Source organism: Rhizobium sp. G21, from assembly GCF_014158035.1.
Lineage (GTDB): Bacteria > Pseudomonadota > Alphaproteobacteria > Rhizobiales > Rhizobiaceae > Rhizobium_E.
In genome coordinates, this window is sequence record NZ_JACFXW010000001.1 from 2,657,299 (window position 1) to 2,770,864 (window position 113,566).

Annotated in this window: 101 protein-coding genes, 1 tRNA gene and 17 pseudogenes (2 of these 119 running past the window's edge); 54 read left to right on the plus strand and 65 right to left on the minus strand. The window is 63.3% G+C overall.

Annotated features, from left to right (window positions below):
• Nucleotides 1-670, minus strand: partial view of a hypothetical protein gene (locus H2O14_RS13510; protein WP_182828068.1) — the start only. Its footprint begins 2,465 nt before the window's first position; 670 of the gene's 3,135 nt are visible here — the first part of the coding sequence; its start codon is at nt 668-670; its stop codon lies beyond the left edge, outside the window.
• 261 nt (nt 671-931) lie between these two features.
• Here H2O14_RS13510 and H2O14_RS13515 point away from each other — a divergent pair, with 261 nt between their 5' ends.
• From H2O14_RS13515 to H2O14_RS13535, 5 genes and pseudogenes are all read left to right on the plus strand, one after another.
• Nucleotides 932-2,206: an aspartate kinase gene (locus H2O14_RS13515; protein WP_182829371.1), complete on the plus strand. Its 1,275-nt coding sequence runs from the start codon at nt 932-934 to the stop codon at nt 2,204-2,206.
• Nucleotides 2,207-2,295: 89 nt separating this feature from the next.
• Nucleotides 2,296-4,562, plus strand: a pseudogene (gene ptsP / locus H2O14_RS13520) (phosphoenolpyruvate--protein phosphotransferase).
• A gap of 12 nt (nt 4,563-4,574) precedes the next feature.
• Nucleotides 4,575-5,660 (plus strand): peptide chain release factor 1, encoded by a 1,086-nt coding sequence (gene prfA, locus H2O14_RS13525; protein WP_182828069.1) that lies wholly within the window; start codon nt 4,575-4,577, stop codon nt 5,658-5,660.
• The gene (gene prmC, locus H2O14_RS13530) at nt 5,657-6,523 is read left to right on the plus strand and encodes a peptide chain release factor N(5)-glutamine methyltransferase (RefSeq protein ID WP_182828070.1); all 867 of its coding nucleotides are present in this window, start codon (nt 5,657-5,659) and stop codon (nt 6,521-6,523) included. The genes prfA and prmC overlap by 4 nt, the downstream gene beginning before the upstream one ends.
• A 320-nt stretch (nt 6,524-6,843) precedes the next feature.
• Nucleotides 6,844-7,584 carry a DUF4167 domain-containing protein gene (locus H2O14_RS13535; protein WP_182828071.1) on the plus strand — a complete coding sequence of 247 codons (741 nt, stop codon included), beginning with the start codon at nt 6,844-6,846 and terminating at the stop codon, nt 7,582-7,584.
• A 74-nt stretch (nt 7,585-7,658) separates the two neighbouring features.
• Here the strand turns inward: H2O14_RS13535 and H2O14_RS13540 are convergent, their stop codons facing one another.
• The 3 genes and pseudogenes from H2O14_RS13540 to H2O14_RS13550 form a co-directional block, all read right to left on the minus strand.
• On the minus strand, nt 7,659-8,132 hold the full coding sequence (locus tag H2O14_RS13540) for a chemotaxis protein CheW (RefSeq protein WP_182828072.1): 474 nt from the start codon (nt 8,130-8,132) through the stop codon (nt 7,659-7,661).
• Nucleotides 8,133-8,134: 2 nt separating this feature from the next.
• Nucleotides 8,135-9,930, minus strand: a pseudogene (locus H2O14_RS28485) (methyl-accepting chemotaxis protein).
• A gap of 348 nt (nt 9,931-10,278) precedes the next feature.
• Nucleotides 10,279-10,560, minus strand: a complete 282-nt coding sequence (locus H2O14_RS13550; protein ID WP_182828073.1) for a YMGG-like glycine zipper-containing protein — start codon at nt 10,558-10,560, stop codon at nt 10,279-10,281.
• Between the two features lie 303 nt (nt 10,561-10,863).
• Here H2O14_RS13550 and H2O14_RS13555 point away from each other — a divergent pair, with 303 nt between their 5' ends.
• The 6 genes from H2O14_RS13555 (at nt 10,864) to H2O14_RS13580 (ending at nt 18,966) form a co-directional block, all read left to right on the plus strand.
• Complete coding sequence (locus H2O14_RS13555; protein ID WP_182828074.1) at nt 10,864-11,349, plus strand: (2Fe-2S)-binding protein; 486 nt, start codon at nt 10,864-10,866, stop codon at nt 11,347-11,349.
• Nucleotides 11,350-11,376: 27 nt separating this feature from the next.
• The gene (locus H2O14_RS13560) at nt 11,377-13,716 is read left to right on the plus strand and encodes a xanthine dehydrogenase family protein molybdopterin-binding subunit (protein ID WP_182828075.1); all 2,340 of its coding nucleotides are present in this window, start codon (nt 11,377-11,379) and stop codon (nt 13,714-13,716) included.
• A gap of 17 nt (nt 13,717-13,733) precedes the next feature.
• Nucleotides 13,734-14,534, plus strand: a complete 801-nt coding sequence (locus H2O14_RS13565) for an FAD binding domain-containing protein (RefSeq protein WP_182828076.1) — start codon at nt 13,734-13,736, stop codon at nt 14,532-14,534.
• Between the two features lie 186 nt (nt 14,535-14,720).
• Complete coding sequence (locus tag H2O14_RS13570; protein ID WP_182828077.1) at nt 14,721-16,364, plus strand: globin-coupled sensor protein; 1,644 nt, start codon at nt 14,721-14,723, stop codon at nt 16,362-16,364.
• Between the two features lie 195 nt (nt 16,365-16,559).
• A complete protein-coding gene (gene hemA, locus H2O14_RS13575; protein WP_182828078.1) occupies nt 16,560-17,774 on the plus strand; it encodes a 5-aminolevulinate synthase in 1,215 nt (404 codons plus the stop codon).
• 76 nt (nt 17,775-17,850) lie between these two features.
• Nucleotides 17,851-18,966 (plus strand): serine hydrolase domain-containing protein, encoded by a 1,116-nt coding sequence (locus H2O14_RS13580; protein WP_182828079.1) that lies wholly within the window; start codon nt 17,851-17,853, stop codon nt 18,964-18,966.
• Nucleotides 18,967-18,968: 2 nt separating this feature from the next.
• On the opposite strand, the gene dxr is transcribed toward H2O14_RS13580, so the two are convergent.
• The 3 genes and pseudogenes from dxr to rplS all read right to left on the minus strand — a co-directional run bounded on the left by dxr (nt 18,969) and on the right by rplS (nt 21,284).
• Entirely contained in the window at nt 18,969-20,138 is a 1,170-nt protein-coding gene (gene dxr / locus H2O14_RS13585; protein ID WP_182828080.1) for a 1-deoxy-D-xylulose-5-phosphate reductoisomerase, read from the minus strand.
• A gap of 83 nt (nt 20,139-20,221) precedes the next feature.
• Nucleotides 20,222-20,551, minus strand: coding sequence for a hypothetical protein (locus tag H2O14_RS13590; RefSeq protein WP_182828081.1), 330 nt, complete (start codon nt 20,549-20,551; stop codon nt 20,222-20,224).
• Between the two features lie 194 nt (nt 20,552-20,745).
• A pseudogene (gene rplS, locus H2O14_RS13595) lies at nt 20,746-21,284 on the minus strand (50S ribosomal protein L19).
• Between the two features lie 360 nt (nt 21,285-21,644).
• On the opposite strand from rplS, the gene H2O14_RS27465 reads away from it, so the two are divergent.
• The 3 genes from H2O14_RS27465 (at nt 21,645) to H2O14_RS13605 (ending at nt 23,615) form a co-directional block, all read left to right on the plus strand.
• Complete coding sequence (locus H2O14_RS27465) at nt 21,645-22,163, plus strand: ATP-binding protein (protein WP_246697385.1); 519 nt, start codon at nt 21,645-21,647, stop codon at nt 22,161-22,163.
• Between the two features lie 84 nt (nt 22,164-22,247).
• Nucleotides 22,248-22,832, plus strand: a complete 585-nt coding sequence (locus H2O14_RS27470) for a hypothetical protein (RefSeq protein WP_246697386.1) — start codon at nt 22,248-22,250, stop codon at nt 22,830-22,832.
• A 36-nt stretch (nt 22,833-22,868) separates the two neighbouring features.
• Complete coding sequence (locus H2O14_RS13605; protein WP_409526922.1) at nt 22,869-23,615, plus strand: sulfite exporter TauE/SafE family protein; 747 nt, start codon at nt 22,869-22,871, stop codon at nt 23,613-23,615.
• Here H2O14_RS13605 and trmD read toward each other — a convergent pair.
• The 6 genes and pseudogenes from trmD to H2O14_RS13640 form a co-directional block, all read right to left on the minus strand.
• Nucleotides 23,597-24,289 carry a tRNA (guanosine(37)-N1)-methyltransferase TrmD gene (trmD, locus tag H2O14_RS13610; RefSeq protein ID WP_182828082.1) on the minus strand — a complete coding sequence of 231 codons (693 nt, stop codon included), beginning with the start codon at nt 24,287-24,289 and terminating at the stop codon, nt 23,597-23,599. The genes H2O14_RS13605 and trmD overlap by 19 nt on opposite strands.
• Nucleotides 24,286-24,855: a ribosome maturation factor RimM gene (rimM, locus tag H2O14_RS13615; RefSeq protein WP_182828083.1), complete on the minus strand. Its 570-nt coding sequence runs from the start codon at nt 24,853-24,855 to the stop codon at nt 24,286-24,288. The genes trmD and rimM overlap by 4 nt, the downstream gene beginning before the upstream one ends.
• A 127-nt stretch (nt 24,856-24,982) precedes the next feature.
• Nucleotides 24,983-25,335, minus strand: a pseudogene (gene rpsP / locus H2O14_RS27475) (30S ribosomal protein S16).
• 42 nt (nt 25,336-25,377) lie between these two features.
• A complete protein-coding gene (locus H2O14_RS13630; protein WP_182828085.1) occupies nt 25,378-25,698 on the minus strand; it encodes a chorismate mutase in 321 nt (106 codons plus the stop codon).
• 11 nt (nt 25,699-25,709) lie between these two features.
• Nucleotides 25,710-27,257, minus strand: coding sequence for a signal recognition particle protein (gene ffh / locus H2O14_RS13635; protein ID WP_182828086.1), 1,548 nt, complete (start codon nt 27,255-27,257; stop codon nt 25,710-25,712).
• Between the two features lie 231 nt (nt 27,258-27,488).
• Nucleotides 27,489-28,262 carry a sulfotransferase family 2 domain-containing protein gene (locus tag H2O14_RS13640; RefSeq protein ID WP_182828087.1) on the minus strand — a complete coding sequence of 258 codons (774 nt, stop codon included), beginning with the start codon at nt 28,260-28,262 and terminating at the stop codon, nt 27,489-27,491.
• 138 nt (nt 28,263-28,400) lie between these two features.
• On the opposite strand from H2O14_RS13640, the gene H2O14_RS13645 reads away from it, so the two are divergent.
• The 6 genes and pseudogenes from H2O14_RS13645 to H2O14_RS13670 all read left to right on the plus strand — a co-directional run bounded on the left by H2O14_RS13645 (nt 28,401) and on the right by H2O14_RS13670 (nt 34,178).
• Nucleotides 28,401-29,408, plus strand: a complete 1,008-nt coding sequence (locus tag H2O14_RS13645) for an MBL fold metallo-hydrolase (protein ID WP_182828088.1) — start codon at nt 28,401-28,403, stop codon at nt 29,406-29,408.
• Between the two features lie 74 nt (nt 29,409-29,482).
• Nucleotides 29,483-30,370 (plus strand): diaminopimelate epimerase, encoded by an 888-nt coding sequence (dapF, locus tag H2O14_RS13650; protein ID WP_182828089.1) that lies wholly within the window; start codon nt 29,483-29,485, stop codon nt 30,368-30,370.
• Nucleotides 30,367-31,640, plus strand: a pseudogene (gene mtaB / locus H2O14_RS13655) (tRNA (N(6)-L-threonylcarbamoyladenosine(37)-C(2))-methylthiotransferase MtaB). Before dapF ends, mtaB begins: the two are co-directional and overlap by 4 nt.
• A gap of 340 nt (nt 31,641-31,980) precedes the next feature.
• Nucleotides 31,981-32,910 (plus strand): annotated as a pseudogene (ftsY, locus tag H2O14_RS13660) (signal recognition particle-docking protein FtsY); the annotation flags it as partial.
• Between the two features lie 31 nt (nt 32,911-32,941).
• A complete protein-coding gene (locus tag H2O14_RS13665) occupies nt 32,942-33,604 on the plus strand; it encodes a septation protein A (RefSeq protein ID WP_182828090.1) in 663 nt (220 codons plus the stop codon).
• The gene (locus H2O14_RS13670; protein WP_182828091.1) at nt 33,597-34,178 is read left to right on the plus strand and encodes a DUF2585 domain-containing protein; all 582 of its coding nucleotides are present in this window, start codon (nt 33,597-33,599) and stop codon (nt 34,176-34,178) included. Before H2O14_RS13665 ends, H2O14_RS13670 begins: the two co-directional genes overlap by 8 nt.
• A 12-nt stretch (nt 34,179-34,190) precedes the next feature.
• Here H2O14_RS13670 and H2O14_RS13675 read toward each other — a convergent pair whose 3' ends face one another.
• Nucleotides 34,191-34,337 carry a hypothetical protein gene (locus tag H2O14_RS13675; RefSeq protein WP_182828092.1) on the minus strand — a complete coding sequence of 49 codons (147 nt, stop codon included), beginning with the start codon at nt 34,335-34,337 and terminating at the stop codon, nt 34,191-34,193.
• Between the two features lie 104 nt (nt 34,338-34,441).
• On the opposite strand from H2O14_RS13675, the gene H2O14_RS13680 reads away from it, so the two are divergent.
• Nucleotides 34,442-34,672 (plus strand): porin, encoded by a 231-nt coding sequence (locus tag H2O14_RS13680; RefSeq protein ID WP_182828093.1) that lies wholly within the window; start codon nt 34,442-34,444, stop codon nt 34,670-34,672.
• A 4-nt stretch (nt 34,673-34,676) separates the two neighbouring features.
• Here H2O14_RS13680 and H2O14_RS13685 read toward each other — a convergent pair whose 3' ends face one another.
• The 4 genes from H2O14_RS13685 to H2O14_RS13700 all read right to left on the minus strand — a co-directional run bounded on the left by H2O14_RS13685 (nt 34,677) and on the right by H2O14_RS13700 (nt 36,151).
• The gene (locus H2O14_RS13685) at nt 34,677-34,904 is read right to left on the minus strand and encodes a hypothetical protein (protein WP_182828094.1); all 228 of its coding nucleotides are present in this window, start codon (nt 34,902-34,904) and stop codon (nt 34,677-34,679) included.
• 121 nt (nt 34,905-35,025) lie between these two features.
• Nucleotides 35,026-35,102 (minus strand) — tRNA-Arg (locus H2O14_RS13690).
• A 59-nt stretch (nt 35,103-35,161) separates the two neighbouring features.
• On the minus strand, nt 35,162-35,821 hold the full coding sequence (locus H2O14_RS13695) for an HAD family hydrolase (RefSeq protein ID WP_182828095.1): 660 nt from the start codon (nt 35,819-35,821) through the stop codon (nt 35,162-35,164).
• 90 nt (nt 35,822-35,911) lie between these two features.
• The gene (locus tag H2O14_RS13700) at nt 35,912-36,151 is read right to left on the minus strand and encodes a DUF982 domain-containing protein (protein ID WP_182828096.1); all 240 of its coding nucleotides are present in this window, start codon (nt 36,149-36,151) and stop codon (nt 35,912-35,914) included.
• Between the two features lie 240 nt (nt 36,152-36,391).
• Between H2O14_RS13700 and H2O14_RS28870 the strand changes: the two genes are divergently transcribed.
• The gene (locus tag H2O14_RS28870) at nt 36,392-36,706 is read left to right on the plus strand and encodes a hypothetical protein (protein ID WP_312858604.1); all 315 of its coding nucleotides are present in this window, start codon (nt 36,392-36,394) and stop codon (nt 36,704-36,706) included.
• Complete coding sequence (locus H2O14_RS13705; protein WP_312858672.1) at nt 36,682-37,398, plus strand: YihY/virulence factor BrkB family protein; 717 nt, start codon at nt 36,682-36,684, stop codon at nt 37,396-37,398. The genes H2O14_RS28870 and H2O14_RS13705 overlap by 25 nt, the downstream gene beginning before the upstream one ends.
• Before the next feature lie 427 nt (nt 37,399-37,825).
• On the opposite strand, the gene H2O14_RS13710 is transcribed toward H2O14_RS13705, so the two are convergent.
• From H2O14_RS13710 to H2O14_RS13740, 7 genes and pseudogenes are all read right to left on the minus strand, one after another.
• Nucleotides 37,826-38,815: a DUF3618 domain-containing protein gene (locus tag H2O14_RS13710; protein WP_182828097.1), complete on the minus strand. Its 990-nt coding sequence runs from the start codon at nt 38,813-38,815 to the stop codon at nt 37,826-37,828.
• Nucleotides 38,815-39,228 (minus strand): phage holin family protein, encoded by a 414-nt coding sequence (locus H2O14_RS13715; protein ID WP_182829374.1) that lies wholly within the window; start codon nt 39,226-39,228, stop codon nt 38,815-38,817. Before H2O14_RS13715 ends, H2O14_RS13710 begins: the two co-directional genes overlap by 1 nt.
• Nucleotides 39,229-39,941: 713 nt before the next feature.
• A pseudogene (locus tag H2O14_RS13720) lies at nt 39,942-40,762 on the minus strand (amino acid ABC transporter permease).
• Nucleotides 40,763-40,772: 10 nt separating this feature from the next.
• Complete coding sequence (locus H2O14_RS13725; protein ID WP_182828098.1) at nt 40,773-41,570, minus strand: basic amino acid ABC transporter substrate-binding protein; 798 nt, start codon at nt 41,568-41,570, stop codon at nt 40,773-40,775.
• 212 nt (nt 41,571-41,782) lie between these two features.
• Nucleotides 41,783-42,850 carry a 5-(carboxyamino)imidazole ribonucleotide synthase gene (locus H2O14_RS13730; RefSeq protein ID WP_182828099.1) on the minus strand — a complete coding sequence of 356 codons (1,068 nt, stop codon included), beginning with the start codon at nt 42,848-42,850 and terminating at the stop codon, nt 41,783-41,785.
• A gap of 1 nt (nt 42,851) precedes the next feature.
• Entirely contained in the window at nt 42,852-43,346 is a 495-nt protein-coding gene (gene purE / locus H2O14_RS13735) for a 5-(carboxyamino)imidazole ribonucleotide mutase (protein ID WP_137157208.1), read from the minus strand.
• A 13-nt stretch (nt 43,347-43,359) separates the two neighbouring features.
• Nucleotides 43,360-43,563, minus strand: a complete 204-nt coding sequence (locus H2O14_RS13740; RefSeq protein WP_182828100.1) for a YdcH family protein — start codon at nt 43,561-43,563, stop codon at nt 43,360-43,362.
• A gap of 223 nt (nt 43,564-43,786) precedes the next feature.
• On the opposite strand from H2O14_RS13740, the pseudogene H2O14_RS13745 reads away from it, so the two are divergent.
• A pseudogene (locus tag H2O14_RS13745) lies at nt 43,787-43,962 on the plus strand (YdcH family protein).
• Nucleotides 43,963-44,091: 129 nt separating this feature from the next.
• On the opposite strand, the gene H2O14_RS13750 reads toward H2O14_RS13745, so the two are convergent.
• Nucleotides 44,092-44,352 (minus strand): ArsR/SmtB family transcription factor, encoded by a 261-nt coding sequence (locus tag H2O14_RS13750; RefSeq protein WP_182828101.1) that lies wholly within the window; start codon nt 44,350-44,352, stop codon nt 44,092-44,094.
• A gap of 75 nt (nt 44,353-44,427) precedes the next feature.
• Nucleotides 44,428-45,216 (minus strand): sulfite exporter TauE/SafE family protein, encoded by a 789-nt coding sequence (locus H2O14_RS13755; RefSeq protein WP_182828102.1) that lies wholly within the window; start codon nt 45,214-45,216, stop codon nt 44,428-44,430.
• A 90-nt stretch (nt 45,217-45,306) separates the two neighbouring features.
• Here H2O14_RS13755 and H2O14_RS13760 point away from each other — a divergent pair, with 90 nt between their 5' ends.
• The 4 genes from H2O14_RS13760 to H2O14_RS13775 all read left to right on the plus strand — a co-directional run bounded on the left by H2O14_RS13760 (nt 45,307) and on the right by H2O14_RS13775 (nt 49,791).
• Nucleotides 45,307-45,960, plus strand: coding sequence for a thiamine phosphate synthase (locus H2O14_RS13760; protein WP_182828103.1), 654 nt, complete (start codon nt 45,307-45,309; stop codon nt 45,958-45,960).
• 9 nt (nt 45,961-45,969) lie between these two features.
• On the plus strand, nt 45,970-47,088 hold the full coding sequence (locus tag H2O14_RS13765) for a tetratricopeptide repeat protein (protein ID WP_246697387.1): 1,119 nt from the start codon (nt 45,970-45,972) through the stop codon (nt 47,086-47,088).
• A gap of 182 nt (nt 47,089-47,270) precedes the next feature.
• Nucleotides 47,271-48,071: an inositol monophosphatase family protein gene (locus H2O14_RS13770; RefSeq protein WP_182828104.1), complete on the plus strand. Its 801-nt coding sequence runs from the start codon at nt 47,271-47,273 to the stop codon at nt 48,069-48,071.
• A 76-nt stretch (nt 48,072-48,147) separates the two neighbouring features.
• The gene (locus H2O14_RS13775) at nt 48,148-49,791 is read left to right on the plus strand and encodes an FAD-binding dehydrogenase (protein ID WP_182828105.1); all 1,644 of its coding nucleotides are present in this window, start codon (nt 48,148-48,150) and stop codon (nt 49,789-49,791) included.
• A gap of 11 nt (nt 49,792-49,802) precedes the next feature.
• Here H2O14_RS13775 and H2O14_RS13780 read toward each other — a convergent pair.
• A pseudogene (locus H2O14_RS13780) lies at nt 49,803-51,618 on the minus strand (ABC transporter transmembrane domain-containing protein).
• Nucleotides 51,619-51,824: 206 nt separating this feature from the next.
• On the opposite strand from H2O14_RS13780, the gene rpmE reads away from it, so the two are divergent.
• The gene (gene rpmE / locus H2O14_RS13785) at nt 51,825-52,046 is read left to right on the plus strand and encodes a 50S ribosomal protein L31 (protein ID WP_182828106.1); all 222 of its coding nucleotides are present in this window, start codon (nt 51,825-51,827) and stop codon (nt 52,044-52,046) included.
• A 98-nt stretch (nt 52,047-52,144) separates the two neighbouring features.
• Here the strand turns inward: rpmE and H2O14_RS13790 are convergent, their stop codons facing one another.
• The 5 genes and pseudogenes from H2O14_RS13790 to ccmA all read right to left on the minus strand — a co-directional run bounded on the left by H2O14_RS13790 (nt 52,145) and on the right by ccmA (nt 55,046).
• Entirely contained in the window at nt 52,145-52,744 is a 600-nt protein-coding gene (locus tag H2O14_RS13790) for a DsbE family thiol:disulfide interchange protein (protein WP_312858605.1), read from the minus strand.
• On the minus strand, nt 52,741-52,905 hold the full coding sequence (ccmD, locus tag H2O14_RS13795; RefSeq protein ID WP_182828107.1) for a heme exporter protein CcmD: 165 nt from the start codon (nt 52,903-52,905) through the stop codon (nt 52,741-52,743). The genes H2O14_RS13790 and ccmD overlap by 4 nt, the downstream gene beginning before the upstream one ends.
• On the minus strand, nt 52,902-53,669 hold the full coding sequence (locus H2O14_RS13800; protein WP_182828108.1) for a heme ABC transporter permease: 768 nt from the start codon (nt 53,667-53,669) through the stop codon (nt 52,902-52,904). The genes ccmD and H2O14_RS13800 overlap by 4 nt, the downstream gene beginning before the upstream one ends.
• 81 nt (nt 53,670-53,750) lie before the next feature.
• On the minus strand, nt 53,751-54,410 hold the full coding sequence (gene ccmB / locus H2O14_RS13805) for a heme exporter protein CcmB (protein WP_137157221.1): 660 nt from the start codon (nt 54,408-54,410) through the stop codon (nt 53,751-53,753).
• Nucleotides 54,407-55,046, minus strand: a pseudogene (ccmA, locus tag H2O14_RS13810) (heme ABC exporter ATP-binding protein CcmA). The gene ccmB and the pseudogene ccmA overlap by 4 nt, the downstream one beginning before the upstream one ends.
• A gap of 265 nt (nt 55,047-55,311) precedes the next feature.
• On the opposite strand from ccmA, the pseudogene acnA reads away from it, so the two are divergent.
• Nucleotides 55,312-58,001 (plus strand): annotated as a pseudogene (gene acnA / locus H2O14_RS13815) (aconitate hydratase AcnA).
• Between the two features lie 52 nt (nt 58,002-58,053).
• Here the strand turns inward: acnA and H2O14_RS13820 are convergent.
• Together H2O14_RS13820 and H2O14_RS13825 are read right to left on the minus strand one after the other, a co-directional pair.
• Nucleotides 58,054-59,175, minus strand: a complete 1,122-nt coding sequence (locus H2O14_RS13820; protein WP_182828109.1) for a DNA alkylation repair protein — start codon at nt 59,173-59,175, stop codon at nt 58,054-58,056.
• A gap of 6 nt (nt 59,176-59,181) precedes the next feature.
• Complete coding sequence (locus H2O14_RS13825) at nt 59,182-59,496, minus strand: antibiotic biosynthesis monooxygenase (protein WP_182828110.1); 315 nt, start codon at nt 59,494-59,496, stop codon at nt 59,182-59,184.
• Between the two features lie 67 nt (nt 59,497-59,563).
• Here H2O14_RS13825 and H2O14_RS13830 point away from each other — a divergent pair, with 67 nt between their 5' ends.
• A complete protein-coding gene (locus tag H2O14_RS13830; protein ID WP_182828111.1) occupies nt 59,564-60,298 on the plus strand; it encodes a helix-turn-helix transcriptional regulator in 735 nt (244 codons plus the stop codon).
• A gap of 89 nt (nt 60,299-60,387) precedes the next feature.
• Nucleotides 60,388-61,026 (plus strand): LysE family translocator, encoded by a 639-nt coding sequence (locus H2O14_RS13835; protein ID WP_182828112.1) that lies wholly within the window; start codon nt 60,388-60,390, stop codon nt 61,024-61,026.
• Nucleotides 61,027-61,071: 45 nt separating this feature from the next.
• On the opposite strand, the gene H2O14_RS13840 is transcribed toward H2O14_RS13835, so the two are convergent.
• The 3 genes from H2O14_RS13840 to H2O14_RS13850 form a co-directional block, all read right to left on the minus strand.
• Nucleotides 61,072-61,710, minus strand: coding sequence for an OmpA family protein (locus H2O14_RS13840; protein ID WP_182828113.1), 639 nt, complete (start codon nt 61,708-61,710; stop codon nt 61,072-61,074).
• A 148-nt stretch (nt 61,711-61,858) separates the two neighbouring features.
• Complete coding sequence (gene ispG, locus H2O14_RS13845; RefSeq protein WP_182828114.1) at nt 61,859-63,112, minus strand: flavodoxin-dependent (E)-4-hydroxy-3-methylbut-2-enyl-diphosphate synthase; 1,254 nt, start codon at nt 63,110-63,112, stop codon at nt 61,859-61,861.
• A 74-nt stretch (nt 63,113-63,186) separates the two neighbouring features.
• The gene (locus tag H2O14_RS13850) at nt 63,187-63,705 is read right to left on the minus strand and encodes an L-2-amino-thiazoline-4-carboxylic acid hydrolase (RefSeq protein WP_182828115.1); all 519 of its coding nucleotides are present in this window, start codon (nt 63,703-63,705) and stop codon (nt 63,187-63,189) included.
• Nucleotides 63,706-63,838: 133 nt separating this feature from the next.
• On the opposite strand from H2O14_RS13850, the gene H2O14_RS13855 reads away from it, so the two are divergent.
• Nucleotides 63,839-64,831, plus strand: coding sequence for an MDR family oxidoreductase (locus H2O14_RS13855; protein WP_182828116.1), 993 nt, complete (start codon nt 63,839-63,841; stop codon nt 64,829-64,831).
• A 50-nt stretch (nt 64,832-64,881) separates the two neighbouring features.
• Here the strand turns inward: H2O14_RS13855 and H2O14_RS13860 are convergent, their stop codons facing one another.
• Nucleotides 64,882-65,337 (minus strand): Lrp/AsnC family transcriptional regulator, encoded by a 456-nt coding sequence (locus H2O14_RS13860; protein WP_137157232.1) that lies wholly within the window; start codon nt 65,335-65,337, stop codon nt 64,882-64,884.
• A gap of 269 nt (nt 65,338-65,606) precedes the next feature.
• Here H2O14_RS13860 and H2O14_RS13865 point away from each other — a divergent pair, with 269 nt between their 5' ends.
• The 12 genes and pseudogenes from H2O14_RS13865 to H2O14_RS13920 all read left to right on the plus strand — a co-directional run bounded on the left by H2O14_RS13865 (nt 65,607) and on the right by H2O14_RS13920 (nt 77,801).
• Complete coding sequence (locus H2O14_RS13865) at nt 65,607-66,275, plus strand: thioredoxin family protein (RefSeq protein WP_182828117.1); 669 nt, start codon at nt 65,607-65,609, stop codon at nt 66,273-66,275.
• 201 nt (nt 66,276-66,476) lie between these two features.
• The gene (locus H2O14_RS13870; RefSeq protein ID WP_182828118.1) at nt 66,477-66,863 is read left to right on the plus strand and encodes a DUF2794 domain-containing protein; all 387 of its coding nucleotides are present in this window, start codon (nt 66,477-66,479) and stop codon (nt 66,861-66,863) included.
• 55 nt (nt 66,864-66,918) lie between these two features.
• Nucleotides 66,919-67,563 (plus strand): thiamine diphosphokinase, encoded by a 645-nt coding sequence (locus tag H2O14_RS13875; RefSeq protein WP_210275449.1) that lies wholly within the window; start codon nt 66,919-66,921, stop codon nt 67,561-67,563.
• Between the two features lie 3 nt (nt 67,564-67,566).
• Nucleotides 67,567-69,395, plus strand: a pseudogene (locus tag H2O14_RS28490) (ABC-F family ATP-binding cassette domain-containing protein).
• 95 nt (nt 69,396-69,490) lie between these two features.
• Nucleotides 69,491-71,702, plus strand: a pseudogene (locus tag H2O14_RS13885) (primosomal protein N').
• A 102-nt stretch (nt 71,703-71,804) separates the two neighbouring features.
• Nucleotides 71,805-72,299 carry a DUF4345 family protein gene (locus H2O14_RS13890; protein WP_182828119.1) on the plus strand — a complete coding sequence of 165 codons (495 nt, stop codon included), beginning with the start codon at nt 71,805-71,807 and terminating at the stop codon, nt 72,297-72,299.
• Complete coding sequence (locus H2O14_RS13895) at nt 72,281-72,601, plus strand: hypothetical protein (protein WP_182828120.1); 321 nt, start codon at nt 72,281-72,283, stop codon at nt 72,599-72,601. The genes H2O14_RS13890 and H2O14_RS13895 overlap by 19 nt, the downstream gene beginning before the upstream one ends.
• 231 nt (nt 72,602-72,832) lie before the next feature.
• Nucleotides 72,833-73,426 carry a F0F1 ATP synthase subunit delta gene (locus H2O14_RS13900; RefSeq protein ID WP_246697601.1) on the plus strand — a complete coding sequence of 198 codons (594 nt, stop codon included), beginning with the start codon at nt 72,833-72,835 and terminating at the stop codon, nt 73,424-73,426.
• Nucleotides 73,426-74,956 (plus strand): annotated as a pseudogene (gene atpA, locus H2O14_RS13905) (F0F1 ATP synthase subunit alpha). Before H2O14_RS13900 ends, atpA begins: the two are co-directional and overlap by 1 nt.
• A gap of 25 nt (nt 74,957-74,981) precedes the next feature.
• On the plus strand, nt 74,982-75,866 hold the full coding sequence (locus H2O14_RS13910) for a F0F1 ATP synthase subunit gamma (protein WP_182828122.1): 885 nt from the start codon (nt 74,982-74,984) through the stop codon (nt 75,864-75,866).
• Nucleotides 75,867-75,890: 24 nt separating this feature from the next.
• The gene (gene atpD, locus H2O14_RS13915; RefSeq protein ID WP_182828123.1) at nt 75,891-77,342 is read left to right on the plus strand and encodes a F0F1 ATP synthase subunit beta; all 1,452 of its coding nucleotides are present in this window, start codon (nt 75,891-75,893) and stop codon (nt 77,340-77,342) included.
• 57 nt (nt 77,343-77,399) lie between these two features.
• A complete protein-coding gene (locus tag H2O14_RS13920; protein WP_182828124.1) occupies nt 77,400-77,801 on the plus strand; it encodes a F0F1 ATP synthase subunit epsilon in 402 nt (133 codons plus the stop codon).
• Nucleotides 77,802-77,946: 145 nt separating this feature from the next.
• Here the strand turns inward: H2O14_RS13920 and leuC are convergent, their stop codons facing one another.
• Nucleotides 77,947-79,356, minus strand: coding sequence for a 3-isopropylmalate dehydratase large subunit (gene leuC / locus H2O14_RS13925; protein WP_182828125.1), 1,410 nt, complete (start codon nt 79,354-79,356; stop codon nt 77,947-77,949).
• Between the two features lie 257 nt (nt 79,357-79,613).
• Entirely contained in the window at nt 79,614-80,411 is a 798-nt protein-coding gene (locus H2O14_RS13930; RefSeq protein ID WP_182828126.1) for an AraC family transcriptional regulator, read from the minus strand.
• Nucleotides 80,412-80,593: 182 nt separating this feature from the next.
• Here H2O14_RS13930 and H2O14_RS13935 point away from each other — a divergent pair, with 182 nt between their 5' ends.
• On the plus strand, nt 80,594-81,946 hold the full coding sequence (locus H2O14_RS13935) for an alpha-glucosidase/alpha-galactosidase (protein WP_182828127.1): 1,353 nt from the start codon (nt 80,594-80,596) through the stop codon (nt 81,944-81,946).
• A gap of 220 nt (nt 81,947-82,166) precedes the next feature.
• Here H2O14_RS13935 and H2O14_RS13940 read toward each other — a convergent pair whose 3' ends face one another.
• The 3 genes from H2O14_RS13940 to H2O14_RS13950 all read right to left on the minus strand — a co-directional run bounded on the left by H2O14_RS13940 (nt 82,167) and on the right by H2O14_RS13950 (nt 85,009).
• Nucleotides 82,167-83,522 carry an ammonium transporter gene (locus H2O14_RS13940; RefSeq protein WP_182828128.1) on the minus strand — a complete coding sequence of 452 codons (1,356 nt, stop codon included), beginning with the start codon at nt 83,520-83,522 and terminating at the stop codon, nt 82,167-82,169.
• Between the two features lie 28 nt (nt 83,523-83,550).
• Nucleotides 83,551-83,901: a P-II family nitrogen regulator gene (locus H2O14_RS13945; RefSeq protein ID WP_170976542.1), complete on the minus strand. Its 351-nt coding sequence runs from the start codon at nt 83,899-83,901 to the stop codon at nt 83,551-83,553.
• A 223-nt stretch (nt 83,902-84,124) separates the two neighbouring features.
• Complete coding sequence (locus H2O14_RS13950) at nt 84,125-85,009, minus strand: acyl-CoA thioesterase II (protein ID WP_210275450.1); 885 nt, start codon at nt 85,007-85,009, stop codon at nt 84,125-84,127.
• A gap of 90 nt (nt 85,010-85,099) precedes the next feature.
• Here H2O14_RS13950 and H2O14_RS13955 point away from each other — a divergent pair, with 90 nt between their 5' ends.
• From H2O14_RS13955 to H2O14_RS13985, 7 genes are all read left to right on the plus strand, one after another.
• The gene (locus tag H2O14_RS13955) at nt 85,100-86,314 is read left to right on the plus strand and encodes a ubiquinone biosynthesis hydroxylase (RefSeq protein WP_246697389.1); all 1,215 of its coding nucleotides are present in this window, start codon (nt 85,100-85,102) and stop codon (nt 86,312-86,314) included.
• A 121-nt stretch (nt 86,315-86,435) separates the two neighbouring features.
• Nucleotides 86,436-86,849, plus strand: a complete 414-nt coding sequence (rsfS, locus tag H2O14_RS13960) for a ribosome silencing factor (protein ID WP_246697602.1) — start codon at nt 86,436-86,438, stop codon at nt 86,847-86,849.
• Nucleotides 86,850-86,927: 78 nt separating this feature from the next.
• A complete protein-coding gene (gene rlmH, locus H2O14_RS13965; protein WP_182828131.1) occupies nt 86,928-87,410 on the plus strand; it encodes a 23S rRNA (pseudouridine(1915)-N(3))-methyltransferase RlmH in 483 nt (160 codons plus the stop codon).
• An 89-nt stretch (nt 87,411-87,499) separates the two neighbouring features.
• Nucleotides 87,500-88,885: a murein hydrolase activator EnvC family protein gene (locus H2O14_RS13970; protein WP_246697390.1), complete on the plus strand. Its 1,386-nt coding sequence runs from the start codon at nt 87,500-87,502 to the stop codon at nt 88,883-88,885.
• On the plus strand, nt 88,875-90,209 hold the full coding sequence (locus tag H2O14_RS13975; RefSeq protein WP_182828132.1) for a S41 family peptidase: 1,335 nt from the start codon (nt 88,875-88,877) through the stop codon (nt 90,207-90,209). The genes H2O14_RS13970 and H2O14_RS13975 overlap by 11 nt, the downstream gene beginning before the upstream one ends.
• 59 nt (nt 90,210-90,268) lie before the next feature.
• Nucleotides 90,269-91,450: a divergent polysaccharide deacetylase family protein gene (locus tag H2O14_RS13980; RefSeq protein ID WP_182828133.1), complete on the plus strand. Its 1,182-nt coding sequence runs from the start codon at nt 90,269-90,271 to the stop codon at nt 91,448-91,450.
• A gap of 32 nt (nt 91,451-91,482) precedes the next feature.
• Entirely contained in the window at nt 91,483-92,007 is a 525-nt protein-coding gene (locus H2O14_RS13985) for an RNA pyrophosphohydrolase (protein WP_182828134.1), read from the plus strand.
• 68 nt (nt 92,008-92,075) lie between these two features.
• Here H2O14_RS13985 and bfr read toward each other — a convergent pair whose 3' ends face one another.
• The 20 genes and pseudogenes from bfr to H2O14_RS14085 all read right to left on the minus strand — a co-directional run bounded on the left by bfr (nt 92,076) and on the right by H2O14_RS14085 (nt 112,580).
• Nucleotides 92,076-92,561 (minus strand): bacterioferritin, encoded by a 486-nt coding sequence (gene bfr / locus H2O14_RS13990; RefSeq protein ID WP_182828135.1) that lies wholly within the window; start codon nt 92,559-92,561, stop codon nt 92,076-92,078.
• Nucleotides 92,562-92,685: 124 nt separating this feature from the next.
• A complete protein-coding gene (locus H2O14_RS13995; protein WP_182828136.1) occupies nt 92,686-92,997 on the minus strand; it encodes a bacterioferritin-associated ferredoxin in 312 nt (103 codons plus the stop codon).
• Between the two features lie 120 nt (nt 92,998-93,117).
• Nucleotides 93,118-94,423: pseudogene (gene pncB, locus H2O14_RS14000) on the minus strand (nicotinate phosphoribosyltransferase).
• A 21-nt stretch (nt 94,424-94,444) separates the two neighbouring features.
• Nucleotides 94,445-95,044 (minus strand): bifunctional nicotinamidase/pyrazinamidase, encoded by a 600-nt coding sequence (pncA, locus tag H2O14_RS14005; RefSeq protein ID WP_182828137.1) that lies wholly within the window; start codon nt 95,042-95,044, stop codon nt 94,445-94,447.
• An 84-nt stretch (nt 95,045-95,128) separates the two neighbouring features.
• The gene (locus tag H2O14_RS14010; RefSeq protein WP_182828138.1) at nt 95,129-96,331 is read right to left on the minus strand and encodes an MFS transporter; all 1,203 of its coding nucleotides are present in this window, start codon (nt 96,329-96,331) and stop codon (nt 95,129-95,131) included.
• A 69-nt stretch (nt 96,332-96,400) separates the two neighbouring features.
• Nucleotides 96,401-97,171: a DeoR/GlpR family DNA-binding transcription regulator gene (locus tag H2O14_RS14015; protein ID WP_246697391.1), complete on the minus strand. Its 771-nt coding sequence runs from the start codon at nt 97,169-97,171 to the stop codon at nt 96,401-96,403.
• 78 nt (nt 97,172-97,249) lie between these two features.
• The gene (locus H2O14_RS14020) at nt 97,250-98,638 is read right to left on the minus strand and encodes a putative bifunctional diguanylate cyclase/phosphodiesterase (protein WP_182828140.1); all 1,389 of its coding nucleotides are present in this window, start codon (nt 98,636-98,638) and stop codon (nt 97,250-97,252) included.
• Nucleotides 98,526-98,897, minus strand: a complete 372-nt coding sequence (locus H2O14_RS14025; protein ID WP_182828141.1) for a hypothetical protein — start codon at nt 98,895-98,897, stop codon at nt 98,526-98,528. The genes H2O14_RS14020 and H2O14_RS14025 overlap by 113 nt, the downstream gene beginning before the upstream one ends.
• Nucleotides 98,898-99,085: 188 nt before the next feature.
• Nucleotides 99,086-102,544 (minus strand): pyruvate carboxylase, encoded by a 3,459-nt coding sequence (gene pyc / locus H2O14_RS14030; RefSeq protein ID WP_182828142.1) that lies wholly within the window; start codon nt 102,542-102,544, stop codon nt 99,086-99,088.
• 214 nt (nt 102,545-102,758) lie between these two features.
• Nucleotides 102,759-103,502 (minus strand): LuxR family transcriptional regulator, encoded by a 744-nt coding sequence (locus H2O14_RS14035; protein ID WP_182828143.1) that lies wholly within the window; start codon nt 103,500-103,502, stop codon nt 102,759-102,761.
• Nucleotides 103,503-103,715: 213 nt separating this feature from the next.
• Nucleotides 103,716-104,600, minus strand: a complete 885-nt coding sequence (gene purU, locus H2O14_RS14040) for a formyltetrahydrofolate deformylase (RefSeq protein ID WP_182828144.1) — start codon at nt 104,598-104,600, stop codon at nt 103,716-103,718.
• 205 nt (nt 104,601-104,805) lie between these two features.
• Nucleotides 104,806-106,114: pseudogene (gene glnT / locus H2O14_RS14045) on the minus strand (type III glutamate--ammonia ligase).
• Nucleotides 106,115-106,209: 95 nt separating this feature from the next.
• Nucleotides 106,210-106,671 (minus strand): OsmC family protein, encoded by a 462-nt coding sequence (locus H2O14_RS14050; RefSeq protein WP_182828145.1) that lies wholly within the window; start codon nt 106,669-106,671, stop codon nt 106,210-106,212.
• Between the two features lies 1 nt (nt 106,672).
• Nucleotides 106,673-108,001, minus strand: coding sequence for an FMN-binding glutamate synthase family protein (locus tag H2O14_RS14055; RefSeq protein WP_182828146.1), 1,329 nt, complete (start codon nt 107,999-108,001; stop codon nt 106,673-106,675).
• 14 nt (nt 108,002-108,015) lie between these two features.
• On the minus strand, nt 108,016-108,702 hold the full coding sequence (locus H2O14_RS14060; RefSeq protein ID WP_182828147.1) for a GXGXG domain-containing protein: 687 nt from the start codon (nt 108,700-108,702) through the stop codon (nt 108,016-108,018).
• A 37-nt stretch (nt 108,703-108,739) separates the two neighbouring features.
• On the minus strand, nt 108,740-109,645 hold the full coding sequence (locus H2O14_RS14065; protein WP_182828148.1) for a class II glutamine amidotransferase: 906 nt from the start codon (nt 109,643-109,645) through the stop codon (nt 108,740-108,742).
• 75 nt (nt 109,646-109,720) lie between these two features.
• Nucleotides 109,721-110,383 carry an XRE family transcriptional regulator gene (locus H2O14_RS14070; RefSeq protein WP_182828149.1) on the minus strand — a complete coding sequence of 221 codons (663 nt, stop codon included), beginning with the start codon at nt 110,381-110,383 and terminating at the stop codon, nt 109,721-109,723.
• A 73-nt stretch (nt 110,384-110,456) separates the two neighbouring features.
• The gene (locus H2O14_RS14075) at nt 110,457-111,350 is read right to left on the minus strand and encodes a GlxA family transcriptional regulator (RefSeq protein ID WP_182829380.1); all 894 of its coding nucleotides are present in this window, start codon (nt 111,348-111,350) and stop codon (nt 110,457-110,459) included.
• A gap of 77 nt (nt 111,351-111,427) precedes the next feature.
• Entirely contained in the window at nt 111,428-111,883 is a 456-nt protein-coding gene (locus H2O14_RS14080; protein WP_182828150.1) for a cyclic nucleotide-binding domain-containing protein, read from the minus strand.
• A gap of 13 nt (nt 111,884-111,896) precedes the next feature.
• A complete protein-coding gene (locus H2O14_RS14085) occupies nt 111,897-112,580 on the minus strand; it encodes a response regulator transcription factor (RefSeq protein ID WP_182828151.1) in 684 nt (227 codons plus the stop codon).
• A gap of 149 nt (nt 112,581-112,729) precedes the next feature.
• Between H2O14_RS14085 and H2O14_RS14090 the strand changes: the two are divergent.
• Nucleotides 112,730-113,259, plus strand: a pseudogene (locus H2O14_RS14090) (L,D-transpeptidase).
• Between the two features lie 14 nt (nt 113,260-113,273).
• Here the strand turns inward: H2O14_RS14090 and H2O14_RS14095 are convergent.
• Nucleotides 113,274-113,566: the 3' portion of a SixA phosphatase family protein gene (locus H2O14_RS14095; protein WP_182828152.1), read on the minus strand. The gene runs 280 nt beyond the window's last position; only the last 293 of its 573 coding nucleotides appear in the window; the start codon falls outside the window, past its right edge — the gene reads right to left on this strand; the stop codon is at nt 113,274-113,276.

A 113,566-nucleotide genomic window follows, 5' to 3' on the forward strand; every position in this document is an offset into this window, starting at 1 on the left:
CGCCGAGATCGTAGGACACGCGCGTCACTGCGGAGCTCACCGTGATCACGTCGTTGCCGCTGCTTGCCGTCAGCGTTTCGACGCCCGATATGGTGACGGTGGACGCATCGTTGAGGAAGAGTTTGTCACCCTTGGAGCCGAGATCGATCCGACCGCCGTCCATTTCCGTCTGTATATAGACGATATCGCTGTTGGACCCGCCGAGAACCGTCTCCGTGTTCGAGACCGTGATGAGATTGTTCTTGAAATTGTCGAGGTCGACCGTGTCCGTCGCGCCGTCGCCGAGGTTGATGACGACGCCGTTGGCCACCTGATCGAACAGGATTTTCTGCGTGCCGTCCCCGCCGGTGACCGTTTCGATGTTGTAGATCGTCACGGTGGCGCCGTTGTCCTGCAGCTGCAGCTTGTCGTCGCCGCCGCCGAGATTGATCGCACCCTGCGTCAGATTGGAATCATAGCGAACGATGTCGTCGCCGCTCGAACCGAGAATGGATTCGATGTCGCTGACCACGACCGTATTGCCGGCGGCTTTCAGGATCAACGTGTCGCGACCGCCGCCGAGATCGACGCTGTCGTTGCGGACCGAAGCCGTCACCACGATGGTGTCGGCGGCGGATGTTCCGCTCACGGCGCTGAGATCGGAAACGGTTTTGGTCGTCTTGCTTGCCATGGTCTGACTCCTTGTCATGCTCTTGGAGGCTGGCCGAAGGCCGAGCGCCCGCCCAAATGCCGGCAGGTGAGGGTGACCCTGGATTTAGTGGCTGAAGCTTTAGTGGGGCTGGCTCGTCCAGTTTAACTTTTCGCCTCACATTCCGCCCATTGAATCAGCGCCGGTCTTCCTTTAAGAGACCCGACAATTTCGCCGCGCAGAGGCGGAAGCCGTAAATTTTGGCGCAGCCGGGATGGCGCGCGGGATATGGAAAAGACTGGCATGGCGCGCATCGTGATGAAATTCGGCGGAACCTCCGTCGCTGATCTAGACCGCATCCATAACGTGGCGCGGCATGTCAAACGCGAGGTCGACGCCGGTCACGAAGTCGCCGTCGTCGTATCCGCCATGTCCGGAAAGACCAACGAGCTCGTCGGCTGGGTGCAGAACACGCCGAAAGTGGCCAAGGCGGATTCCCCTTTCTACGACGCGCGCGAATATGACGCCGTCGTCGCCTCGGGCGAGCAGGTGACATCCGGTCTTCTCGCCATCGCGCTGCAGTCGCTCGGCGTCAACGCCCGCTCCTGGCAGGGCTGGCAGATCCCGATCCGCACCGACAACGCCCATGGCGCCGCACGCATTCTCGAAATCGACGGCGCCGAGATCATCCGCCGCATGCAGGACGGCCAGGTCGCCGTCGTCGCCGGCTTCCAGGGCCTCGGTCCGGACAATCGCATCGCGACGCTCGGCCGCGGCGGCTCCGACACCTCAGCCGTCGCCATCGCCGCCGCCGTCAAGGCGGATCGTTGCGACATCTATACCGACGTCGACGGCGTCTATACGACCGATCCGCGCATCGAACCCAAAGCCAGGCGCCTGAAGAAGGTGGTGTTCGAGGAAATGCTTGAAATGGCCTCGCTGGGCTCCAAGGTCCTGCAGGTCCGTTCGGTCGAACTCGCCATGGTTCACAAGGTCCGCACCTTCGTGCGCTCGTCTTTCGAAGACCCCGATGCGCCGGGCATGGGCGATCTTCTCAACCCGCCCGGAACGCTGATTTGTGATGAGGAAGAAATCGTGGAACAGGAAGTCGTAACCGGCATCGCCTTCGCCAAGGATGAAGCGCAGATCTCGCTCCGCCGTCTGGCCGACCGGCCCGGCGTGTCGGCCGCGATCTTCGGACCGCTCGCCGAAGCCCATATCAATGTCGACATGATCGTACAGAACATTTCCGAAGACGGTTCGCGCACCGACATGACCTTCACCGTGCCGACCGGCGATCTCGAAAAGGCGCTGAAAGTGCTCGACGAGCAGAAGCATCAGGTCGGCTTCGACGTGATCCAGAGCGAATCGGGGCTGGTGAAAGTGTCCGTCATCGGCATCGGCATGCGCAGCCATGCGGGCGTTGCCGCCCAGGCCTTCTCCGCGCTCGCCGCCAAAGGCATCAATATCAAGGCGATCACGACGTCTGAAATCAAGATTTCAATCTTGATCGACGGCGCCTATGGAGAACTCGCGGTTCGCACTTTGCATTCGGCCTACGGACTGGATAAGAAGTAAGGCGAGCCGGGGGCTGCGTCAGCGTCATGATTTGACATACTGCGTCGGCTCCTTTTCCTGGTAGAGCAGTTCGGAAGGGCGCCTTCGTGATCAGAGACATGGCAGCTGGACCGCGTATCCTGCTCAGGCGCTTGCGAGAGCTTTCGGCGGAGCCGCTGGAGCCTCAGGATCGCCTCGACAGGATCGTGATGCAGATCGCCCGCAACATGGTTGCGGAGGTGTGCTCGGTCTATGTGCTGCGCGCCGATGGCGTGCTCGAGCTCTACGCCACCGAAGGCCTCAACAAGGAATCGGTCCACCTCGCCCAGTTGAAGATGGGCGAGGGCCTGGTCGGCACGATCGCGGCCTCGGCCCAGCCGCTCAATCTCTCGGACGCGCAAAGCCATCCGGCCTACGCCTATCTGCCCGAAACCGGCGAAGAGCTGTTTCATTCCTTCCTCGGCGTGCCGATCCTGCGCGCCGGCCGCGCGCTCGGCGTTCTCGTCGTCCAGAACCGGGCGCAGCGCCATTATTCCGACGACGAGGTCGAAGCGCTCGAAACGGTCGCCATGGTGCTGGCCGAAATGGTGGCGTCGGGCGAACTCAAGAAGCTCACCAAGCCCGGCCAAGAGCTCGACCTCTCCCGCCCCGTCACGATCGAAGGCGACGCCTATGGCGACGGCATCGGTCTGGGCTATGTCGTGCTGCACGATCCGCGCGTCGTCGTCACCAACCTGCTCAACGAAGACGTCGAACTGGAGCTGAACCGCCTCGGAGAAGCCTTGGGCTCGCTGCGGATCAGCATCGACGACATGCTGTCGCGCCGCGAAGTCTCCATGGAAGGCGAGCACCGCGCCGTTCTCGAAGCCTATCGGATGTTCGCCCACGACCGCGGCTGGGTGCGCAAGCTCGAAGAGGCTATTCGCAACGGCTTGACGGCGGAAGCGGCGGTCGAGCGCGTGCAGAGCGAAACGCGCGCCCGGATGATGCGGCTCACCGATCCCTATCTGCGCGAGCGGATGCATGATTTCGACGACCTCGCCAATCGTCTCTTGAGGCAGTTGGCCGGCTACGGCGCGCATGCGGCGGCGGCGGCGTTTCCGAACGACGCCATCATCGTGGCGCGCGCCATGGGCGCGGCCGAACTTCTCGATTACCCCCGGACCAATGTTCGCGGCCTCGTGCTCGAGGAAGGCGCGGTCACCAGCCATGTCGTCATCGTCGCCAAGGCCATGGGCATTCCGTCGTCGGCCAGGCCGAAGGCGCAGTGTCGCTGGCGGAGAAGGGCGACGCCATCATCATCGACGGCGAAGACGGCAAGGTCCACCTGCGTCCCGCCCAGGACGTGCAGAAGGCCTATGAAGAAAAGGTGCGTTTCCGCGCTCGCCGGCAGGAGCAGTTCCGGGCGCTGCGCGCCGTCGAACCCGCCACGCGCGACGGTCGCCGCATCAGCCTGAACATGAATGCCGGCCTGCTGGTCGACCTGCCGCAGCTTTCGGAAGCCGGCGCCGAGGGAATCGGCCTGTTCCGCACCGAATTGCAGTTCATGATCGCCTCGACCATGCCCAAGGGCGAGGAGCAGGAAGCCTTCTATCGCAACGTCATCAAGCAGGCCGCCGGACGGCCGGTGACGTTCCGCACCCTCGACATCGGTTCGGACAAGGTCGTTCCCTATTTCCAGGCGATCAAGGAAGAGAATCCCGCGCTCGGCTGGCGCGCGATCCGCCTGGCGCTCGACCGTCCGGGCCTGTTGCGCACCCAGATGCGCGCCCTTCTCAAGGCGGCGGGCGGCACCGAGCTGAAGATCATGATTCCCATGGTCACCGAGGTGCAGGAATTGCGGGCGGTCCGCGTTCTCCTGCAAAAGGAAGTGCAGCATCTCTCCAAATTTGGCCATCTCCTGCCGCGCAAGCTGCAGTTCGGCGCGATGCTGGAAGTTCCGTCGCTGCTCTGGCAACTCGACGAACTCATGGCGGAAACCGATTTCGTGTCTGTCGGCTCCAACGATCTCTTCCAGTTCGCCATGGCGGTGGATCGCGGCAATGCGCGGGTGTCCGACCGTTTCGACATTCTGGAGCGGCCGTTCCTGCGCATTCTCCGCGACATCGTTCGCGCAGGCCAGCGCAACAACACGCCGGTGACGCTGTGCGGCGAGATGGCGGGCAAGCCGCTGTCGGCGATGGCGCTGCTCGGCCTGGGTTTCCGGTCGATCTCGATGTCGCCTGCGGCGATCGGCCCCGTGAAGGCCATGCTGCTCGGGCTCGACGCAAGCGCTCTCGAGCGCATGATGACCGATGCGCTCGACGAAAAGGCGCCGAAAGTCCCGATGCGCGAATTGCTGAAGCGCTTCGCCGAAGAACACAATATTCCGCTTTGACGGTATAGACCCTTGGCTACGCTCCCGCTCGACAAGATGAAGGAACTCGAACGCCGTTTCGCGGAGGTCGAGGCACGCATGGGCGAGGGCCCGGCGGCAGACGTCTATATCAGGCTCGCCGCAGAATATTCGGAACTGCAGCCGGTCGTGGCGAAGATTTCCGCCTACATGAAGGCGCAGGAAGAACTTTCGGGCCTGCGCGCCATTCTCGCCGACGGCGGCATGGATCGCGACATGCGCGACCTCGCCGAACTCGAACTGCCTGACCTGCAGGACCGGATCGAGCAGCTCGAGAAGGATTTGCTGATCGCGCTCCTGCCCAAGGACGCGGCCGACGAAAAGAACGCCATTCTCGAAATCCGCGCCGGCACCGGCGGCAACGAGGCCGCGCTCTTCGCCGGCGATCTCTTCCGGATGTATGAGCGTTACGCCTCCACCCATGGCTGGAAGGTGGAAATCCTGTCCGAAAGCGAAGGCGAGGCGGGCGGCTACAAGGAAGTCATCGCCGAGATTTCGGGCCGCGGCGTGTTCTCGAAGCTGAAATTCGAATCCGGCGTGCATCGCGTGCAGCGCGTGCCGGCGACCGAATCGCAAGGGCGCATCCATACATCGGCGGCCACGGTCGCCGTTCTGCCGGAGGCGGAGGACATCGACATCGAGATCCGCCAGGAGGATATCCGTATCGACACGATGCGGGCGTCCGGCGCGGGCGGACAGCATGTCAACACCACCGATTCCGCCGTGCGCATCACGCATCTTCCCACCGGCATCGTCGTCACCAGTTCGGAGAAGTCTCAGCACCAGAACCGCGCCAAGGCGATGCAGGTGCTGCGCTCCAAACTGTTGGACATGGAGCGTCAGCGGGCCGACAGCGCCCGGTCTGCGGATCGACGCAGCCAGGTGGGATCGGGCGACCGGTCCGAACGGATTCGCACCTATAATTTCCCGCAGGGTCGGCTGACCGACCACCGCATCAATCTGACCCTCTATTCGCTCGACCGGGTGATGCAGGGCGAAATCGGCGATGTGGTCGACGCATTGATCGCCGATTTCCAGGCCTCGGAGCTCGCCCGCCTGGGTGAAGGCGGCCTCTCGTGAGCATCACGCTCGGCGCCATCATGGATCGCTTTCGACGCGCGCTTCAGGCTGCCGGGGTCGAGGATGCCGCGGCCGAAACCCGCATTCTCATCGGCGGCGCGCTGGGGCTCGATCGCGCCGCCATGCTGGCGCGTCCCGAACTCGCTCTCCGCCCCGAAGATGAAACGCGGCTCGACGCGATGCTCGATCGCAGGCTCGCGGGCGAGCCGCCGCACCGCATTCTCGGGCGGCGGGAATTCTTCGGCCTTGAATTCCAGTTGAGCGAGGCGACGCTGGAGCCGCGCCCGGACACGGAAATCCTCGTCGAGACTGTATTGGAACGCTTGCGGCCGCGGCGCGAGGAGCCGTTGTCGATCGTCGATCTCGGCACGGGCACAGGCGCGATCTTGCTGGCTCTCCTGTCCGAAATGCCGTTCGCGCGAGGCATGGCAGTCGACCTCTCCGAAAAAGCCCTCGCCACCGCGCAGAAGAACGCCGAGGCTCTGGCCCTAGCCGATCGCTTCGACACGGGTTGCGGCTCGTGGTTTGCGCCGCTCGCGGGACGCGTGTTCGACGTGATCGTCTCCAACCCTCCCTATATACCCTCCGCTGTCATCCCGACGCTCGATGTGGAGGTGCGCGAGCATGATCCGCTTCTGGCGCTGGACGGCGGCGAGGATGGCCTGGACGCCTATCGCGCCATTGCAGCCGGCGCCGGCGCGCATCTCGCGTCCATGGGCTTTGTCGCCGTCGAAACCGGCTTCGATCAAAGACAGAGCGTCGAAGACATCTTTCGCGGGCAAGGTTTCATTTTGTCGGAAGCTCGGCGAGACTATGGCGGCAATGATCGGGTGCAGGTCTTTTCCAAAACAAGATCTGCCTAGGCCGCTTTCAGCGCGTGAATATTGAGCTCTTTCCCAAGAAAGGGCTTGGAATCCTTCGGAAAGCGGTCTAGGGTCGCCTCATGCACCGGGCGGCATCCGCTGGATCAGCGATTCGATAATTGATTGCCGGGCTTTGGGGTTTCTCAAAACATACGTCCTGACATATCGGGTCCGGTGCTGGGCTCTGGATTTTGGAGTAGATTCCGGGATCAGCGGCGTCCGTGGACGTGATCGCGACAGTGAAGCGCGAAAGCTGCGCTCTCAACGCCGATGCGGCGCGTCGGAGCGCAATGGAAACAGACATTTCGGGTGAATGATTGATGAGGCCTGGACAGCAGAAGCAGCGCAGCCGCGGCCGCAGCAGCGGCGGCAACAATAACAGCAACAACAATAACAATAATAACAACAACAACAACCGCAAGGGCCAGAACCCGCTCACCAGAACCTATGACAGTTCCGGCCCCGATGTGAAGGTTCGCGGCACGGCGCAGACGATCGCCGAAAAATATATGGCGCTGGCGCGCGATGCGTCGAGTTCCGGCGACCGGGTCATGGCGGAAAACTATCTCCAGCATGCCGAACATTACAACCGCATCATCGCGGCGGCGCAGGCCATGTATCAGGAGCGTTATCAGCGCGACGACCGGTTCGAACAGGGCCAGGAACGTCAGGATTATTCCGAGCGCGAAGAAGAAGACGGCGACTCCCCGGCGGAATCCGCAGTACAGGCCGAACCCGCCCATCAGCCACAGCCGCAGCCGCAAGTTCAGGCTCAGCCGCAAGCGCAGCCTCAGCCGCAGCAGAGGCAGTCGCCGCGTCATTCGCAACCCAAGCCGCAGCCTCAGCCGCAGCCGGTGATCGACGAAAGCACGCCTCAGCCCGTCATCGAAGGCGTTCCGGCCGAAGTCCAGATCGAAACCGAAGCCGCACAGCAGGACGCAGCTCCCGCCGCAGAAAAAGCCACCCGCCGTCGCAGCGCCAGCCGCCCGCGCCGGACGCCGCGCGCCGCCGCAGGCGCCGAGAACGGCGAAGCCGCGCCGGAGCCCGCTCCGGCCGAGTGAGCGCGCGCCGCCAACGACAAAAAGCCGCGCCCGATGCTGTCGGGCGCGGCTTTTTCAATTTATCCTGTCGCAACTCAGGCGGCGATGGCTTCCTGATCGTGGAACATCTTGGCGAGATTCAGGAAGCAGATCATGCCGTTTTCGCGAGCGATGATGCCGTCGGTATAGGCCTTGTCGAAAGAAGTGGTGATTTCGGGGGCCGGCTGAACTTCGGAGCTCTTGATGGTGAGGATGTCCGAGACGCGATCCACCAGCATGCCGATGATCATGTTGCGCACTTCGGTCACCACGATCGCGCTGCGCTCGTTGGCGGCGGCGCTCGGCAGGCCCAGCTTGCGGGCGAGGTCGATGATCGGGATCACCGTGCCGCGAAGGTTCATCACGCCGATGACGTCCTTGGGGGAGTGCGGGATCGGCGTCGAGGGCGCCCAGCCGCGGATCTCGCGGATGGTCGTGGTCTTCACGCAGAACTCCTGATCATGCAGGCGAAATGCGATGATTTCGATCGTGTCGGATTCGAAGATCGCGGTGGACTGCGGTGTCGCCATGCTCAAAACTCCTCCCAGTTGTCAGCGGACTGGGCAATAGCGGCATTGCCTTGGGAGGCGAATGCCCGGTTGACTTTTTGCGGCTTGACCCAGTGCGTCGACATCGGCGGCGTCGCCTGCGCGGCGACGACCGGCGCCGAAGAAATTCTCTGTCGCGAAGCGCCGGTTTTGAAAGTCGCGAGCAACATGTTCAATGCGCTCACTTCCCTGGCAAGACCGTGGCTCGCTGCGGTGGATTCCTCGACCATGGCGGCGTTTTTCTGGGTGCCTTGATCCATGAGTATCACGGTTTCGTTAATTTCGTTTAAACCGACCGCCTGCTCACGGGCCGATTCGACGATGGCGCGGATGTTGCGGTCGATATCCTGAACCTGGTCGACGATTTCGGTCAAAACGTCGCCGGTCTGCCCGACCAGTCCGACGCCGCCTCGGACCTGCTCCGACGAGGTGTTGATCAGTGTCTTGATTTCCTTGGCGGCCTTCGCAGAGCGTTGGGCCAGTTCGCGGACTTCCTGCGCGACAACGGCGAAGCCTTTGCCCGCCTCGCCGGCGCGGGCGGCTTCCACACCGGCATTCAGCGCGAGCAGATTGGTCTGGAAGGCGATCTCGTCGATGACGCCGATGATGTTCGAGATCTCGCGCGACGAATTCTCGATCGCGCCCATGGCCGCAATCGCCTGTTTCACGACTGCGCCGGACTTCTCGGCGTTCTCCTTGGTGCGGCTGACCAGCCGGCTTGCCTCGTCCGCCCGCTTGCTGGAGTCCGATACGGTGGTGGTGATTTGCTCGAGGGCCGCGGCCGTCTCCTCCACGGACGCCGCCTGCTGCTCCGTCCGGCGGGCGAGTTCGTCGGCGGCGGCGCGGATCTCGTCGGCGCCCGAGCCGATGGCGAACGCGTTGTTGCTGATCTCGTCCATGGCGCCGCGCAGCCGGCTGATCGAACTGTTGAAGTCTTCGCGGATCTTGACGAGATTGTCGGGAAACTGCGCCGTCAGCCTCTGATCGAGATTGCCGGCGGCGAGATCCTGAAGTCCTCGCGCCAGGGCGTCCACGGCGTTGACGCGCAGCGTCACGTCGGTGGCGAATTTCACCACCTTCACCACCCTGCCGGAAGGATCGAGGATCGGATTATAGCTCGCCTGAATATAGACGGGGCGTCCGTCCTTGCCTATGCGCTCGAATTCGCCGGCCTTGAATTTTCCCGCCGCGAGATCTGCCCAGAATTGCCTGTACTCGTCCGAACGAACGTAGTCGGCGGCGCAGAACATCGCATGTTTCTTGCCGACGATGTCGGACTGCGAATAGCCGAGCGTGGTCAGGAAATTCTCGTTGGCGGTGATGATCTCGCCGGCCGGCGTGAATTCGATCACGGCCTGGATGCGGGATATGCTGTCCAGCTTGCCGGCATCTTCGATGGATTTCAGCTTTTGCTCGGTGATATCGGTGGCGATCTTGACGATCTTTCGCAGTTTTCCGCCCGAGAAGACGGGATTGTACGACGCTGCGATCCAGACTTCGCGCCGGTTCTTGCCGAAGCGGAGATATTCGCGGGCGTCGAATTCGCCGCGCCGCAGCTTGTTCCAGAATTCGCCATAAGCGGGGCTCGCGGCCTCTACGGGTCGACGAACAGACGGTGATGCTGGCCCCGGATTTCCTCCAGGCTGTAACCCATCGTTCGGCAGAAATTTTCATTCGCCGACAGAATCTCGCCGTCGACCGTGAATTCGATGATGGCGAGCGACTTTTGCAAGGCGGCCAAGATACTTCCGGCGTCGCCGCCGAGACTGAAAGACATCATTATAGACTCGTCCTACATGCGCCGAATGATCTCGGACATCCAATCATCTTGTTGTGTGGATACGAGCTGGCGCTGCCGGTACGAAGCCGGGAGAAACAGCGTGAAGTCACGCCGACATCCAGCAGGACGTCGACAAGACGGTGGGCCGCACCGTCGGTCCAAAATTCATCCACGAAGCCACTGTAGATTTCACAAAAGAATTTAACAAAGAATTATGTTTTAATAAAAAAGCGTGTTTCTCGCTCCATGAACGGGCGCAAAACTGATCGGGCCGACATCTCGACGCAACGCCCGATAAAGAAATCCCGGAGCGTCGCCCCGGGATTGAATATTCTCTGACGCCGACGCTCAGTAGCGCACGACCACCCGTGTGCGCTGGCGATAGCGGCGCGGGCAATCGTCGATATAGCGACGGCCCCACTTGTCGCGATAGTAGCACTGGCCCGGCTGGGCGGCCACGGCGCCGAGGACGCCGCCGATCGCTGCGCCCACGGCTGCGCCGCGCACGTCGTTGGACACGATGCCGCCGATAACGGCGCCGGACGCCGCGCCGACCGCTGCGCCTCTTTCCGTCTGGGTGCAGCCGGCCACCGTCAGGCCCGCCACCACAATTGCGATTGCTTTGTACATTGATTGCCTCCGAAAGTTTGCCGGCCATCCGGCAAAAACAAGCTTTCCAGCCGGAACGAACGCCCGTTTCGCGATTCCGACCGGAGATCGCTAGAAGCTAAAAAAGCTCAAAATGTGAATTCGTTCCAGCCTCGAGCAGAAAAATTTCTACCCTCCGCCAATCGGCCGTTGTTGTTCCCGAAGGCACTGTCTCACCAATGCGTCACTTTTTCTGCGCGCACGGCCCGCTCACGACGATGCTGCTTGATGAACGGCGGGAAGCTGGCACACTGCCGGAAGGGTCTAACCCTTGGGAGGATTAGGATGACAAAGGTAACCTTGACGGTGAACGGCCGGCGCATGTCCGCCGATTGCGACGACCGCACCATTCTCGTGAATTTCATACGCGACAAGCTGGCTCTGACGGGCACGCATGTCGGATGCGACACCACCCAATGCGGCGCCTGCGTCGTTCACATGGACGGAAAGTCGGTCAAGAGCTGCTCGGTTCTGGCCGTTCAGGCGAACGGTTCGGAGATCACCACGATCGAAGGCGTCGCCGCCGACGGCGAATTGCATCCGGTGCAGGCGGCGTTCAAGGAAAACCACGGCCTGCAATGCGGCTTCTGCACGCCCGGCATGGTGATGACGTCGATCGACATGATCCGCCGCCATGGCGGCCAGCTCGACGAAGCGACCGTCAGGCATGAGCTCGAAGGCAATATCTGTCGCTGCACCGGCTACCACAACATCGTCAAATCGGTGTTGTCGGCCGCCGCCGACATGAACGCCAAGCAAGCCGCCGAATAAGATTCAATCTCTCGGGAGGAGAAACCGATGGGTATCGAAGGAATTGGCGCGCGCGTTGCGCGCAAGGAAGACAAGCGCTTCCTCACCGGCAAGGGCCGCTACACCGACGACATGAGCGTGCCCGGCATGAGATACGCGGTGTTCGTGCGCAGCCCGCATGCGCATGCGAAGATCACCGGCATAGACCTTTCCGCCGCAAAGGAGATGCCGGGCGTGATCGGCGTACTGACCGGCAAGCAATTGCAGGAAGACGGCATCGGCAATCTGATCTGCGGCTGGATGATCCATTCCAAGGATGGTTCGCCGATGAAGATGGGGGCCTGGCGTCCGCTCGCCTACGACACCGTCCGCTATGTCGGCGACGCCGTCGCGGTGGTGGTGGCCGACAGCGTGGGCGAAGCCCGCGACGCCGCCGAACAGGTGGTGGTCGATTACGACGTGCTGGACGCGGTGGTCTCGGCGACCGACGCGCTCGCAGGCGGCGCGCCGCAAATCCATCCGGAAGCGCCCGGCAATCTGATCTTCGACTGGGAGATCGGCGACAGCACGGCTGCCGATGCGGCCATCGCCCGCGCCGCGCATGTCACCGAGATCGAGATCCACAACAACCGTCTCTCGCCCAATCCGATGGAGCCGCGCGCAGCCCTCGGCATCTATGACGAGGCCGAGGATCACTATACCTGCTACACCACCTCGCAGAATCCGCATGTGGCGCGGCTGGTGATGAGCGCTTTCTACAATGTCGCGCCGGAAAACAAGCTGCGCGTCATCGCCCCCGATGTCGGCGGCGGCTTCGGCTCGAAGATCTATATCTATCCGGAAGAAATCGTCTGTCTCTGGGCCTCGAAGAAGACCGGCGTGCCGGTGAAATGGACGTCGGATCGCACCGAAGCCTTCCTGACCGACGCGCATGGCCGCGACCATGTCTCCAAGGTCAAGATGGCGTTCGACGCCGACAACAAGGTCATCGGCCTCAAGGTGGACACGATCGCCAATCTCGGCGCCTATATGTCGCTGTTTTCCTCGGCGGTGCCGACCTATCTCTATGCGACGCTGCTGTCGGGCCAATACGCCATTCCGGCGATCCACTGCAATGTCCGCACCGTCTACACCAACACCGCCCCGGTCGACGCCTATCGCGGCGCGGGTCGTCCGGAGGCGACCTATCTTCTCGAACGGACGATGGAAACGGCGGCGCGCGAACTCGGCGTCTCGCCGGCCGAATTGCGCAAGCAGAACTTCATCCGCAGCTTCCCCTATCAGACGCCGGTGATCATGAATTACGACGCGGGCGACTACGAGGCGTCGCTCGTCGCCGCCATGCAGGCTGCGGATTGGGACGGTTTTGCCGCCCGCAAGACCGAAGCCAAGACCCGGGGAAGGCTGCGCGGCATCGGCATGAGTTGCTATATCGAGGCCTGCGGCATCGCCCCTTCGCAGGCGGTGGGCTCGCTCGGCGCCGGCGTCGGCCTGTGGGAATCGGCCGAAGTGCGTGTCAACGCGGTCGGCACGATCGAAGTGCTGACCGGTTCGCACAGCCACGGCCAGGGTCATGAAACCACCTTCGCCCAGCTGGTTGCCGACCGTCTCGGCGTGCCGATCGCCAATGTCAACATCGTGCATGGCGACACCGACAAGGTGCAGATGGGCATGGGCACCTATGGCTCGCGCTCCGGCGCCGTCGGAATGTCGGCGATCGTCAAAGCGCTCGACAAAGTCGAGGCCAAGGCCAAGAGGATCGCCGCGCATCTGATGGAGGCCGACGAGGCCGATATCCAGATCGAGAATGGCGAACTGGTGGTCGCCGGCACCGACAAGAAGCTGCCATGGTTCCAGGTCGCGCTCGCCGCTTACACCGCGCACAACCTGCCGTCCGGCATGGAGCCGGGCCTGAAGGAAAGCGCCTTCTACGATCCATCCAACTTCACCTTCCCGGCCGGCTGCTACATCGCCGAGGTCGAAGTCGATCCGGAAACCGGCAAGACCGAGATCTGCCAGTTCGTCGCCGCCGACGATTTCGGCAACATCATCAATCCGATGATCGTCGAGGGGCAGGTGCATGGCGGCATCGCCCAGGGCGTCGGCCAGGCGCTGCTCGAAGGCGTCATCTATGACGAGAACGGCCAGTTGCTGACGGCGAGCTATATGGATTACGCAATGCCGCGCGCCGACGACCTGCCGTCCTTCTCCGTGTCGCATCAGAACACGCCCTGCCCGGGCAATCCGCTCGGCATCAAGGGTTGCGGGGAAGCCGGCGCCATCGGCTCGCCGCCGGCGCTGATCAACGCCATCACCGACGCCATCGGCAATAACGCCCTCACCATGCCCGCCACGCCTGAAAAGGTGTGGTCGCTCGCCAACGCCTGACCCGGGGAGGAACCACGATGTACAACACGTCCTATCACCGCGCCTCTTCCGTCGATGACGCAGCGGCAAAATTCGGCGCCGGCGAAGACGCCAAATATCTCGCCGGCGGCATGACGCTCATCGCCACGATGAAGCAACGGCTGGCGGCGCCGTCCGATCTCGTCGATCTCCGGCATGCGCCGGAGCTCAAGGGCATCTCGGTCAACGGCTCGTCGGTGCGCATCGGCGCCGGCGTCACCCATTTCGAGGTGGCGACGTCGTCGGCGCTGCGCGCCGTCTGCCCGGCCATCACGCAACTCGCCGGTATGATCGGCGATCCGCATGTTCGTCACATGGGCACGATGGGCGGATCGGTGGCCAACAACGATCCGGCGGCGGATTACCCCTCCGCCGTTCTGGCGCTCGCCGCCACCGTCGTCACCAACAAGCGCCGCATCGCCGCAGACGACTATTTCCGCGGTATGTTCGAGACGGCGCTTTCGGACGGCGAGATCATCGTCGCCTTCGAATTCGAGGCGCCGGCCAAGGCCGGCTATTCGAAATTCGCCAACCCCGCCTCGCGCTACGCCATGGCCGGCGTCTTCGTGGCGAAATCCGCCTCGGGAGGCGTCCGCGTGGCGGTGACGGGGGCGGGCTCCAACGGCGTCTTCCGCCATGCAGGCATGGAAGCGGCGCTCGCCGCCGACTGGTCGGCGGATGCGGTCGCCGGCGTCGATGTCGATGTGGGCTCGATGATGGCCGATATCCACGGCTCGTCCGCCTATCGCGCCAATCTGGTGCGGGTAATGGCCAAGCGGGCAGTCGCCGCCGCCGGTTGATCGAAGCGGATCAAATCGATCGCCGCGACCCGTCGAAATTCGGGTCGCGGCGATTTGCCGTTTAACAAGTGTTTATTGTTTTATTTGTAAGAATTTAGGGATGTCGGGTTCGACGATGCTGTCGGACGTGAGCCCGCTCGGCTGCATGACGCGCGCTGGGGCAGGGAGTGCTTTCAGGAAATTTCGATGACCTCGCCGCTTCAAGACAATGCCGCGCCCAAGATCGACCGCCGTCTGGAATTCATGCAATTCGCCCAGGCCGAAAAAGAGCAGGTCGGGTCTCTTCGCGAGGTGATCGAGCGCGAACTGCCCAAAGCGCTCGACAAATTCTACGGTAAGGTCGCCGGCACGCCGGAGACGCGCCGCTTCTTTTCTTCCGATCAGCATATGGCGGCCGCCAAGGGCGCCCAAGTCGGACACTGGACCAGCATCATCAAGGGCGACTTCACAGAGAAATATGCGGCCAATGTCCGGGCCATCGGCATGGCGCATGCCCGGATCGGGCTCGAACCGCAATGGTATATCGGCGGCTACGCGATCATCCTCGACCATCTCCTGAAAGAAGCGGTCAAGGCGCATGCGCCGGGCAACGGTCTGTTCGGCAAGAAGGGCGCCGACGCAGACGAACTCGGGGCCATGCTCGGCAGTCTCGCCAAGGCGGTGTTCCTGGACATGGATCTGGCGATCTCCGTCTATGTCGAGGAGAAAGAAGCGGCGCTGAAGGCGACGCAACAACAGGCGCTGCAGGAAGCCGAGCACGTGTCCCAGGTGTTGGGCCAGGCGATCGCCGCGCTCGGCGAAAAGCGGTTGGATCACCGTATCGGCGCGGAATTGCCTCCGGCCTATGCCGCGATGGGCAAGGCGTTCAACGCCGCGATGGAAGAGCTGGCCGGCACCATTCACCGTATCGAGACGTCGGCCGCCCAGATACAAACCGAGGCGAGCGACATCCATTCCTCTGCCGACCAGCTCGCCAAGCGCACCGAGCAGCAGGCGGCTTCCGTGGAAGAAACAGCCGCAGCCCTCCAGCAGATCACCGCCACAGTGTCCGATTCGGCCCAGCGCGCCGCCCAGGCCAATGATCTCGCCGGCCGCGCCAAGGCCGGCGCCCAGCAATCCGGCCAGATCGTCGATCAGGCGGTGGCGGCGATGAGCGGCATCGAGAATTCGTCGAAGGAGATCTCCAACATCATCGGCGTGATCGACGAGATCGCGTTCCAGACCAATTTGCTCGCTCTCAATGCAGGCGTGGAAGCGGCGCGGGCCGGCGACGCCGGCAAGGGTTTTGCTGTCGTGGCGCAGGAAGTGCGGGAACTCGCGCAACGCTCCGCCAAGGCGGCCAAGGAAATCAAGAGCCTGATCACCAATTCCGGCGAGCAGGTGAAGAACGGCGTGGCCCTGGTGGCCGAAACCGGCGAGGCGCTCGGCCGCATCGTCCACGAAGTCACCGAAATCAGCCAGCATATCCACGCCATCCACGAGGCGGCGCGCGACCAGACCAATGCGTTGTCGGACATCAATTCTTCCGTCACCGTCATCGATCAGGGCACGCAGCAGAACGCAGCGATGGTGGAACAGACCAACAGCGCCAGCAATCACCTTGCCGACGAGGCGGTGCGAATCAATGAGATGCTCGGCGAGTTCCGCACCGGTCGGGCCAAGGAAGCCGTGAGGACGCGGGCGCCGGCCAAATCTGTCACCGCGCCGAAACCCTCCATCCGTGCGCCCCAGCCGTCGCCGGCCAAACATGCCTCACCCAAGCCGCAGCGCAGCGCTCCGGCGTCCATCGGCGCCACCGCGCTCGCCCAGGACAATTGGGAAGAATTCTGAAACGCGGCTCTTTCGCGCCATTCCGGGCCGTCTTGACGTAAGTCAAGGCGGCTTCGTGTTTCAGGCTTTAATGCCTATTTTAGCGATATGGATGATAATGCGCTCTAACGACGCGGAGCTCATGATTCGCAGGGGCAGGGGTTGACGTTTGGAATGATTCCAAACACAAAAGACCTTAAGAGTCTGGAGATGATTATGGAATTCGAAGCCTTCTTCACGGAAGCGCTGGATGGGCTGCACCAGGAAGGCCGCTACCGCGTTTTCGCCGATTTGGAACGTCGCGCGGGACAATTCCCCAAGGCCATTCGTCATACGGAAAACGGCCCGCAGGAAGTGACCGTCTGGTGCTCGAACGATTATCTCGGCATGGGCCAGCATCCCAAGGTCATCGCGGCGATGAAGGAAGCCATCGATTCCTGCGGCGCGGGCGCGGGCGGCACCCGCAATATTTCCGGCACGAATCACTACCATGTTCTGCTCGAGCAGGAGCTCGCGGATCTGCATGGCAAGGAGGCGGCGCTGCTGTTCAATTCCGGCTATATGTCCAATTGGACCACGCTTTCGACGCTCTGTTCGAAGATCCCGGGAATGATCGTGTTCTCGGACGCCGGCAACCACGCTTCCATGATCGAAGGCATTCGTCACGCCAAGTGTCAGCGCGTGATCTTCAAGCACAATGACCTCGCTGATCTGCGCGCCCATCTCGAAGCTGCCGATCCCACGGCGCCGAAGATGATCGCGTTCGAATCGGTCTATTCGATGGACGGCGATATCGCGCCCATCAAGGAAATCTGCGATCTCGCCGACGAGTTCGGCGCCATGACCTATCTCGACGAAGTGCACGCCGTCGGCCTCTATGGTCCCCGCGGCGGCGGCATCGCCGAGCGCGACGGCCAGATGCATCGCCTGACGGTGATCGAAGGCACGCTCGGCAAGGCGTTCGGCGTCATGGGCGGCTATATCACCGGGTCGCATGCGCTGTGCGATTTCGTGCGTTCTTTCGCCTCGGGCTTCATCTTCACGACCTCGCTGCCGCCGGCGATCGCCGCCGGCGCTCTCGCCTCGATCCAGCATCTGAAGGCGAGTCCCTTCGAGCGCGCCCGGCATCAGGACCGTGTGCGCAAGCTGCGCGCCGCACTCGACGCCAACGGCATTCCACATCTTCACAATCCCAGCCATATCGTGCCGGTGATGGTGAAGGACGCCGCCAAGTGCAAATGGATCTCGGACCTGCTGCTCGACAATTTCGGCATCTATGTCCAGCCGATCAACTATCCGACGGTGCCGAAGAAGACCGAGCGCCTGCGCATCACGCCGGCCCCCTATCACACCGATGGCGATATCGACCATCTGGTCGGCTCGCTGCATTCGCTGTGGGCGCGCTGCGCCCTGGCCCGCGCCGTCGCCTGATCAAATCCATCGCTTGAAATCACCATGCGGATCATCGAGAGATGGTCCGCATGTGTCGTTTCAGGGGAGGGTTTTCATGGGTATGGACCAGCGATTGGACCAGGCGATCGACCGCGCCATCGGCGAGGGCCGCATCACGGGAACCGTGGTTCTGGTGCATCGCGACGGCGAGCCGGTCTATCGCCGCGCCGCTGGCTTTGCCGATCGCGAGGCGGGGCGGCCGGTCGCCATGGACACGATCTTTCGCCTGGCCTCGGTCACCAAGCCCTTTGTCGCCGTCACCGCGCTCGCCATGGCCGAAGGCGGACTGCTGTCGGTCGAGGATCTCGTGCGCGATCATCTGCCCTGGTTCCAGCCGAAGCTCGCCGATGGACGGGTAGGCGACATCACGCTTCATCATCTGCTGACCCATACCGCCGGGCTCGCCTATGATCCGGCGCTCGAGCGCCTGCCGGCCGATCTCGCCGTCAATTGCGGCCTCGCCGACACCGATCTCGACTACGAAGCCAATTTCTCGCGCGTCAACGCGATCCCGTTGCGTTTCGAGCCCGGCAATCAATGGCTCTATTCCTACGCCACAGACCTTCTCGGCGCTGTGATCGCCAAGGTGCATGGCGGAACGCTGGAAGAGGCGGTCAGGACCCATGTCTGCGATCCCCTGGGGCTTGCTGACTGCCGCTTTCATGTCACCGACGCCAACAGGCTGGCGGTCGCCTATGCGGATGGTCATCCCGAGGCGGTTCGTATGCCCGACCCCTATAGCCCGCCGGAAACGGAGGGCTGGACCCTGACCTTCTCGCCGGGCCGGATCCTCAATCCCCGGGCGTTCCAATCCGGCGGCGCCGGCATGGCCGGCACGGCGCCGGACGTGATGACCTTTCTCGACACGCTGGCGCGGGGCGGCGGCGACATACTATCGCTCGAGACGGTGCGATCGGCGCTGTCCAACCAGATTGGCGAGATCGAGGCGGAGCCGGGCCGCAAATTCACCTATGTCGGCGCCCTCGTCACCGATCGTCGTCTGGCGATGACGCTCCAGCCTGAAGGCACGGTGCGATGGGGCGGGGTCTACGGGCTCAACTGGTTCATCGATCCCGTCAACCGCATCACCGGTCTTTCGGTCACCAACAATGCGCTCGAAGGCTGCACGGGCCGCTATCCCGAAGAAATCGTCCATGCGATCTATGGCTGAAATTAGAACGCCTTGCGGGCGATGAATTCGGCCGCGCGCCGGCGCGCCTCGCTGTCGGCGGCGAAGACGTCTTCGATGGTGTTCGCCGCCGGCCAATCCACCATGGCCTCCATGGCGCTTTCGGCGATGTCGGCCATGTCGAGAAAGCCGATCCTGCCGTCGCAAAAGGCGTGGAAGGCGGTCTCCTCGGCGGCGTTCATCGTCAGCGCCTGCACGCCGCCACGGGTCAGCGCGAGACGCGCCAGCCGGAGCGCCGGAAAACGGACTTCGTCCGGCGCCTCGAAATCCAGCCGCGCCAGTTTGGCGAAATCGAGCCGTTCGACATTGAGGGCAGGGCGGTCTGGAAAGGTGAGCGCATAGCCGATCGCGGTGCGCATATCGGGCGCGCCGAGCTGGGCGATGATCGAGCCGTCGCGATAGCCGACCATGGAGTGGATGATCGATTGCGGATGCACGATCACCTCGATCTCATGCGGTTCGAGATCGAAGAGGTGCTTGGCTTCGATCACCTCCAGCGCCTTGTTGAACATGCTGGCGCTGCCGATGGAGATTTTCAGCCCCATCGACCAGTTGGGATGGGCGCGGGCGACGTCGGCGCTGACGCCGGCCATCTGTTCGCGGCTCCAGGTCCGGAAGGGGCCGCCGGAAGCGGTCAGGATCACACGCTCCACCGCATGGCGACGTTCGGGATCGAGCGACTGGAAAATGGCGCTGTGCTCGCTGTCGACCGGCAGCAAGCGCCCGCCGCCCGTCTTGACGGCGCCGACGAACAACTCGCCCGCCGACACCAGGCATTCCTTGTTGGCCAGAGCGATATCGGCGCCGCGGCGCGCGGCCGCGAGCGTGGGCGCAAGCCCGGCCGTGCCGACGATCGCGGCCATGACCATGGAGGCGGGCATATCGGCGGCCTCGATCAGACCGCTCTCGCCGGCCGCGACGGCGACGCCTGTGCCCGCCAGCGCGTCCTTGAGATTCAGATAGCGGGACTCATCGGCAGTGACGGCGAGCTTTGCTTGATGCCGCACCGCTTGCTCGGCGAGAAGGGCGATATTGCCGGCGCCCGTCAGCGCCGCCACCTCGAATTCGTCCTTGGCTTCCATTTGCGCTAGCACGTCGAGCGTGCTGACGCCGATGGAGCCCGTTGCTCCGAGGATGGTGATGCTTCTCGTCATGCGGCCGCTTCGATCCCTGAAGATGATCCCCGTCTCTATCGTGAGGCTGGGGCGGGAGCAAGACGAAAGCCCGGATTACCCTATCAGCCGTTGCGTAGGGCGGCGATCATCCGGGGTGTGACATGGTGATCGCGGGTGAGCGCCTTGATATCCGCCAGAACGATGCTGTTGGACATCAGCGCTTTGGAAATCCGTCGGCACAGAACGGTGGGCAACTGGTCCTTGGTCGTCCGGACGTAAATTGCGATATCGGTTTTAACCTGAACGTTCCAGTATTTGACCTGATTCTCACAATAGCTGGCCCAATGCGCCATCGCCTGCGGATGTTTCCTCGCTTCACTCCGAGCTTTGGAAAGGTCTTCATCATTCTTGATGCAGGAAGACAGGGTGACAGCTGCCGCAAGGGCCGCCAAAAGATGTAGTATTCGCAATGTCTTTATCTCTATGTTGAGCTTTCGATCTACTCAACACCGCCAGTCGTTGGCGCGCAAGATACTGCGACAATGCGACACGACTTATGAGTTTCTGCTAAAGAGTAGCAAACTGGCCGCACAAAACAAAAACGGCGCCCCGGAGGGCGCCGTTCGAATGGCATGTGCAGATCGGCTTATTCAGCAGAACCTTCGGCGGCGGCCTTCTCGGCGGCAGCCTTCTCAGCAGCGGCGGCAGCTTCGGCAGCAGCCTTTTCGGCGGCCAGAGCCTGGGCGGCGGCGACCTTCTCGGCTTCGATGCGGGCCTTTTCAGCCTGCTGAGCCTGACGAACGCCTTCGTTGAGCTTGCGGGCGCGAACGCTGGTGTTTTCGATGATGCGAGCCTTTTTGCCGCGCAGGTCGCGCAGGTAGTACAGCTTGGCGCGACGAACCTTGCCGCGACGCACGACTTCCACGCCTTCGACCATCGGCGAGTAGACCGGGAACACGCGCTCGACGCCCTCGCCATAGGAGATCTTGCGAACGGTGAAGCTCTCGTTCAGGCCCGAGCCCGAACGGGCGATGCAGACGCCTTCATAGGCCTGCACGCGGGTGCGGGTGCCTTCGACGACGCGCACGTCGACGCGAATCGTGTCGCCGGGGAGAAGTCTGGAAGCGTGCGCTTGGCGGCGATCTTGGCGGCCTGTTCGGCTTCCAACTGCTGGATGATGTTCATAGTCAACCTCATTTGTGGTTTGACAGCCAGAGCGCCCTCGATCCGCCTTTGGTCGAAACCTCTGGCGCTTGCCCTTTCGGGCGGGAGCGGATACGTCTGCCTTTCATTGCTGGTTGATGGGCTTTTACCCATTCCGCGCGGGGCTTTACACCAGCTTTGCCTGTTTGTCACCCCGTTGAGCAAACTATTTGCCCGCCAGTTCTCACATCGACAGTCGCATAAACTATCCTAAACTCAATAATCGAGCTCAAACCGTAGCGTAATAAGCCCCAGTTCGCCTCACCAGTTTATTGCTCGCTTATCATGCTCATGATAAACTACCTTAAGCTTTCCTAATGTCGATAAGCTGGCAAATCAAATATGGATCTGGCCACAAACCCCTATGCGCCCGGCGCGGGCAGCAGACCGCCTGTTATCGCAGGCCGTGACGATCTCGTCGCCACAGCCACCGCGACTCTTCAACGTGCTCGCAACGGCTTTCACGGCAAGAGCTTCATCGCGGTCGGTTTGCGTGGGGTCGGGAAGACGGTTGTCTTGAACAAGGTCCAGGAACTCGCCGAGGACAGCAACTATCATGTGATCTACATGGAAGCGCATGACGACGCTTCGCTGGCGAGATTGATTGTTCCACAACTGCGAAGCGCCCTCTTGAAAATGTCCCGTACGGAATCCGCCAAGGCGCTCGCGGAGCGAGGACTGCGGATTCTCAGAAATTTTGCCAAGACGATCAATATGAAGCTTGGAGAGATCGAAGTCGGTGTGGACCTGGGAGAGGAAGCCGGTACGGCGGACAGCGGAGACTTGAGCAACGATCTTCCTGAACTGATCCAAGCCGTGGACTTGCGGCAAAGGCCCGGCGCACCGCGCTCGCCATTCTGATCGACGAGATGCAGTATTTTTCGCAGCTCGAACTGAGCGCGCTTCACGTCCATCCATCGAGTCAATCAACGCGGCCTGCCGATCGTGCTCCTCGGCGCCGGTCTTCCGCAGTTGCTTGCCAAGATGGGCGATTCCAAATCCTATGCGGAGCGCCTGTTCGACTTTCCGCGGGTTCAGGCTCTCAGCTATTCAGATGCGCGAAAGGCGATTTCCGAGCCTGCGGCCGACAATGGCGTGGAATTCACCGAGGCTGCTCTCAAGGCGATCTTCGACGTGACGAGAGGCTATCCTTACTTTTTGCAGGAGTGGGGATTTGTGTCTTGGACTGTCGCCAAAGGTCCGGTCATCACCGAAGTCGACGTGGTCAGCGCGAGACCTGAAGCCATGCGGCGGCTTGATGAGAGCTTCTTCCGAATGCGTCTGGAGCGAATGACGCCAACTGAGCGAAAGTACATCATCGCGATGGCGTATCTCGGGCCAGGACCGCATCTGTCCGGAGATATCGCCAAGGCTTATGGCGCCAAGGTCTCTACCGTCGCGCCCCTGCGCTCAAGCCTTATCGCGAAGGGCATGGTTTGGAGCCCGGCCTATGGCAGCACCGAATTCACCGTTCCCTTGTTCGACGATTTCGTAAGGCGGGAGTTTCCAGACAAATCGGTCTATGAGTAGTCGACCGAGATTGATGTCCATAGGAGAGAGCGCACCGTGACCGCAGGCATGATCGCCGCCATGTTCGCCGCAGGATTTCTGTCCGCCGCCGTCAATGCGGTGGCGGGCGGGGGCACGTTTCTGACCTTCGGCGTGCTGACGCTGGCGGGGTTACCGCCGGTCGCCGCCAACGCCACGTCGTCGATCATCCAGTTTCCCGGCTATATCACCTCGACGCTCGCTTATTTCAGGGATTTTCGTCGCCTGTGGCGGAGCGCGCTCCCCTTGGGCATCGTGTCGCTCGTCGGCAGTCTGCTCGGCGCACTGTTCCTGATGTCGCTGAGCGACGCGGATTTTCGCGGCATGGTGCCCTGGCTGTTGCTCGCCGCGACCATCGTCTTCGCCGCCGGTCCATGGCTCAGGCCGAAACATCTCGGCGAGCGCCACGCCCCCGGCATTGTCGGCCTCGCCGCGCAAACGGCGACGTCCATATATGGCGGCTTCTTCGGCGCCGGCATGGGCATCATGATGCTGGCGTCGCTGGGCCTCGCGATGGGCGGCGATTATCACCGGCTGAACGCCATCAAGAATTTCCTGGCCATCGTCATCGCGCTGGTCGCCATCATCGTGTTTTCGGCGGCTGACGCGGTCGCCTGGACGCATGCCGCGATCATGCTGCCGGCCGCAGCTTTGGGCGGTTTTGCCGGCGTGCATTTCGCCAAGCGCGCGCCGCAGGCGCTCCTGCGCTGGATGGTGGTCGCCTGCGGGCTGGGATTGTCTATCTACTACTTCTTGACCGGCTGAGCCGGCAGGAGGTCGGGCCGGCGTTCGGCGGTCAGTTTCAGCGCCTGTTCGCGCCGCCAAGCCTCGATCTTGCCGTGGTTGCCGGAGGTGAGGATCTCCGGGATATCGACGCCTTCGAAGCTCTGTGGACGGGTGTAGTGCGGATGTTCGAGCAGTCCGTTTTCAAAGCTCTCGTGGGTCCCCGACAGCGGATTGCCCATTACGCCAGGCAGGACGCGGATCACCGCATCCAGCAGGATCATTGCCGCCGGTTCGCCGCCCGAGAGGATATAGTCTCCGATCGACACTTCCTCGAGATTGCGGCTGTCGATCACCCGCTGATCCACGCCTTCAAAGCGGCCGCAGACGATGACGACGCCGGGGCCGGCCGCGAGTTCGCGCACCTTCGCCTGGGTCAGCGGTCGTCCGCGCGGGCTCATCAGCAGTCGGGGACGGTCGTCGGCCGCCACCGAATCGATCGCTTTGGCGAGGATGTCGGCCCGAAGAACCATGCCGGCGCCGCCGCCGGCGGGCGTGTCGTCGACGCTGCGATGCTTGTCGCTTGCGAAATTGCGGATCTGGATCGTCTCCAGCGCCCAATCGCCGCGCGACAGCGCTTTGCCGGACAGGGATTCGCCGAGATAGCCGGGAAACATCTCCGGATAGAGCGTCAGGATCGAGGCGCCGAACGTCATCCGCGACCCTCGCCGCGAGGCTCGTCGTCACCATCGGGATTGACCAGGCCGGCGGCGATCGGGTCGATCAGCAGCACGCCGGCCTCGAGGTCGATTTCGAGCACTGCAGCCTCGGAGAAGGGGATCAATTGCGCCCGCTTTCCTTCCTGGGTCAATTCGAGAATGTCGCCGGCGCCGAAGTCGAAGATGCCGCTGACCACCCCATAGGCGTTGCCGTCGGCGTCGCGCGCTTCCAGGCCTTCGAGATCGGCATAGAAAAACTCGTCGTCGTCGAGATCCTCGTCGTCGAGCGCGTCGCGTTCGACATAGAGTTCGGTCCCGCGCAATTCTTCGGCCTGGTTGCGGTCGTTGACGCCGCGAAAGCGGATGACGACCATGTCCTTGTGCGGGCGGATATCGAGAATCTCGTAGGGCTTGCCGTCCACGCCGTAGAGCGTGCCGTATTCGCTGATGGCGACGGGTTCTTCGGTGAAGGACTTGACGCGCACTTCGCCGCGCAGACCCTGCGCCGCGCCGATGACGCCCATCAGCACGGGGTTTTCAAGTTTCTTGTTGCCCAGGGCCATGGTCACCTCGCTTGGGATCGCGGTTTTCGCCTCTGTCGGCGCTGACTGCTATTAGCGCCGAAGCGCACACGAAGAAAAGCCCCCGCGCGAATTCGCGCGAGGGCTTTCGAATGCCGGCGAAGCCGAATTATTCAGCGGCGGCCGCTTCGGCCTTGGCGGCCTTTTCCTTGGCGCGTTCGATGGCCTTCTTGCCGGGCTGAGCCTTTTCCGGATTGTTGCGGGCGTCGCGCTTGCCGAGGCCGGCGTCGGCGATGAAGCGCAGCACGCGGTCGGTCGGCTGGGCGCCGTTGTCGAGCCAATGCTTGATGCGGTCGTTGTTCAGAACGATGCGGTTGGCGTCGTCCTTGCCAGCATCGGGTTCCAGGAGCCGAGCTTCTCGATGAAGCGGCCGTCGCGCGGCGAGCGGGCGTCGGCGACGACGACATGGTAGTAAGGACGCTTCTTGGAGCCGCCGCGGGCCAGACGAATTTTCAGGGACATGTTTTTCTCCTTGGATGTCTCTAGATGGTGGTTCCGCTTCCCTCAGGAGGCGGCAGTCTCTTTGCCGCCGAGATCGGCGGCGATGGCCTCATGATGCCGGATGACTTCCTTGATGATGAAATTCAGGAATTTCTCGGCAAAATCAGGGTCCAGATCGGCGTCCTTGGCAAGCTGCCGCAGGCGGTTGATCTGGTATTCCTCGCGCGCCGGATCAGCCGGCGGCAGATTGTAGGTCGCCTTGAGCACACCCACCGCCTTGGTGCAGCGGAAGCGCTCGGCGAGCATGTGAACAAGCGCTGCGTCGACATTGTCGATCGACTGGCGATACTGGGCGAGTTGGCTCTTCACCTCGGCTTCGGTCATGTCTCGGCGCCTCACTTCTTCTTCGGCAGACCGGGAAGGCCGGGGAAGCCGCCGCCCAGACCCGGAAGTTTGGGGCCGCCGAGGCCGGGCATGCCGGAGCCGGGGCGAAGGCCCGCGGCCTCCGCCTGCCTGGCCAGCGCTTCGAGCTGCTTCGGATCGAGCTTGGAGAGGTCGGGCATGCCGCCCATTCCACCCATGCCGCCGAGGCCCATCTTGCTGGCGAGGCCGCCCATCATCTGTTTCATCATGCCGCCGCCCTTGCCGCCGCCCATGGCCTTCATCATGTCGGCCATGCCGCGATGCATCTTGAGCAGCTTGTTGATTTCGGCGGCGTCGGTGCCGGAGCCGGCGGCGATGCGCTTCTTGCGCGAATGCTTGAGAATGTCGGGATTGGCGCGCTCGGCCTTGGTCATCGAGGAGATGATGGCAATCTGGCGCTTGATCGAGCGATCATCGAAGCCGGCGCCGGCCAGCTTGTCCTTCATGCCGGCCATGCCGGGCATCAGTCCCATGATGCCGCCCATGCCGCCCATCTTCTGCATCTGCGCGAGCTGGTCGGCGAGGTCGTTCAGGTCGAACTTGCCCTTGGCCATCTTCTCGGCCATGGCCTTGGCTTTTTCGGCGTCGATCGTCTCCGTGGCCTTTTCGACCAGCGAGACGATGTCGCCCATGCCCAGGATGCGGTCGGCGATGCGGCGTGGATGGAATTCATCCAGATCCGTCATCTTTTCGCCGGCGCCGATCAGCTTGACCGGCTTGCCGGTGACGGCGCGCATCGACAGCGCCGCGCCGCCGCGGCCGTCGCCGTCCATGCGGGTCAGCACGAGGCCGGTGATGCCGACGCGTTCGTCGAAATTGCGGGCGAGATTGACGGCGTCCTGACCGGTCAGAGCGTCGGCGACCAGCAGGATTTCATGCGGATTGGACTTCCGCTTGATTTCCGCCATCTCCACCATCAACGGCTCGTCGATATGGGTGCGGCCGGCGGTGTCGAGAATGACGACGTCATGGCCGCCGAGCTTGGCCGCCTGGACGGCGCGTGCGGCGATGTCGACGGGCGACTGGCCGGCGATGATCGGCAGCGTGTCGACATTGGTCTGCACGCCCAACTGGCGGAGTTGCTCCTGCGCGGCCGGACGGCGCGTGTCGAGCGAGGCCATCAGAACCTTCTTGCGCTCGCGATTGGTCAGGCGCAGCGCAATCTTGCCGGTGGTGGTGGTCTTGCCCGATCCCTGCAGGCCGACCATCATGATGACGACGGGAGCGGGCGCGTTGAGGTCGACCGTCTCGCTTTCGGCGCCGAGCATCTCCACGAGTTCGTCATGGACGATCTTGACGACCATCTGGCCGGGCTTAATCGCCTTGAGAACGGTCGCGCCGACCGCCTTTTCGCGGACGCGCTCGGTGAAGGAGCGGACCACGTCCAGCGCCACGTCGGCTTCCAGAAGCGCGCGGCGCACTTCGCGGAGCGCAGCGTTGACGTCGGCCTCCGACAGGGCGCCGCGGCCCGTCAGTCCGTTCAATATGCCGCCTAGGCGTTCCTGAAGGCTCTCAAACATCCAACCATCCTTTTGTCCGAACGTGTCTGCCCGGAACATCGGCATCCCCAGGCGATCTGACAAGAGACCAAGCAAAAAAGCACCCGAGGGCGCGTCGCGCTGTCGGGTGTTGACCTCCTGACACAATCGTCGAACGACGGTCCGGTCGGCTGCTCAGATCATCCTAGACCTGTGAGATGCGGCGGCTTAAACATCAGCGCGCCGTAAAAGTCAAGCCTTGCAGGCGATTGATCAGAATTCGTAGCCGAACAGCTCGATCATGAGGCGGTCGCGTCGGGCGACGAGCTCGCGCAATTCGTCGTCGTAATAATCGCGATAGGAGGTCAGCGTGCGAGTCGAGACGTTCTTGGGCTGCGGCGCGTGCTTCCTCAGAATCGCCTCGGCGTTCTTCTTGAAGCCGCATCGCTCGACATTGTCCAGCACGAAGGCGGAAAACTCTTCGGTCAGCGTCTCGCTCTTGAACACGCGATCATAAATCGCCCAGCGTTTCTGATGGGCGATGGCGCGGTCCATGTTCCAGAGATAGCCGCGATGCAGCGCAAGCGCGGGATGCGGCGTCGTCACCCGCAAGAAGCGATAGGAATAGAAGCCGAGAAACGGATTGACCGAGGAATGGGCGTAGGGGTTTTCCGTTTCGATCGTCTTGAAAAAGCTGGGGTCGTTGACCGAGCGCAGCCATAGCCGGAAGGACGCCTTGGGGTTCGAACGGTCGAAAAGGCGTTGAACGCCCTCTTCTCCAAGCGATTTCCTCACATCACGGAAAAATACGACATTGGGCTGCTCGATCGAATAGGACCACATCGATACATACCAGTCCCAGGGGTTGCGGACCGTGGCGAAGGCGTATTTACCCTGTTTCCAGAAGAAGGGGCGGCCCTTAGTCAGCGGCGCATGACGGAAGGCGCGCACGGGTTTGCCGGCAACCAGACGGTTGAGAAGGGCGACGACGTAACTGCTGCCCGTCTTGTACATGTCCAGATAGATGAACTTCTCGTACTCGATCATGGCTGTCCCGTCCTGTCGTCTCAGTGTCGCTGCTTTAATGACAGGATGACGAAAGGTCAAACCGGCCTCTGCCGCCTGCGCCTTGCAACTGCGCGCCGAGCCTCTATCTCTGTCAAACCGACAAAGCGAGATGAGTTCATGACGAGCAACGGACGGCGCGCGAAGAACCCCTACTACGACGGGCCGCGAAGCGACCATTTCGACGGCGTTAGGTTCTTCAATCCCAATGGGATCGAGCCGCTCGGCCTCACTGCGCTGCTGAAATGGCAGTGGCTGGAAAAACGGGCCCGATGGCCGAACGTCTATCCCAGCCCCTTCGTCGGGGCAAAGCCCGGGGAGCGGGTCGCGGGCGACGACCTCCGCGTGACGATGGTGGGTCACGCCAGCCTGCTGATCCAGACCCAGGGGCAAAACATCTTGACCGATCCGGTGTTTTCCACAAGGGCGAGCCCGCTCTCCTTCGCTGGACCCAAGCGGCACAATCCACCGGGCGTCCGCCTGGATGATTTGCCCAGGATCGACCTCGTTCTGGTGACTCACAATCACTACGATCATCTGGATATCGCCAGCCTCAAGGCGATCGTGGCGAAGCATCATCCTGAGATCATCACGCCGCTCGGAAACGACGCCATCATCCGAAAGTCGATCCCGAACGCCCGGATCATCACGACGGACTGGGGCGACGAGACCGATTTCGGACCCTTCACCATTCATACCGAAGCCTGCCATCACTGGTCCGCCCGCGGGATGGGCGATCGCCGCATGGCGCTGTGGGCGGCCTTCGTCATCACGACGCCGGCAGGCGCGATCTACCATATCGGCGACACCGGTTTTCACGGCGGAATCAATTATCGCGCGGCGGCGGAGAAGCATGGCGGCTTTCGCCTGGCGATCCTGCCGATCGGCGCTTATGAGCCGCGCTGGTTCATGAAGGGGCAGCATCAGAATCCGGCCGAAGCGGTCGAGGGCATGCGGCTCGCGGGGGCCCGCTACGCCGTGGGTCATCACTGGGGCACGTTCCAGCTCACCAACGAGGCCGTGGAGGCTCCGCTGGAGGCTTTGGCCGCAGCGCTCGACGCCGCCGGCGTCGAACGGGAGCGTTTTCGGCCTCTTCGCGCAGGCGAAAGCGTCGACATTCCCTTGTAGGAGGCGAAACATCTGGCCTTTTTCACGCGCTTCCGCCATATAGGGCCAAATTGTCGAGGATTACGGCTTACGCCATGACTGTTAATGCGCCTTTCGCCAAGATGAACGGACTGGGAAACAAGATCCTGGTGGCGGACATGCGCGGCCGCAAGGATCGCATCACGCCCGAGGCCGCCATCGCGCTCGCTGCTGATCCCGCCACCTCCTTCGACCAGATCATGGCGATCCATGACCCCAAGGCCGAGGGCACCTTCGCCTGGGTGAGCATCATCAATTGCGACGGCACCGAAGCGCAGGCGTGCGGCAACGGCATGCGCTGCGTTGTGCAGGCGCTGGCCGCCGAAACCGGGATCAAGAGCTTTAGCTTCCACACCCGCGCCGGCGTGCTGACCGGCGAGGAACGCGAAGACGGCCTTCTGTCCGTCGACATGGGCAAGCCTGAATTCAACTGGAACAAGATTCCGTTGTCGGAAGAATTTCACGACACAAGCCGGATCGAGCTGCAGATCGGGCCGATCGATGCGCCGGTGTTGCATTCGCCGTCCGTCGCCTCGATGGGCAATCCGCATGCGGTGTTCTGGGCGGATCGTGACGTCTGGGACTATGATCTGGCCAGATTCGGACCGCTTCTCGAACATCATCCGATGTTTCCGGAACGCGCCAATATCTCCATCGCCCGGGTGACGTCGCGGCATTCGCTGGATCTGCGCACCTGGGAGCGCGGCGCCGGACTGACGCTCGCTTGCGGTTCCGCCGCCTGCGCCGCTGCCGTATCCGGCGCCCGCACCGGTCGCACCGATCGCCAGGTCGACGTGACCATGCCCAGCGGCGGCGTGCTGTCGATCGACTGGCGAAAGAACGATCACGTCGTGATGACCGGCCCCGCCGAATGGGAATGGTCGGGCATGCTCGATCCCGCCACCGGCGCGTTCGCGCGCGATCAGGAGGCCGCAGCCCAGTGACCGGCGTCGACGTCATCACTTTCGGCTGTCGCCTGAACACCTATGAGTCGGAAGTCATCAAGGCCGAGGCTGCGAAGGCCGGCCTCGACAATGCGCTGATCTTCAATACCTGCGCGGTGACGGGGAGGCCGTGCGCCAGGCGCGCCAGGCGATCCGCCGCGCCCGCCGCGACAATCCTCAAGCCCGCATCATCGTCACCGGCTGTGGCGCGCAGACCGAAGGCGCGACCTTCGCCCAAATGCCCGAAGTCGACGCCGTGCTCGGCAACGAGGAAAAGCTGAAGGCGGAGAGCTTCGCCCGTCTGCCCGATTTCGGCGTCGCGGCCTCTGAAAAATTGCAGGTCAACGATATCATGAGCGTGCGCGCCACCGCGCCGCAAATGGTGGATGTCATCGACGGCCATGTCAGGGCGTTTATCCAGGTGCAGAACGGTTGCGATCATCGCTGCACCTTCTGCATCATTCCTTATGGCCGCGGCAATTCGCGCTCCGTGCCGATGGGCGCGGTGGTGGAGCAGGCTCGCAGGCTGGCCGAAAACGGCTATCGGGAAATCGTGCTGACCGGCGTCGACGCCACGAGCTATGGCGCCGATCTGCCCGGCGCGCCGACGCTGGGGCAACTGGCGAAATCCATCCTCAGCCACGTGCCCGACATCCTGCGCCTGCGACTGTCGTCGATCGACAGCGTCGAGGCCGACGCGCATCTCTGGGACCTGATCGCGGATGAGCCGCGCTTCATGCCGCATCTGCATCTGTCGCTCCAGCATGGCGACAATCTCATTCTCAAGCGAATGAAGCGGCGCCATAGCCGCGAGGATGCGATCGCCTTCGTGGCCCGCGCCCGCGCTCTCAGGCCCGAGATCAGCTTCGGCGCCGACATCATCGCCGGGTTTCCCACCGAGACCGAGGAGATGTTCGACAATTCGGCGCGTCTGGCAGAGGAATGCGGCATCGCCAAGCTGCATGTCTTTCCCTATTCGCCGCGCGAGGGGACGCCCGCTGCGCGCATGCCGGCGCTCGACCGCAGGCTGGTCAAGGAACGCGCCGCGCGCCTGCGCGAAGCCGGCGAGCGGCTGCATCATGCCCATCTCGACGCTATGGTCGGCAGCCGCCAGACCATCCTCGTCGAAAACACCGGTCTTGCGCATACCGAAAATTTCACGCTGTGCGACGGGCTTGGCCTGTCGCCCCGCAGCCTTGCCACGGTTACCGTCACGGGCCATAACGGCAAGCACCTCGTCGCAGACAGAATTCAGGAGGCGGCAGCCTGAAAAGGCCAGCCGGATCAGCCATGGCGCTCGGTTTCATCAAGAAGATGTTCAGCTTCGGCAAGGACGAAGCCGAGGACAAGGCCAAGTCTGTGGAGGTCGAGACCGCTGTCGTCGAAGCGGCTTCGGTGCCCGTTTCCACACCTGCAGAAGAACCCAACGTCGAGCCGGACGAGCCTGCTGTCATCGTGGAGGCAGCGCCCGATCTCCACCCGTCTTTCGAGCCGGACGAGTCTTTTGACCCAATATCTGAGGAGCCGGCGCCAAGCGAACCCGCCTTGCCGGAAGGTTTTGCGGTCGTAGGCGCGCGCGACCTCACCGTCGAAACTCCTGAGCCGGCTAAAAGCTCAGCTGGATCGAGCGCTTGCGCCAGGGTCTCGCCCGCACTTCGGCCCAGCTTGGCGCGCAGATTTCGGCGCTGTTCACCAAGCGCAAGCTCGACGAAGACACGCTGGAGGAGCTGGAAGACCTGCTGATCCGCGCCGATCTCGGCGTGGAGACGGCGCTGCGCATCACCGATACGCTGTCGTCGGAACGCTATGGCAAGGATGTCTCGGGCGAGGATGTGTCGCGCATCATGGCCGGCGAAATCGTCAAGGTGCTGAAGCCGGTGGCGAGACCGCTGGAACTCGATCTCAGCCACAAGCCGCATGTGATCCTGGTCGTCGGCGTCAACGGCACCGGCAAGACTACCACGATCGGCAAGCTCGCCGCCAAACTCAGCCGCGCGGGCCTGAAAGTCATGCTCGCCGCCGGCGACACGTTCCGCGCCGCGGCCATCGAGCAGCTGCATATCTGGGCGAGCCGCACCGGCTGCGAAATCGTCTCGAACAAGCTCGGCGCCGATGCGGCGGGACTCGCCTATGACGCCTACGAGAAGGCCAAGGCGTCCGGACAGGACGTGCTGATCATCGACACAGCCGGCCGGTTGCAGAACAAGACCGAGCTGATGGCCGAGCTCGAAAAGATCGTCCGCGTGCTCGGCAAGCTCGATCCGGACGCGCCGCACACCGTGCTGCAGACGCTCGACGCCACGACCGGCCAGAATGCGCTCAACCAGGTCGAGATCTTCCGCAATGTCGCCGGCGTCTCCGGCCTGATCATGACCAAGCTCGACGGCACCGCGCGCGGCGGCATCTTGGTCGCCATAGCCGCCAAGCACAAATTGCCGGTTTACTTCATCGGCGTCGGCGAAGGCGTCGACGATCTCGAACCCTTCGACGCCGAAGATTTCGCCGAAGCCATCGCCGGCCTGCAGACGCAGAAACAATAAGCAGGCGTTAGCCGCAACAGGAGACGGGCGCATGACCGCCGAAACCCATGGCAAGACCGCCGCGCACAAGGAAAATCCGGTGATCAAGCTCGCACTCGAGCTCGGGCCGCTTCTGGTGTTCTTCTTCGCCAATTCCTATGGCGAGAAGCTGGCGAAAGCCTATCCGCCGCTCGCGAGCCTGGGCGGGCCGATCTTCATCGCCACGGGCCTGTTCATGGCGGCGACGGTGATCTCGCTGGTCGTCTCCAAGATCGTGATGGGCAAATTGCCGATGATGCCGCTCGTGTCAGGCGTCGTGGTGCTGGCCTTCGGCGGATTGTCGATCTGGCTGCAGAACGAGACCTTCATCAAGATGAAGCCGACCATCATCAACACGCTGTTCGGAACCATCCTGCTGGGTGGTCTTCTGTTCGGCCGCTCCCTGCTCGGTTACGTCTTCAATTCCGCCTTCCAGCTCGATGACGAAGGCTGGACCAAGCTGACCTGGCGCTGGGGCTTCTTCTTCCTGTTTCTCGCGGTGCTCAATGAAGTGGTCTGGCGCGGCGCCAACGCCTATTACCTGCCTGACGTCAAAGCCGCCGATGATTTCTGGGTGACGTTCAAGGTCTGGGGCACCATGCCGATCACCTTCCTCTTCACGCTCAGCCAGATGCCGCTGATCATGAAACATCAGCTGGATGGACAGAATGACTGAAAGCGGCAGCACCCGTCGCCATCTTCTCCTCGGGCTCGGCTTGATCGCGCTGATCATTCTCGTCCAGGTGATCGTCGAGCGGCTAATGGGCCGCGTCTGGCTCTGCGAATGCGGCGTGGTGAAACTATGGGAGGGCGAGGTTCACTCTTCCGGCAACTCCCAGCAGATCTCCGACTGGTATACGCCGAGCCACATCATCCACGGCTTCCTGTTCTACGGGCTAGGATTCCTCGTGCTGCGCCGCGCGCCGCTGTCGCTCAGGCTGGGGTTGGCGGGGCTGATCGAGGCGGGTTGGGAATTGCTCGAAAACTCGCCCGTGATCATCGAGCGCTATCGCTCGGCGACCATGGCCTATGACTATATGGGCGATTCCATCCTCAATTCGGGCATGGACACCGTGTGGATGACGTTGGGTTTTCTCGCAGCCTGGAAATTGCCGGTGAAGGTGACGATCGCGCTCGCCATCGCGGCGGAGATCGTCACGGGCATCCTCATCCGCGACAATCTCACGCTCAACGTGATCATGTTGATCTACCCGATCGAGGCGATCAAGGTCTGGCAAGGCGGGATCTGACGTCGGCCGACGTCAGATCGACGTGGTCGCGCCGGGGTGAAATCCCAGCAGGTAGGTCAGCGTCACCGCCGCAGCGAGGGCGGCGAGCGCCAGGACGAAATAGATCATGCGGCGCGATGCGCGGCGTTCGGTTCTCTGGGCAGTCTCGATCTTGGTCATGCCCGCAGAATGCCGCAATCGGCGTGAAAGTTCCAATTTCGCGCGGGCTGACGTTGCGGATGTCATGAGATAGGCTCGTCGCGCTGCAGACAGGTGACCCGACAATGAAGAGATTTGCCGCCGCCGCCATCCTCGTCTTTCTCGTGACCGAAGCGTTCGCGGAGGACGCCGTGACGGCGCCTCCCTCTGACACACCTGCCCTGGACGCCAATCCCTGCGCGGTCTATGGGGAGGGATATGCGCCCGTGAATGGCGGCAAGACGTGCATCCGCATCGGCGGCCGCATCCGATATGACATGAGCGTCGGCGGCGACCGAAAATCAGGCGGCGAATGACGGATCAGGCCTTGTCGCCGCGGCGCGCCAGGAACCGCTCTTCCAGCATCTTCTTATGGGCGCGATAGGCCTCGGCCATGGCCACATGCCGCTTCTGCTGCTGTTCTGCGGTGTCCACCGCCTGACCATGCGCTTTCAGATGCGCGATCGTCGCGGACAGTCGCTGCGCCAGGCGTTCGCTCCCGCCGATATTATGCGTGACCTGTTCATAGGCGTCGTTTTGATTGGCCATCATGCCGCTCCCTGATTGTCTTCGATTAGAAGACTCGCAGAGGTTCGGAGTCAATCCGTTTATTAGGGGTTGGTTAACTTTTGCGCGGCTCCGAGCCGTGTCCGCCTGCGCAGGGCTGAAATGGTGATTCCGACGCGATTCGAACGCGTGACCCTCAGATTAGGAATCTGATGCTCTATCCTGCTGAGCTACGGAACCACTGACCCTTCCATACAAAAAGAGGCGGGCTTCGCCAAGAAAATCTTTTGTGTAATGCGTCAGGCTTGCCGATGGATAATGCGGATGTGGCCGCTTTCCGTCACGCCCACCGTCATGCCGCGATAATCCGCGATGGCCGGGCCGTCCGTTTGCGGGTGCGCATGGGTGGCGGTGACCACCAGCAGATCAGCGCCGGACGCGCGGGCTGCCTCGATGCCTGCGGGAGCGTCTTCGAACACCAGGCAATCTTCGATGTCGACGCCCAGACGCTCGGCGCCGAGCAGGAAGCAATCAGGCGCGGGCTTGCCGTGCTCGACGTCCTCGGCGGTCACCCAGATCTTCGGCCGCTTGATGCCGGCTGCGTCGAGCCTCGCCGTCGCCAGTTCCACGGTCGCCGACGTCACGATCGCCCAGCGATCTTCGGGAAGCGCGTTCAAGAAATCCACCACGCCGTCGATCGGCATGACGCCCTCGACATCTTCGATCTCGGCGCGCTCGATAAAGGCCACTTCGGCGTCCAGATCGATATCGGCGAGCCCCTGCTTGCGGATCGTGTCGGCGGCGCGGACGCCGTGGATGGTGGGCAGAAAGGCGCCGACGTCGAGCTTGTGCCGGCGCGCCCAGTTCGACCACACCCGTTCGGCGGCGGCGATAGAGCTCAGAAGCGTGCCGTCCATGTCGAACAATAGGGCGGCATAGGTCTTGTCGGGATGGAGCATGGCGGATCCGAAGGGCTGTAGGAAAAGATCCGTCCCGCCTAACGCCGGAGCGACAAATGTCAAGTCCGGCGCGGGGCGTTCCGGTTCGCTTCAGGCGCTGCGCAGGATGTTGGCTTCGGTCGCGGCGGCCACGAAGGCCTCGCGGGCGTAGTACGCCGGAACATGGCCGTCGAGCGCGTTCAGGCAGGCGGTGCGGGCTTTGGAATAGGCCTTGCCGGATTTCGACGGCCATTTGTGCAGCAGACATTGGGCGGCGTCGTGCAGGTTGGAAATCACGCGCGTTTCGCGGGCTGGATTGATCGCCACTTCCACGCTTTTCGACCAGTTCACCACCGCCGCTCCTCATGCTGTTCAGGACGCGAAATGCCGAAACCGGCTGCTTCGTTCCGTCGGCCGGCGGGAATCTTCATGCGCCGATCCCTTGTTGATCCGATGTCGGCGCGGTCTCCCAAGGGTCGGGCATCCCGCCGCCCCGAGATTTCGCGGCGAAACCGCGCCGAAGAGCCGGAACATTCGCGCCGGACCGCGATTGTCCGAACAGAATGTTCAGACGCCGTGGAAGGACGAAGAATGACCGACAAGAAGGCCGCGATGTTGACCGAGACACATGCTCCCATGGATGAAGCGGAGCGGGGTCGCGACGCCACTGCGCCGCACGACATTCCGCCGCTCGGCCTGAAGGACGTGGCCTGGCGGGTGTTCTATGCGATTTTCGAAGACCGTATCTCGCTGATCGCGGCCGGCGTGACCTTCTTCCTGCTGCTCGCCTTCTTTCCCTCCATGGCACTGCTGGCGACGATCTACGGTTTTTCTCAGATCCGAGCACCATCGCTGCGCAAATCGGATTTCTCGCCGATTTTCTGCCTCCGGGCGGCATGGCGCTGATCACCGATCAGCTTCAGAGCCTGTCGTCGCAGAAGAATTCCACCCTCAGCTTCGCCTTCGCCTCCAGCTTCGTCCTGGCGTTGTGGAGTTCGTCGAGCGGTGTCAAGGCGCTGTTCGATGCGATGAACGTCGCCTATGGCGAAACCGAAAGCCGCAGCATTCTCAAGCTCAACGCGGTCGCGCTGGCGTTTACGCTTCTCGCCACGCTCCTGGCGACGCTGTTGATCGTCGCCGTCGGCGTCATCCCGGCGGTTCTCGCCTTCCTGCGACTGGACGGTTGGCTGGAAATGCTGGCGCGGGTGCTGCGCTGGCCGCTGGCGCTTGTCATCATGATCGGCATGATCATGTTGGTCTATCGTTTCGGCCCCAGCCGCGAGCCGGCGAAACTGCGTTGGATCACCTGGGGCGCCGGCGTCGCCGCATTGCTCTGGATCATCGCCACGCTCGGCTTTTCCTACTATCTCGCGCATTTCGCGGACTACAACGCCACCTATGGCGCGCTCGGCACATTGATCGGTGTGATGATCTGGGTGTGGATCTCGGTGATGATCCTGATCGTCGGCGCGGAAATCAACGCCGAGCTCGAACATCAGACACGCCATGATTCCACCACCGGCGCGCCCAAACCGATGGGCGATCGCGGCGCCTTCGTCGCCGACACCGTGGGGCGCAAGGCTGAGAACCTTTCATAGCGGATTGCCGATGACGGCGCGGCGGAAAGCGGCTTCCGCAGATCTCCCGATCATTTCGCGCGACCGATACCCATGACGGAGGCCGGCCCCGAATCCGCTGTTTCAACGGAAAGACGGCGCGCGATTGGGAACCTAAAGCGTCGTCGCGTGTTCAACACGTGTGATCAACAGGAGGCAAACCATCATGAACAACCTGATCTGGCTCGTCGGCGCCGTCGTCATCGTCCTCGCAATTCTTTCGTTCCTCGGCCTGCGCTGAGACGTTTGCGCCCGTCCGCCTTCGCGGCGGGCGGCGCGCCTCGCAAGACATAGCATTTCTTTTTGAAAGCGGCTCTCACGGGCCGCTTTTTCGTTGTCTGCATGAGCGCAAAGAGAAACCCGGCCGCCGGGGCCGGGTTTCAACGGATCGCATCGGATCGCGATCCAATCAATGCGTGTTCGGACGTCCGTTTGCGCCGAAACTGTCGCGAACGCTTTCGCGCGCCGCATCCTGGACATTGGAGGCGACCTGCGTCGCCTTCTGATAGGTTTCGGCGGCGAGCTTCTCGCCCTCGTCCATCACGTCGGACGTCTTGCGCGACAGCGTGTCTCGCGCCTTGTCGCCGACATCGCCGATCGTTTCGTCCTCGATGCGGGTGTGAGGAAGGGCGGCGCCGATGGCGGCGCCCAAGGCGAAGGCGAGGGCTCCGCCGACCAGCGGCTGATCGCGGAATTGTCGCGTCAGCATGTCGCCCATCTGCGCCGTCTGTTGCTGCAGTCCCTGGTAGGCGGCGTTCGAACCGCTCTTGATCGAGGACCCCATGTCTGACACGCGGCGGCGGGTTTCTCGCCAGGCCGAAGCGGTCCAGCCCGAGGCTTCATCGAGTAGTCGGCCGGCTTCGTCCCGGATGTCCGACACCTGTTTTCCGGCCGTGTCGGCGAAGCCGCGATAGGTCTTGCCCGTTTCGTCGATGAAATGGCCGGCGCGGCGACCCGTCGTGTCGGTCAAGGCGCGGAAACGCTTGCCGGCGTCGTCGGTGAAGTGGCTGTAGCTCGAACCCTCGTGCATCGACGCAGGACCGAGGCGGCGCACGGAGCCGGTGACCGGCGCGAGCGGGTAAAACGCTTCGTCGACGCTGTCGTCATGGCCGCGCGCGTGATTGTCGCGTTCGGACGAGGCCGGCATCGCCTGGTTCGCCATCATCCAGGCGAGGCTGACGCCCATCAGCGCCACGGGCATGGGATTGTTCTTCACGGAGCGGCCGAGATTGTTGACGAAGTCGGCGCCGCCGCTGCCTTTCACGTAGCCGAGCAATTCGTCGACCATCTGGCCCGGCGACAGGCGTTCCTGAATCGCGTCGAGTTTCTCCTCGATGCGACGGCGATCGCCATCGATCTCACGTTCGATTTCGGCGGGATTACGGTCTGTCAGAGCCATCAGAGTCTCTCCTTCACGATCTTGGCGTCGCGCTGCAGCGACGATGTGGTGCGGTCGAGCGACAGTTCCGAACCGCGCAGCGTATTGAGCCCGCTCGCCATGAGACGCCAGGCCACCAAGGCAACGACGACGCCGACGATCACGGCGGCCAGCGAATTGGCGTTGGGTTCGGTCATGCCCTGCGCGACGAAGAAAGCGCCGAGCCCCGTGACCAAGGCCGACAACAGCACGCCGACGGCGCCGATCGCAAAGACCGCGCCTATCGCCAGCATTTCGATCCCGCCCATGGCTCGGGAGATCTTCTCGGAGGTCTCGGCCTTGGCGAGGGCGATTTCCTTCCGAAACAGGCTGGAAATATCGCCGACGAGGCCGGAGACGAGTTCGGTGATCGGGCGATTGTCAGTATTGGACATTGGCGCGGTCTCCAGAGAAAGGTGTTGCGGGCAGGGTGGTGTCGGACAGCGCGGCGGAATCGTCTCGGCGGTCGAGGCCGGGGTCGGCCGGTGCGACTGGCTCATGCCCCTGTCGTGGCGGCGGGCGGAGGCGGTCACGAAGCGGCTGGCGGCAAGGCCGGCAATGGCGGCGAGGCCGAGAAAGGCGAGCGGCTGGCGGCGACCATAATCTTCGGCCATCGCGGTGATCTCGCCCATGTCGCGGCCCTCGATATCGGCGGCGAACCGGCTGATGCTCGAGCCGATGTCGCTGGCATAGCGGCCCATGGCCGCGCCGTCGCCGGACTGCATGTCGCGACCGGTGCGCTCGAGCGCTTCGCCGAGGCTCGACAACTGCTGGGCTAGGAAAGTCTTCTGTTCGTCGGCCATCTCGGCGGCCTTGTCCGTCGCCTGTTCGACCTTGGCGGCGGCGGCTTCACGGACGGAGCCCAGATCTTCCTTGGCCTGTCGCTTGATGTCGTCGATGCTGGGCGCCGGCGAGGCGCCGGTCGGGTTTGCAGTCTGGCCGCCCAGGGAGCCCTGGCCGGCTTGCTGCCGCGACGCGAGGTCGCGGGTCATATCGTTCTCGCTCATGGATCTCTCCCGGATATCCTCGGCCCGTCCTGATTGACGGGCTCCCGAGTGTAACTTCCGGAAGAGGCCCTAAGTTCCTCGCAGATCCGAGATGGCCCGCGTCAGGTCGAACTGCGCTCGCGCAGGCTCTTTTCGATGCGTCTCAGGCCGAGGGAGAGGCCGATGGTCAGCACGAGATAGATATAGGCGACGATCGAATAGGTTTCGAAGAAGCGGAAGGAGCCGGAGGCGTAGACCTTGCCCATCTGGGTGATGTCGGCGACGCCGAGCACCGAGACGAGCGAGGAGTCCTTGACCATCGCCACGAAGTCATTGGAGAGCGGCGGAAAGATCACCTTCAGCGCCTGCGGAAAGATCACTAGCCGGAAGCGTTGGCCGCGCGACAGGCCGAGCGCCTTGGCGGCTTCGACCTGGCCCTTGTCGACCGACTGGATGCCGGCGCGGAAGATTTCGGCGATGAAGGCGGAATAGGCGATCATCAGCGCGATGATGGCGCGCCACATCAGCGACACGTCCCTGACCATCATCGGCTCGATCAGGCCTGCGGTCGCCAGCGGGGCGGTGAGCCAGTTCCAGCCGGCGACGAAACCCGGCGCGCCGACGAAGGCGATGTAGAACAGGAGCACGAGCACGGGCACGCCGCGAATGAGCTCGATGTAGAAGCGCGAGATCTGCCGAAGCGCCTTGAGTCCGACAGGCCGAGCAGCGCGACCGAGAGCCCGAGCAGCGTGGCCAGGGTGAAACCGGCCAAGGTCACGAAAATCGTCACCGCCAGTCCCTTGGCGACGGTGGTGAAGACCTGCGCGTAGAGGTCGTTGGCAACGATGACGCCGCCAATGCCGAGGCCGATTACGGCGAGCGCGACCAACCACCATGGGAAGTCGGTCGCGCCCGCCTGTTCGTTCGTGGGGGCTGTCGCCATCTCAGACGACTTACTGGCCCATCTTGTAGTCCAGGAACCATTTCTTGTTGAGCGCGTCCATCGTGCCGTCGGCCTTCATGGCGGCGATGGCGGCGTTGACAGGCGCGACGAGATCGGAACCCTTGGGGAAGATGAAGCCGAAATCCTCGGTGCCGAGCGGCTCGCCGACGATCTTCAGCGCGCCGTTTGAGGCGTCCACATAGCCCTTGCCGGCGGTGCTGTCGGTCAGCACCAGATCGACGTCGCCGGCCTTGAGCGCCTGGACCGTGGCGCCGAAGGTCTCGAACAGCTTGATGCGCGGATTCTGTTCGTTGCCGTCGAGCACTTCGTAGACGGCGGTATAGAACGGGCTGGTGCCCGGCTGCGCGCCGACCAGACCGCTTTCCAGCGCCTTGAAGGTCTTGGCGTCGGTGAAGCGGCTTTCATCGCCGCGCACCAGCATCAATTGCTGCGAGCGCATATAGGGGTCGGAGAAGTCGACCTTCTCCTTGCGGTCGTCCTTGATGGTGATGCCCGTCATGCCGATATTGTACTGGCCGTCGGACACCGCCTGGATCATGGCGTCCCACGAAGTGTTTTGATATTCGACCTTGAAGTTCAGACGCTTGGCGATGTCGTCCATGGCGTCATATTCCCAGCCGATCTGCTTGCCGGTCTTGGGGTCGACGAATTGCAGCGGCGGATAGGCGTTTTCGGTGACCACGACCACCTTGCGGCCGCCGAGATCGGGCAGTTCAGCCGCATGCGAGGCAAACGGGGCGACGATGAGGGCGGCGAGGCCGAGAAGGAAACTGCGACGCAGGGTCATGGGAAACTCCGAATTTTGTGGCGGCAAACCCTGTCACAAAACGGCCATTCTTGGCAAGGAGGCGACAGGCCGTCGAGCAAGTCTATTGGCGGAGAAAGTTCCGGAATGGATAGGGTGCGAAGCTCGCTTTCACTGTCGCCGCGCGAGCCGTCGGCCGGGAGCCGACCGAACATTCCCGGCGCGATGGTTTCCGGCGACCGCAACGCGATCGGTCATCTCGCGGCGGGGCCGGTCAGGCGGGTGATATGGCCCATCTTGCGGCCCGGCCGCGGCTCGGTCTTGCCGTAAAGATGGATATAGACGTCCTTCTGGCCAGCCCATTGCGCGACGTCGTGGATGTCGTCGCCGATCAGGTTCTGCATCACGCAGTCGCTATGGCGGGCAGGGTCGCCGAGCGGAAGGCCGGTTACGGCGCGGATATGCTGCTCGAATTGCGAGATGACGCAGGCCGCTTCGGTCCAGTGGCCGGAATTGTGCACGCGCGGCGCGATCTCGTTGGCGATCAGCGCGCCGCCCTTGCCTACGAAGAACTCGATGCCGATGACGCCGACATAATCGAGGCCAGCAAGCAGCCTTTCGGCGGCGTCGCGCGCCTGGGCCGCGACATGATCGTCGATGGCGGCCGGCAGAGTGGAGGTGTGCAGGATGCCGTTGCGATGGACATTTTCGGCCGGGTCGAAGCAGACGACCTGGCCCTTCGCGTCGCGAGCGGCGATCACCGAAATCTCGCGTTCGAAAGGGATGAAGCTTTCAAGGATCAGAGCCGCGCCGCCGAGCTTGTCGAATGCGCCTTCGGCGCTGTCGCCCTCGCGGAACAGCATCTGGCCCTTGCCGTCATAGCCCAGCCTCCGCGTCTTGAGCACGCCCTCGCCGCCGAATTCCGCCAAAGCGGTCTCGAGATCGGCCTGACTGTCGACGGCGCGGAAATCGGCGGTGGGGATGCCTACGGAATTGAGATAGCGCTTCTCGGTCAGCCGGTCCTGTGCGACTTCGAGCGCGAAGGGAGGCGGATAGACCGCGACGCTGTCGGCAAGCCGGCGTGCTGCCTCGACCGGCACGTTTTCGAATTCATAGGTCACCACATCGCAGCGCGCGGCGAGGTCTTCCAAAGCCGCCTCGTCGTCATAGGCGGCGACGATCTGGCCATTGGCGAGCTGCGCCGCCGGGCAGTCGGGCGCTGGCTCCAGGATGAGGGTGCGGAAATTCAGCCGGCTTGCGGCCATGGCCAGCATACGGCCGAGCTGGCCGCCGCCGATGATGCCGATCGTTTTTGCGCTCATCTCAGAGATCCACCGGATGTTCGGCCACCGACGCGCTCTGCTCTTCACGCCAGGTGTCGAGCCGGTCGGCGAGGTCGTCGTCATAAAGGGCGAGAACGGCTGCGGCCAACAATGCGGCGTTGACGGCGCCGGCGCGGCCGATCGCCAGCGTTCCCACGGGAATGCCGGCCGGCATCTGCACGATCGACAACAGGCTGTCCTGTCCCGACAGCGCCTTGGACTGAACCGGCACGCCGAAGACGGGCAGGGGCGTCATCGCCGCGGCCATGCCGGGCAGATGGGCCGCGCCGCCGGCTCCGGCAATGATGACCTTGAAGCCTTCGTCGCGCGCGGTCTTGGCGAAATTGACCAGGCGGTCCGGGGTGCGATGGGCGGAAATGATGCGCGCTTCATAGGGAATTTCCAGCGCATCGAGCGTGTCGGCGGCGTTTTTCATGGTCTCCCAGTCGGACTGGCTTCCCATGATGATGGCGACGGGCGGCTTGGAGAGCGTCATGAACAGGCTTTCGTCAGGCGATGATGTCGGGGATGATCTGGTCTTCGACCTGGCTTAGCTTGTCCTTGATGACCAGCTTCTTCTTTTTCATGCGCTGGATCCGAAGCGCGTCGCAGCCGGTCGCGATCATCGCATTGATCGCCACGTCGTAATCCTCGTGCTCCTGCCGCAGTCTCGCCGCATTCAATCTAAGCTCAGCCTGCTCCTGATCGGCCATTCGGTCCCGTCCCCATTCTCTTTGTCTTCGGCGGCAAGCGCCTGTAGTCCCGCCACTTGGCAGATTTCGCTCCTAACACGAATCATCCGCTAACGGGAAGTTTTCCTTTCCGGCGAAATGGGCTTCGACAAACGGGGCATTACATGGCAGACTCCTTATGTTGCAGCCTGAAACATCCGGCGGAGGATGGCCGGGTGTGGGCCGAACCAAAAGGAAACTGCCCATGACTATAGAAGCTCATATTCAGACGCTCGAAAAAAGCATGGAGCCCTTGAAGCCGAACTGCATTCCGCAATGCTGCATCCCGCCACAGGCGATACGACCATCAGCCAGATCAAAAGAGAGAAGCTGAAAATCAAGGACGAAATCGAACGGCTGCGTAAGAATACGCGTCACTGATCCGCCCATCCCCCAAACTTCGAAGGGTCGCCGTCCCGCTTCCGCGCATCGTCATTGCGTCAATTCGGGAGCCGCGACAGGCGGCCCTTTCCACCGACAGTTACGCCGGCGCCAAGATCGTCGCGACGCTCAGGCGGACCAGAACTGATCCAGCCAGAAGCCGATTTTCTGGAAGCCCTGCGGATTGATCGCGTAGATCCGTTTCGTGCCCTGGCTCTCCACCGTCACCATGTGGCAATCCAGCAATGCCTTCAAATGCTGTGACACAGCCGGACGGCTGACAGGCAGAAGCGCCGCCAATTCGTTGACCGTGCGCGGAGCCCTCCGCAATTCCTCCAGGAGGAAGCGGCGATTGGAATCGGAAATTGCTGCGAAAGGATCTGCGCTCATCGGCGAAAAGCTAAGCCAGAGTTTCAGGTCTCACAAGTGTTTTTGTGCATCGCATTTAAATTTTCTGCATTGCATTCAAAGCTTAGCGAGCGCGGAAACAACCGCTGCGCCGCCGTCGTAGCACAGCTTCAGCCCGGCGATCGACAGCATGGCGTACATGAAGGGGTAAAACACCTCGACGCGCATGCGCCTGACGATCGCGCCGCCGGCGATCGTCGCCAGCGGCGCGATCGGGAACAGGCTGGCGGAAATCGCCAGATTGGTGAAGTCGAGTTGCCCCAGCGCCTGATAGGGCGCGAGCTTGATGAAATTGACGATGGCGAAAAAGCGCACGGCTGCGCCGGTATAGTCGCGGGGCGGCAGCTTGAGCGGCAGTCCGTAGACCTGGAACGGCGCGCCGCCGGCGTGAGCGACGAAACTTCCATAACCGGAAAGAGTCCCCCAAAATCCGGCGCGGCGCCAGTCGTGGGGACGAGGGGGCGTCTCTTCATGCCGTCTCGGACCGTAGCGATTGATGAAGAAGCGGGCGGCGAAGGTGACGGCGATCACGCCGATGATCAACCGCATGGCGTAGGACGGGACGATCGCCCAGGTCGCCCAGCCGATCGCGATGCCGACCAATCCGCCCGGCAGCATGATCTTCACCAATCCCGGCGCATTGTGCTTGCGCCACATCCATAGCGACGCCCCGTCCATGACGATCAGGATCGGCAACAGGATGGCGGCCGCCTGCGCCGGCGGCACGGCCATGGAGAGGATCGGCACGCCCAGCAGACCGAGCGCGTCGCCAAGACCGCCTTTGCTCAGCCCCACCAGAAGAACGGCCGGAATGGCGATGAAATAGAAGCTGGCGTCGATGGGCATGTTGATCGTTTTCATTCCCGGGGTTATGGCAGAAGCCGAGGCTCTCGGCCGCGTCGCGCCGCAAAAGAGCAGAACGAGAACAGGAAGTCCATGTCGACCGTCGAAAACCGCTGCCGCCTCGTCTTGATCGCGCCCGAAATCGCCGACCCGCAGGACGCGGCGCAGGCGATGGCCGACGCGCTGAAAGGCGGCGACGTCGCCTCCGTGATCATTCCGCAATACAGTCTCGACGACGGCGCGTTCCAGAAGCTCGCCGAAGCAGTCGTCCCAGTGGTGCAGGACGCCGGCGCCGCCGCCCTCATCGCGGGCGACAGCCGCGTGGCGGGCCGCGTCAAAGCCGACGGCCTGCATATCGAAGCCAATCCCGAGGCGCTGGCCGAAGCGATCGAAAAGCATGCGCCGAAGATGATCGTCGGCGGCGGCAACGCCCAGGATCGCCACAAGGCGCTGGAGGTGGGCGAGGCGCAGCCGGACTACATCTTCTTCGGCAAGGCGACGGGCGACATCAAGCCCGAGGCCCATCCCAAGAATGTCGCGCTCGGCGAATGGTGGTCGTCGCTGGTGGAAATTCCCTGCATCGTCATGGGCGGGACCGACCCCGCATCCGTCATCGCGATCGCCGAGAGCGGCGCGGAATTCGCAGCCCTCAGACTCGCGGTGTTCGCCGAACCCGGCCGCGCCGCGCAGATCGTGCAGGAAGTGAATGCGATGCTGGACGAAAAAGCGCCACGCTTTGAGGGTTGAACGATTCGCATGACAGCGAAGAGATCGATTTGGGCGGGATTATTGGGTCTGGCGGCGCTTCTGGCGGCCCTTCAAGGCGCGCAGGCGGCGTCGACCGACGTCATGCAGCGGATGCTGGGCGGCGGCGACGAAAGCCGCGCCATCAAGCGCGATCGTCTGGCCCCCACCGGCAACGCCGAAGCGCTGCCGGCGTTGAATTCGCCGCAGAAGAGCGAGATCGCCCCATCCGGCGGCCTGAGCCTGCTTGCGCGCATGGGCGCATCCCTTCCCGATCTTCCGCCGGAAAAGCCGTTTCAGGGAAAGGTCGACGACGCCTATGGCGCCTATCAACGCGGCTATTATCTCGAAGCCATGGATCTGGCGCTTCCCAGGGCGCAGAAGGGCGAACCGGCCGCCCAGACTTTGGTGGCCGAGCTTCTGAACAACGGGCTGGGCGTAAGGCGCAATCCCAAGGATGCGGTGTTCTGGTATGAACAGGCCGCCCGCGCCGGGGACGCCAACGCCCAGTTCAAATACGCTCTTATGCTGATGGACGGCGGACTCGTCGCGCGCGACAAGAAGAAGGCGGACGACATGATGTGGCAGGCGGCGCGCGGCGGCAATCCGCAGGCGCAGTTCAACGTCGCCCAGATCCTGGTCGCCGCCAAACCCGGTCCGGACGGGCTCACCGAAGCACTGCCCTGGTATGAGAAAGCCGCCGCGAAGGGCGTGCCCGACGCCGAATACGCGGTAGCGCAGATCTACGCCAACCTGCCGGTCGACGCCGAGAAGAAGGCCGCCGCCCGCGGCTGGCTGTTGAAAGCGGCGAAATCCGGCTTCGACACGGCGCTGTTCGATCTCGCCGTCTGGAACATCAACGGCGTCGCCGGCCCTCGCGACTACGAAACCGGTTTTCAATGGATGAAGCGCGCGGCCAATCGCGGTCATGTGCTGGCGCAGAACAAACTCGCCCATCTCTATGTCTACGCCATCGGCACCCGACCCGACCCGGTCGAGGCGGCCAAATGGTATGTGCTGTCGCGGCGGGCGGGCTTTGCCGATCTCGATCTGGAGGATTTCTTTCTCGGCATCGAGGACGAGCAGCAGAAGGAAGCCATTCACCGGGCCAACCAGTTTCGCGCTCGCTAGCGGCGAGCCTGGTCTCTTAACCTTGACGACGGCGCGCGGGAGCCATGCGCCACAAGAGGCTTGAAAAAGCCGGGTTTTGTGGTCTTGAGGCCGCCAATCTCATCGGCGCGCCCCTGAGCCGCAGCCGATTGCTCGTTGTACGGCCCCGTCTGCGGGGCCGCTTCACTTTGAAGGAACTCCCCATGGCCCGTTCGGCGCTCTTGAATGTGATGGTCCAGGCCGCTCTGAAGGCCGGCAAGTCCCTCTCCCGCGATTTCGGCGAGGTGCAGAACCTGCAGGTGTCGCTGAAGGGCCCCGGCAATTATGTGAGCCAGGCCGACCGCAAGGCCGAAAAGATCGTCCGCGAGGAACTGCTCAAGGCGCGTCCCACCTATGGCTTCCTCGGCGAGGAAAGCGAAGAGATCAAGGGCACCGACGGTTCGCATCGCTGGATCGTCGATCCGCTCGACGGCACCACCAACTTCCTGCACGGCATCCCGCAATTCGCGGTGTCGATCGGCCTGGAGCGCGGCGGCGAGATGGTCGCCGGCGTGATCTATAATCCCGCCAGCGACGAGCTCTTCACCGCCGAACGCGGCGGCGGCGCCTATGTCAACGACCGACGCCTGCGGGTGTCGGCCCGCAAGAGCCTGTCGGACTCGGTCATCGGCTGCGGCATGCCGCATCTCGGCCACGGCATGCATGGCCGCTACCTCATCCAGCTTCGCCATGTCATGGGTGAAGCGGCGGGCTTGCGCAGCCTGGGCGCGGCGTCGCTCGATCTCGCCTTCGTGGCGGCCGGCCGCATGGACGGTTTCTGGGAAGAAGGCCTGTCTCCCTGGGATATGGCGGCGGGCATCGTCATGATCCGCGAAGCCGGCGGCTTTTCTTCCGACATGAACGGCGGCGCGGATATTTTCGGCAGCGGCACGATCGTGGCGGGCAACGAACATATCCATAAGGCGCTGCGCGATGTGGCGAACCGTCCCGTCCCCAAGGGTTAACCTGATCATCTGTCATAAATGATTGCGCGCGCCGTGATCCCGTCCTAGACTTCCCGCCGAAGTTTGGGAGGATTTCATGGATTGCGACGTCTTGGTGATCGGCGGCGGGTTGGCGGGCTTGGTTTCCGCCGTCGAGGCCGCCGATCGGGGGCTTAAGGTCATCGTCCTGGATCAGGAGGGCGAGCAGAATCTGGGCGGCCAGGCCTTCTGGTCGCTCGGCGGCCTGTTCTTCATCGACAGTCCCGAGCAGCGCCGCATGCGTATCCGCGACACGTTCGACCTGGCGCGGCAGGACTGGTTCGGCTCCGCCGCCTTCGACCGCCCCGAAGATCTCTGGCCACGGCTCTGGGCGGAAGCCTATCTCGATTTCGCGAGCGGCGAGAAGCGCGCCTGGCTGCATGCGCAGGGCATGCGCTGGTTTCCCGTCGTCGGATGGGCCGAGCGCGGCGGCGCGCTCGCCAGCGGTCACGGCAATTCGGTTCCCCGTTTTCACGTCACCTGGGGCACCGGTCCCGGCGTGCTCGCCCCTTTCATCCGCCGCGCCCGCGAACAGGAGCGTGCGGGCCGTCTCTCTTTCCGCTTCCGCCATCAGGTCGATGGCCTCGTTGCCGTCAACGGCGCCGTTACGGGGGCGCGAGGCAGCGTGCTGGCGCAGGATGCCGTGGTCCGGGGCGGCAAGAGCAATCGCGACGTCATCGGCGATTTCGAGATTTCGGCGGGCGCGACCATCGTCGCCTCGGGCGGCATCGGCGGCAATCACGATCTGGTGCGGCGCAATTGGCCGGTGGAGCGGCTGGGACAGGCGCCGCGCAACATGGTGTCAGGCGTGCCCGCCCATGTCGACGGCCGCATGATCGACATCGCCCAGGAGGCTGGAGCCGACGTCATCAATCCCGACCGCATGTGGCATTATACCGAAGGCCTGCGCAATTGGGATCCGATCTGGCCCGATCACGGCATCCGCATCCTTCCGGGGCCGTCCTCCCTCTGGTTCGATGCGTTGGGGAGGCGGTTTCCCGCCCCTTACATGCCCGGCTTCGACACGCTCGGAACGTTGAAGGCGATCCTCTCCACCGGGCACGACTATTCCTGGTTCATCCTGACCAAGGCGATCATCAAGAAGGAATTCGCGCTCTCGGGCAGCGAACAGAACCCCGATCTCACCGGCAAGGACATTCCGCTGCTACTGAAACGGCTCGGCAAGGAGCCGCCCGGACCGGTGCGGGCCTTCATGGAGAAGGGCGCCGATTTCGTGGTGCGCGATAGGCTGGAGGACCTCGTCGCGGGCATGAATGCGTTGACCGACGAGCCGCTGCTCGACGCCGGAGCGATCCGCCGGCAGATCGAGGCCCGCGACCGAGAGATCGACAATCGGTTCGCCAAGGACGCGCAGGTGACGGCCATTCGCGGCGCCCGCGCCTATCTCGGCGATAAGCTGATGCGCACGGCGAAGCCGCACCGCATCCTCGATCCCGCCGCCGGGCCGCTGATCGCCGTGAAGCTCAATATTCTCACGCGCAAGACGCTGGGTGGGCTGCACACCGATCTCAAGGCGCGGGCGCTCGACGCTGAAGGCCGGGAAATCCCCGGCCTCTATGCGGTCGGCGAGGCCGCCGGTTTCGGCGGCGGCGGCATGCATGGCTACAACGCGCTCGAAGGCACGTTTCTCGGCGGGTGCCTGTATTCCGGCCGCATGGCCGGCAGGAGTGTCGGACTATGAACGCGGGCGGGCTATTCGCCCGCCGACACAGAGCGCAACGGCGTCCCGGCGGGCGCATCCTGCTCGATCCCGAATTGTAGACGCGCGAGGCGGGAATAGATGCCGCCCAGCGCGGAGAGCGAGGCATGCGTGCCCTCCTCCACCACGCGACCCTGATCCATGACCAGAATACGGTCGGCCTTGAGCACGGTCGCCAAGCGATGGGCGATGACGATGGTGGTGCGGCCGGTCATCAGCCCGTCCAGCGCCGTCTGCACCAGTTTTTCGCTTTCGGCGTCGAGCGCCGAGGTGGCCTCGTCGAGCAGCAGGATGGGTGCGTCGCGCAGGATGGCGCGGGCGATGGCGATGCGCTGGCGCTGGCCGCCCGAGAGCATCACGCCGCGCTCGCCGACTTCGGTGTCGTAGCCGTTTTCGAGCCTCAGGATGAATTCCTCGGCTTGGGCGGCGCGGGCGGCGGCCTCCACCTGCGCCCGGGTCGCGTTCGGCGCGCCGAAGGCGATGTTGTCGAAGATCGAGGCGGCGAAGATCGTCACATCCTGCGGCACGATGGCGATGCGGTCGCGCAAATCTATCGGGTCGACCGAGCGGGCGTCGACGCCGTCGATCAGGATGCGGCCGGCGCCGGGATCGTAATAGCGCAGGATGAGGGAAAACAGCGTGCTCTTGCCCGCGCCGGAAGGGCCGACCACGGCGACGCGTTCGCCGGGGGCGACGGTCAGGCTCAAGCCCTTGAGGGCGGAGGTTCCCGGACGGCTGGGATAGGCGAAATCCACCTGGTCGAAGCCGACGCCGCCACGCGCCGGACTCGGCAGAGCGGCGGGGGCAGGGGGCGGCGATATCGGGCGTTTCGGCGAGGAGCTCCATCAGCCGCGAGGCTGCGCCCGAGGCCTGCGACAGTTCGCTCCAGACTTCCGATAATGCGCCGAGCGCGCCAGCGGCCATCACCGAATAGAGCAGGAACTGGCTGAGCGTGCCTGCGGTGATCGTGCCTGCGAGCACGCCCTGGGCGCCGTACCACAATACGGCCACCACGCTGCCGAACACCATGGTGATGGCGAAGCCGGTCAGGAAGGCGCGCTGGCGGGTGGAGAGCCGCGCCGCTTCGAAAGCTTGCTCCGCGGCGTCGCCGAAGCGGTCGCGGGCGATGCCGCCGGCGTTGAAGGCCTGCACGGTGCGGATCGCGCCGATGGCTTCGGAGGCATAGGCGGAAGCCCCCGCCAACCGGTCCTGCGCCTCGCGCGAGCGCTTGCGCACCGAGCGGCCGAAGCCGACCAGCGGGAAGACGATGAGCGGAATGGCGATCAGCACCAGCGCCGACAGTTTCGGGCTGGTGTAGATCATCATGGCGATCGCGCCGAGACAGAGGATCATATTGCGCAGCGCGAGCGAAGCGGTGGCGCCGACGGCCGACTTGATCTGCACCGTATCCGCGGTCAGTCGCGAGACGATCTCGCCGGACTGGTTGGCGTCGAAGAAGGACGGCGACAGCTTGACGATATGGGCGAAAACGTCGCGCCGGAGGTCGGCGACGATGCGCTCGCCGATGGTGATGACGAAGTAGTAGCGCAGCGCCGAGGCCAGAGCCAGCACCACGGCCAGCCCCATCAGCATCGAGAAATAGGTATTGATGAAGCTCGGGTCGGAATGGGAGAAGCCGTTGTCGATCATCCGGCGCACGGCGAGCGGCAGGACCAACGTCGTGGCCGCCGCCAGCGCCAGCGCGAAGAGCGCGCCGCCAGCCAGCCCCTTGTATCGGCCGATATAGGGCGCGAGGCGCGCCAGCGGTTTCAGGTTCGCGCGCGAGGTCGTTTCTGTTTTACGGGCCACCCGGCCTACTCCGCTGTGTGAGGCCGGCTGGAGGGCATCCTTGCGGAGATTCCCGGGCGCAGGCACTTGTTATCCTCAATCGCTTTGTATAGGCCTCGCCATCAAGCGAAGCCGTGGTCCACAGGCGACTGCGGCTTCATTTATTCGTTTGGCTCGGCAGCCGCAAGTCATGCGGCAAAAGACCACTCTGACGGCAGGACAGTGTCATGAAAGCTCAAATTCACCCCGACTATCACATGATCAAGGTCGTCATGACCGACGGCACCGAATACGAAACCCGTTCGACCTGGGGTTCGGAAGGTCAGGTCATGAACCTCGAAATCGATCCGAAGTCGCATCCGGCCTGGACCGGCGGCAATCAGCAGCTGATGGACCGCGGCGGCCGCGTCTCCAAGTTCAACAAGCGCTTCTCCGGCCTCGGCATCTGAGCGACGCTCGAAAGAGTTTTGCGAAAAAGCCCGGCCTGCCCGGGCTTTTTTGTTGTCTGAAATCCCGTTCGAGAAGGCGACGACGCTTCGCCTGGTCGTTACTTCTTCTGTGCAAGCGCCTTTTCGATGGCGGGCAGCAACTCGGCTCGCACCGACGCCTCGTCGAAGGGGCCGACATGCTTGTAGACGATCGTCCCGTCCGGCCCGACCAGGAACGATTCCGGAATGCCGTAGACGCCCCAATCGATCGCGGCTGCGCCTTTGGGATCGACGCCGATCGCCGAGAAGGGGTTGCCGAGCTCGCCGAGGAAAGCCAGCGCCGCGTCGTTCTTGTCCTTGTAATTGATCCCCACGACAGTCAGCCGCTCGTCGGTCGACAGGCCTAGAATGATCGGATGCTCCTGCCGGCAGGGCACGCACCACGACGCCCAGACATTGACCAAGGTCACTTTGCCGCGGATCGCCTCCGACGTCAGAGCCGGAACCGGCTGGCCGTTCTTCACTGCGCCGTCGAGGGGCTGGAGCGAAAGCGTCGGCGCGGCTTTGCCGATCAGCGCGGACGGGATGACCGAGGTGTCGCGACCCGACATCAGCTGCATCAGGAACACCCCGGCCAGCGCGCCGAACAGCAGAAGCGGTAGAAAGGCGACGAGGACGCGGCGTCTCCGGCCCTGGGGCTGGGCGGGTGTATCGCTCACGCTGCGTCGCTCCCGGCCGATCTGCGGCGGATGCCTTGGGCTTCCAGGCGCTTGAGATCGGCCTTGAGCTTGCGGCTGTCGAGCCAGGTCGAAGCGATCACGCCGAGCAGCACCAGCGCGGCCGCGCCCCAGGAGGCATAGACGTAGAAAGCATGATTCATGATGCGCCTCCGGCCTGGGCGGAACGGGCGGCGTGTCGGCGCATCACCGCGATGCGCCGCCGCCAGATCTCGTTGCGCATCGCCGTCAGATGCAGAGTGAAGAACAACAGGGTGAAGCCCATCGCCATCACCAGCAGCGGCCGCAGAAATTCCGGATCGATGGTCGGCCCGTCCAGCCGCATCACGCTGGCCGGCTGGTGAAGCGTATTCCACCACTCCACTGAAAATTTGATGATTGGGATATTGACGAAGCCGACCAGGATCATCACTGCGCTGACGCGGGCGGCGCGGCCGGGATCGTCCATGGCGCGGTTGAAGGCGATCAAGCCTAGATACATCAGAAACAGGATGAAAACCGAAGTCAGCCGCGCGTCCCACACCCACCAGGTGCCCCACATCGGCTTGCCCCAGAGCGAGCCGGTGACCAGCGCCAGAAAAGTGAAGGCGGCGCCGAGCGGCGCTGCGGTCTTGGCCGAGACGTCCGCAAGCGGATGCCGCCAGACCAGCGTGCCCAACGCCGAAGCCGCCATCACCGTATAGCACATCATCGACAGCCAGGCCGAGGGAACATGGATATACATGATCCGGACCGTCTCGCCCTGCTGATAATCGCCCTCGGTGGTGAAGCTCAGATAGACGCCCGCGATCAGACAGAGCGCCGAAATCGCCGCCAGCCAGGGAATGATCCGCGTGGCCAGCGCGATGAAGCGCGTCGGGTTGGCGAGCGCCGTGAGCTTGGAAAGGGTGAGGCTTGTTTCTGTCATGGGGAGTCTTACCGCCAAAGGCGGCGGCCCGCAATTGATCCTCGTCAAAGCTGGAGCGGAAATGGCCTCACATCTTGGTCATCATTCGGCCGATGCGCGCAGCGCGAAAGCGGCCGCCAATGGGCCGATGACGGCGAAGAACAGGCTGAGCGCGATCAGCGCCAGAAAGGGCGGCAGAAAGGGGGCGGGGTCCTCGACCGCCGCATAGACGGCGGAGACGCCGAAGATCAGCACCGGGATGGTCAGCGGCAGGACGAGGATCGAGACGATCAGCCCGCCGCGCGGCAACGCCACCGCCACCGCAGCGCCCGCAGCCCCGATGAAGGTGATGGCGGGCGAGCCGGCCAGCAGCGTCAAGGCGAGCGCTCCCATCGCCGTCTCGTTCATATTCATGAAGAGGCTGAGAAGCGGCGAGGCGGCGACCAGCGGCAGGACGGCGGAGACCCAGTGCGCCAGGCATTTGATCAGCACGATCAGCGTCAGCGGCGTCTCCTGCATCATCAGCAGATCGAGCGACCCATCGTCGCGATCGGCTTGGAACAACCGGTCCAGTCCGAGCAGCGAGGCGAGCAGCGCCCCCACCCAGAGGATCGCAGGCCCGATGCGCGACAGGAGATTGAGATCGGGGCCGACGCCGAAGGGGATCACGGCGACCACGGTCATGAAGAACAATATGCCGATCATCACGCCGCCGCCAGCGCGAAAGCCCAGTCGGAGATCGCGGAGGAAGAGAGCGGTCATGCCGCCTCGCCGAAATAGTGGAAGCCGGTCATGACCAGTTCGCGGGCGGCGTCGAGGCCGAGCGGCTGGTGGGTGGCGGCGACGATCATTCCCCCTGGTCGAGATGGGTTTTCATCAGCCGGGCGAACAGCGATTCGGACTGGCTGTCGAGCGCCGCCGTTGGCTCGTCGAGCAGCCAGACCGGCCGCCAGGCGGTCAGGAGTTTGGCCATGGCCATGCGCCGTTGCTGGCCGGCCGAGAGATAGCCGAAGGGGAGGTGCAAAAGGCCGATGAGGCCGAGCGCGTCGGCCGCCTCGTCGATCTCCATGCCGGACCTGCCCTGATAATCTCCGAAGAAGGACTTCCAGAACTGGAGATTTTCCTCAACCGTCAGTTCCTTTTTCATGGCGTTGCGATGGCCGAGATAGTGGCAGGCCTCGGGCGCGCGCGGAGCTGTCCTCCCATCGTCGAGCGTCAGCGTCACCGATCCCTCTTCCAGCGGCAGCAGACCGGCTACGGTGCGAATCAGCGTCGATTTTCCCGTGCCGTTCTTGCCTTTCAGAACCAGGCTCTCACCGGAGGCCAAGTCGAAAGAAACAGCCGAAAAAGCCTTTCCCCGCCACGGTTTGCCGCGATTTCGCGGGCTTCCAAACGCATTCTTCATCTCCCGGGCGATTTGTTCTGCGATGCAAAAAAACTTCAGCTTCGACCTTCGTCAGTATGGAACCTTGTTTAGAAATTATCTATAACGTCCGCAATCGCGCCAGCAGCCGGCGTGAAGGTCATCCTTGCGCCGAACCAAGAGTTGAAAAACAATTCTTCGTGCGGACAGCGGAAATGGTTGCACCCGCATCCCATCATGCGCTTTCGGGCGCCGGGCGTTCGCACGTCAGTTCAGCTGAACAGACGAGACGGGTTTTCCATGTCGCATTCCCTCGATAGTTTCAATTGCCGCTCTACGCTGACCGTGAACGGCAAGGACTATGTCTACTACAGCCTGCCGAAGGCCGAAGCCAACGGCCTGGCCGGCGTTTCCAAGCTGCCCTATTCGATGAAGGTCCTTCTCGAGAACCTGCTCCGCAACGAAGACGACCGTTCGGTCACCAAGGCCGATATTCAGGCGGTCGCCGCCTGGCTCGTCAACAAGGGCTTGAGCGAATATGAGATCGCCTATCGCCCGGCCCGCGTGCTGATGCAGGACTTCACCGGCGTTCCCGCCGTCGTTGACCTCGCGGCGATGCGCGACGGCATCAAGGCGCTCGGCGGCGATCCGGAAAAGATCAATCCGCTGGTGCCCGTCGATCTGGTCATCGACCACTCCGTCATCGTCGACGAATTCGGCACGCCGCAGGCGTTCAATCGCAATGTCGAACTCGAATATGAGCGCAACGGCGAGCGTTACCGCTTCCTGAAATGGGGCCAGCAGGCGTTCAAGAATTTCCGCGTCGTTCCCCCGGCACCGGCATCTGTCACCAGGTCAATCTGGAATATCTCGGCCAGACGGTCTGGACCAGGGATGAAGACGGCGAGACGGTCGCCTATCCCGACACCTGCGTCGGCACCGATTCGCACACCACGATGATCAACGGTCTCGGCGTGCTCGGCTGGGGCGTGGGCGGCATCGAAGCCGAAGCCGCCATGCTCGGCCAGCCGGTGTCCATGCTGCTGCCCGAGGTCATCGGCTTCAAGCTCACCGGCAAGGTCAAGGAAGGCGTCACCGCCACCGACCTCGTGCTGACGGTCGTGCAGATGCTGCGCAAGAAGGGCGTCGTGTCCAAGTTCGTCGAATTCTTCGGCCCGGGCCTGGATTCGATGTCGCTCGCCGACCGCGCCACCATCGGCAATATGGGTCCGGAATATGGCGCGACCTGCGGCTTCTTCCCGGTCGACGGCGAAACCATCAACTACCTCACCATGTCGGGCCGCACCACGGACCGGATCGCGCTGGTCGAAGCCTATTCCAAGGCGCAAGGCATGTGGCGTGACGGCGACGGCGCCGATCTCGTCTTCACCGACACGCTCGAACTCGATCTCGGCGATGTCGTGCCCTCGATGGCCGGCCCCAAGCGTCCGGAAGGCCGCCTGGCCCTCGAAACCATCGCGCCGAACTTCGCCACCGCGCTCGAAGGCGATTACAAGAAGCCGGGACAACTGACCAACCGTTACGCGGTCGAAGGCGAGGATTTCGATCTGGGCCATGGCGATGTGGCGATCGCCGCCATCACCTCCTGCACCAACACCTCCAACCCGAGCGTTCTGATCGCCGCCGGCCTTCTGGCCCGCAATGCGGTCGCCAAGGGCCTGAAGTCCGCTCCCTGGGTCAAGACGTCGCTGGCGCCCGGATCGCAAGTGGTCGGCGAATATCTCGCCAAGTCCGGCCTGCAGGACTCGCTCGACAAGCTCGGCTTCAATCTGGTCGGCTTCGGCTGCACCACCTGCATCGGCAATTCCGGCCCGCTGCCGGCGCCGATCTCCAAGACCATCAACGAGAAGGGCTTGATCACCGCGGGCGTTCTCTCGGGCAACCGCAATTTCGAGGGCCGCATTTCGCCCGACGTGCAGGCCAACTATCTGGCCTCGCCGCCGCTGGTCGTCGCCTATGCGCTGGCCGGATCGGTGCAGAAGGACCTGACCAAGGAGCCGCTCGGCCATGACCAGGACGGCAACCCGGTCTTCCTCAAGGACATTTGGCCGACGTCGAAGGAAATACAGGAATTCATCCTGAAATACGTGACCCGCGAGCTCTACGAAAGCAAATATGCCGACGTGTTCAAGGGCGACGCCAACTGGCAGGCCGTGCAGGTTCCGGATGGCCAGACCTATGCCTGGGACGACAACTCCACCTATGTGCAGAACCCGCCTTACTTCGTGGGCATGCAGAAACAGGCTGGCGGCGTGACCGACATCAAGGGCGCGCGCGTGCTCGGCCTGTTCGGCGACAAGATCACCACCGACCATATTTCTCCGGCCGGTTCGATCAAGGCTGCGTCTCCCGCCGGCGCCTACCTGCTCGGCCATGGCGTCTCGGTGGCCGACTTCAACCAGTACGGCACGCGTCGCGGCAATCACGAAGTGATGATGCGCGGCACCTTCGCCAATATCCGCATTCGCAACCACATGCTGGGCGCGAACGGCAAGGAAGGCGGATTCACCATCCACTACCCGTCCAAGGAAGAGATGTCGATCTACGACGCCGCCATGAAATACAAGGAAGAGGGCGTGCCGCTCGTCATCTTCGCCGGCGTCGAATACGGCAACGGCTCCTCGCGCGACTGGGCGGCGAAGGGCACGAACCTGCTCGGCGTCCGCGCCGTGATCGCCCAGTCGTTCGAGCGCATCCACCGCTCCAACCTGGTCGGCATGGGCATCGTTCCCTTCGTGTTCGAGGATGGCCAGAACTGGCAGACGCTCGGCCTCAAGGGCGACGAAGTGGTGACGATCGAAGGCCTCGCCGACATCAAGCCGCGCGACAAGACGGTGGCCAAGGTCACCTATGGCGACGGCGCGGTGAAGGAAATCCCGATCATCTGCCGCATCGATACGCTCGACGAGATCGACTACTACCACAATGGCGGCATCCTGCAGACGGTGCTGCGCGATCTCGCCGCCTGATCAGGCAGCCTGGACCGACATCGAGCCGCCGGGAGAAATCCCGGCGGTTTTTTCATGGGGTGAGATCGAACAGGGCGGGATCCTGATCGACGCCATTGATCCTGAGGCAGATCGAATGTTCGCCGGCGTAATATCGCCTGGTGGTGATCGGGCGGAAGGCGTGGCTGCGGCGGAAGAGCATGCATTCGCCGGGCGCCAGCGTCATCGAGCCGCCCTTGAACACTTTGGGCGCGGTTGCGCCCCGCGCCTTGCGGAAGTGGATGACGTAGTCGACCGTCAGCATCTGAGGCTGATCCGCCAATGACGTAATCCCGGCTTCGAAGACCAGCACGCCGGGCATGACGACGCCGGATGCGGAGAGCCGAAGCAAGCTGGCGGACACCGCCGGCGCATTGCGGCCGAAGATCTCCAGCGCTCCGGGATCGCCTTTTTTGATCAGCGTCCGCAGCCCATGCTTGAGCAGAGACAGACGCTCAGGGGGCGCATCCTTCGCCCAGTTTCGCCCCAGATCCACCGTCAGGCGCGGGTGATCCTTGGAGATGTCGTTGATATGATTGGCGACGGAGCGGCGCACATAGTCCGACGGGTCGTCGCGCAGCCGGGCCAAGAGCGGCAACATCGGCGTCGGGTCCGCCATCAGCGCCGGCAGTTGCATCGCCCATGGCAGGCGCGGACGAGACCCCTCCGACACCAGCCGCCGGACATGCGGGTTGGGATCGTCGGCCCAGTCTTCCATGATAGCGAGACCGCGCGCGAGATCATGCTTGAGGCAATAGCGGATGCCGAATTCGCTGGTGAGGCGTTTGGTCATGTCGCGCATCAGCGCCATCGCGCCATCGAAATCGTCGAGCCCATGTTGGCCGACCAGCAGGGTCAGCGGCATGATCGCCCAACCACGCAAACCCTCTGCGTCCGAGGCCCTGTCGCCGTCCCCGCCTTCATCGGGATGCAGCATGGCGCGGAGCATGGGAAAGCGGAGCGTCGGGTCCTTCGGAAGGCGTTCATGCAGGGCGTCGGCAAGCAGTTGCGCCCGCGCTTTCAGTTCGAGGGCGGGCAGCCGCGCCATCACGGCTTCGATGAAAGAATCCGCTTCGATGTCCGGCGCGGCGCGCTGCAGATGAAACGCGGTCCAAGCCACGAGTTCGCGCGAGAATAGGTTCTTGAGCGGTTCCATGGGGGCTCACTGTTTCCGATAGACGGCGAGAGGCTCAAAGTGGCGCATTTCAGCGCCCTGAAGATCCATCAACGCGAAATATTCTGCGCAATCGGGCGACGTCTCCGCCGTCTTCATCATCGCCTCCGCGTCCTCCTTGCTGCGCCAGTGGATGAGATCGAGGTAGAAGCCTTCCGCCCCACGCAACAATTCCCGGCTCAGAAAGCCGGGCGCGGCATTCAGGAACTCACGCTGAAAGCGGTCGGACGCAGCCACGAAAACTGTCTCCTCGATCTCCGGCTTCAGGCGGAAGCTGGCCATCTCGATATTTATCGTCGCCATCAAAGGTCTCCTCTGTCGATGAGGATGATCTATCGATTAATACGCCATTTTATGTCATGTTTCTTCGATGCGCGCCACCGACCGCTCCCGTTTTGAAAGGCTCGACGCCATCGCCGCCCGGCTCAAGGACGACGCCGGGCTGACGGCGAAAGACTTGGCGGAGCAATTGGGCGTCAGCCTCAGGACGGTCAGCCGGGATCTGGCTTTGTTGCGCGACCGCGGCGTGCCGGTTGAGGCCGACCGGGGCCGCGGCGGCGGGGTGCGCCTGCCGCGTCATTGGGGCGTGGGAAAGTTGAGCCTCACCTATCGCGAAGCGGTGGAGTTGCTGGTCTGCCTCGCCATCGCCGAGCAATTGCCGTCGCCCTGGCTGATCGCCAATCTGGCCGCCGTCAGGCGCAAGCTGGTGGCGTCTTTCGCGCCGTCGCTCAAGGACAAGATCGCCGGTTTGAGAAGCCGCATCCTGATCGGCGGCTCTGCTTCGGCCGCCGTCGTCGAAAGCTTCTCCCCGCTCGGGGCGGAAATCACCGAAGCCCTGCTGACGGGTTTTATGGAACAGAAGCGCGTGCGCCTTTCCTATCGCGATGTCGAGGGGCGGCTGACAGGGCGCGAGATCGAGCCGCAATGGCTGCTGCTGAATGCGCCTGTCTGGTATGTCATGGGATGGGACTACAAGCGGGAGGCGGTGCGCAGCTTTCGGTGCGACCGCATCCTCGAAGCGCATTTGAGCGAAACCCCTTTCACCCTCCGCCCGGCGCGAGACTTCGACGAGGCGATCGCAGACATCCGCGCCATCCGTCCATGATCCATCATTTTCAGTGATGCCGGCTTCAGCAAATGTCGCTTTCGCCCGTCACGGGTTCGGGTATGGTCGGCCGAAAAGGATTTTCGCCCATGTCGATCGCTGACACGCTTCCCCATCTCGCCGTCGCCTGGCTGGCCTATTTCATCGCCGTGGTCAGCCCCGGCCCGGCGACGCTGGCCTTGATCTCGACCTCGATGACGCGAGGCCGCGCCGCCGGCATGGCCTTTGCCCTGGGGGTGATGACGGGGTCGCTGACCTGGGCCTGCGCGTCGGCGGTCGGGCTGGCGGCCGTCATGGCGAGTTACGCCGAGGCGCTCATCGTGCTGAAGATTGCCGGCGGGCTCTATCTGCTCTATCTCGCCTGGAAATCGTTCCGCTCGGCGATGACGTCGGGTGATCTGGCCGAGACGGCGAAAGATGGCGGCAAGGAAAGCCTGCGCCGTCTCTATCTCAAGGGACTCGGCCTGCATCTCACCAATCCCAAGGCGGTGCTTGCCTGGATCTCGCTGATCTCGCTCGGCCTGCCCATGGGCGCGCCGGCGTCGATGATCGCGCTTTACATCGCCGGATGCTTCCTGATCGGTCTGATTTCGCTCAACGGTATGGCGGCGTTGTTTTCGCTGTCGCCCGTGGTGGCGCTCTATCGTAAGGGGCGTCGCGGCATCGATGGCGTCATGGGCGCCTTCTTCGCCTTTGCCGGCGTCAAGCTTTTGACGGCGCGGCTCTGAGAAGAAAAGGCTCGGATCTCGCCGCGCCTTCTCTCATTCATGAGATCAGGCGCCCTTGAGCGGCGAGATCGAGATTTCCACGCGGCGGTTCTGGGCGCGTCCCTCGGGCGAGGCGTTGGAGGCCACCGGCCGGCTCGGGCCATAGCCCATGGCGGCGATGCGGCGGGTGTCGATGCCCTGGCCGCCGAGATAGTTCGCGACGGAGACGGCGCGACGCTCGGAGAGTTCCTGATTGTGCCCGAGGCTGCCGGTCGAATCGGTGTGGCCGGCGATGTCGATCAGCGTCTTGTTGAACTTGCGCAGCACGATCGCCACGGAATTCAGCGTCGGATAGAATTCCGAGCGCACGGCGTCCTGATCGGTGTCGAAGGTCACGTTCGACGGCATGTTGAGGATGATGCGGTCGCCGGCGCGGGTGACGGAAATGCCGGTGCCCTGCAACTGGGCGCGAAGCTCGGCTTCCTGATTGTCCATGTAATTGCCGACCGCGCCGCCCGCCAGCGCACCGAGGCCCGCGCCGATCAATGCGGCGTTGCGGCGACCCGGGCCGTCATTGCCGACCGCGAGACCGGCGAGCGCGCCGAGGCCTGCCCCGATGGCTGCGCCGCCGGCGGTGTTGGAGATCTTCTTCTCGCCCGTATAGGGATCGGTCGTCGTGCAGGCGGAGAGGTAGGTCGCGCGCAAAGCGCGATCAAAATGACTTTTTCATGCCGGACTGTCCTTTCGTGGCGTCGTTGCCGCTCAACCGAACAAATACGGCAAAATCACGGGCAATGCCACGCAAGACCGGAGCATTTCGGCTTGCTGAATATTTGCAAGCATCGGGCGCGGCTTATTCGGCCGCTTCCGTTTTCTGGCCGAAACGCTTTTCGATATAGCCGATCACCAGAGCTTCGAAATCCTCGGCGATCTTGGGACCGCGCAGCGTCAAAGCCTTCTCCCCGTCGATGAACACCGGCGCCGCCGGGTTTTCGCCGGTGCCGGGCAGGGATATGCCGATATCGGCATGCTTGCTCTCGCCGGGACCGTTGACGATGCAGCCCATGACCGCGACGTTGAGCGCCTCGACGCCGGGATATTTCTCGCGCCAGACAGGCATGTTCTTGCGCAGGTCGGTCTCGATCTTCTGGGCGAGTTCCTGGAAGACCGTCGACGTGGTGCGGCCACAGCCGGGACAGGCCGCCACGACCGGCAGGAACTGGCGGAAGCCCATGACCTGCAGCAGTTCCTGCGCCACGATCACCTCGCGGGTGCGGTCGCCGTTCGGCTCCGGCGTCAGCGACACGCGGATCGTGTCGCCGATGCCGTGTTGCAGCACATAGCCCATGGCGGCGGAGGAGGCGACGATGCCCTTGGAGCCCATGCCGGCTTCGGTGAGGCCGAGATGCAGAGCGTGATCCGAGCGGGCCGCGAGCATCTGATAGCAGGCGATGAGATCCTGCACCTGACTGACCTTGGCGGAAAGAATGATGCGGTTGCGGGCGAGGCCGATCTCCTCGGCCAATTGGGCCGACAGAAGCGCCGATTGCACGATCGCCTCGCGCGTCACCTGGCGGGCTGAAAGCGGAAAGCCGTTTGCCTGGTTCTCGTCCATCAGCCGCGTCAGCAGTTCCTGGTCGAGCGAGCCCCAGTTGACGCCGATGCGGACCGGCTTGTCATAGCGGATCGCCATCTCGACGATGTCGGCGAACTGCTTGTCCTTCTTGTCCTTGAAGCCGACATTGCCGGGATTGATGCGGTATTTCGCCAGCGCCTCGGCGCAGGCGGGATGATCGGCCAGCAGCTTGTGGCCGATATAGTGGAAATCGCCGACCAGCGGCACATCCATGCCGAGCCGCAACAGGCGCTCGCGGATCTTCGGCACCGCGGCTGCGCTCTCGTCGCGATCCACCGTGATGCGGACGATTTCCGAGCCGGCGCGAAACAGCGCCGCGACCTGCGCCACCGTGGCATCGACGTCCGCCGTATCCGTATTGGTCATCGACTGGACGACGACGGGCGCGCCGCCGCCGACGATCACGCCGCCGACATCGACGGCGACGGAGGCGCGGCGCGGTTTCGGATCGAAATCGGAAGGGAGCGACATGGCTTTTTCCAGCAAGTGAGGTCGTTGGCAGTCAGGTGGCAAACAGGCGCGCCAATGTCAAGGAAAGCGCTGATTCATGGCGCGGTTTTGGCGGGCGCCGCATCCGGATCGAAACTGTATTGGAAGTCGCAATGGCTGGCCCCTTCCATCACCGTCTGAGTGCGCTTCAGCGTAATGCGTGGATCATAGCCGGTGCAGAATGTGCCGTCGCGGTTGCAGGACAGGAGATGGCCGATGTCGCCGAGACCCATGGCGCGGTAGGTCTCGGCGTAGCGACAGCGATCGACGCGATAGTGGAATTCCGTGTCGGTCGCCCTGGTCACCTCGATCGTCAGCGCGTCGTCCTGGGTCCAGAGGCTCTGAAGATCCTGAAAGGTCCTCAGGCTGGTGCCGCCTGGCGTCTTGGCGGCGAAGGCGGCGCCCGCGGCGATGGCCGCCTTGCGGATGGCCGAATCGAGGATCGCCTTGGCCTTGTCCTCGCCGATCTCCGCCTTCATTTCTTCATAGATCGGCCTGATGATTCCGGCTTCGATGGTGCGGCGGGCGAGAATGCCGATTTCGCCCTGGGTGGCGGGATTGTCCTGATCGCTCATGGCGGCCTCCTGTTTGCCCGAAGATAGTGCGGCGCAGGCGAGAAGAAAACCATGCGGCCGCATCAGACTTTTTGCCAGTTGCCATCCCGCGCGGTTCGGGCGAACACTGCCGCATCAATCAAGGGAGGTTTTCATGTTCAAGGCTCTGGTGGTTCGCAAGGCGGAGGATGGTGCGATTTCGCAGGCGGTCGAAGAGCTGGACGATGCGATGCTTCCCGACGGCGATGTGACGGTGAAGGTGGACTATTCGACGCTGAACTACAAGGATGGCCTCTGCATGCATGGCAAAGGCGGGCTCGTGCGCGCCTTCCCGCATGTGCCGGGCGTCGATTTCGCGGGCGTGGTCGAACAATCCGCCGATCCGCGTTATCGACCGGGCGACCGTGTCGTTTTGACCGGCTGGCGGGTCGGCGAGGTCTGGTGGGGTGGTTACGCCTCACGCGCCAAGGTCAAGGCCGACTGGCTGGTCAAACTGCCGGACGCCATCTCCACGCGTCAGGCCATGGCTGTGGGCACGGCGGGGTTGACCTCCATGCTGGCCGTCATCGCGCTGGAAAAAGCGGGGCTCAAGCCTGATCAAGGCGAGGTGGTGGTGACCGGCGCGGCCGGCGGCGTCGGATCGGTTGCGGTCGCGATCCTGGCCAGGCTCGGCTATCGAGTGGCGGCGGTCACCGGCCGCCCCGAGACGGAGGACTATCTGCGCGATCTCGGCGCCGAGACCATCATCCCCCGCGGAGAGCTTGCGGAGCCCACGGCCAAGCCGCTGGAGTCCGAACGATTTGCGGCGGGCGTCGATGCGGTGGGCGGGGATATGCTGATGCGGGTGCTGAAGCAGGTCAAATACAACGGCTCCGTGGCGGCCATCGGCCTTGCGGCCGGCGCCGCCGTTGCGTCCTTCACCGTCGTTCCCTTCCTGCTGCGCGGCGTCAATCTGCTCGGGATCGATTCGGTCATGCGGCCGCATGATCAACGCGTCGAGGCTTGGTCGCGGCTGGCCGCCGACCTGCCGATGGACAAACTCGAAGCCATGGTCAGCGAACATGGTCTCGCGGAAATGCCGGGGCTCGGCGCTTCCATCCTGAAAGGCGGCGTCAAAGGCCGTATCGTCGTCAATCCGCAGCTGTGAAGATAGGCCGCGTCGTCATCGACGGGCCAAGGAGGGAACCCTTGCCGAACTCAGACGGCGAGGGTCGAGACTTCTTTGGCGGAAGAGAGAACGATGAGTGTTTCCGTGCGCATCAGGCCTTCGATGGATTTCAGCTCCTGAGCCAGGAAACGTTCGAGTTCCCGGGTGTTCTTCAATCGCACCTTCAGGAGGTAATTCCACGCGCCGGTCACGTGGTGGCATTCGAGGACGGCGCCGCTCTCTGCAACCTTCTTTAGAAACCGCTCTTCCACTTCCGGGTCGTTCCAGCCGACGAAGACGAAGGCCAGGAGATCGAGGCCGACTTTCTCAGGATTGACCGCTGCATGGAAGCCGGAAATAATTTCGTTGCGAATCAGACGCTTGATGCGGTCGTTCACCGTCGAGGGCGCCAGTTTGAGCTCTTGTCCGATCTCCGCGAGCGACAGCCTGTCATTTTTCTGGAGCAGGGCGAGCAGGCTGCGATCCGTTTCGTCCAAAATACTCATGTGCAACCTCCGGATTTTTTTATAAGAGCGAAACTTTTTAGTCGGAAAAACCCGACGCCGGAAGGGCGTTTTTTTGCCATTCGTGAAAGAAGCGGGTTTTCCTGCAACCTAACAGTTTCATTGCGAAATCGTTCCGCGCAGCCGCAAAAAAGCCGCTGTGGCGGGCCCCTCCCGCTCAAGCGAATTTGATTTAGCCGTGAGGCTCCTATTCGCTATATGATTGTCCCGCAAGCGACGCCATCAGCGCGTCCGATCGAAAGGCAAATCCATTGCGCAGGCTCGCATTCGTACTTCTCGCCATGGGCGCGTTCGTCCTTGCCGTGTTCGGTCTGCAATGCCGCGCCGGAGAGACCGTGTCTTCGAAACCCGTCGGCGTGGTCGAACTTTTCACATCGCAGGGCTGTTCCTCCTGTCCGAAAGCCGATGCGGCCTTTGCGCGGCTGGCGGATCGCCGCGACATCGTCGCGATCTCCTATCATGTCGATTATTGGAATTATCTGGGCTGGCAGGACACGCTGTCGGCGCGCGAAAACACCGAGCGGCAATATGGCTATAGCAAGAGCTTCGGCGCGAGCAATGTCTTCACGCCGCAGGTTGTGCTGAACGGCGTGCGCACGGCCAAGACGGGAGGGCTTTCTCACGTCATGACCGATCTCGACGCCCTGGCGCGGGGCGGTCAGGCGGTCAGCGTGCCCGTTTCGGCCCGGCTTACCCCAGAAACGATGACCATCGCCATCGGCGCGGGCTCCGGCAAGGCGAATGTGGTGGTCGCCTACTTCAAGCGCAGCACCACGGTCGCGATCGAGAGTGGCGAGAATACCGGCAGAACGCTGCATTACCGCAATGCGGTGACCAAGTTGGAGACGGTCGGCGGCATGGGACGGCAAGGCGATGACCTTGAAACTGCCGGCCTCCGTGGGCTCCAAACCCGGCTATGACGGCTGCGCCATTCTGCTCCAGGCGCATGACGCCGATGGCAATCCCGGACGAATCTACGGGGCTGCAGCCCTCTAGCTCGGCGTCGCCATGCGCCAATTGGTCTTGCATTTCCCCGCCTTTCAGGCACACTGTCGTCGATCCGTCATGATCACGCGCATCCGACGGAGCTAGACGCAAGGCATTTCGGCGCAAAGGTTTCCATGGCGGATCACACCGAGCAGCAGGGCTCTTCCGAGCGCAACGGTCCCGCGGTCATCGACCTCAAGGATTATCGAGAAGCGCGCGATCCCGCGCCCGTCACCTTCCATCGCCTCGAACTCAACCAGATCCTGCGCATTTATGGACGCATGGTCGGCGAGGGCGAATGGAGAGATTACGCGATCGACTTCTTTCGCGACAAGGCGGTGTTCTCGATCTACAAGCGTTCCGGCGATGCGCCGCTCTATCAGGTCGAAAAGGTCCCGAAACTCGCCGCCAAGCAAGGAGCGTTCGCGATCGTCAACACGCAGGGCCGCATCCTCAAGCGGGGTCATGAACTGGCCCAGGTGCTGAAATTCTTCGATAAGGTCCAGAAGCTGCGCGACTGAAATTCCTGCCGTCACGCCCTCCCCATGCGGATCGTTTTCGTCTAAAGCGATCGCCATGACCACATTCGCCATCTTGCTCGGCGGTCGTCTCGTCGCGACCACAAGGCTATCCTCGCAACTTCTCGGCGCGCGCTTCATCGCCGCCGATGGCGGGATGGCGCATGCCGAGACGCTTGGAGTGACGCCCGAACTCTGGCTCGGCGATTTCGATTCAGCGTCCGAGACGCTTCTCGCCCGGTTTCCCGAGACGCCGCGGGAGACGCATCCGCCCGACAAATCGCTCACAGACGGCGAGCTGGCCGTCGAGCGGGCGCTTACCCTCGGCGCCCGCCGTCTGATCCTCGTCGGCGCCATGGGCGGGGCGCGCACCGATCACGGCGTCGGCCATCTCCTGCATGCCGTGGCGCTCGCCGAACGCGGCGTCGAGGTCATGCTGACGTCGGGCGACGAAGAAGGCTATCCGCTGCTGGCGGGCGAGGTCAGTCTCGACCTTCCTTCCGGCAGCCTGTTTTCGATCATGGGATTTTCCGATCTGACTCGCTTGTCGATCGACAACGCGCGGTATCCGCTCGACGATTTTCACCTTCCTTTCGGTTCTTCACGCACGCTGTCCAACGTCGCGGAAGGACCGATCACCCTGAAGCTCGGCAGCGGCCGGGCCGTGACGCTTGCGCGTCCCTATGACATGACCGGAGTGTGACCCTTGGCCCCGCCCATTCTCAAGCTTGACGACATTCACCTGAGCTTCGGCGGCGCGCCGCTTCTGAACGGCGTCAGCTTCCAGCTCGAACCCGGCGAGCGCGTCTGCCTGGTCGGTCGCAATGGTTCGGGCAAATCGACGCTGCTCAAGATGGCCGCCAGCCTGGTCGAGCCGCAATCGGGCGAGGTGTTTCGCCATCCGGCCTCGACGGTTCGTTATCTGCATCAGGCGCCGGATTTCGAGGGCTACGCCACGATCGAAGCCTATGCCGCCGCAGGTCTAGGCCCCTCCGACGATCCCTATCGCGTCACCTATCTTCTTGAGCATCTCGGTCTCGACGGCGCATCGAGCCCCGCCAATCTCTCGGGCGGCGAAGCCCGTCGCGCCGCGCTCGCCCGGGTCATGGCGCCGGAACCCGATATTCTCCTGCTCGACGAGCCGACCAACCATCTCGACCTGCCGACCATCGAATGGCTGGAAGGCGAGTTGATGAAGACCAAGAGCGCGCTGATCCTGATCTCCCACGACCGGCGCTTTCTCGAAAAAGTCTCAACCGCCACCATCTGGCTCGATCGCGGCGTCGCCAGGAGGCTCGATCGCGGCTTCGGCCATTTCGAAGCCTGGCGCGACAAAGTGCTCGAAGAAGAGGAAATGGAGCAGCACAAGCTCGGCAAGGCCATCGAACGCGAAGAGCACTGGTTGCGCTATGGCGTCACCGCCCGACGCAAGCGCAATATGCGCCGGCTCGGCGAATTGCAGGACATGCGCCATCGTCACCGCAGTCACAAAGGCGCGGTCGGCTCGGTGCAGGCGACCGTCTCCGAAGGACGCGAAAGCGGAAAGCTGGTGATCGAGGCCGACAAGATCACCAAGAGCTATGGCGACCGCGCGATCGTCGCGCCGTTTTCGCTGCGTGTGCATCGCGGCGATTGCATCGGTCTCGTTGGCCCCAACGGCGCGGGAAAGACCACGCTGCTCAAGATGCTCACCGGACAGCTCGAGCCGGATTCTGGAACGATCAAGCTCGGCACCAATCTCGACATCGCCACGCTCGACCAGAAACGCGAAGATCTCGACCTCACCGACACGCTCGCCAATTACCTGACCGATGGTCGCGGCGAAAATCTGCTGGTCAACGGCGTCCAGCGGCACGTCACAGGTTATATGAAGGAGTTCCTGTTCCAGCCGGAGCAGGCGCGTACGCCGATCCTCAATCTGTCGGGGGCGAGCGGGCCAGACTTATCATGGCGCGCATTCTCGCCCGGCCGTCCAACCTGCTGATCCTCGACGAGCCGACCAACGATCTCGACATCGAAACGCTGGATCTGTTGCAGGAGGTCGTCTCCGGCTATCAGGGCACGGTCATCCTCGTCAGCCACGACCGCGACTTCCTCGACCGCACGGTGACTTCGACCATCGCGCCCGCCGATCCCGAAAACCCTGATGGTCGCTGGATCGAATATGCCGGCGGCTATTCCGACATGCTGACGCAACGCAAGGGCCAGGCCGACGAGCGCCGGAGGGTCGAAAAGGAAAAAGCCGCCCAGGCGAAAGCCGACGCGCCGGCCGCCTCGTCCGACGTCGGCAGGAACAAGGGAAAGCTGTCCTTCAAGCAGAAATTCGCGATCGAGAACCTGCCCAAGCAGATGGCGGCCAAGGAAGCCGAGATCGCCGCCTTCGAGACGAAAATGGCCGATCCCAATCTGTTTGCGCGCGATCCCGACGGCTTCTCCAAGATCGCCGCGCGGCTGGAAAAGGCGCGCGACGAGGTCGCCCGCATGGAAGAAGAGTGGCTGGAGCTCGAAATTCTTCGCGAGGAGCTCGAAGGCTGATGACGGGGCAGAGCTGCGCCGGCGAAGCGCGGCGAAACGGATAAATTACGCCGGACCTGTTTTCATTGCCGGTCCGGATGTGCCATTTCACGGCTATGGCAAGAGATTCGCTCGACGACCTGTTCGGAGACAGACCGCAGCCGAAAGTGGCGGCGGTCATGGCGCCTTTGCCGACCCCGAAGCCTTATTCCTACGCGGTGCCCGAGGGCATGCATGTCGAGCCGGGCTCGATCGTGCAGATCCCGCTCGGGCCGCGCCAGGTGTTCGGCGTGGTCTGGGACGGCGAACCATCCGACAAGATCGATCCGAAGAAACTGAAGCCGATCACCGCCGTTTTCGATTGCCCGCCGCTGACGACAGACATGCGGCAGTTCATCGACTGGGTCGCGAGCTACACGCTGTCGCCGCCGGGGCTGGTGGCGCGAATGGCGTTGCGCGCGCCCGCCGCCTTCGATCCCGAGCCCATGGTGGAAGGGCTTCGGCTCACCGACAGCCGGCCGGAGCGGTTGACCCCTGCGCGCGGTCGCGTGATCGCGCTCGCCGGGGAGGCTCCCGCCTGGACGCGGTCTGGTCTGGCGCATGCCGCCGGGGTCTCGTCTTCCGTCATCGACGGCTTGACCAAACAGGGCGTGTTCGAGCCGGTGTTTCTTCCGCCGCCGCCGGTGACGGCCGAGCCGGACGCCGATTACGCCCAGGCCAAGCTGGAGGCCGATCAGCGCGCAGGCGCCGACCAGCTGATCGCCTCGGTGCAGCGGGGCGAATTCAACGTCACGCTCATCGACGGCGTCACCGGATCGGGCAAAACCGAGGTCTATTTCGAGGCGATCGCCGAGGCGATCCGCCAGGGCAAGCAGGCGCTGATCCTGCTGCCGGAAATCGCGCTCACGCCCGCCTTTCTCGAACGGTTTCAGGATCGCTTCGGCGCCAAACCCGCCGAATGGCATTCGGATCTGCCGCCGCGCATGCGCGAGCGCGTCTGGCGCCAGGCGGCCGAGGGCAGGGTGAGGGTCGTCGCCGGCGCACGCTCGGCGCTTTTCCTTCCGTTCGAGAATCTCGGCCTGATCATCGTCGATGAAGAGCATGATCCCGCCTACAAACAGGAAGACCGCGTCTTCTATAATGCGCGCGACATGGCGGTGGTGCGCGGCCGCATCGGAGGTTTCCCCGTGGTGCTGGCGTCTGCGACGCCCTCGGTCGAAAGCCGGGTCAACGCCGATCAGGGACGGTATGAGAAAGTGCACCTTCCCGGGCGTTTCGGCGGCGCGGCGCTGCCGGATCTTCATCTCGTCGACATGCGTCGCCATCCGCCGGCGCGGCGGCGGCTTTCTGTCGCCGATCATGCTGAAGGGCATGGCCAAGACCCTGGAGCGCGGCGAGCAATCGCTGCTCTTCCTCAATCGCCGCGGCTATGCGCCGCTGACGCTCTGCCGGGTCTGCGGCCATCGCTTCCAGTGTCCGAATTGTTCCGCCTGGCTGGTCGAACATCGCTTTCGCGGCGTTCTGCAGTGCCACCATTGTGGCCACAACGAGAAGAGCCCGGACGCCTGCCCGGAATGCGGCGCGCTCGATCATCTCGCGGCCTGCGGCCCCGGCGTCGAGCGCATCGCCGAGGAGGTGGAGAAGAGCTTTCCCGAAAGCCGCATCATCGTGCTCTCGTCGGATATGGCCGGCGGGGTGAAACGGCTGAGGCTGGAGCTGGAGGCGATCGCCAAGGGCGACGCCGACATCGTCATCGGCACGCAACTGGTCGCTAAAGGCCACAACTTTCCGAAAATGACGCTGGTCGGCATCGTCGACGCCGATCTCGGTCTCGCCAATGGCGATCCGCGCGCCGCCGAGCGGACATTCCAGCTTCTGTCGCAAGTCACCGGCCGCGCCGGTCGCAGCGGGCTTCAGAGCCGGGGCCTGATCCAGACCTATCAGCCCGGCCATCCGGTGATGCAGGCCATCGTGTCGGGCGACTCCGAAGCCTTTTACGAACGCGAGATTCTCGAGCGGGAAAAGGCGCTGATGCCGCCCTTCGGACGGCTCGCCTCGATCATCGTTTCCGCCGACAGCCGCAACGACGCAGAAGCCCATGCCCGAAGCCTCCGGCAGGCCGCTCCGCAGATGTCGGGCTTGAGCGTGCTGGGGCCGGCTGAAGCGCCGCTGGCCCTGGTGCGCGGGCGTCACCGGTTCCGTCTGCTGATCCATGGCCGGCGCGGATCGGACATGCAGGCCTTTGTGCGCGCCATGGTCGAGCAGGGACCGAAGGAGCGCGGCTCCGTGCAGGTGCAACTGGATATCGATCCGCAGAGCTTTCTCTGATCGCCTCTTCATCCAGAGGCGAAAGTCACAGCATTCTCGTTCGGCCCGATTCTCAGCGGCTGTCGCCTATGCCATAAGGAGCGAAGCAGCAGAGAGGCGTATATGGAATTCTCCCTCCCCGAATTTCCCGCGACCCCCGTCGGACAGGCGGCCTTCGTTTCGGCCGCTCTCGCGCTCGCTTTCGGACTCCTCTACCTGATCATCCCGCAACGCATGGGCCGCCTGATCGGGCTGCAGTCGGGTCGGGTCGGCGCGATCGGCGAGCTGCGCCCGGCCGGAGGATTTCTGGCCGGCATCGCCGCCGCGACCTTGCTTCTCGATCAACCCATTCTCTACGCAGCGCTGGGGTTGTCGCTCGGCCTCGGCGCTTTCGGCAGGCTCTTGTCGCTGATGTCCGATCAGGCGGCGAGCCTCGTCAATATCGTCATGCTCGTTTTGCAGGCCATTATGGCCGGGGCGCTTGCGGCGCGACTTCCGGAAGCTCTCGCGGAAGCCGGAGCCTTTTATGGCCGGTCGAGTTCCAGACGCAACTGTCGGCTTACGCCTATGCAGCTCTCGCATTCGCCGGCCTCGTCATCATGTTCATGCCCAGGGTGAGCGCCCGCGCTGCCGGTCTGGCCTTCCTCGCACAGGCCGGTCATGGCCCGATCCGCTCGGCAGGCGGAATTCTTCTCGCGCTTGGTCTTCTGGGAATCTATGTCGCAGGACTGACTGAAAGCCTTTACGTCGCCCATCTGTTTCTGGCCATGGGAATGGTCGCGGCGCTGATCGTCTCGGGTGTCGGTCGGATCGCAGCGCTGACGCTCAATCGTGGCAACTATCCGTTTTCGTTGATTATTCTCGTTCTGTCCTTGCTGGCTGCGGCGGCGCTTGCCTGGGGCTTCGCGGGGATGATTTGAGGCCGGTCCGAGGCTTCAAAGGGAAAAAAATTCCAACGCAGAGGCCAAACGCTCCGTAAATTGGCAAATAAATGCGATTCTGCCGCGATTGGCCGCAACATCCTGTGTTGCGAGTCCTGTGGAGCTATGCTAGATGGCTTGCGAGTTTTTGGGGAGTTGAGCGTCTGCGCTCAGGGAAATTCCGAAAATAATGCAACATTTTCAGGTTCTTGGATTCGGTGCGCCGGGCCCATGAGCCTGAAGAGAAATAGGGAAACTCGGCGCGTGGCAGAGTCATCGCAAATCGTGTCTGGCGTGGCAGAACGTTATGCCTCGTCCCTCTTCGAACTGGCGCTGGAGCAGAACGCCGCGGGCGACGTCGCCAGCGCGCTCGATCGCTTCCAGGCGCTTCTGGATGAGTCGGAGGATCTGCGCCGTCTCGTGACGAGCCCGGTGTTCGGCGCCGACGAGCAGCTGCGCGCGATCTCCGCCATTCTCGACAAGGCCGGCATCGGCGGTCTCGCGGGCAACCTGATCAAGGTCGCGGCGTCGAACCGCCGCCTGTTCGCCGTGCCCGGCATGATCCGCGGCTATCGCACCATCTACGCCCGCCATCGCGGCGAGGCAGTCGCCGAAGTGACTTCGGCCCATGCTCTGACATCCGAGCAGGAACAAGAATTGAAGGCGGCGTTGAAGAGCGTCACCGGAAAAGACGTGGCGATCAATGTTGCCGTGGACCCTTCTCTCCTTGGCGGCCTGATCGTCAAGCTCGGTTCGCGTCAGATCGACACCTCGCTTCGCACCAAACTTTCTACCCTTAAGCTTTCACTGAAAGAGGTTGGCTGATGGATATCCGCGCCGCGGAAATTTCCGCAATTCTCAAGGACCAGATCAAGAATTTCGGCAAGGAGGCTGAAGTCTCCGAAGTGGGTCAGGTGTTGTCCGTCGGTGACGGCATCGCCCGCGTCTATGGTCTGGACAATGTTCAGGCCGGCGAAATGGTCGAATTCCCCGGTGGAATTCGCGGTATGGCCCTCAACCTCGAATCCGACAATGTCGGCGTGGTTATCTTCGGCTCCGACCGTGACATCAAGGAAGGCGACACCGTCAAGCGCACCGGCGCCATCGTCGACGTTCCCGTCGGTCCGGAACTGCTCGGCCGCGTCGTCGACGCCCTCGGCAACCCGATCGACGGCAAGGGCCCGATCAATGCGACGCGCCGTTCGCGCGTCGACATCAAGGCTCCGGGCATCATTCCGCGCAAGTCGGTCCATGAGCCGATGTCGACCGGCCTCAAGGCCATCGATGCGCTCATCCCGGTCGGCCGCGGCCAGCGCGAACTCGTGATCGGCGACCGCCAGACCGGCAAGACCGCCATCATTCTCGACACGTTCCTGAACCAGAAGCCGATCCACGACAACGGCCCGGACAACGACAAGCTGTTCTGCGTCTACGTCGCCGTCGGCCAGAAGCGTTCGACCGTCGCACAATTCGTCAAGGTTCTCGAAGAGCGCGGCGCGCTGAAATATTCGATCGTGATCGCGGCGACCGCGTCCGATCCGGCGCCGATGCAGTATCTCGCACCGTTCGCGGGCTGCGCCATGGGCGAATATTTCCGCGACAACGGCCAGCACGCCCTGATCGCTTACGACGACCTGTCCAAGCAGGCCGTGTCCTATCGCCAGATGTCGCTGCTTCTGCGCCGCCCGCCGGGCCGCGAAGCCTATCCGGGCGACGTCTTCTATCTGCACTCGCGTCTGCTCGAACGCGCCGCCAAGCTCTCCGACGAGCGCGGCTCCGGTTCGCTGACGGCTCTGCCGGTCATCGAGACCCAGGGCAACGACGTGTCGGCCTTCATCCCGACCAACGTGATCTCGATCACCGACGGCCAGATCTTCCTCGAAACCGACCTGTTCTATCAGGGCATCCGTCCGGCCGTGAACGTCGGCCTGTCGGTGTCGCGCGTCGGTTCGTCGGCCCAGATCAAGGCGATGAAGCAGGTTGCCGGTTCGATCAAGGGTGAACTCGCCCAGTATCGCGAAATGGCCGCCTTCGCTCAGTTCGGCTCTGACCTCGACGCCGCCACGCAGCGCCTGCTCAACCGCGGCGCCCGCCTGACGGAGCTGCTTCAAGCAGCCGCAGTTCTCTCCGCTCAAGACGGAAGAACAGGTTGCGGTGATTTTCGCCGGCGTCAACGGTTACCTCGACAAGCTCACCGTGGCTCAGGTCGGCAAGTTCGAGCAGGGTCTGCTCGGCTACCTCCGCACCGAAGGCAAGGCGATCCTCGATGCGATCCGCACCGACAAGCAGATCACCGACGACACCAAGGGCAAGCTGAAGGCCGCTCTCGACAGCTTCTCCAAGACGTTCGCCTGATCGGACAAGCTGGGACGGAGAACCAATGGCTTCCCTCAAGGACCTGAAAAACCGGATCGCTTCCGTCAAGGCGACGCAGAAGATCACCAAGGCGATGAAAATGGTCGCCGCGGCGAAGCTTCGGCGCGCCCAGGAAGCGGCCGAGGCCGCTCGGCCCTATTCACAGCGCATGGGCGCCGTCATGGCGAACATCGTCAGCGCTGTGGGCGGGGACGCCGACGCGCCGCGCCTGATGACCGGCACCGGATCCGACAAGACCCATCTGCTGGTCGTCTGCACCGCCGAACGCGGTCTGTGCGGCGGCTTCAACTCGCAGATCGCGCGTTTCGCGCGCGATCACGCCCGCCGCCTTCTGAACGAAGGCAAGACGGTGAAGATCATCACCGTCGGCAAGAAGGGCAACGACATCCTGCGCCGTGAATTCGCGAGCCTGATCATCGACCGCGTCGAACTTCGCGACGTCAAGAAGGTCGGCTACGAGAACGCCGAGGCCATCAGCCGCAAGGTGATGAGCCTGTTCGACAAGGGCGAATTCGACGTCTGCACACTGTTCTATTCCGAGTTCAAGTCGGTGATCTCGCAGATCCCGACCGCTCTGCAGCTCATCCCGGCCGTCGCGCCGGCGGTGGCCGCGGCGGACACGACCTCGGCGTCGGCAGTTTACGATTACGAGCCGGACGCAGGCGCCATCCTCGGCGATCTCATCCCGCGCGCCATCACCGTGCAGATCTTCCGGGCTCTGCTCGAGAATGTCGCCGGCGAAATGGGCGCCAAGATGAGCGCTATGGACAACGCCACGCGCAACGCCGGTGAGATGATCAACAAACTGACGCTCAGCTACAACCGCCAGCGTCAGGCGAAAATCACCACCGAACTGATCGAAATCATCGCAGGCGCGGAAGCGCTCTGATCTACAAGAAAAGAGGGTATGAATATGGCTACGGCAGCTACCCAGTCCGCCGCCGGCAAGGTGACCCAGGTCATCGGCGCCGTCGTTGACGTCTCGTTCGAAGGCGCTCTGCCGCCGATCCTGAACGCGCTCGAAACCGACAACGGCGGCAACCGCCTCGTTCTCGAAGTGGCGCAGCATCTCGGCGAAAACACCGTCCGCACCATCGCGATGGACTCCACCGAAGGTCTCGTGCGCGGCCAGCCCGTGTCCGACACCGGCGCGCCGATCTCGGTGCCGGTCGGCGACGAAACGCTCGGCCGCATCCTGAACGTCATCGGCGAGCCGGTCGACGAACTCGGCCCGGTCCCGACCGAAGCACGCCGCGCGATCCACCAGGCCGCTCCCGAATATGTCGAGCAGTCCACGGAAGCGCAGATCCTCGTCACCGGCATCAAGGTCGTCGACCTCCTGGCTCCTTACGCCAAGGGCGGCAAGATCGGCCTGTTCGGCGGCGCAGGCGTCGGCAAGACCGTTCTGATCATGGAACTGATCAACAACGTCGCCAAGGCCCACGGCGGTTACTCCGTGTTCGCCGGCGTTGGCGAGCGCACCCGCGAAGGCAACGACCTCTATCACGAAATGATCGAGTCCAAGGTCAACGTCGATCCGCGCGAACATGGCGGTTCCGCCGCCGGCTCCAAATGCGCGCTGGTTTACGGCCAGATGAACGAGCCGCCGGGCGCGCGCGCCCGCGTCGCTCTGACCGGCCTGACCATCGCGGAAGACTTCCGCGACAAGGGCCAGGACGTGCTGTTCTTCGTGGACAACATCTTCCGCTTCACCCAGGCGGGTTCGGAAGTGTCGGCGCTGCTCGGCCGTATTCCTTCGGCCGTGGGTTATCAGCCGACGCTCGCCACCGACATGGGCGCTCTGCAGGAACGCATCACCACCACCAACAAGGGTTCGATCACCTCGGTGCAGGCCATCTACGTGCCCGCCGACGACTTGACCGACCCGGCGCCGGCCACCTCCTTCGCCCACTTGGACGCGACGACCGTTCTCAGCCGCTCGATCGCCGAAAAGGGCATCTATCCGGCGGTTGACCCGCTCGATTCCACCTCGCGCATGCTCGACCCGATGATCGTCGGCGAAGAGCACTACGAAGTGGCTCGTAAGGTGCAGTCGACCCTGCAGCGCTACAAGTCTCTGCAGGACATCATCGCCATCCTCGGCATGGATGAACTGTCGGAGGACGACAAGCTGACCGTCGCCCGCGCCCGCAAGATCGAGCGCTTCCTGTCGCAGCCGTTCCACGTCGCCGAAGTCTTCACCGGTTCGCCGGGCAAGCTCGTCTCGCTCGAAGACACGATCAAGGGCTTCAAGGGCCTGGTCAACGGCGAATACGATCACCTGCCGGAAGCCGCCTTCTACATGGTCGGCTCGATGGACGAAGCGGTCGAAAAGGCCAAGAAGCTGGCTGCCGAAGCCGCCTGATAATCTCTGGCGCGGTCTTCCGGCCGCGCCGTCTCCGACACGAAAGAGTGAGTGATCATGGCTGATAGCTTCAGTTTCGAACTTGTCTCTCCGGAGCGCCTGCTCATGTCGGCAAGCGCGACCGAAGTGGTCCTTCCGGCGACCGAAGGCGAAATGGCGGTGATGGCCAATCACGCGCCTTTCATGACGACGATCCGCCCCGGCGTGGTCACCGTCAAGGAAGCCTCCGGACAGACCCAGAAATTCGTGGTGTTCGGCGGCTTCGCCGACATCGTGCCGTCGGGCTGCACCCTGCTTGCCGAATCGGCGCTGCCGGTCAGCGAATTCCGCAAGGATCAGTTGGCCAAGCGGATAGAAGTCGCGCAGGCCGATCTCGCCAGCGCCCCGGACGATGAGGCCCGCACACGGATTTCTCAGCTGATCGCGGACCTCGACAGCCTGTCGTCGGTCGCGGCCTGAGAGCCGGGTTTCCGATAGAGACTTTGAACCCGGCGGAGACGCCGGGTTTTTCTTTTCCGCCATGCGCCGCGGATCGTTCGGGCGCAAACAAAACGGGCGGCCCTCAGGGCCGCCCGTTCGTTTGAGAGCGCTCGGCGAGGCCGGATCAATTCCACTCGCGTATGTCGACGAAATGTCCGGCGATCGCGGCGGCTGCGGCCATGGCCGGCGACACGAGGTGCGTGCGGCCCTTGAAGCCCTGACGACCCTCGAAATTGCGGTTCGAGGTCGAGGCGCAGCGTTCGCCCGGCTTCAGGCGGTCGTCATTCATGGCCAGGCACATGGAGCAGCCCGGTTCGCGCCAATCGAAACCGGCGGCCTTGAAGATCTTGTCGAGACCTTCGGCCTCCGCCTGTTCCTTGACGAGGCCGGAACCGGGCACGATCATCGCGGAGACGGTCGAGGCAACCGTCTTGCCTTCGACCACCTTGGCGACGGCGCGCAGATCTTCGATGCGGCCATTGGTGCAGGAGCCGATGAACACCCGGTCGACCGCGATGTCGGTGATCTTGGTGCCGGCGGTGAGGCCCATGTAGTCGAGCGCGCGCTGCTTGGAGGTGCGCTTGTTTTCATCCGTGATCTCGTCCGGGTTCGGCACGACGCCCTGAACCGAGATGACGTCTTCAGGCGAAGAACCCCAGGACACGATCGGCGGCAGATTGGCGGCGTCGAGCACGACGACGCGATCATAATGCGCGCCTTCGTCCGATTTCAGTGTTTTCCAGTATTCGATCGCCTTCTCCAGCGCCTCGCCCTGCGGCGCGCGCGGCTTGCCCTTGATGTATTCGAAGGTTTTTTCGTCCGGAGCGATCAGGCCGGCGCGCGCGCCGCCTTCGATCGTCATGTTGCAAACCGTCATGCGGCCTTCCATCGACAGCGCCTCGATGGCTTCGCCGGCGAATTCGATGACATGGCCGGTGCCGCCGGCAGTGCCGATTTCACCGATGATGGCGAGGATGATGTCCTTGGCGGTGACGCCCGGCGGCAGCTGGCCGTCGACGCGCACCAGCATGTTCTTGGCCTTCTTCTGGATCAGCGTCTGGGTGGCCAGAACGTGTTCCACTTCCGACGTGCCGATGCCATGCGCCAGCGCGCCGAAGGCGCCATGGGTGGAGGTGTGGCTATCGCCGCAGACAATGGTCATGCCCGGCAGGGTGAAACCCTGTTCGGGTCCGACGATGTGGACGATGCCCTGCCGCTTGTCGCTGGCCGAATAATATTCGACGTTGAAATCGGCGGCATTCTGGGCGAGGGCCTCGACCTGGATGCGGCTTTCCTCATTCTTGATGCCGAGATGGCGATCGGGCGAGGTCGGCACATTGTGGTCGACGACCGCGAGCGTCTTTTCCGGCGCGCGGACCTTGCGGCCGGTCATGCGCAGGCCTTCGAACGCCTGCGGGCTGGTCACTTCGTGAACCAGATGGCGATCGATATAGAGGAGACAGGTGCCGTCGGCCTGCTGATCGACGACGTGGTCGTCCCAGATCTTGTCATAGAGTGTGCGGGGTGCGCTCATGGGTTTCACCGTGCTGAAGTATAAAGGAAAAAGGCGTCGCGAGGCGCTGAACCGCAAGAAGCGGTCAACGGACGGGATCAGCCGAGATGGGCGGTGGCGCGGCCGGAAAGGGCGGCAAAGAAGCGCTGCGGCAGGCGTTTTCGGTCCTGCAGCACGAAAAAATATCTCTTTGGCGCGCGTTTGCTCATGGCGCTTCTTTACCATCATTCTAAACGGGCGGCAATGGCCGTGCTGAGGGCGGTTTGTCGTGGACCGTGTTAGCCTCTGCCCCAGGGGCGCGCAGGGTCGCGATGCATTCCGGACGCCCTGAAGTCGGTCGGCGTGACGCCGAAAATCCGCCGGAACGCCTTCGAGAAGTAATTGGCGTCGGCGAAGCCGGCTTGCGTCGCCACATCCCGGATCGAGGGCGCCGGCTCGGCAGCGAGAAGCCGCGCAGCGTAACGCAGATTCTCCTGCAGAAGATAATCTGCCGGGGTCTCTCCCGTCGCCGCCGTGAATTGTCGGGAGAAATGCGCGCGGCTGAGACCGGCGAGTTCTGCCATGCGCGTGACGCTCATGGCTTTGCCGGGATGAGCCGCGAGATAAGCGAGCACCCGCGCCACACCCTCTGGCGCATCCCCTTGGGCGCCGTTCTGGCCGGTGACCGACTGAAGCGCGGCCAGCGCAAAGGCGTAAGCAAGGCTTGAGGCGCGATAGGGATCGAGGTCTTCCCGCATGAGATCGAGGCAGAGACCGGCGAGCCTGTCCGCCGCGTCGAGTGAGATCACTGGCGTCGCGCCTCCAGCAAGCCGCGCCCGCTCCATCAGCCGCAGCGCCTCGGGTCCGCGCAGCGACACCCAGAAAAATTCCCAGTTTTCCCACTCTTCCAGCCAGTAGCGATGATCTTCCGGAACCATCAGGAGCATCGCTTGCCCCGTTCCGACCACATGCCGGTCGCGGCTAAAGGTCAGGCGGCCCGCTCCAGAGATCGTATATTGAAATATGGTGAAAGGTTCCGCGCCGCGCTTTCGCCCGTCCCAGTCATAATCGGGCCCGCGCCTTTTTCGTAGCCGCATCCGGTCGGGTAGATGACGAAAGGCGCGCCGCCCCGGGGCGGCGTTTGCAGATAGGGGCCGGCGGCGATGAGATCGGAGAGCACGATATTACCCTTTGCAGCACAACTATCCTCTTACCTCCTGATTAGACGAGGATTATGGTGCGCGCAATCGGCGCATCCCTCGCAAGGAGACAGCACAAAATGACGAGAAATCCCAGGATCACCTTCATCGGCGCGGGTTCCACCGTGTTCATGAAGAACATCATCGGCGACATCCTGCAGCGGCCGGCGCTTTCGAGCGCGACGGTGGCGCTGATGGACATCAATCCCGAGCGCCTCGCCGAAAGCGAAGTGGTGGCGGGCAAGCTGGTCTCCACCCTCGGAGCCAGCGCCAAGGTCGAAACCTACGACAATCAGAAGAAGGCGCTGGAAGGCGCTGATTTCGTCGTCGTCGCCTTCCAGATCGGCGGCTTCGAGCCCTGCACCGTCACCGATTTCGAAGTGCCGAAGACGTATGGCCTGCGCCAGACCATCGCCGACACGCTCGGCATCGGCGGCATCATGCGCGGCCTGCGCACCGTGCCCCATCTCTGGTCGATCTGCGAGGACATGCTCGAGGTCTGCCCGAACGCGATCATGCTGCAATATGTCAACCCGATGGCCATCAACACCTGGGCGATCGCGGAAAAGTACCCCACGATCAAGCAGGTAGGCCTCTGCCATTCCGTCCAGGGCACCGCCTGGGAACTGGCGCGCGATCTGGACATCCCGGTCGAGGAGATCCGCTATCGCGCCGCCGGCATCAATCACATGGCCTTCTACCTCAATTTCGAGCATCGCCAGCCGGACGGCTCCTTCAAGAACCTCTATCCGGAGCTGCTAAAGGGCTATCGCGAAGGACGCTTCCCCAAGCCGAGCCATTGGAATCCGCGTTGCCCCAACAAGGTGCGTTATGAAATGCTGACGCGTCTCGGCTATTTCGTCACCGAGAGCTCGGAGCATTTCGCCGAATACACGCCCTATTTCATCAAGGAGGGCCGCGAGGACCTGATCGAGAAATTCGGCATTCCGCTCGATGAATATCCCAAGCGCTGCGTCGAGCAGATCGAGCGCTGGAAGACCGAGGCCGAAGAGCTCAAGAACTCGCCCACCATCGAGATCAAGCAGAGCCATGAATACGCCTCCGAAATCGTCAACTCGGTCTGGACCGGCCAGCCCTCGGTGATCTACGGCAATATCCGCAACAATGGCTGCATCACCTCGTTGCCGGCCAATTGCGCGGCCGAAGTGCCGTGCCTGGTCGACGCCAATGGCATCCAACCGACCTATATCGGCGAATTGCCGCCGCAGCTTACCGCGCTCATCCGCACCAACATCAACGTGCAGGAGCTGACGGTGAAGGCGCTACTGACGGAGAATCGCGAGCATATCTATCATGCCGCGATGATGGATCCGCATACGGCCGCCGAGCTCGATCTCGACCAGATCTGGGCGCTCACCGACGACCTCTTGAAGGCGCATGGCGAGTGGCTGCCGGCCTGGGCGCGCGGCTGATCCAGCCAGACTTTCCCAAATTTCGAGCCGGCGGTCACCCGCCGGCTTTTTCGTGTCTGCGGACACGAAAAAACCCGGGACGCGTGACGATCCCGGGTGGAAGGTAGCAGCCCTGCATGCGCATGCGGCCGCCTGGGAGGATGGCGCCGGTCGGGGCGGGAAGGAGGATGAAGCCCCGACCGGGCGGTGCGGCGCCGGAAGACCGGCGCCGCGCGCAATCTCAGTTGTGGTAGGCGGCTTCGCCATGCGAGGCGAGGTCGAGACCTTCGCGTTCGGCTTCCACCGGCACGCGCAGACCGACGATCAGATCGACGATCTTGTAGAGGATCGCCGAACCGATGCCGGTCCACAGGATGGTGATCACCACCGCTTCGATCTGCACCCAGAGCTGGCCGCCCATGGTCTGTTCGCCGGCGTAACCGATGCCGCCGAGAGAAGCGGAGGCGAAGATGCCGGTGGCGATGGCGCCGAAGATGCCGCCCACGCCATGGACGCCGAACACGTCGGCGGTGTCGTCATAACCGAACTTGTTCTTCACCACGGAGACGAAGAAGTAGCACAGCGGTGAGACGATGAGGCCCATGACGATCGCGCCCATCGGGCCGACGATGCCGGCGGCCGGGGTGACGGCCACGAGGCCGGCGATCATGCCGGACGCAGCGCCGAGCATGGAGGCCTTGCCGCGGGTGAAGGCTTCGACGGCCGACCAGGACAGGATCGCGGCGGCGGTGGCGAGGAAGGTGTTGACGGTGGCGAGCCATGCGCCGCCCGAGGCCTCGAGGTTGGAGCCGGCGTTGAAGCCGAACCAGCCGAACCACAGCATCGCTGCGCCGACATAGGTCAGCGTCATCGAATGCGGAGCCATCATGTCCTTGCCGAAGCCGATGCGCTTGCCGACCATGATCGCGCCGATGAGGCCAGCAACGCCCGCATTGATATGCACGACGGTGCCGCCGGCGAAATCAAGCGCGCCCTTGCCGAAAAGGTAGCCGTTGGCGTCCCAGACCATATGCGCGATCGGGAAATAGACCACGGTCACCCAGAGCAGCGCGAAGAGGATCGAGGCCGAGAACTTGATGCGTTCTGCGAAGGCGCCGATGATCAGCGCCGGGGTAATGGCGGCGAAGGTCATCTGGAACAGCACGAACAGATATTCCGGGATCACGACGCCCTGGCTGAAGGTGGCCGCGGTCGTGTCCTTGGTCACGCCGGAGAGGAACATCTTGGCGAAACCGCCGAAGAAGGGGTTCGCGCCGCCGCCGAAGGCGAAGGAGTAGCCGTAGACGACCCAGGCGATCATTACGACGGCCGCGATCACGGTGCACTGCATCAGCACCGACAGCATGTTCTTGGCGCGCACGAGGCCGCCGTAGAACAGGCCCAGGCCGGGAACGGCCATGAACAGCACGAGGATGGTGGCGAGGAACATGAAGGCGCTGTCGCCCTTGTCGGGAACCGGCGCAGCGGCGGCGGCGGCCGGCGCGGCCTCCTGGGCGAAAGCGACGACCGGAGCCATCACGGCCGAGGCGGCAAGCGCCGCGCGGCTCAGAAGAGTGGAAAGTCTCGTTGCGGACATAAAATATAACTCCCTACGATAGCGGACGTCAGAGCGCTTCGGCGTCGGTTTCGCCGGTGCGGATGCGCACGGCGTGGTCAATCGAGTAGACGAAGATCTTGCCATCGCCGATCTGGCCGGTCTTGGCGGCGCCGGCGATCGCTTCGACCGCCTTGTCGACCAGTTCGCCCGATACGGCGAGTTCGATCTTCAGCTTCGGCAGGAAGCTGACGGCGTATTCGGTGCCGCGATAGATTTCCGTGTGTCCCTTCTGCCGCCCGTAGCCCTTCACTTCGGTTACGGTCAGGCCTTGAATGCCGACAGCCGTGAGGGCTTCGCGCACCTCGTCGAGCTTGAACGGCTTGATAATGGCCATCACAATTTTCATCTGGTTTCCCATCCTTTGACGAACATGCCGGCGGGGATCCGCCTCTCCGTGATCTCGGGAAAAAGTCTGAAGCCCTCCCGTGACTGCCTATACCAATACAAAGCGCGTGCCAGATTCGCGCCGCAATTTTAAGCGGTTGAAAAATATGAGATATTTGTTTCTGGATCAAAAAGAAGGCAGTTAACTCGACATTAACCGCTCAAGAAAAGTGCAAAAATCAAAAAACGCCTATGAATTAATCATCTGCTCGTTTGCGAATCAAACCTTCCTGCGCGGTGGAGGCGATCAGGCGTCCTGAACGGTTATATATCGCGCCGCGGCTCAACCCCCGCGCGCCGCCGGCGAAGGGACTGTCCTGCGTATAGAGCAGCCAGTCGTCCAGCGGGTCCTCGGCGTGGAACCACATCGCGTGGTCAAGGCTGGCCGCCTGGATGTCGCGGTCGAACACCGATTGGCCATGGGCGAAGAGCGCGGTGTCGAGCAGGGTCATGTCCGAGAGATAGGCGAGGACGGCGGCGCGGAGCGCCCGGTCTGCCGGCGGCGCGCCGTTGCCCTTGATCCAGATATGCTGGGACGGCGTCAGTCTTTCACGCGAGACATAATGCGTCATCGACACCGGGCGCACCTCGACGGGGCGCTCGCGCAGCCAATAAGCCCGCACGTGGTCGGGCGCCTGCTTGAGGTAGGTCTCGTAGAGTTCCCGAGCGTCCGGCAGCGTCTCGGGAGCGGGCACGTCGGGCATGTCGATCTGGTGGGTAAGGCCCGATTCGTCGATCTGGAACGAGGCCGACAATGCGAAGATCGGTTTGCCACGCTGGATGGCGATCGCCCGCCGCGTCGAGAAGCTGCCGCCGTCGCGCATGTTCTCGACTTCATAGAGGATCGGCAAAGAGGGATCGCCGGGACGCAGAAAGTAGGCGTGCAGCGAATGGACATGCCGGCCTTCGGGCGCGGTGCGGCAGGCGGCGACCAGGGCCTGTGAGATCACCAGCCCGCCGAACACCCGCTGCCAGCCGACATCGGGGCTTGCGCCGCGATACTTGCCTTCCTCGATCTTTTCGAGATCGAGGATCTCCAGGAGTTGAGCCATGTCGGTGAGCTTGTTTCCCTGGCGCGGCATTTTGGCTTTCTCCGATGGTTTAATCGACGACCTCATTCCTCTATACTCCCGGTCGGAATGCGGGCAAGCCGCGAGAAGGAGCAAGACCTCATGTATGATATTCTGATCGCAGGCGGCGGATATGTCGGTCTTTCGACGGCGGTATCGATCAAGAAGGCCGCTCCGCATCTCAGCATTCTGGTGGTCGACGCAGCGCCCTCCGGCGCCTGGGAAAAAGATGGCCGCGCCTCCGCGATCGCCGCGGCCGCCTCGAGGCTGCTCTCCGCGCTCGGCGTCTGGGATGAAGTCCTGGCGAGCGCCCAGCCGATCAACAGAATGATCGTCACCGATTCCAAGACGGCCGATCCCGTTCGTCCCGTTTTCCTGACCTTCGACGGCAGGGTGGCCGATGGCCAGCCCTTCGCCCATATGGTGCCGAACCCCGCCATGATCGGACCGCTGTTGCGGCTCGTCGGCGAACTCGGCGTCGAGCTGCGCCAGGCGGCGACGGTGGATGGGTTCTCGCGCGATCCCGCGCGCGTCGCCGCGACGTTGTCGACCGGCGAGACGGTCGAGGCCCGCCTGCTGATCGCCTGCGACGGCGTTCGCTCGAAACTGCGCGACGCGGCCGGCATCAAGACGGTGCATTTCGACTATGGCCAATCCGGCATCGTGGCGACAGTGGAGCATGAGCGGCCGCATGAAGGCGTTGCGGAAGAGCATTTCCTGCCCGCCGGCCCCTTTGCGATCCTGCCTTTGCCGAACAATCGTTCGTCGCTGGTCTGGACGGAGAGAACGGCGGATGCCGAACGTCTGGTGCGCGGCGACGATTTTCTGTTCGACGAGGAGCTCGAACGGCGTTTCGGCCATAAGCTCGGCGCCTTGAAAGTGGTCTCGCCGCGTCGGGCCTATCCGCTGGGGCTGACGCTGGCGCGCGCCTTTGTCGGGGACCGCTTCGCGCTGGCCGGCGACGCCGCGCACGGCATCCATCCTATTTCCGGCCAGGGCCTCAATCTCGGCTTCAAGGATGTCGCCGCACTCGCCGAAACCATCGTCGACGCCGACCGGCTGGGCCTCGACATCGGTTCGCTTTCGGTGCTCGAACGCTACGAGACGTGGCGCCGCTTCGATACGTTCCGCATGGGCGTGACCACCGATGTGCTCAACCGGCTGTTCTCCAACGACATCGCGCCGATCCGCATCGCCCGCGATTTCGGTCTCGGTCTCGTCGACCGCCTGCCGTCTCTAAAGAATTTCTTCATTGGCCAGGCGGCGGGCACCACCGGGCGCGCCAATCCCAAGCTGCTCGACGGCGCGCTGCCGTAAGGGGAGTTCGACCGAAAATAGTTAACCGGCTTGTCTTGAAACTTTTAACCTTTGGCGCCTATCTTTAGGGATCGGCGCTTCAGCGCCGGTGCATGTCCGTTTAAGATAGAAAGGAAGTCCTCTGACGACAGTGCACGCCAAAGGAGCGGCGCGTTTCGCCCCCTCCAAGAGCATGGAGCGCGGTAGCGACGCCGCAGCCAAAGCTCTTGAAACCGTCCTCGAAAGCCTCGAGGATTCGAAAGCTGAAAACATCTCCCATATCGACATCACGGGCAAATCCGCGCTGGGCGATCACATGGTGATCGTATCCGGACGCTCGAACCGTCACGTGACAGCCATTGCCGATCACCTCATCGACGACATCAAGGCGGCCGGTTTCGGCCCGACCCGCGTCGAAGGGCTGGAAACCGGCGACTGGGTGCTGATCGATGCCGGAGACATCATCGTGCATGTGTTCCGACCCGAAATCCGCGAGTTCTACAACATCGAAAAGATGTGGGCCGCGCCTGATATCGACGAAGAAACCCTGCACTAAGCCGCTTTCCCTGGGAAAGCAGGCCAATACCCGCGGAGAATGATCTTCTCCGGCGTGAAAGATCTGGTCTGGTAAGACATGCGCATATCCGTGTTTGCGGTCGGCAGGTTGAAGTCCGGACCCGAAAGAGAGTTGGCCGATCGTTACTTCGATCGTTTCGCCAAGACGGGGCCTGCGACCGGCCTCGAATTGGGAAAAATCACCGAGATCACCGAAAGCCGCGCCGGCAATGCCGAGACGCGCAAGCGTGAGGAAGGCGCGAGCCTCGACAAGCTCCTGGCCGACGGCGCCCAGCTGATCCTGCTCGACGAACGCGGCAAGGCGCTCGACAGCGTCGCCTTCGCCGATCTGCTCGGAGGCTTGCGCGACCAGGGGAGGCGCGAGGTCGTTATCGCCATCGGCGGGCCCGACGGCCACGATCCGGCACTCGCCGGTCGCGCCGATCACATGTTGTGCTTCGGCAAGATGACCTGGCCGCATCAGATGGTGCGGGTGATGCTGGCCGAACAGCTCTACCGGGCCGTCACCATACTGTCCGGCCATCCCTATCATCGCGTCTGAGCGCGGCCTCGGATTTTTCCTCCTGATCAAATCGATTGGCGCTTGCGGCAAATCAGCTTAGAGTCGGGCCATTGAGCAATGGCGGTGGCTTGTTGAAGATCGGCGGACAATCGAAACGGGGTGCGTTGCTGCGCGCGGCCGCGGCTGCGGGCCTCATTGCGTTCGCCGTCCCGGCCGTTCCGCAGGAAAACGCGGTCAAACCCGCACCCGCCGTCAATGAAGAGGGCTTGCTGCGCATCCGCCGAAACGCCACGGAAAGCGAGCTGCGCGAGCTCGCCAAGACGTTGGCCGAATCGCGCGATCGCACCAAGACGCTGCAGGCGGGTCTGATCGGCATCGAACGCACCAGCGCCGGATTGCGCCAAGCGCTGGTCGCATCGGCCGAAAAACGAAAATCGCTGGAAAATCAGACGCTCGAGGACGAGGCCAAGCTCCGCGAGCTCGAAGGCAGGCTCGGCAAGGTCAAGGCGTCGCTGCACGAAAGGCGCGGCCTCCTCGCCGAAGTGCTGGCCGCGCTTCAGCGCATGGGCCGCAATCCGCCGCCGGCCCTTCTGGTGTCGCCCGACGACGCTCTCTCCTCCGTGCGCAGCGCGATTCTGCTCGGCGCCGTCGTGCCGGGCGTGCGTCGTGAAACCGAGCGCCTGGCCGCCGACCTCAAGAGCCTCACCGACCTCTCCGTCGCGCTCGCCGCCCAGCGTCAGACCTATGTGACCACCATGGCCTCGGCGATCGAGGAGGAGCAGCGGATGAACGCGCTTCTGGAAGAAAACGCCAAGCTGTCGTCCGAAAGCAAGGAAGAACTGGAGCGGGAGAACCAGCGCGTCGAGCAACTGGCCGCCCGCGCCACCAGCCTGGAAAACCTCATCGCCTCGCTGGAGCGAAGCATCGCCTCGGCGCGCGACGCCGCCGAAGCCGCTCGCGCCAACGATCGCGACATGGCGGCTCTCACCCCTCAACAGAGGGCCCGGTTGCAGGAGGAGGCAGGCGCCATCCTGCCCGACAAAAACCGCATTGCCCCCGCATATCCTTTCTCCGTTCTGAAGGCGAAGCTGGCCCTGCCGGTGGCGGGCGACGTCATCCGTCAGGTCGGCGACGACGACGGCACCGGCCATCCCGCCCAAGGCCTCACGGTCGCGGCCGGACCAGGCCTGGTTGTCACCGCCCCGGCCGACGGCTGGGTGATGTTCGCAGGGCCTTTTCGCAGTTATGGCGAAATGGTGATTATGAATGCGGGAGAGAATTACCATATACTGCTCTCCGGCATGGACAAGGTTTCCGTCCGTCAGGGCCAGTTCGTCGTCTCAGGCGAACCGGTCGGCCAGATGGGCGAAAAGAGAATAGCCAGCGCGACCGGTCTCAATCTGGAAACGGACCGGCCAACGCTGTACATAGAGTTCCGAAAGGATGGAAAACCGGTCGATTCGCGACCCTGGTGGTCCGTCAAAGAGCTTGGAAAGGCGCGAAATGATACGTAAGACTTCACTGGTGCTGCTGGGCGCGTTGCTGGGCTCCACCGCCACGCTGGCTGTCTATTCCGCCGGCCTTCCGGCCCAGGCCGCCGGCTCCTCGACCTATCGGGAACTCAGCGTGTTCGGCGAAGTCTTCGAACGCGTGCGCGCGCAATATGTGACGCCGCCCAACGAGCAGAAGCTGGTCGAGTCCGCCATCAGCGGCATGCTGACCTCGCTCGATCCGCATTCGAGCTATATGAACGCCAAGGACGCCGACGACATGCGCACGCAGACGCGCGGCGAATTCGGCGGTCTCGGCATCGAAGTCACCATGGACAACGAACTGGTCAAGGTCATCGCGCCGATCGACGATACGCCTGCCTCCAAGGCCGGCGTTCTGGCCGGCGACCTGATTTCCAAGATCGACGGAACCGACGTGCGCGGCCTGAAGCTCGAAGACGCCGTCGACAAGATGCGCGGCGAAGTCGGCGCGCCGATCAAGCTGACAATCCTGCGCAAGGGCGCCGACAAGCCGATCGAACTGACCATCAAGCGCGACATCATCGCCGTGCAGGCGGTCAAGACCCGCGTCGAGGGCGATGTCGGGTACCTCCGCGTCATTTCCTTCACCGAAAAGACCTATGACGACCTGAAGAAGGGCATCGAGAAGATTCAGGCCCAGGTGCCGAACGACAAGCTCAAGGGGTTTGTCCTCGACCTTCGCCTCAATCCGGGCGGTCTGCTCGATCAGGCGATCAACGTGTCGGACGCTTTCCTCAACAAGGGCGAAATCGTCTCGACCCGCGGCCGCGTCGAAAGCGAAACCCGTCGCTTCAGCGCCACGGATGGCGATCTGGTCAATGGCAAGCCGGTGATCGTGCTGGTCAATGGCGGCTCCGCCTCGGCTTCCGAAATCGTCTCCGGCGCGCTTCAGGATCTCAAGCGGGCCACCGTGCTCGGCACGCGGTCGTTCGGCAAGGGATCGGTGCAGACCATCATCCCGCTCGGCGACAACGGCGCGCTGCGGCTGACCACGGCGCTTTATTACACCCCGTCGGGCAAATCGATCCAGGGCATCGGCATCACCCCCGACATCAAGGTCGAGGAGCCGATCCCTGCCGAACTGCAGGGCAAGATCGAGACCGCCGCCGAATCGGCGCTCAAGGGCCATATCAAGGGCCAGGACGAGACCGAAGAAGGCTCCGGTTCGGCCGCCTATGTGCCGCCGGATCCCAAGGACGACGTGCAGCTCAATTACGCGCTCGACCTGTTGCGCGGCAAGAAGACCGATCCGGCCTTCCCGCCGGATCAGGCCAAGGCCGTCGCGGCCGAACAGCAGAAGAAGTAAGACGGGCGCGGCGGGACATGATCCCGCCGCCGCTCTGTCGAACGGGGGCAGGCTCGAACGTGACGTCGGGACTCCATTCGCCGCTGGGCAAGGGGCGCAAGCCGAAAACCGAAAAACGCCCCAGGTTCGCCTGGGGCAGCGTTTCGGCGTTTTCGGCCGTCGCGCTGATTTTCGGCGGTCTTGTCGCCTACCCCTATCTTTCCCCCGATCCGCTGCAAAAACCCGTCTCGGTCGCCGATGAACCGACCGGGTTAGCGGATGACGTCGCCCCGACCGCGCCGGCTGATCCCAACGGCATCAAGCCCAGCCGCCCTTCCGACGGCGCCGATGTCGTCCGTCAGGTCATGCCGGATGGTTCGGTGGTGACCAAATACACGCCCCGCGCCAGCGCGGAGAACGGACCCAAGCTGATCGACGCGACGGCGACCGGCCCGCAATCGCCCGATCTCGCCGCCTTTCCCGACGAAGCGCTGATCGAAAACACGCCCGATGGAAAATTGCCGATCGTCGCCGCCGACGGCACACGCCCCTTCGACCGCTATGCGCGCCCCTGGTCTGGCGCACGCGGTACGCGGATCGCCATCGTCGTCGCCGGCCTCGGGCTCAGCCAGACGGGCACGCAGAAGGCGCTGCAGGCGCTGCCCGAAGAAATCACGCTGGCTTTCGCCGCCAACGGCAATTCGCTGTCGCGCTGGGCGCCGGAAGCGCGGCGCACCGGCCACGAAATCTTGCTGCAGGCGCCGATGGAGCCGTTCGACTATCCCGACAACGATCCCGGTCCGCTGACGCTGACCCATGACCAGAGCGAGGCGCGCAATCTCGATCTCCTGCATCAGGGCATGGGCAAGATGACCAATTACACCGGGGTGATGAATTACCTCGGCGGCCGCTTCCTGTCGGACGCCGAGGCATCCGAGCCGGTGATGCGCGACATCGCGCGGCGCGGCCTGATGTTCCTCGACGACGGCACGTCGACGCAGTCGCTTTCCCCGGTCTACGCCAAGGCCTATGGCATGCCGCTCGCCTTCGCCGATCTGGTGCTCGACCAGGAGGTCAATCACGGCGCGATCCTCGCCAAGCTCGACGACCTCGAACGCATCGCGCTGCGTAAGGGTTCGGCGATCGGCGTCGCCTCCGCCTTCGACGACAGCGTCGCGGCGATCGCCGAATGGTCGCGCGAGGCGGGCCGCCGCGGCATCGAAATCGTGGGCGTTTCCGCCCTCGCAACCGTTCCCAACTGACGAACGCGCGGTCGCCGCGCAAGGACAAGACGATGAGCAAGACGATCAAGGCCGAAGACCTGCCCTACCGCCCCTGTGTCGGCATCATGGTGCTCAATCGAGAGGGCTTGGTCTGGGCCGGCCGGCGCATCCCGCTCGGCAATTCCGAATATGACGGCTCGCCGCAGCTCTGGCAGATGCCGCAGGGCGGCATCGACAAGGGCGAGGAGCCGGAAGCCGCCGCCTATCGCGAACTCTATGAGGAAACCGGCATCAAGTCGGCGACGTTGATCGCCCGCGCAAAGGACTGGATCAACTATGATCTGCCGCCGGAACTGGTCGGCATCGGCCTCAAGGGCAAATATCGGGGCCAGACCCAGGCCTGGTTCGCCTTCCGCTTCGACGGCGACGATTCCGAGATCGCCATCAACCCGCCGCCCGGCGGCCATGAGGCGGAGTTCGACCAGTGGGAATGGAAGCGGATGGAGGATCTGCCGGGCCTGATCGTGCCGTTCAAGCGCGCCGTCTACGACAAGGTCGTCGCCGAATTCGCCCATCTTTCCGGCGTCAGCGCCTGACGCCCGATTGCATGCAAAAAGCCGCCGGAGCGTTGCCCCGGCGGCTTCTTCATTTTCGGCGGTTTGGGTTATTCCGCTTCGTCGGCGGAAACGGCGTTCAGCTGGCCGTACTTTTCCTCGCCGAGCTTCGACATCAGTTCCAGCTGGGTTTCGAGGAAGTCGATATGGCCCTCCTCGTCCATCAGCAGTTCTTCGAACAGCTTCATCGACACATAGTCGCCGGCTTCGTGACAGATGTCGCGGGACTTCTTGTAGGCGGTGCGGGCGTCATATTCGCCGGCAAGATCGGCTTCGAGCACTTCCTTGACCGTCTGGCCAATGCGCAGCGGCGCGAGCGTCTGGAGGTTCGGATGACCTTCGAGGAAGATGATGCGCGCGACGAGCTTGTCGGCATGCTGCATTTCCTCGATCGATTCGGCGCGCTCTTTCTTCGCCAGCTTCTGATAGCCCCAGTCTTCGAGCAGGCGGTAATGCAGCCAATACTGATTGACCGCTCCAAGCTCGAGAAAAAGCGCTTCGTTGAGGCGTTCGATGACTCTGGCGTCGCCCTTCATAGTCCATCTCCTGTTATGCAGCGTAAATATGGTGGGATAAGAGCAGGAAATGCGCGCAAAGTCGAGGCCCTAGTTTGGAATGATTCCAAATCTAGCCGAGTGTTTCGACCGGTCGTATGGGAAATCAGGCCACGCGTGTGGTGCGCTGGCGCCGTTCGAGGATGGCGGCCTTCTGTTCGGCGTGAAAGCGCTTGAGACGGTCGAGGAAATCCACGACTTCGGCCGTCTCGCCGCGATGGCGGGCGTGATAGTCCTCGGTGGTCTTGACGATGATGTCGACGACATTGGGGAAGCAGCCGCAGCATTTCCCGCGCTTGTTCATTGCATGATAGACCTTGCCAGGCACGATCAACTGCCAACAGTCCTCGTCGAGCATCGAGACGATGACGTCCCTGATGTCTTTGTCGGTGATTATGTTGCAGCTGCAAACCATCATGGCGAGGAACCCGCTCGACTTCCAATGGGCTCCTGTATCCTAAAGCGGATGGCAAATGTCAAGATAAGCAAGAAGGCCTGCGACAAAATATGTCGACGCCTCTCCACTTTACATCCGGGTTCAGACCTTGAGCTGCAGCTCGTGGAAGTCCTCGGTGCCGAAAAAGCGCTGGTAGCGTTCGACCTCCTGGGGTCGCCGGTCGCCTTGCGGGGTTGTCCGACAGTTTGACCGCCGGACGGCCATTGGCTTCGACGACTTTGCAGACGATCGAGATCGGATCGAGACCCATCAGCTCGGTCGGCGCGCAGCCCTGGAAGTCGTTGGTGAGATTGGTGCCCCAGCCGAAGCTCATCCGCACCCGGCCTTCGAAATGCTCGTAGGTCTCGATGATCGTGTCGACGTCGAGCCCGTCCGAGAAAATCAGCAATTTCTCGCGCGGATCGCGGCCATGCGCCTTCCACCAGTCGATGATCCGTTCGCCGCCTTCGATGGGCGGGGCGCTGTCGGGGCGGAAGCCCGTCCAGTCGGCCACCCAATCGGGCGCATTGCGCAGGAAGGCGGCTGTGCCGAAAGCATCGGGAAGGACGATCAGCAGGTTGCCGCCGTAAAGCTGGGTCCAGTCCTGCAGCACCTTGTAAGGGGCCTGGCCCAGGTCTTCGTCGGTTTCGGCCAGCGCCGCCTTCACCATCGGCAGTTCATGCGCATTGGTGCCGACCGCTTCCAGATCGGTGTCCATGGCGAGCAACACGTTGGAGGTGCCGGTGAAGGCCGGGCCGATGCCTTCCTTCAGCGCCTCGACGCACCAGCGATGCCAGAGGAAGGAATGGCGCCGCCGGGTGCCGAAATCGGAGATGCGAAGGCCCGGATACTGCCGGAGGCGTTCGACCTTCGACCACATCTTGGCCTTGGCGCGGGCGTAGAGCACGTCGAGGGTGAATTTGCCCAGACCCTTCATCGCCGCGCGCGACCGGAGTTCGTTGATGATCGCCAGCGCCGGGATTTCCCACATCGTGGTTTCCATCCAGCGGCCCTCGAAGCACAACTCATACTGGCCGTCCTTCACCGACAATTCGTAGTCGGGCATGCGGAAATTGGCGAGGAAGGCGATGAAATCCGGTTCGAAGATCTGCTTCTTGCCGTAGAAGGTGTTGCCGGCCAGCCAGATCAGCTCCTTCTTGGTGAAGCGGAGTTCGCGGACATGGTCCAGCTGGTCGCGCAATTCCTGCTCGTCGATATCGTCCGCCAGGCGCACGCGCGTCGACCGGTTGATCAGCGAAAAAGTGGCGCGGACATCCGGATGCAGCTTCCAGATCATCTGCAGCATCAGGAGTTTGTAAAAATCCGTGTCCAGCAGGCTGCGGACGATGGGGTCCAGTTTCCAGGCGTGGTTATACACGCGCCGGGCGATGTCTGTCTTGGCCGCCATGCGGCGTCTCCTCCGTGTCGGTCAGACGAGCGTCACGCCCGCCTGCCGCATTTTTTCAGGTTGCGCCGCCATCGATCCGCCGAGATCGATGCCGCGACAGGCCTCCAGCACCACGGTGGTCTTGAAGCCCGCCGCCACGGCGTCGAGCGCCGAAAAGGCGACGCAGAAATCGGTGGCGAGGCCGCACAGCGTCACGGCCTCGAAGCCGCGCTCGCGCAGATAGCCGGCCAGCCCGGTCGGCGTCGCATGGTCGTTCTCGAAAAAGGCCGAATAGGAATCGATCGCGGTCCGATACCCCTTGCGGATCACCAGTTCGGCCTTGGTCCAGACCAGACCCGGATGAAACTCCGCGCCGGGCGTGCCCTGAATGCAGTGGTCGGGCCAAAGCGTCTGCTCGCCATAGGGCATGGTCGCGCTGTCGAAGGGCGCCTTGCCGGAATGGCTGGAGGCGAAGCTCGAATGGCCGGCAGGATGCCAATCCTGGGTCAGCGCCACATGGTCGAAGCGCGCGATCAGCGCGTTGACCGCCGGCAGGATGGCGTCGCCATCGGCGACCGCGAGCGCGCCGCCCGGGCAGAAGTCGTTCTGGACGTCGATGACGACAAGCGCTTCTCTCAACATGTCAACCCCCGCATCTGTCTGATGAAAGGTCAATCATGTTTGCGGCCGGGAGACAAGCCCGGCCGCCCTGATTGTGGCGCAAAGTCAATGACCTCCGCCTTTCACGCCGTCGGCGTGCCGGGCGAGGCCCGACAGCGCCAGCACGATGGCGAGCAGCAGCGGCGCGCCGATATAGATGGCTTGGTAGCCGGTATGCTCGACGACGAAGCCGAACAAAGTCGGCGCGAACAGCGTGCCGGAATAGCCCATGGCGGTGACCACCGACAGGCCGACGCCCTTGGCCATGCCCGGCAGATTGCCGGCGGCCGAAAAGGCGATCGGCACGAGATTGGCCACGCCGAGACCCGCCAGCGCAAACCCGAACACGGCGACATAGGGATGGGGCGCGAAGGCCCCGATCCACATGCCGGCGAATGCGATGACGCCGGAGACCCGCATGGTCTTGACCGCGCCCAGCCGGTCGCGCACCGCGTCGCCGGCGAAACGCACGACCATCATCGTGGCGTGGAAGGAACCTGCGGCCAGCGACGCGACCGTCAGCGTCGCCCCGAGTTCACGGCTCAGATAGAGCGCGCTCCAGTCGATGACGATGCCTTCCTGCAACATGGAGAACAGCGCCATGAAGCCGAGAAGCCAGGGCAGGGGGCTCGAGAAGATGCTGGGCCGCGGCGCGGCGTCGTGATGTTCTTCCGCATGCGGCCCGTCCGGCATCAGCCAGGCCAGCGCCAGCGCCACCACGCCTGCGTTGAAGACGGTGATGATCACCGCATGCCAGGCCGGGCCGAACTGGTCGATGAGCGCGCCGCCGGTCGCCGAGCCGATCAAGCCGCCCAGGCTCCAATAGGCGTGGCAGGACGACATGATCGCCCGGCGCATGCGCTTTTCGACCTCGACGGCGTTGGCGTTCATCGCCACGTCCATGGCGCCCGCGAAGCCGCCGAGCAGGAAGACGATCACCGCGGCGGACGCGAAGTTCGGCATGAAGGTGAGAATCAGCATCAACGGCAGGAACAGGATGGAAAAGGCCATCGCCACCTTGCTGGAGCCGAAGCGGGCGATCTGGGCGCCGGCGATCGGCATGATGGTGACCGAGCCGACGCCGAAGAACAGCAGCAGATAGCCCATCCATTGCGGCGACAGCGACAGCGTTTCGGCGATCACCGGCAGTTTTGGCGACCAGGCCCCGATATAGAGACCGTTGGCGAGGAACAGCAGCGACACCGCGATGCGCTCCCTGGGGTAGGAGCCGGTCAAGGGCGGTGCGGCGGAACGGACGGGCGTGGTCATGAATACTCCTCCTGGCGCGGCCGGGCCGCGACGCGATGTCTTTCGATCGTTATTCCCAAGGCGCGCCGCTCAAGGCGATGACGCCTTCACGAAGCGGGCGCCGGATTCGGCAAAGCCAGCGCAAAGCTCGTCATCCGCATCCCGTTCCACGACGATGGTGAAACGATTCGACAGGCCGATGACGGGAAAGGGGGCAGGGCGGCCCAATTTCTCATTGGTGACGGCGGCAATCACGCGGCGGCTCGTCTTAGCCATGGCGCGCTTGAATTCCGCTTCTTCCAGGAACGATGCGCTGACGCCGGCGTCCAGATCCAGGCCGCAGCTTCCGAGGATGCAGATATCGGTCCTGTAGCTGGCCGCCTCGCTCATCGCCTTGGCGCCGAGGATGGCGCCGGATTTGGGATCCATGCGCCCGCCGATCAGCGCCACTTCGATATCGGGTCGCTCCATCAGGGCGGCGGCGATCACCGGGGCGTTGGTGATCACGGTCAGCGATGCGTCTTGCGGCAGATTGCGGGCGACCGCGAGATTGGCGCTCCCGGCGTCGATGAACAGGCTCGATCCGGGCTCGATCAATTGCGCCGTCCGGCGCGCCAGCGCCTGTTTCCGGTCCACGGCGACGTCGATGCGACGGCTGAGCGGCGGCGGCGCATCTATGGGCAAAGCGCCGCCATAGACGCGGCGGCACACGCCTTGCGCCGCCATTTCGCGCAGGTCACGCCGGATCGTGTCCTCCGACGTTTCGAAAAGGGCTGCGAGGTCGGCAGCCAATACGCGGCCTTCCTCCGTCAGTTTGCGGAGGATCGCGGCGTGCCGTTCATGTGGAAGAAGATCTGTCATGGTCATGCCTGTCGAATTCGGCATGAACATGCAACGAGAATGACTCGTCAATGGCGGGATTTTGCTTGTTATGAAGCGTCAGCGACCGGCGGCGGCGCTGTCTTCTGGCGCAGTGACCGTCTCGAACGCCGTCCGTTCGGCCGGCCGACCGAATAGATAGCCTTGGCCCTCGGCGCAGCCCCAGCCGCTCAACAATTCGAGATCGCTCGCCTTTTCAATACCTTCGGCGGTGCAGCGCAGGTTGAAATTGCGCGATAGCCCGATGATGGCGCTGATGATGGCGATGCTGTCATTGCTGTCGGCCATGGATTGCACAAAGGTCTGGTCGATCTTGATCTTGTCGAACTGGCAGACGCGCAGGTGATTGAGCGTCGAGGCGCCGGTGCCGAAATCGTCGAGCGCAACGGAGACGCCGGCGGCGCGGAGCGCCTCGATATTGGTCTTGGCCGTCATCAGATCGGTGATGAGCGCATTTTCGGTAATTTCCACTTCCAGCCGCGAAGCGGGAAAATCATGCGCGGCGAGAATGGCGAGCAGTTTCTGGGCAAGGTCCTTGTCGCGCAGCTGCACCGGCGACAGGTTGACCGACAGCATCACATGCGCCGGCCAGAAACGACCGAGCGTGACGGCTTGCGTCATGATCGCCTCGCAGACCTCCTGGATCTGGCCCGTCTGCTCGGCAATGGGAATGAAGTCGGCGGGGTTGATCATGCCGCGCGTCTGGTGCCGCCATCGCGCCAGCGCCTCGTAGCCGATGACGTCGCGGGTCGCGAGATCGACGATCGGCTGGAAATAGGGCACGATGTCGCCGGCCTGCAGCGCCAGCTTCAGCTCCGCTTCCATCCAGCTGCGGGCCTGCACGGCGCTTTCCAGCGCGCTTTCATAGACGGCGATCTGGCGGCGACCGCGGCGCTTGGCCTCATAAAGGGCGATGTCGGCCCGGCGCAGGGCCTCTCCGACGCTGTCGACCTTGTCGTCGCCGATCATGGCGACGCCCACGGAAGCGCCGATGCGCAGCGCTACGTCATTGTAATCGAACGGCGCCTGAACGGCGGCGATTACATAGCGCGCGAAATTCAGCGCATCCTGTTCGTCGCCGAGCGGCGGCGTGATGGCGGCGAATTCGTCGCCGCCGAAGCGGGCGACGAGGCCGCCCGGAAAATGGCCTTCGATCCGGCTTGCGAAATCGATCAGCACCTTGTCCCCCGCCGCATGGCCATGGGCGTCGTTGACAGGCTTGAAGTGATCGAGATCGATCAGGAACACCGCCCGCTTTTCGGCTGCGGGGCGCTCGAACATGGCGCGCTCGGCGAAGCTTTCGAAATTGCGGCGATTGGCGAGGCCGGTCAGCTGGTCATGCAGGGCGAGGCGTCGCGAATGCAGCTCGGCCTGCTGCTGGCGGCGAAAGCGCAGCGCGCAGCCGCTGATACTGGACGACGGCGAATGCGGTGAGGCCGAGGCTCGCAAACAGGCCGAACATCAGGATTCCGTCGAAGGCTTGATGGTCGTCTCCGAGCCGGGGAACAGCGCCGAAGGACCTGGTCAGGGGCTGAGACGTCGACAGGGTCTCGGAAACGTGCAACCGGGAAAACAGCGCCACGAGATCGTGATGCAATCCTGCCATGAGCGCGACGATGAACAAAACCAGAGTTGCCCCGCCGATCAGGATGTTTTCGATCCTCTGTCGGCGGAGAGTGGCGCGGTCTTGAAGCGGCTCGTGTTCCACGGCGCGGCCCTTGCGGTCGTTGTCAGACAGCGGAAAAGCTAGGCGAAAAGCCTTAATTCGTTTTAAATCGACTCAAATTTTACGCGATAATCCGAACCCTTTTCAGATTCGACGTAAAGAATTCGTTATGGCTCGACCATCAGATCGCCAGGACGGGGCGACGCGCGCCCCGTCCGGGCTTGTTTCGCTCAGCCGAAGACGATCAGCAGGTCCTTGGCGTCGATCTGGTCGCCGGCGCGCACCAGCACTTCGGCGACCACGCCGTCCTTTTCGGCGTGGAGCGCCGTTTCCATCTTCATCGCTTCGATCGACAGGAGCACGTCGCCCGCCTTGACCGTCTGGCCGGAGGAAACCGCGACCGCCGAGACGACGCCGGGCATCGGCGCGCCGAGTTGAGCGGCGTTGCCGGCTTCCGCCTTGCGGCGAACCGCGCCATTGGCTGCGCCTTGGGCGCGGTTGGGCACCTTGATGCGGCGCGGCTGGCCGTTGAGTTCGAAGAAGACGGTGACCAGACCCTTCTGGTTGGTTTCCCCGATCGCCTGGTTGAGCACGACCAGCGTCTTGCCCTGTTCGATGTCGGCGAACAGTTCCTCGCCCGGCGGCAGGCCGTAGAAATAGGCCGGCGTCGGCAGCACCGAAACAGGACCATATTGCTCGGCGGCGATGGCGAAATCGGTGAACACCTTCGGATACATGAGGTAGGAGGCGAATTCGAAGTCGCTGACCTTGCGTTCGAGCTTGGTCTCGATATCGGCGCGCTCCTTGTCGAGGTCGGCGTCCGCCAAGAGCGAGCCAGGACGGGCGGTATAGGGCTTCTCGCCCTTCAAAGCCTTTTTCTGCAGCGTCTCGGGCCAACCGCCGGGCGGCTGGCCGAGATCGCCCTTGAGCATGGAGACGACCGATTCCGGGAAGGAGATTTCCCTGGTGGGATCAACCACGTCTTCGACAGCGAGATCCTGGCTGACCATCATCAGCGCCATGTCGCCGACCACCTTGGAAGACGGCGTCACCTTGACGATGTCGCCGAACATCTGGTTGGCGTCGGCATAGGCCTGGGCGACCTTGTGCCACCTCGTCTCGAGACCCAGGGAACGGGCCTGCTCCTTGAGATTGGTGAACTGGCCGCCCGGCATTTCGTGCAGATAGACTTCGGAGGCCGGTCCCTTGAGGTCGCTTTCGAAGGCTGCGTATTGGGTGCGCACGGCCTCCCAGTAGAAAGAGATGCGGCGGATCCAGGCGGGATCGAGGCCGGGATCGCGTTCGGTGCCCGAGAGCGCCTCGACGATCGAGCCCAGGCAGGGCTGCGAGGTGTTGCCGGAAAAGGCGTCCATGGCGGCGTCCACCGCATCGACGCCGGCTTCCACCGCCGCCAGCACGGTCGCGGCCGAGATGCCCGACGTGTCATGGGTGTGGAAATGGATCGGCAGAGACGTCGCCTGCTTGAGTTCCCGGAACAGCACGCGGGCTGCGGCCGGCTTCAACAGGCCCGCCATGTCCTTGACGGCGATAATATGCGCACCCGCCTTTTCCAGCTGCTTGGCGAGATCGACATAGTATTTGAGATCATATTTCGGACGGGCCGAATTCAGGATGTCGCCGGTGTAGCAGATCACCGCTTCGCAGAGCTTGTTCTCTTCGATCACGGCGTCCATGGAGACGCGCATATTCTCCACCCAGTTCAGGCAGTCGAACACGCGGAAGAGGTCGATGCCGCCCTTTGCCGCCTGGCGGACGAAGTATTTCACGACATTGTCGGGATAGTTCTTGTAGCCGACGCCGTTGGCGCCGCGCAGCAGCATCTGCAGCAGGAAGTTCGGGGCGTTCTGGCGGATCAGCGACAGGCGCTCCCAGGGATCTTCGGTCAGGAAGCGCATGGCGACGTCGAAGGTCGCCCCGCCCCAGCATTCCAGCGAAAAGAGGTTCGGCAGCGCCTTGGAATAGGTGCCGGCGATAGCCGCGATGTCATAGGTGCGCATGCGGGTGGCGAGCAGCGACTGGTGGCCGTCGCGCATGGTGGTGTCGGTCATCAGCACGCGCTTTTGCGCCACCATCCAGTCGGCGAATTTCTTCGGGCCGAGTTCGTCGAGCAGCTGCTTCGTGCCCGGCTGCTGCGGCAGGTCGCAGAAGGGGATGACGGGCGCCGCTGCGTCCTTGGGCGGTTTGGCGCGGCCCTTGACTTCGGGATGGCCGTTCACCGTCACGTCGGCGATATAGGTCAGAAGCTTGGTGGCGCGGTCCTGGCGCTTGACCTGCTGGAAAAGCTCCGGCGTCGTGTCGATGAAGCGCGTCGTATAGCTGTTGCTCTGGAAGGCGGGGTGGCTGATGATCGCTTCCAGGAAGGTCAGATTGGTGGCTACGCCGCGGATGCGGAATTCGCGCAGGGCGCGATGCATGCGCTGGATCGCTTCGGTCGGGGTCGGCGCCCAGGCCGTCACCTTTTCGAGCAGCGGATCGTAATAGCGGGTGATGAAGGCGCCGGAATAGGCGGTGCCGCCGTCGAGACGAATGCCGAAGCCGGTCGCGCCGCGATAGGCGGTGATGCGGCCGTAATCGGGAATGAAGTTCTGTTCCGGATCCTCGGTGGTGATGCGGCATTGCAGGGCGTGGCCGTTGAGGTGGATGTCCTCCTGGGCCGGCACGCCCGATTCCGGCGTGCCGATCGTGAAGCCGTCGAGAATGTGGATCTGCGCTTTCACGATATCGATGCCGGTCACCTGTTCGGTGACGGTATGCTCGACCTGAATGCGCGGATTGACTTCGATGAAGTAGAATTTGCCGGTGTCGGAATCCATCAGATATTCGACGGTGCCCGCCCCGATATAGTTGGTGGCCTCGGCGATCCGCAGCGAATAGGAGGCGAGTTCCTGGCGCTGGGCGTCCGAGAGATAGGGCGCGGGCGCGCGCTCGACGACTTTCTGGTTGCGGCGCTGGATCGAGCAATCGCGCTCGAAGAGATGCACGACATTGCCATGCGTGTCGCCCAGCACCTGGCTTTCGACATGGCGGGCGCGCTCGACCAGCTTTTCGAGGTAGACTTCGTCCTTGCCGAAGGCGGCTTTGGCCTCGCGCTTGCCTTCGGTGACTTCGCGCAGCAGATCCTTGGGGTCGCGGATGGCGCGCATGCCGCGGCCGCCACCGCCCCAGGAGGCCTTGAGCATGACGGGATAGCCGATCTCTTCGGCCAACCGCTTGATCGCCTCGGGATCGTCGGGAAGCGGATCGGTGGCGGGAACCACCGGCACGCCGATGGAAATCGCGAGATTGCGGGCCGCGACCTTGTTGCCGAGTTGGCGCATGGTTTCGGGCTTGGGGCCGATGAAGGTGATGCCGGCTTCGGCGCAGGCCTCGGCGAATTCCGGGCTCTCCGACAGCAGGCCGTAGCCCGGATGGATGGCGTCCGCGCCCGACAGTTTGGCGACGCGGATGACTTCGTCGATCGACAGATAGCTCTCGATGGGACCGAGGTCGCGTTCCAGATGAGGGCCCCGGCCGACCTGGTAGGATTCGTCGGCCTTGAAGCGGTGCAGCGCCAGCTTGTCTTCTTCGGCCCAGATCGCGACAGTTTTCAATCCCAGTTCATTGGCGGCGCGGAAGATGCGAATCGCGATCTCTGACCGATTGGCGACGAGAATTTTCTTGATAGACAAGGCCGAAGTCCCTCCTGACACGGATGTGGTGCACGCCCATGATATCTCCGCCGCGCCGGTCGACCTGTTCAATCAGCGCCGCCGGTTTCCCCTACCGGCGAAGAATTTTGTGCGGAACGGCAGAAAATTATTGCGTGCGCGAACAGACGCTAGCGCGTCGCACACGGAATTTCAATTTGAATTGTTTCATCGATCAGAAACAATTTAAATCGATTCAGGTGATCAGCCCCTGCCTGAACGCCAGCGCCACGGCATGGTTTCTGTTGCGCGCCTTGAGCTTGGCCTGCAGGCTTGCGACATACCAGTCGACCGTGTTGGACGATACGTTGAGGATGGCGCCGATCTCGGGCGAGGTTCTGCCTTCGGCGAGATTGTTGAGCGTCTGGATCTCGCGATGCGTCATGGTGATCTCCGCCGTCGGCTGGACCGCCGTCGCAGGCGCCTCTCCCATGAATTCCAGATAGCGGATATAGGCGTTGCGGAAGGCGGTCTCCAACAGCGCCACTTCGGCGGGAGACAGTTCGACGTCCTCGGGGCCGCCGATCGTGGTCGCGCCGATCAGCCCGGCGCGCGAGAAGACTGGGAAGATGTATCCCGATGTCAGGCCATGCGCCTTGCCGTCGGCCATCATGGCCTTCATCCGGCGGTAATGCGGATTGTCTCGATAGGCTTCCACGGCGTCGCGCCAGGAAAAGCTGCGGTTGGCGCGCAGCAGGAAACGGATCGTCGGATCCATGACGATATATTTCTTGGCGACGTATCGTTTCACCCATTCGGGCGGCCAATTTGCGGCGACGATCAGTTCGGCGGCGTTTTCAATCGGCTTCGGCTGATGAAAGACGCAGTAATATTTGAACCCGTAAACGCCTAGAATACGTTCGATTTCTGCTGATAATCTCTCCGAAGAGGGGACTTCGGACGTGGTTACCAGAAAATGCATGATCTCTGTGAATCGCAAGACTTGCTCCATGCGGATTCGTTCTGCTTTAAAGATTTCTAATAGACAATCGAATTGAGAAAATCACACTTTTCCTTCGCAAGGAACAGTTACTTGTCGCATTGTGCTGGAATTCGTATTTTCCACATGGCGGCCGCAGCCGTCTATACTCAAACAATCGGCCGCAGACGGTGTCCGTCTGCGGCCGGATGATTAGGCGCTGGCCGCTGGGCGTCAACCCATGCGCTCGGAGGCGTAGGAGCCCGGGCTCGCCGGGAAGACGATGGTCCGGTTGCCGTTCAGGAACACGCGGTGGTGGATATGGGCGTGGATCGCGCGGGCCAGAACCTGGCTTTCCACGTCGCGGCCGATCGACACATAGTCGGAGGCCGACTGCGCATGGGTGATGCGGGCGACGTCCTGCTCGATGATCGGACCTTCGTCGAGGTCGGCGGTCACGTAATGGGCCGTCGCGCCGATCAGCTTGACGCCGCGCTCGAAGGCCTGCTTGTACGGGTTGGCGCCCTTGAAGCTCGGCAGGAAGGAGTGGTGGATGTTGATGATCCGGCCGGACATCTTCTTGCAGATATCGTCCGACAGCACCTGCATATAGCGGGCGAGCACGATCAGTTCGGCGCCGGACTGTTCGACGATTTCCATCAGGCGCGCCTCGGCCTGCGGCTTGTTGGCCTTGGTGACGTTGACGTGATGGAAGGGAATGTCGTGGTTGACGACGACTTTCTGGTATTCGAAGTGGTTGGACACCACGCCGACGATCTCGATCGGCAGCGCGCCGATCTTCCAGCGATAGAGCAGGTCGTTCAGGCAGTGGCCGAAGCGCGACACCATCAACAGCACCTTCATCTTGGCGTCGCCGTCATGGAATTCCGACACCATGGCGAATTTCTTCTTCACCGGCTCGAAGCCTTCGACGATTTCCTCGATCGCCACGCCTTCTTGGCTGGTGAAGGTCAGCCGCATGAAGAACATGCCGGTGTCGAGATCGTCGAACTGCGAGGAGTCGACGATGTAGCAGCCCTTGTCGGCCAGAAAGCCGGTGATGGCCGCAACGATGCCTCTGGTCGAAACACAGGATACGGTCAGGACATAGTTCTTCATGTGAGGCCTTTCGAACGCCTGTTTGACAAAATTCCACCCGGCGGGCCGGCGAGGCCCGCATTAACTTCCCCTGGCGTCTATGACAAGGCCGCCCCCGGTCCGGACGCCTTCCGCCGGTGTTTGGCGGGCGCGTCGGTTCGGAGGCAGCATAGGGCATTTCCCGTGTCGCTATTTGCTGTTTGCGACAGCTCCTTGATGCCGCCCGTCAAATATCGAGCGTGGTCGCCCTTTCCCATTCGGTGAACTGGGAGCAGTAGCTGTTCCACTCCTGATGCTTGAGCTTGAGATAGGCCGAGGAGAAGGCCTCGCCCATGGCGGCTTTCAGGCCTTCGTCCCGGTCATATTCGCGCAGCGCGTCGAGCAGATTGAGCGGCAGGCGCGGCGCATCGGTGATCTTGTGGCCGTCCCTGTACATGTCGATGTCGTGATGCGGACCGGGATCGGCGTCGCTCGCGAGCCCGCTCAGCCCGGCGGCGATGATGATCGCCTGCAGGAGATAGGGGTTGACCGCGCCGTCGGGCAGCCGAAGCTCAAACCGGCCGGGGCCGGGCACGCGCACCATATGGGTGCGGTTGTTGCCGGTCCAGGTCACCGTGTTGGGCGCCCAGGTCGCGCCGGATATGGTGCGCGGCGCGTTGATGCGCTTGTAGGAATTGACGGTCGGATTGGTGATGGCGGCGAGCGCCGAGGCGTGCTTCATGATGCCGCCGAGGAAGGTCTTGCCCCCTTTGCGACAGACCGAAGGGCATGGCCTTGTCGGCGAAGGCGTTGACTTTGCCGTCGAGATCCCAGACCGAGATATGGCAATGGCAGCCGTTTCCAGTCAGGCCCTTGAACGGCTTGGGCATGAAAGTGGCGCGAAGGCCATGCTTTTCCGCCACCGACTTGACCATGAACTTGAAAAAGGAATGCTTGTCGGCGGTCTGCAGCGCATCGTCATATTCCCAGTTCATCTCGAACTGGCCATTGGCGTCCTCATGGTCGTTCTGGTACGGCTTCCAGCCGAGCTCCAGCATGTAATCGCAGATTTCGGCGATCACGTCATAGCGGCGCAGCAGCGCCTGTTGATCGTAGCAGGGCTTTTCGGCCGTGTCGGCGGCGTCCGAAATGGTCGAACCGTCGGGTGTGATCAGGAAGAATTCGGCCTCGACGCCGGTCTTGACGCGCAGGCCTTTCTCGGCCGCCTCGGCGATGCGCTTCTTCAGCACCACGCGCGGCGCCTGTTCGACCAGTTCGTCCTCCATGATGCAGTCGGCGGCGACCCAGGCGACGTCCGTCTTCCATGGCAGTTGGATGACCGAGGACGGATCTGGCTTGGCGAAGAGATCGGGATGGGCGGGCGTCATGTCGAGCCAGGTGGCGAAACCGGCAAAGCCCGCGCCTTCCTCCTGCATGCCCTTGATGGCGGCAGTCGGGACCAGCTTGGCGCGCTGGGCGCCGAACAGGTCGGTATAGCTGACCATGAAATATTTGACGCCGCGCTCCTTGGCCCAGCTTTCAAGATCCAGTGTCATTTCAATTCCCCTCGATGGCGGGGCTCTACGGCCCCTGAACATGTGACATTCGCAAAGCCCGGACGCGCTGTCGGCGTTTGTTTCCGGGCTCTCGCTCAGACGGCGGGTTCGCAGCGGATCTCGGTGCGAACCGAATTGGCGATGAAGCACTCCTCATGCGCGAGATGGTGGAGATCATCGATGACGGACTTTTCCGGCGCATCGCCCTCCCAAGCGATGCGGGGCCGGAGCGTCACCCGGCTGACCCAGAAACGGCCCGAGGCGTTCTTTTCCATGACGCCTTCGGCCTGATCTTCGTAACTGTTGACCACCAGTCCCCGCTTTGCCGCGAGGTAGAGGAAGGTCATCATGTGGCAGGACGAGAGGCTGGCGACGAAGGCCTCCTCCGGATCGACCCCCGACGGGTCGGAATAGCGCGGCACGACATGCGGCGATGACGAGGCCCTCAGAACCACGCCGCCGTCGAACGCCCAGGAATGGCCGCGGCTGAAGCGACTGTCCGAAAACACCTCGCCTTCCGCGCGCTCCCAGAGGATCGTGGCGGTGTAGCTCGCCATGTCAGAAGCCTCCCTTGCCCGGATACCAGCTGGTGCCGGCCAGCGGCACCTGCGCCATGGCGGCGGCTTCCATCGTCAGCGCGCAGAGATCTTCGGGCTCGAGATTGTGCAGCTTGTTCTTGCCACAGGCCCGCGCGATGGTCTGGGCTTCCAGCGTCATCACTTTCAGATAGTTGGCGAGACGCCGGCCGGCCGCGACAGGGTCGAGACGAGCGGCGAGTTCCGGATCCTGCGTGGTGATGCCGGCCGGGTCCTTGCCTTCATGCCAGTCGTCATAGGCGCCTGCGGTGGAGCCGAGTTGTCTGTATTCCTCTTCCCATTTCGGGTCGTTGTCGCCGATCGCGACCAGCGCCGCGGTGCCGATGGCCACTGCATCGGCGCCCAGCGCCAAGGCTTTGGCGACATCGGCGCCCGACCGGATGCCGCCCGAAATCACCAGCTGCACCTTGCGATGCATGCCGAGATCCTGCAGCGCCTGCACGGCCGGACGGATGCAGGCGAGCGTCGGCATGCCGACATTCTCGATGAACACGTCCTGAGTGGCGGCCGTGCCGCCCTGCATGCCGTCGAGCACCACGACGTCAGCCCCGGCCTTCACCGCCAGCGCGGTGTCGTAATAGGGACGCGCGCCGCCGACTTTCACATAGATCGGCTTTTCCCAATCGGTGATTTCGCGCAGTTCGAGGATCTTGATCTCGAGATCGTCGGGACCGGTCCAGTCGGGATGGCGGCAGGCCGAGCGCTGGTCGATGCCCTTGGGCAGGTTGCGCATATTGGCGACGCGGTCGGAGATCTTCTGTCCGAGCAGCATGCCGCCGCCGCCGGGTTTGGCGCCCTGGCCGACCACCACTTCGATGGCGTCGGCGCGGCGCAGATCCCGTGGGTTCATGCCGTAACGCGACGGCAGATACTGGTAGACGAGCTTTTCGGAATGGCCGCGCTCTTCGTCGGTCATGCCGCCGTCGCCCGTCGTCGTCGAGGTGCCGGCGATGGTCGCGCCGCGCCCCAGCGCTTCCTTGGCGTTGCCCGAGAGCGCGCCGAAGCTCATGCCGGCGATGGTGATCGGCGTTTTCAGATGGATCGGCTTCTTGGCGAAGCGGGTTCCCAGCACCACGGACGTGTCGCATTTCTCGCGATAGCCTTCGAGCGGATAGCGCGAGATCGAGGCGCCGAGAAACAAGAGGTCGTCGAAATGCGGAACCTTGCGTTTGGCGCCGGCGCCACGGATGTCATAAATGCCGGTCGCTGCGGCGCGACGGATTTCCGCGAGCGTGTAGTCGTCGAAGGTCGCGGATTTGCGGGGCGGGGTATAGGGATTGTGATAGGACATGATTTCCCCTTGCCTCAGTAAGCGTCGGCATTGTCGATGTTGAAATTGTAGAGTTTGCGCGCCGAGCCGTAGCGCTTGAACTCTTCGGGCTTGACGCCGGTGACGCCGCCCTTTTCGAGAAGCTCGGCGAGCTTTTCGAGATGTTCGGGCCGCATCTCCTTTTCGATGCAGTCGGCGCCGAGGCTTTTGACCGAGCCGCGCACGAACAGCTTGGCTTCATAGAGCGAATCGCCGAGCGCTTCGCCGGCGTCGCCGCAGACCACGAGATGACCCGACTGGCCCATGAAGGCCGACATATGGCCGATGGAGCCGTGGACGACGATGTCGATGCCCTTCATCGAGATGCCGCAGCGCGAGGCGGCGTTGCCCTTGATGACGAGCAGGCCGCCGCGGCCGGTGGCTCCGGCATACTGGCTGGCGTCGCCTTCGATGACGACCGCGCCGCTCATCATGTTTTCGGCGACGCCGGGGCCGGCCGAGCCATGCACGGTGACGGTCCCGCCGTCATTCATGCCGGCGCAGTAATAGCCGACCGAGCCCTTGACCTCGACGGTGACGGGGCTGTCGATGCCGACGGCGACGGCGTGGTGGCCGCGCGGATTGATCACTTCGAAATTGGTGTCGTTGGCGCCGGCGGCGAGGCCGTGCAGCGCCTTGTTGAGATCGCGCAGCGGCGTTTGCGACAGATCGAATACTGGCATGGATTTCTAACTTTCCTGTCTTGAAGCGCGGACGGGCTCAGGCCGCCTTGTCGTGATCCCAGAAATAGACGGTGGCCGGCTCGGGCTCCCAGACGCGGGCGTTCTCGATGCCCGGCAGATTGACGAGCGCGCGGTATTCCGAGCCGAAGGCGACATACCGGTCGGTCTCGGCCATCACGGCGGGCTTGCAGGCGATGGGATCGCGCACCACGCCGAAGCCGGACTTGGTGCCGACCACGAAAGTGAAGAAGCCGTCGAGATCGTCGAGCGCGCCGGTCAGCGCCTCGCCGAGATCCTTGCCCTTGGCCATTTCGGCGGTGAGATAGGCGGCGGCGACTTCGGAATCGTTCTGTGTTTCGAAACGCATGCCTTCGCGGATCAGTTCGCGGCGGAGATTGTTGTGGTTCGAGAGCGAGCCGTTATGCACCAGGCACTGGTCCGGCCCGGTCGAGAAGGGATGGGCGCCGAGCGTGGTCACCGCGCTTTCGGTCGCCATGCGGGTATGGCCGATGCCATGCGTGCCCTTCATGGCGCGGACGCCGAAGCGGGCGACGACATCCTTGGGCAGGCCGACTTCCTTGTAGATCTCGACGCTTTCGCCCGACCCCATCAGCCGGATGTCCGGACGGATCTCGGCGAGAATCTCGCGCATGCGCGGCAAGTCGGCCTGATCCACCTCGATAACTGCATGCGTGCTCTTGCGTTCGACGGAAGCGCCGACGCCAGCTTTGGCGAGATCGGCGTCGAGGCCCGCGAAATCCGTCTCCGGCGATGCCGATTGCACCGTGATTTTCGCCTTGCCGCCTTCCGCGCCGCCATAGATCGCGATGCCGGCCGAATCGGGGCCGCGATCGGTCATGGTGATCAGCATGTCCGAGAGCAGCGCGCCGAGTTCGGGCTCCAGGCTTTTGTCTTTGATGAAGAGGCCAACAATGCCGCACATGGGTTTATTCTCCAGTTCCTACGCCTGGACAAATATCACCCACATGAAATTAGTTCAACTGTTATGAAAGATATTTTACCGGCGTCCGCGCGCTTTTTCCGGGTAGGAGATGATTGACAGATAACGCGCCGGCAGTTTCACGAGAACCTCGGGTCCATGTGGCGCATCGGCGTCGAAAAACAGGCTGTCGCCGGGAGTCATCGGATAGAGTTTGTCGCCGTGGCGGTAGTGGACTTCGCCTTCAAGCATATAGAGAAATTCGAGCCCCTCATGCTGAAAGGTCGGGAAGACGTCGGAATCGGTGGTGAGCGTGATCAGATAGGGCTCGACCACGACGCCGGACGTGTTGTTGCCGATATGGCCGAGCAGATTGTACTGGTGGCCGGCGCGCGTTCCGCGTCGCTCCAACTCCACGCCTTCGCCCGCCTTGACGAACATCGCATTGCGACTTTCCTCGAAGCGCCGGAAGAATGCGGTGACCGGAACGCCCAGCGCTTGAGCCAGGGATTGCAGCGTGGTCAGCGACGGCGACGTGTTGCCGTTCTCGATCTTGGAGAGCATGCCGAGCGAGATCCCGGTGGCGCTGGCGAGATCCGAGCCGGTGATGCCGAGCTTCTTGCGCAGTGTGCGGACTTCATGGCCGATGGCCCGCTCCAGATTGTTTTCCCGCGCATCCTCGCGCACGGCATGCGGGTTTTGGAACGGCAGGCCGTCATGGCCAGCTTCGACTGTCGTCATTCTCTGCGCTTTCCGAATTTCCTGATGGGAAAAATCTTAACAGGAATACGCCGCCACAGGAAAGAGGTTTTGGTTATTTTCGCATGTTGCTCGGGCTCTCGCCATAGAGCCTTCGGAAGGCGCGCGAGAATTGCGAGGCGCCGGAAAAGCCGCAGGCCAGCGCGATCTCGGAGATCTTCATGGGGCTTTGCCGGAGCAGCGACCGGCCGTGCTCCAGTCGGATGCGCAGATATTCTTGCTGAAAGCTGGCGTTGAGATGGGCGGCGAACAGCCGGTCGAGATGGCGTTCGGATACGCCGGCGAGCGCTGCGAACTCCGCCCGGCTCGCCGGCTCTTCAATCGAGGTTTCCATTCGCTCGAGCACGGCGATCAGCCCCGCATGGCGTATGCCGTAGCGCGCCGTCACCGACGACCGTTGCGGGCTGGTGGGCGGATCGACATGCCGATGCAGGAACCAGTCGCTGACCGCCCGCGCAAAATCCGGACCGTGTCGATCCTCGATCAGCGAATGCATGAGGTCGAGCGGGGCGACGCCGCCGCCGCAGGTGATCCGGTCGCGATCGATCACGAAGCGCACCCGCTCCGGCACCAGGTTGGGCCAGCGCTCGATCAACGCGGCGGCATACTCCCAATGCACGGTGAAACGACGTCCGGCCAAGAGGCCCGCCGCCGCGAGCAGAAGCGGGCCGCCTGAAATGCCGCCCAGCGCCAGACCCGACCGGGCCATCCGTCTGAAGAACGCCGTCAGCTGCGCATTGGCGAGATAACGGGCCGGATCGCCGCCGGCCACCACGAGAAGCATGTCGAGTTCACTCGCCTCGCGCGGCAGCGGCTCGACCGGGGCAAGCACGCCCACGGAGGATTCCGCCATGTCGGTTTCCGCGCCGAAAAAGCGCAACTCGAACAATATTTTGCCGGCTAAGAGATTGGCGGCGCGCAGCGGTTCCACCGCCGAGGCGAAGGACATCAGAGCGTAACCCGGCAGCAACAGAAAGCCGACCCGGTAGGGCTCGGCGCTCTTGTTGCCGTGGGCGCCGCGCGCCGTCACGTGAGCCTCGACGACAGGGCCTCCAGATCGGCGGCGAGCTTCGTGAAGTTCTCGCGCAGGCGTTGCTGCAGCGATACCGCCACCTCCGGATATTCTTCCAGCATGCGGTGAAACAGCGCCCGGGAGATACGGATCACTTCGCTGGCTTCGGCCGCGACGGCGGAGAACTGCCGCTCGACCTCGGCGACCATGGCGATTTCGGTCAGCATCGAGCCGGGTCCGGCTTCGCCGGTCTTGTGCTCGCCGCGCGAGGGCGAATAGCGCACGAGGTCGATACGCCCCGCCGTCACCACATAGGCGCCGTCGGCGGCCTCGCCCTGGCGAAACAGGATGCGGCCCGGCTCTATGCGGCGGCGCTCGGCGCCGAAGGCCAGAAGGCGCAGATGGTCCTCGCTCAGATCCCGGAAGATCGAGAGACGCTGAAACAGCGCGATATCGTCCTTGAGCGCCAAAGCCTGTCCTGCCTTACGGAATGATCTTGTAGCCGCCGTTCTCGGTCACGAGAATTTCGGCGTTGGAGGGGTCACGCTCGATCTTCTGGCGCAGGCGGTAGACATGCGTTTCCAGCGTATGGGTGGTGACGCCGGAATTGTAGCCCCAGACCTCTTCCAGCAATTCGTCGCGGCTGACCGATTTCTGCCCGGCGCGGAAGAGATAGCGAATGATCGCCGCTTCCTTCTCCGTCAGCCGGATCTTCTTGCCGTCCTGGTCGGTCAGCAGCTTCTGCGCCGGCTTGAACAGGTAGGGGCCGACATTGAAAGTCGCGTCCTCGCTCTGTTCGTACTGTCTCAGCTGGGCGCGGATGCGGGCGAGCAATACGGCGAAGCGGAAGGGCTTGGTGACATAGTCGTTGGCGCCGGCTTCCAGTCCCAGGATCGTGTCGGCGTCGGTGTCGTGACCGGTCAGCATGATGATCGGGCTCTTGAAGCCGTTCTTGCGCAGCAGCTTCACCGCCTCGCGGCCATCCATGTCGGGCAGGCCGACATCCATGATCAGGAGGTCTATCTGTTCGGAACGGGCTGTCTGGATGCCCTTGGTCGCGCTTGCTTCTTCGACGACGCGGAATTCCTCGTAGAGCGACAATTGTTCGACGAGCGCTTCGCGCAGGTCCTGGTCGTCATCCACGAGAAGAAGATTGCGGGCGTTCATGGCGTCGTTCTCTCATTTGCAACGAGTCAATCGATTGGTATGTCAGAATACGCAGCGAGGGCAAGGCCAGGGCGATTCCACCCCTTCCTAGCTTCTGAAAAAACATCACCTGCAACACAATTCTCTGAAAATAGCGTCCGGAGGCGATGATGCCAGCAAAACCGCTCCCCGAGATCATCGTGCGTCCCGCTCCCGGCGATCGGCGGCGCGCCATCGTCCAGGCGGGCTCTCTGACCTTTCGCGCCGCGCTCGGCCGCTCGGGTCGGTCGAGCCGCAAGCGCGAAGGCGATGGCGCGACGCCGATCGCCGCGATGCGGATCCTCTACGGCTTCTATCGTCGCGATCATGGCGCCCCTCCGCGCTCCCTGCTGAAGCTCATCCCCATCCGGCGCTGGATGCTGTGGTGCGATGCGCCGGGGGACGCCAATTACAACCGCCCGGTCCGGATCCCTTTCGGCAAGAGCCATGAGGCGCTGACGCGCGACGACAGTCTCTATGACATCTGCCTCGTGCTCGACTGGAATATGAGCGAGCGGAAGCAGGGCGCGGGCTCCGCGATCTTTTTCATCTCGCTCGTCCCGGCTACACGCCCACCGAAGGCTGCGTGGCGATCGACAGGCGCGACATGGAGCGGCTTCTGCAGCTGATCGGACCGGAGACGGTGTTGCGCGTGCTTTGACCGGGGTCGAGCGGTCAGCTTTTCTTCGCCAGGGATTTCGGCGTCACGAAAGCCTTGAGGCGGCCCTTGCCCGGCTGGATCGCCGACCAGTCCGCGCCGTCGAAATCGAACACCGCCAACCCCGCGGTCGGATATTTCTCCGCCAGGCGTTCGGCATGCTCGCCCTCGCGCGACGCCATGAGACGACGGGCGAGATCTTCGAGCCCGGGATTATGGCCGATGATCATCAGGCTCCGGATGGAAGCATCCGTCTCACGGATCACCGCCAACAACGTGTCCGCGCTCGCTTCATAGATCCTCTCGTCGG

Bases quoted from the DNA above. Each gene is read 5' to 3' on its own strand.
- H2O14_RS13515 (WP_182829371.1), top strand. From the start codon at position 932: ATGGCGCGCATCGTGATGAAATTCGGCGGAACCTCCGTCGCTGATCTA.
- H2O14_RS13535 (WP_182828071.1), top strand. From the start codon at position 6,844: ATGAGGCCTGGACAGCAGAAGCAGCGCAGCCGCGGCCGCAGCAGCGGC.
- H2O14_RS13540 (WP_182828072.1), bottom strand. From the start codon at position 8,132: ATGGCGACACCGCAGTCCACCGCGATCTTCGAATCCGACACGATCGAA.
- H2O14_RS13550 (WP_182828073.1), bottom strand. From the start codon at position 10,560: ATGTACAAAGCAATCGCAATTGTGGTGGCGGGCCTGACGGTGGCCGGC.
- H2O14_RS13555 (WP_182828074.1), top strand. From the start codon at position 10,864: ATGACAAAGGTAACCTTGACGGTGAACGGCCGGCGCATGTCCGCCGAT.
- H2O14_RS13560 (WP_182828075.1), top strand. From the start codon at position 11,377: ATGGGTATCGAAGGAATTGGCGCGCGCGTTGCGCGCAAGGAAGACAAG.
- H2O14_RS13565 (WP_182828076.1), top strand. From the start codon at position 13,734: ATGTACAACACGTCCTATCACCGCGCCTCTTCCGTCGATGACGCAGCG.
- H2O14_RS13570 (WP_182828077.1), top strand. From the start codon at position 14,721: ATGACCTCGCCGCTTCAAGACAATGCCGCGCCCAAGATCGACCGCCGT.
- hemA (WP_182828078.1), top strand. From the start codon at position 16,560: ATGGAATTCGAAGCCTTCTTCACGGAAGCGCTGGATGGGCTGCACCAG.
- H2O14_RS13580 (WP_182828079.1), top strand. From the start codon at position 17,851: ATGGGTATGGACCAGCGATTGGACCAGGCGATCGACCGCGCCATCGGC.
- dxr (WP_182828080.1), bottom strand. From the start codon at position 20,138: ATGACGAGAAGCATCACCATCCTCGGAGCAACGGGCTCCATCGGCGTC.
- H2O14_RS27465 (WP_246697385.1), top strand. From the start codon at position 21,645: ATGGATCTGGCCACAAACCCCTATGCGCCCGGCGCGGGCAGCAGACCG.
- trmD (WP_182828082.1), bottom strand. From the start codon at position 24,289: ATGACGTTCGGCGCCTCGATCCTGACGCTCTATCCGGAGATGTTTCCC.
- rimM (WP_182828083.1), bottom strand. From the start codon at position 24,855: ATGGCCCTGGGCAACAAGAAACTTGAAAACCCCGTGCTGATGGGCGTC.
- H2O14_RS13630 (WP_182828085.1), bottom strand. From the start codon at position 25,698: ATGACCGAAGCCGAGGTGAAGAGCCAACTCGCCCAGTATCGCCAGTCG.
- ffh (WP_182828086.1), bottom strand. From the start codon at position 27,257: ATGTTTGAGAGCCTTCAGGAACGCCTAGGCGGCATATTGAACGGACTG.
- H2O14_RS13640 (WP_182828087.1), bottom strand. From the start codon at position 28,262: ATGATCGAGTACGAGAAGTTCATCTATCTGGACATGTACAAGACGGGC.
- H2O14_RS13645 (WP_182828088.1), top strand. From the start codon at position 28,401: ATGACGAGCAACGGACGGCGCGCGAAGAACCCCTACTACGACGGGCCG.
- dapF (WP_182828089.1), top strand. From the start codon at position 29,483: ATGACTGTTAATGCGCCTTTCGCCAAGATGAACGGACTGGGAAACAAG.
- H2O14_RS13665 (WP_182828090.1), top strand. From the start codon at position 32,942: ATGACCGCCGAAACCCATGGCAAGACCGCCGCGCACAAGGAAAATCCG.
- H2O14_RS13670 (WP_182828091.1), top strand. From the start codon at position 33,597: ATGACTGAAAGCGGCAGCACCCGTCGCCATCTTCTCCTCGGGCTCGGC.
- H2O14_RS13675 (WP_182828092.1), bottom strand. From the start codon at position 34,337: ATGACCAAGATCGAGACTGCCCAGAGAACCGAACGCCGCGCATCGCGC.
- H2O14_RS13680 (WP_182828093.1), top strand. From the start codon at position 34,442: ATGAAGAGATTTGCCGCCGCCGCCATCCTCGTCTTTCTCGTGACCGAA.
- H2O14_RS13685 (WP_182828094.1), bottom strand. From the start codon at position 34,904: ATGGCCAATCAAAACGACGCCTATGAACAGGTCACGCATAATATCGGC.
- H2O14_RS13695 (WP_182828095.1), bottom strand. From the start codon at position 35,821: ATGCTCCATCCCGACAAGACCTATGCCGCCCTATTGTTCGACATGGAC.
- H2O14_RS28870 (WP_312858604.1), top strand. From the start codon at position 36,392: ATGACCGACAAGAAGGCCGCGATGTTGACCGAGACACATGCTCCCATG.
- H2O14_RS13710 (WP_182828097.1), bottom strand. From the start codon at position 38,815: ATGGCTCTGACAGACCGTAATCCCGCCGAAATCGAACGTGAGATCGAT.
- H2O14_RS13715 (WP_182829374.1), bottom strand. From the start codon at position 39,228: ATGTCCAATACTGACAATCGCCCGATCACCGAACTCGTCTCCGGCCTC.
- H2O14_RS13725 (WP_182828098.1), bottom strand. From the start codon at position 41,570: ATGACCCTGCGTCGCAGTTTCCTTCTCGGCCTCGCCGCCCTCATCGTC.
- H2O14_RS13730 (WP_182828099.1), bottom strand. From the start codon at position 42,850: ATGAGCGCAAAAACGATCGGCATCATCGGCGGCGGCCAGCTCGGCCGT.
- purE (WP_137157208.1), bottom strand. From the start codon at position 43,346: ATGACGCTCTCCAAGCCGCCCGTCGCCATCATCATGGGAAGCCAGTCC.
- H2O14_RS13740 (WP_182828100.1), bottom strand. From the start codon at position 43,563: ATGGCCGATCAGGAGCAGGCTGAGCTTAGATTGAATGCGGCGAGACTG.
- H2O14_RS13750 (WP_182828101.1), bottom strand. From the start codon at position 44,352: ATGAGCGCAGATCCTTTCGCAGCAATTTCCGATTCCAATCGCCGCTTC.
- H2O14_RS13755 (WP_182828102.1), bottom strand. From the start codon at position 45,216: ATGCCCATCGACGCCAGCTTCTATTTCATCGCCATTCCGGCCGTTCTT.
- H2O14_RS13760 (WP_182828103.1), top strand. From the start codon at position 45,307: ATGTCGACCGTCGAAAACCGCTGCCGCCTCGTCTTGATCGCGCCCGAA.
- H2O14_RS13765 (WP_246697387.1), top strand. From the start codon at position 45,970: ATGACAGCGAAGAGATCGATTTGGGCGGGATTATTGGGTCTGGCGGCG.
- H2O14_RS13770 (WP_182828104.1), top strand. From the start codon at position 47,271: ATGGCCCGTTCGGCGCTCTTGAATGTGATGGTCCAGGCCGCTCTGAAG.
- H2O14_RS13775 (WP_182828105.1), top strand. From the start codon at position 48,148: ATGGATTGCGACGTCTTGGTGATCGGCGGCGGGTTGGCGGGCTTGGTT.
- rpmE (WP_182828106.1), top strand. From the start codon at position 51,825: ATGAAAGCTCAAATTCACCCCGACTATCACATGATCAAGGTCGTCATG.
- ccmD (WP_182828107.1), bottom strand. From the start codon at position 52,905: ATGAATCATGCTTTCTACGTCTATGCCTCCTGGGGCGCGGCCGCGCTG.
- H2O14_RS13800 (WP_182828108.1), bottom strand. From the start codon at position 53,669: ATGACAGAAACAAGCCTCACCCTTTCCAAGCTCACGGCGCTCGCCAAC.
- ccmB (WP_137157221.1), bottom strand. From the start codon at position 54,410: ATGACCGCTCTCTTCCTCCGCGATCTCCGACTGGGCTTTCGCGCTGGC.
- H2O14_RS13820 (WP_182828109.1), bottom strand. From the start codon at position 59,175: ATGGAACCGCTCAAGAACCTATTCTCGCGCGAACTCGTGGCTTGGACC.
- H2O14_RS13825 (WP_182828110.1), bottom strand. From the start codon at position 59,496: ATGGCGACGATAAATATCGAGATGGCCAGCTTCCGCCTGAAGCCGGAG.
- H2O14_RS13830 (WP_182828111.1), top strand. From the start codon at position 59,564: ATGCGCGCCACCGACCGCTCCCGTTTTGAAAGGCTCGACGCCATCGCC.
- H2O14_RS13835 (WP_182828112.1), top strand. From the start codon at position 60,388: ATGTCGATCGCTGACACGCTTCCCCATCTCGCCGTCGCCTGGCTGGCC.
- ispG (WP_182828114.1), bottom strand. From the start codon at position 63,112: ATGTCGCTCCCTTCCGATTTCGATCCGAAACCGCGCCGCGCCTCCGTC.
- H2O14_RS13850 (WP_182828115.1), bottom strand. From the start codon at position 63,705: ATGAGCGATCAGGACAATCCCGCCACCCAGGGCGAAATCGGCATTCTC.
- H2O14_RS13855 (WP_182828116.1), top strand. From the start codon at position 63,839: ATGTTCAAGGCTCTGGTGGTTCGCAAGGCGGAGGATGGTGCGATTTCG.
- H2O14_RS13860 (WP_137157232.1), bottom strand. From the start codon at position 65,337: ATGAGTATTTTGGACGAAACGGATCGCAGCCTGCTCGCCCTGCTCCAG.
- H2O14_RS13870 (WP_182828118.1), top strand. From the start codon at position 66,477: ATGGCGGATCACACCGAGCAGCAGGGCTCTTCCGAGCGCAACGGTCCC.
- H2O14_RS13875 (WP_210275449.1), top strand. From the start codon at position 66,919: ATGACCACATTCGCCATCTTGCTCGGCGGTCGTCTCGTCGCGACCACA.
- H2O14_RS13890 (WP_182828119.1), top strand. From the start codon at position 71,805: ATGGAATTCTCCCTCCCCGAATTTCCCGCGACCCCCGTCGGACAGGCG.
- H2O14_RS13895 (WP_182828120.1), top strand. From the start codon at position 72,281: ATGTTCATGCCCAGGGTGAGCGCCCGCGCTGCCGGTCTGGCCTTCCTC.
- H2O14_RS13900 (WP_246697601.1), top strand. From the start codon at position 72,833: ATGAGCCTGAAGAGAAATAGGGAAACTCGGCGCGTGGCAGAGTCATCG.
- H2O14_RS13910 (WP_182828122.1), top strand. From the start codon at position 74,982: ATGGCTTCCCTCAAGGACCTGAAAAACCGGATCGCTTCCGTCAAGGCG.
- atpD (WP_182828123.1), top strand. From the start codon at position 75,891: ATGGCTACGGCAGCTACCCAGTCCGCCGCCGGCAAGGTGACCCAGGTC.
- H2O14_RS13920 (WP_182828124.1), top strand. From the start codon at position 77,400: ATGGCTGATAGCTTCAGTTTCGAACTTGTCTCTCCGGAGCGCCTGCTC.
- leuC (WP_182828125.1), bottom strand. From the start codon at position 79,356: ATGAGCGCACCCCGCACACTCTATGACAAGATCTGGGACGACCACGTC.
- H2O14_RS13930 (WP_182828126.1), bottom strand. From the start codon at position 80,411: ATGCGGCTACGAAAAAGGCGCGGGCCCGATTATGACTGGGACGGGCGA.
- H2O14_RS13935 (WP_182828127.1), top strand. From the start codon at position 80,594: ATGACGAGAAATCCCAGGATCACCTTCATCGGCGCGGGTTCCACCGTG.
- H2O14_RS13940 (WP_182828128.1), bottom strand. From the start codon at position 83,522: ATGTCCGCAACGAGACTTTCCACTCTTCTGAGCCGCGCGGCGCTTGCC.
- H2O14_RS13945 (WP_170976542.1), bottom strand. From the start codon at position 83,901: ATGGGAAACCAGATGAAAATTGTGATGGCCATTATCAAGCCGTTCAAG.
- H2O14_RS13950 (WP_210275450.1), bottom strand. From the start codon at position 85,009: ATGCCGCGCCAGGGAAACAAGCTCACCGACATGGCTCAACTCCTGGAG.
- H2O14_RS13955 (WP_246697389.1), top strand. From the start codon at position 85,100: ATGTATGATATTCTGATCGCAGGCGGCGGATATGTCGGTCTTTCGACG.
- rlmH (WP_182828131.1), top strand. From the start codon at position 86,928: ATGCGCATATCCGTGTTTGCGGTCGGCAGGTTGAAGTCCGGACCCGAA.
- H2O14_RS13975 (WP_182828132.1), top strand. From the start codon at position 88,875: ATGATACGTAAGACTTCACTGGTGCTGCTGGGCGCGTTGCTGGGCTCC.
- H2O14_RS13985 (WP_182828134.1), top strand. From the start codon at position 91,483: ATGAGCAAGACGATCAAGGCCGAAGACCTGCCCTACCGCCCCTGTGTC.
- bfr (WP_182828135.1), bottom strand. From the start codon at position 92,561: ATGAAGGGCGACGCCAGAGTCATCGAACGCCTCAACGAAGCGCTTTTT.
- H2O14_RS13995 (WP_182828136.1), bottom strand. From the start codon at position 92,997: ATGATGGTTTGCAGCTGCAACATAATCACCGACAAAGACATCAGGGAC.
- pncA (WP_182828137.1), bottom strand. From the start codon at position 95,044: ATGTTGAGAGAAGCGCTTGTCGTCATCGACGTCCAGAACGACTTCTGC.
- H2O14_RS14010 (WP_182828138.1), bottom strand. From the start codon at position 96,331: ATGACCACGCCCGTCCGTTCCGCCGCACCGCCCTTGACCGGCTCCTAC.
- H2O14_RS14015 (WP_246697391.1), bottom strand. From the start codon at position 97,171: ATGACAGATCTTCTTCCACATGAACGGCACGCCGCGATCCTCCGCAAA.
- purU (WP_182828144.1), bottom strand. From the start codon at position 104,600: ATGAAGAACTATGTCCTGACCGTATCCTGTGTTTCGACCAGAGGCATC.
- H2O14_RS14050 (WP_182828145.1), bottom strand. From the start codon at position 106,671: ATGGCGAGCTACACCGCCACGATCCTCTGGGAGCGCGCGGAAGGCGAG.
- H2O14_RS14055 (WP_182828146.1), bottom strand. From the start codon at position 108,001: ATGTCCTATCACAATCCCTATACCCCGCCCCGCAAATCCGCGACCTTC.
- H2O14_RS14060 (WP_182828147.1), bottom strand. From the start codon at position 108,702: ATGCCAGTATTCGATCTGTCGCAAACGCCGCTGCGCGATCTCAACAAG.
- H2O14_RS14065 (WP_182828148.1), bottom strand. From the start codon at position 109,645: ATGTGCGGCATTGTTGGCCTCTTCATCAAAGACAAAAGCCTGGAGCCC.
- H2O14_RS14070 (WP_182828149.1), bottom strand. From the start codon at position 110,383: ATGACGACAGTCGAAGCTGGCCATGACGGCCTGCCGTTCCAAAACCCG.
- H2O14_RS14075 (WP_182829380.1), bottom strand. From the start codon at position 111,350: ATGTCCTTCGCCTCGGCGGTGGAACCGCTGCGCGCCGCCAATCTCTTA.
- H2O14_RS14085 (WP_182828151.1), bottom strand. From the start codon at position 112,580: ATGAACGCCCGCAATCTTCTTCTCGTGGATGACGACCAGGACCTGCGC.